The 115,343-nt window shown below is 62.3% G+C and carries 102 protein-coding genes and 3 pseudogenes (2 of these 105 only partly in view); 54 read left to right on the forward strand and 51 right to left on the reverse strand.

Annotated elements, in window-relative coordinates; genetic code table 11:
• Positions 1-292, reverse strand: the start of a protein-coding gene (locus ACA027_RS12330) for a pirin family protein (RefSeq protein ID WP_370678525.1). Its footprint begins 410 nt before the window's first position; the window shows 292 of its 702 coding nt (coding positions 1-292); it begins with the start codon at positions 290-292; its stop codon lies beyond the left edge, outside the window.
• 129 nt (positions 293-421) lie between these two features.
• Between ACA027_RS12330 and ACA027_RS12335 the strand changes: the two genes are divergently transcribed.
• From ACA027_RS12335 to ACA027_RS12355, 5 genes are all read left to right on the forward strand, one after another.
• A complete protein-coding gene (locus ACA027_RS12335; RefSeq protein WP_370678526.1) occupies positions 422-1,384 on the forward strand; it encodes a LysR family transcriptional regulator in 963 nt (320 codons plus the stop codon).
• Positions 1,385-1,438: 54 nt separating this feature from the next.
• Complete coding sequence (locus tag ACA027_RS12340) at positions 1,439-2,542, forward strand: NAD(P)/FAD-dependent oxidoreductase (RefSeq protein WP_370678527.1); 1,104 nt, start codon at positions 1,439-1,441, stop codon at positions 2,540-2,542.
• A gap of 87 nt (positions 2,543-2,629) precedes the next feature.
• The gene (gene gluQRS, locus ACA027_RS12345; protein WP_370678528.1) at positions 2,630-3,625 is read left to right on the forward strand and encodes a tRNA glutamyl-Q(34) synthetase GluQRS; all 996 of its coding nucleotides are present in this window, start codon (positions 2,630-2,632) and stop codon (positions 3,623-3,625) included.
• The gene (gene trmB, locus ACA027_RS12350; protein ID WP_370678529.1) at positions 3,585-4,334 is read left to right on the forward strand and encodes a tRNA (guanosine(46)-N7)-methyltransferase TrmB; all 750 of its coding nucleotides are present in this window, start codon (positions 3,585-3,587) and stop codon (positions 4,332-4,334) included. The genes gluQRS and trmB overlap by 41 nt, the downstream gene beginning before the upstream one ends.
• 34 nt (positions 4,335-4,368) lie before the next feature.
• On the forward strand, positions 4,369-5,394 hold the full coding sequence (locus tag ACA027_RS12355) for a GGDEF domain-containing protein (protein ID WP_370678530.1): 1,026 nt from the start codon (positions 4,369-4,371) through the stop codon (positions 5,392-5,394).
• Positions 5,395-5,726: 332 nt separating this feature from the next.
• On the opposite strand, the gene alaS is transcribed toward ACA027_RS12355, so the two are convergent.
• The gene (gene alaS / locus ACA027_RS12360) at positions 5,727-8,351 is read right to left on the reverse strand and encodes an alanine--tRNA ligase (RefSeq protein WP_370678531.1); all 2,625 of its coding nucleotides are present in this window, start codon (positions 8,349-8,351) and stop codon (positions 5,727-5,729) included.
• Positions 8,352-8,803: 452 nt separating this feature from the next.
• On the opposite strand from alaS, the gene ACA027_RS12365 reads away from it, so the two are divergent.
• From ACA027_RS12365 to ACA027_RS12375, 3 genes are all read left to right on the forward strand, one after another.
• Positions 8,804-10,177, forward strand: coding sequence for an aspartate aminotransferase family protein (locus tag ACA027_RS12365; protein ID WP_370678532.1), 1,374 nt, complete (start codon positions 8,804-8,806; stop codon positions 10,175-10,177).
• 167 nt (positions 10,178-10,344) lie between these two features.
• Positions 10,345-11,424 carry a peptidogalycan biosysnthesis protein gene (locus ACA027_RS12370; protein ID WP_370678533.1) on the forward strand — a complete coding sequence of 360 codons (1,080 nt, stop codon included), beginning with the start codon at positions 10,345-10,347 and terminating at the stop codon, positions 11,422-11,424.
• A complete protein-coding gene (locus ACA027_RS12375; RefSeq protein ID WP_370678534.1) occupies positions 11,421-12,308 on the forward strand; it encodes a hypothetical protein in 888 nt (295 codons plus the stop codon). Before ACA027_RS12370 ends, ACA027_RS12375 begins: the two co-directional genes overlap by 4 nt.
• A 131-nt stretch (positions 12,309-12,439) precedes the next feature.
• Here ACA027_RS12375 and ACA027_RS12380 read toward each other — a convergent pair whose 3' ends face one another.
• From ACA027_RS12380 to ACA027_RS12425, 10 genes are all read right to left on the reverse strand, one after another.
• Positions 12,440-13,606 carry a sensor histidine kinase gene (locus ACA027_RS12380; RefSeq protein WP_370678535.1) on the reverse strand — a complete coding sequence of 389 codons (1,167 nt, stop codon included), beginning with the start codon at positions 13,604-13,606 and terminating at the stop codon, positions 12,440-12,442.
• Positions 13,607-13,862: 256 nt separating this feature from the next.
• Entirely contained in the window at positions 13,863-15,158 is a 1,296-nt protein-coding gene (locus tag ACA027_RS12385) for a DegT/DnrJ/EryC1/StrS family aminotransferase (RefSeq protein ID WP_370678536.1), read from the reverse strand.
• A complete protein-coding gene (locus tag ACA027_RS12390; RefSeq protein ID WP_370678537.1) occupies positions 15,151-15,624 on the reverse strand; it encodes a multidrug efflux SMR transporter in 474 nt (157 codons plus the stop codon). Before ACA027_RS12390 ends, ACA027_RS12385 begins: the two co-directional genes overlap by 8 nt.
• Positions 15,625-15,626: 2 nt before the next feature.
• Positions 15,627-15,995, reverse strand: coding sequence for an EamA family transporter (locus ACA027_RS12395; protein WP_370678538.1), 369 nt, complete (start codon positions 15,993-15,995; stop codon positions 15,627-15,629).
• Complete coding sequence (locus ACA027_RS12400) at positions 15,985-16,944, reverse strand: alpha/beta hydrolase (RefSeq protein ID WP_370678539.1); 960 nt, start codon at positions 16,942-16,944, stop codon at positions 15,985-15,987. The genes ACA027_RS12395 and ACA027_RS12400 overlap by 11 nt, the downstream gene beginning before the upstream one ends.
• Entirely contained in the window at positions 16,941-17,639 is a 699-nt protein-coding gene (locus ACA027_RS12405) for an MtnX-like HAD-IB family phosphatase (RefSeq protein ID WP_370682572.1), read from the reverse strand. The genes ACA027_RS12400 and ACA027_RS12405 overlap by 4 nt, the downstream gene beginning before the upstream one ends.
• Positions 17,640-17,766: 127 nt before the next feature.
• A complete protein-coding gene (locus ACA027_RS12410) occupies positions 17,767-18,645 on the reverse strand; it encodes an efflux RND transporter periplasmic adaptor subunit (RefSeq protein ID WP_370682573.1) in 879 nt (292 codons plus the stop codon).
• 191 nt (positions 18,646-18,836) lie between these two features.
• Positions 18,837-19,598, reverse strand: a complete 762-nt coding sequence (locus tag ACA027_RS12415; protein ID WP_370678540.1) for an ABC transporter ATP-binding protein — start codon at positions 19,596-19,598, stop codon at positions 18,837-18,839.
• A gap of 9 nt (positions 19,599-19,607) precedes the next feature.
• Complete coding sequence (locus ACA027_RS12420; protein WP_370678541.1) at positions 19,608-20,765, reverse strand: FtsX-like permease family protein; 1,158 nt, start codon at positions 20,763-20,765, stop codon at positions 19,608-19,610.
• On the reverse strand, positions 20,762-22,183 hold the full coding sequence (locus tag ACA027_RS12425) for a TolC family protein (RefSeq protein WP_370678542.1): 1,422 nt from the start codon (positions 22,181-22,183) through the stop codon (positions 20,762-20,764). Before ACA027_RS12425 ends, ACA027_RS12420 begins: the two co-directional genes overlap by 4 nt.
• Before the next feature lie 195 nt (positions 22,184-22,378).
• Between ACA027_RS12425 and ACA027_RS12430 the strand changes: the two genes are divergently transcribed.
• Positions 22,379-23,101: a response regulator gene (locus ACA027_RS12430; RefSeq protein ID WP_370678543.1), complete on the forward strand. Its 723-nt coding sequence runs from the start codon at positions 22,379-22,381 to the stop codon at positions 23,099-23,101.
• 61 nt (positions 23,102-23,162) lie between these two features.
• Here the strand turns inward: ACA027_RS12430 and rng are convergent, their stop codons facing one another.
• From rng to ACA027_RS12470, 8 genes are all read right to left on the reverse strand, one after another.
• Positions 23,163-24,650 carry a ribonuclease G gene (gene rng, locus ACA027_RS12435; protein WP_370678544.1) on the reverse strand — a complete coding sequence of 496 codons (1,488 nt, stop codon included), beginning with the start codon at positions 24,648-24,650 and terminating at the stop codon, positions 23,163-23,165.
• A 157-nt stretch (positions 24,651-24,807) separates the two neighbouring features.
• Positions 24,808-25,428, reverse strand: coding sequence for a nucleoside triphosphate pyrophosphatase (locus tag ACA027_RS12440; protein ID WP_370678545.1), 621 nt, complete (start codon positions 25,426-25,428; stop codon positions 24,808-24,810).
• A gap of 147 nt (positions 25,429-25,575) precedes the next feature.
• Positions 25,576-27,165, reverse strand: coding sequence for a methyl-accepting chemotaxis protein (locus ACA027_RS12445; protein ID WP_370678546.1), 1,590 nt, complete (start codon positions 27,163-27,165; stop codon positions 25,576-25,578).
• 205 nt (positions 27,166-27,370) lie between these two features.
• Positions 27,371-27,838 carry a 23S rRNA (pseudouridine(1915)-N(3))-methyltransferase RlmH gene (gene rlmH / locus ACA027_RS12450; protein ID WP_370678547.1) on the reverse strand — a complete coding sequence of 156 codons (468 nt, stop codon included), beginning with the start codon at positions 27,836-27,838 and terminating at the stop codon, positions 27,371-27,373.
• Positions 27,835-28,524, reverse strand: coding sequence for a ribosome silencing factor (gene rsfS, locus ACA027_RS12455; RefSeq protein WP_370678548.1), 690 nt, complete (start codon positions 28,522-28,524; stop codon positions 27,835-27,837). Before rsfS ends, rlmH begins: the two co-directional genes overlap by 4 nt.
• A 179-nt stretch (positions 28,525-28,703) precedes the next feature.
• On the reverse strand, positions 28,704-29,642 hold the full coding sequence (gene hemF / locus ACA027_RS12460; protein ID WP_370678549.1) for an oxygen-dependent coproporphyrinogen oxidase: 939 nt from the start codon (positions 29,640-29,642) through the stop codon (positions 28,704-28,706).
• A gap of 12 nt (positions 29,643-29,654) precedes the next feature.
• Positions 29,655-30,938 carry a phosphoribosylamine--glycine ligase gene (purD, locus tag ACA027_RS12465; protein ID WP_370678550.1) on the reverse strand — a complete coding sequence of 428 codons (1,284 nt, stop codon included), beginning with the start codon at positions 30,936-30,938 and terminating at the stop codon, positions 29,655-29,657.
• The gene (locus ACA027_RS12470; protein ID WP_370678551.1) at positions 30,935-31,654 is read right to left on the reverse strand and encodes a YebC/PmpR family DNA-binding transcriptional regulator; all 720 of its coding nucleotides are present in this window, start codon (positions 31,652-31,654) and stop codon (positions 30,935-30,937) included. The genes purD and ACA027_RS12470 overlap by 4 nt, the downstream gene beginning before the upstream one ends.
• A 78-nt stretch (positions 31,655-31,732) precedes the next feature.
• On the opposite strand from ACA027_RS12470, the gene ACA027_RS12475 reads away from it, so the two are divergent.
• The 3 genes from ACA027_RS12475 (at position 31,733) to upp (ending at position 35,345) form a co-directional block, all read left to right on the forward strand.
• Complete coding sequence (locus ACA027_RS12475) at positions 31,733-33,244, forward strand: helicase HerA-like C-terminal domain-containing protein (protein WP_370678552.1); 1,512 nt, start codon at positions 31,733-31,735, stop codon at positions 33,242-33,244.
• Between the two features lie 219 nt (positions 33,245-33,463).
• Positions 33,464-34,438: a threo-3-hydroxy-L-aspartate ammonia-lyase gene (locus ACA027_RS12480; protein WP_370678553.1), complete on the forward strand. Its 975-nt coding sequence runs from the start codon at positions 33,464-33,466 to the stop codon at positions 34,436-34,438.
• A 274-nt stretch (positions 34,439-34,712) separates the two neighbouring features.
• Positions 34,713-35,345 carry a uracil phosphoribosyltransferase gene (gene upp, locus ACA027_RS12485; RefSeq protein ID WP_370678554.1) on the forward strand — a complete coding sequence of 211 codons (633 nt, stop codon included), beginning with the start codon at positions 34,713-34,715 and terminating at the stop codon, positions 35,343-35,345.
• A gap of 265 nt (positions 35,346-35,610) precedes the next feature.
• On the opposite strand, the gene dnaQ is transcribed toward upp, so the two are convergent.
• The 9 genes from dnaQ to uvrB form a co-directional block, all read right to left on the reverse strand.
• Positions 35,611-36,336 carry a DNA polymerase III subunit epsilon gene (gene dnaQ / locus ACA027_RS12490; RefSeq protein WP_370678555.1) on the reverse strand — a complete coding sequence of 242 codons (726 nt, stop codon included), beginning with the start codon at positions 36,334-36,336 and terminating at the stop codon, positions 35,611-35,613.
• A 248-nt stretch (positions 36,337-36,584) separates the two neighbouring features.
• Positions 36,585-36,923, reverse strand: a complete 339-nt coding sequence (gene fdx / locus ACA027_RS12495) for an ISC system 2Fe-2S type ferredoxin (RefSeq protein WP_370678556.1) — start codon at positions 36,921-36,923, stop codon at positions 36,585-36,587.
• An 11-nt stretch (positions 36,924-36,934) separates the two neighbouring features.
• Entirely contained in the window at positions 36,935-38,803 is a 1,869-nt protein-coding gene (gene hscA / locus ACA027_RS12500) for a Fe-S protein assembly chaperone HscA (RefSeq protein WP_370678557.1), read from the reverse strand.
• A gap of 117 nt (positions 38,804-38,920) precedes the next feature.
• Positions 38,921-39,439 carry a Fe-S protein assembly co-chaperone HscB gene (hscB, locus tag ACA027_RS12505; RefSeq protein WP_370678558.1) on the reverse strand — a complete coding sequence of 173 codons (519 nt, stop codon included), beginning with the start codon at positions 39,437-39,439 and terminating at the stop codon, positions 38,921-38,923.
• A gap of 75 nt (positions 39,440-39,514) precedes the next feature.
• Positions 39,515-39,838: an iron-sulfur cluster assembly protein IscA gene (gene iscA, locus ACA027_RS12510; protein ID WP_370678559.1), complete on the reverse strand. Its 324-nt coding sequence runs from the start codon at positions 39,836-39,838 to the stop codon at positions 39,515-39,517.
• Positions 39,839-39,843: 5 nt separating this feature from the next.
• Positions 39,844-40,242, reverse strand: coding sequence for a Fe-S cluster assembly scaffold IscU (gene iscU / locus ACA027_RS12515; protein WP_370678560.1), 399 nt, complete (start codon positions 40,240-40,242; stop codon positions 39,844-39,846).
• 65 nt (positions 40,243-40,307) lie between these two features.
• A complete protein-coding gene (locus ACA027_RS12520; protein ID WP_370678561.1) occupies positions 40,308-41,528 on the reverse strand; it encodes an IscS subfamily cysteine desulfurase in 1,221 nt (406 codons plus the stop codon).
• A 111-nt stretch (positions 41,529-41,639) separates the two neighbouring features.
• Positions 41,640-42,176 carry a Fe-S cluster assembly transcriptional regulator IscR gene (gene iscR / locus ACA027_RS12525; protein ID WP_370678562.1) on the reverse strand — a complete coding sequence of 179 codons (537 nt, stop codon included), beginning with the start codon at positions 42,174-42,176 and terminating at the stop codon, positions 41,640-41,642.
• Between the two features lie 255 nt (positions 42,177-42,431).
• On the reverse strand, positions 42,432-44,489 hold the full coding sequence (uvrB, locus tag ACA027_RS12530) for an excinuclease ABC subunit UvrB (RefSeq protein ID WP_370678563.1): 2,058 nt from the start codon (positions 44,487-44,489) through the stop codon (positions 42,432-42,434).
• 114 nt (positions 44,490-44,603) lie between these two features.
• Here uvrB and ACA027_RS12535 point away from each other — a divergent pair, with 114 nt between their 5' ends.
• The 3 genes from ACA027_RS12535 to ACA027_RS12545 all read left to right on the forward strand — a co-directional run bounded on the left by ACA027_RS12535 (position 44,604) and on the right by ACA027_RS12545 (position 49,609).
• Positions 44,604-45,800: an amino acid aminotransferase gene (locus ACA027_RS12535; protein WP_370678564.1), complete on the forward strand. Its 1,197-nt coding sequence runs from the start codon at positions 44,604-44,606 to the stop codon at positions 45,798-45,800.
• A gap of 246 nt (positions 45,801-46,046) precedes the next feature.
• On the forward strand, positions 46,047-46,943 hold the full coding sequence (locus tag ACA027_RS12540) for a CoA transferase (RefSeq protein ID WP_370678565.1): 897 nt from the start codon (positions 46,047-46,049) through the stop codon (positions 46,941-46,943).
• 242 nt (positions 46,944-47,185) lie between these two features.
• Positions 47,186-49,609 carry an EAL domain-containing protein gene (locus ACA027_RS12545; protein ID WP_370678566.1) on the forward strand — a complete coding sequence of 808 codons (2,424 nt, stop codon included), beginning with the start codon at positions 47,186-47,188 and terminating at the stop codon, positions 49,607-49,609.
• An 85-nt stretch (positions 49,610-49,694) separates the two neighbouring features.
• Here ACA027_RS12545 and ACA027_RS12550 read toward each other — a convergent pair whose 3' ends face one another.
• A complete protein-coding gene (locus tag ACA027_RS12550) occupies positions 49,695-52,160 on the reverse strand; it encodes a YgiQ family radical SAM protein (RefSeq protein WP_370678567.1) in 2,466 nt (821 codons plus the stop codon).
• Between the two features lie 291 nt (positions 52,161-52,451).
• Between ACA027_RS12550 and ACA027_RS12555 the strand changes: the two genes are divergently transcribed.
• The 3 genes from ACA027_RS12555 to ACA027_RS12565 all read left to right on the forward strand — a co-directional run bounded on the left by ACA027_RS12555 (position 52,452) and on the right by ACA027_RS12565 (position 53,687).
• On the forward strand, positions 52,452-52,673 hold the full coding sequence (locus ACA027_RS12555; protein ID WP_370678568.1) for a hypothetical protein: 222 nt from the start codon (positions 52,452-52,454) through the stop codon (positions 52,671-52,673).
• 99 nt (positions 52,674-52,772) lie between these two features.
• Positions 52,773-53,075: a helix-turn-helix transcriptional regulator gene (locus ACA027_RS12560; RefSeq protein ID WP_370678569.1), complete on the forward strand. Its 303-nt coding sequence runs from the start codon at positions 52,773-52,775 to the stop codon at positions 53,073-53,075.
• A gap of 237 nt (positions 53,076-53,312) precedes the next feature.
• Positions 53,313-53,687, forward strand: coding sequence for a hypothetical protein (locus tag ACA027_RS12565; RefSeq protein ID WP_370678570.1), 375 nt, complete (start codon positions 53,313-53,315; stop codon positions 53,685-53,687).
• Positions 53,688-53,695: 8 nt separating this feature from the next.
• Here the strand turns inward: ACA027_RS12565 and ACA027_RS12570 are convergent.
• From ACA027_RS12570 to rlmB, 3 genes and pseudogenes are all read right to left on the reverse strand, one after another.
• Positions 53,696-54,479, reverse strand: a pseudogene (locus ACA027_RS12570) (IS5 family transposase).
• A gap of 56 nt (positions 54,480-54,535) precedes the next feature.
• The gene (locus ACA027_RS12575; RefSeq protein ID WP_370678571.1) at positions 54,536-55,321 is read right to left on the reverse strand and encodes an NAD-dependent deacetylase; all 786 of its coding nucleotides are present in this window, start codon (positions 55,319-55,321) and stop codon (positions 54,536-54,538) included.
• 36 nt (positions 55,322-55,357) lie between these two features.
• Entirely contained in the window at positions 55,358-56,116 is a 759-nt protein-coding gene (gene rlmB / locus ACA027_RS12580; protein WP_370678572.1) for a 23S rRNA (guanosine(2251)-2'-O)-methyltransferase RlmB, read from the reverse strand.
• Positions 56,117-56,438: 322 nt separating this feature from the next.
• Between rlmB and sstT the strand changes: the two genes are divergently transcribed.
• The 3 genes from sstT to ACA027_RS12595 all read left to right on the forward strand — a co-directional run bounded on the left by sstT (position 56,439) and on the right by ACA027_RS12595 (position 60,361).
• Complete coding sequence (gene sstT / locus ACA027_RS12585; RefSeq protein WP_370682574.1) at positions 56,439-57,668, forward strand: serine/threonine transporter SstT; 1,230 nt, start codon at positions 56,439-56,441, stop codon at positions 57,666-57,668.
• A gap of 328 nt (positions 57,669-57,996) precedes the next feature.
• Positions 57,997-59,139 (forward strand): glycoside hydrolase family 88 protein, encoded by a 1,143-nt coding sequence (locus ACA027_RS12590; protein ID WP_370678573.1) that lies wholly within the window; start codon positions 57,997-57,999, stop codon positions 59,137-59,139.
• 19 nt (positions 59,140-59,158) lie between these two features.
• Positions 59,159-60,361, forward strand: a complete 1,203-nt coding sequence (locus ACA027_RS12595; RefSeq protein WP_370678574.1) for a DUF4861 family protein — start codon at positions 59,159-59,161, stop codon at positions 60,359-60,361.
• 119 nt (positions 60,362-60,480) lie between these two features.
• On the opposite strand, the gene ACA027_RS12600 is transcribed toward ACA027_RS12595, so the two are convergent.
• On the reverse strand, positions 60,481-61,203 hold the full coding sequence (locus ACA027_RS12600) for an ABC transporter ATP-binding protein (protein WP_370678575.1): 723 nt from the start codon (positions 61,201-61,203) through the stop codon (positions 60,481-60,483).
• 30 nt (positions 61,204-61,233) lie between these two features.
• Here ACA027_RS12600 and ACA027_RS12605 point away from each other — a divergent pair, with 30 nt between their 5' ends.
• Positions 61,234-61,899 (forward strand): arylesterase, encoded by a 666-nt coding sequence (locus ACA027_RS12605; protein ID WP_370682575.1) that lies wholly within the window; start codon positions 61,234-61,236, stop codon positions 61,897-61,899.
• A gap of 15 nt (positions 61,900-61,914) precedes the next feature.
• Here ACA027_RS12605 and ACA027_RS12610 read toward each other — a convergent pair whose 3' ends face one another.
• Complete coding sequence (locus ACA027_RS12610; protein WP_370682576.1) at positions 61,915-62,112, reverse strand: hypothetical protein; 198 nt, start codon at positions 62,110-62,112, stop codon at positions 61,915-61,917.
• Positions 62,113-62,180: 68 nt separating this feature from the next.
• Positions 62,181-63,032, reverse strand: a complete 852-nt coding sequence (locus ACA027_RS12615) for a DUF2189 domain-containing protein (protein WP_370678576.1) — start codon at positions 63,030-63,032, stop codon at positions 62,181-62,183.
• 212 nt (positions 63,033-63,244) lie between these two features.
• Between ACA027_RS12615 and ACA027_RS12620 the strand changes: the two genes are divergently transcribed.
• On the forward strand, positions 63,245-63,772 hold the full coding sequence (locus ACA027_RS12620) for a PepSY domain-containing protein (RefSeq protein WP_370678577.1): 528 nt from the start codon (positions 63,245-63,247) through the stop codon (positions 63,770-63,772).
• 167 nt (positions 63,773-63,939) lie between these two features.
• On the opposite strand, the gene mnmH is transcribed toward ACA027_RS12620, so the two are convergent.
• The 3 genes and pseudogenes from mnmH to ACA027_RS12635 form a co-directional block, all read right to left on the reverse strand.
• The gene (gene mnmH, locus ACA027_RS12625) at positions 63,940-64,989 is read right to left on the reverse strand and encodes a tRNA 2-selenouridine(34) synthase MnmH (RefSeq protein ID WP_370678578.1); all 1,050 of its coding nucleotides are present in this window, start codon (positions 64,987-64,989) and stop codon (positions 63,940-63,942) included.
• 276 nt (positions 64,990-65,265) lie between these two features.
• Positions 65,266-65,991: a hypothetical protein gene (locus tag ACA027_RS12630; RefSeq protein ID WP_370682577.1), complete on the reverse strand. Its 726-nt coding sequence runs from the start codon at positions 65,989-65,991 to the stop codon at positions 65,266-65,268.
• A gap of 556 nt (positions 65,992-66,547) precedes the next feature.
• Positions 66,548-66,643: pseudogene (locus ACA027_RS12635) on the reverse strand.
• A gap of 748 nt (positions 66,644-67,391) precedes the next feature.
• On the opposite strand from ACA027_RS12635, the gene ACA027_RS12640 reads away from it, so the two are divergent.
• From ACA027_RS12640 to ACA027_RS12660, 5 genes are all read left to right on the forward strand, one after another.
• On the forward strand, positions 67,392-68,516 hold the full coding sequence (locus ACA027_RS12640) for a fimbrial protein (protein ID WP_370678579.1): 1,125 nt from the start codon (positions 67,392-67,394) through the stop codon (positions 68,514-68,516).
• Positions 68,517-69,452: 936 nt separating this feature from the next.
• Complete coding sequence (locus tag ACA027_RS12645; RefSeq protein ID WP_370678580.1) at positions 69,453-69,665, forward strand: hypothetical protein; 213 nt, start codon at positions 69,453-69,455, stop codon at positions 69,663-69,665.
• Positions 69,666-69,932: 267 nt separating this feature from the next.
• On the forward strand, positions 69,933-70,079 hold the full coding sequence (locus ACA027_RS12650; protein ID WP_370678581.1) for a hypothetical protein: 147 nt from the start codon (positions 69,933-69,935) through the stop codon (positions 70,077-70,079).
• 172 nt (positions 70,080-70,251) lie between these two features.
• Positions 70,252-70,437 carry a hypothetical protein gene (locus ACA027_RS12655; RefSeq protein ID WP_370678582.1) on the forward strand — a complete coding sequence of 62 codons (186 nt, stop codon included), beginning with the start codon at positions 70,252-70,254 and terminating at the stop codon, positions 70,435-70,437.
• A gap of 722 nt (positions 70,438-71,159) precedes the next feature.
• Positions 71,160-72,164, forward strand: coding sequence for a D-2-hydroxyacid dehydrogenase family protein (locus tag ACA027_RS12660; RefSeq protein WP_370682578.1), 1,005 nt, complete (start codon positions 71,160-71,162; stop codon positions 72,162-72,164).
• 51 nt (positions 72,165-72,215) lie between these two features.
• Here the strand turns inward: ACA027_RS12660 and ACA027_RS12665 are convergent, their stop codons facing one another.
• The 3 genes and pseudogenes from ACA027_RS12665 to ACA027_RS12675 all read right to left on the reverse strand — a co-directional run.
• Positions 72,216-72,608, reverse strand: coding sequence for a hypothetical protein (locus ACA027_RS12665; RefSeq protein WP_370678583.1), 393 nt, complete (start codon positions 72,606-72,608; stop codon positions 72,216-72,218).
• Entirely contained in the window at positions 72,608-73,039 is a 432-nt protein-coding gene (locus ACA027_RS12670) for a DNA polymerase III subunit chi (protein ID WP_370682579.1), read from the reverse strand. The genes ACA027_RS12665 and ACA027_RS12670 overlap by 1 nt, the downstream gene beginning before the upstream one ends.
• A gap of 203 nt (positions 73,040-73,242) precedes the next feature.
• A pseudogene (locus ACA027_RS12675) lies at positions 73,243-74,724 on the reverse strand (leucyl aminopeptidase); the annotation flags it as partial.
• A gap of 23 nt (positions 74,725-74,747) precedes the next feature.
• On the opposite strand from ACA027_RS12675, the gene lptF reads away from it, so the two are divergent.
• From lptF to ACA027_RS12760, 17 genes are all read left to right on the forward strand, one after another.
• Positions 74,748-75,851 carry an LPS export ABC transporter permease LptF gene (gene lptF, locus ACA027_RS12680; RefSeq protein ID WP_370678584.1) on the forward strand — a complete coding sequence of 368 codons (1,104 nt, stop codon included), beginning with the start codon at positions 74,748-74,750 and terminating at the stop codon, positions 75,849-75,851.
• Complete coding sequence (gene lptG / locus ACA027_RS12685; protein ID WP_370678585.1) at positions 75,848-76,948, forward strand: LPS export ABC transporter permease LptG; 1,101 nt, start codon at positions 75,848-75,850, stop codon at positions 76,946-76,948. Before lptF ends, lptG begins: the two co-directional genes overlap by 4 nt.
• Positions 76,945-77,364 (forward strand): sirohydrochlorin chelatase, encoded by a 420-nt coding sequence (locus ACA027_RS12690; RefSeq protein WP_370678586.1) that lies wholly within the window; start codon positions 76,945-76,947, stop codon positions 77,362-77,364. The genes lptG and ACA027_RS12690 overlap by 4 nt, the downstream gene beginning before the upstream one ends.
• A gap of 43 nt (positions 77,365-77,407) precedes the next feature.
• Positions 77,408-78,349 carry a CysB family HTH-type transcriptional regulator gene (locus tag ACA027_RS12695; protein ID WP_370678587.1) on the forward strand — a complete coding sequence of 314 codons (942 nt, stop codon included), beginning with the start codon at positions 77,408-77,410 and terminating at the stop codon, positions 78,347-78,349.
• Between the two features lie 262 nt (positions 78,350-78,611).
• Positions 78,612-79,781, forward strand: a complete 1,170-nt coding sequence (locus tag ACA027_RS12700) for a pyridoxal phosphate-dependent aminotransferase (protein ID WP_370678588.1) — start codon at positions 78,612-78,614, stop codon at positions 79,779-79,781.
• Between the two features lie 470 nt (positions 79,782-80,251).
• Positions 80,252-80,953 carry a DsbA family protein gene (locus ACA027_RS12705; protein WP_370678589.1) on the forward strand — a complete coding sequence of 234 codons (702 nt, stop codon included), beginning with the start codon at positions 80,252-80,254 and terminating at the stop codon, positions 80,951-80,953.
• An 87-nt stretch (positions 80,954-81,040) separates the two neighbouring features.
• Entirely contained in the window at positions 81,041-81,295 is a 255-nt protein-coding gene (locus ACA027_RS12710) for a GlsB/YeaQ/YmgE family stress response membrane protein (RefSeq protein ID WP_370678590.1), read from the forward strand.
• A 153-nt stretch (positions 81,296-81,448) separates the two neighbouring features.
• Complete coding sequence (locus ACA027_RS12715; protein WP_370678591.1) at positions 81,449-81,922, forward strand: EVE domain-containing protein; 474 nt, start codon at positions 81,449-81,451, stop codon at positions 81,920-81,922.
• A 186-nt stretch (positions 81,923-82,108) separates the two neighbouring features.
• Entirely contained in the window at positions 82,109-83,365 is a 1,257-nt protein-coding gene (gene chrA / locus ACA027_RS12720; protein WP_370678592.1) for a chromate efflux transporter, read from the forward strand.
• A gap of 142 nt (positions 83,366-83,507) precedes the next feature.
• Positions 83,508-84,359, forward strand: a complete 852-nt coding sequence (locus tag ACA027_RS12725; RefSeq protein WP_370678593.1) for a DUF2167 domain-containing protein — start codon at positions 83,508-83,510, stop codon at positions 84,357-84,359.
• A 110-nt stretch (positions 84,360-84,469) separates the two neighbouring features.
• Positions 84,470-85,192: a hypothetical protein gene (locus tag ACA027_RS12730; RefSeq protein ID WP_370678594.1), complete on the forward strand. Its 723-nt coding sequence runs from the start codon at positions 84,470-84,472 to the stop codon at positions 85,190-85,192.
• Positions 85,193-85,279: 87 nt separating this feature from the next.
• On the forward strand, positions 85,280-85,594 hold the full coding sequence (locus ACA027_RS12735; protein ID WP_370678595.1) for a DUF2322 family protein: 315 nt from the start codon (positions 85,280-85,282) through the stop codon (positions 85,592-85,594).
• A 124-nt stretch (positions 85,595-85,718) separates the two neighbouring features.
• Entirely contained in the window at positions 85,719-86,612 is an 894-nt protein-coding gene (locus ACA027_RS12740; RefSeq protein ID WP_370678596.1) for an enoyl-CoA hydratase-related protein, read from the forward strand.
• A gap of 79 nt (positions 86,613-86,691) precedes the next feature.
• Entirely contained in the window at positions 86,692-87,609 is a 918-nt protein-coding gene (locus tag ACA027_RS12745) for a LysR substrate-binding domain-containing protein (protein WP_370678597.1), read from the forward strand.
• Positions 87,610-88,053: 444 nt separating this feature from the next.
• Entirely contained in the window at positions 88,054-88,941 is an 888-nt protein-coding gene (locus tag ACA027_RS12750; protein ID WP_370678598.1) for a DMT family transporter, read from the forward strand.
• 29 nt (positions 88,942-88,970) lie between these two features.
• Positions 88,971-89,393: a DoxX family protein gene (locus ACA027_RS12755; protein WP_370678599.1), complete on the forward strand. Its 423-nt coding sequence runs from the start codon at positions 88,971-88,973 to the stop codon at positions 89,391-89,393.
• A 243-nt stretch (positions 89,394-89,636) separates the two neighbouring features.
• The gene (locus ACA027_RS12760) at positions 89,637-91,184 is read left to right on the forward strand and encodes a methyl-accepting chemotaxis protein (protein WP_370678600.1); all 1,548 of its coding nucleotides are present in this window, start codon (positions 89,637-89,639) and stop codon (positions 91,182-91,184) included.
• A 265-nt stretch (positions 91,185-91,449) separates the two neighbouring features.
• Here the strand turns inward: ACA027_RS12760 and ACA027_RS12765 are convergent, their stop codons facing one another.
• On the reverse strand, positions 91,450-91,851 hold the full coding sequence (locus ACA027_RS12765; protein ID WP_370678601.1) for a hypothetical protein: 402 nt from the start codon (positions 91,849-91,851) through the stop codon (positions 91,450-91,452).
• A 262-nt stretch (positions 91,852-92,113) separates the two neighbouring features.
• On the opposite strand from ACA027_RS12765, the gene ACA027_RS12770 reads away from it, so the two are divergent.
• Complete coding sequence (locus tag ACA027_RS12770; protein ID WP_370678602.1) at positions 92,114-93,328, forward strand: GGDEF domain-containing protein; 1,215 nt, start codon at positions 92,114-92,116, stop codon at positions 93,326-93,328.
• A 112-nt stretch (positions 93,329-93,440) separates the two neighbouring features.
• Here ACA027_RS12770 and ACA027_RS12775 read toward each other — a convergent pair whose 3' ends face one another.
• Entirely contained in the window at positions 93,441-94,178 is a 738-nt protein-coding gene (locus ACA027_RS12775) for a carbonic anhydrase (protein ID WP_370678603.1), read from the reverse strand.
• Positions 94,179-94,432: 254 nt separating this feature from the next.
• On the reverse strand, positions 94,433-95,869 hold the full coding sequence (locus ACA027_RS12780) for a Fic family protein (protein ID WP_370678604.1): 1,437 nt from the start codon (positions 95,867-95,869) through the stop codon (positions 94,433-94,435).
• A 100-nt stretch (positions 95,870-95,969) separates the two neighbouring features.
• Between ACA027_RS12780 and ACA027_RS12785 the strand changes: the two genes are divergently transcribed.
• Positions 95,970-96,137 (forward strand): hypothetical protein, encoded by a 168-nt coding sequence (locus ACA027_RS12785; RefSeq protein WP_370678605.1) that lies wholly within the window; start codon positions 95,970-95,972, stop codon positions 96,135-96,137.
• 29 nt (positions 96,138-96,166) lie between these two features.
• Here the strand turns inward: ACA027_RS12785 and ACA027_RS12790 are convergent, their stop codons facing one another.
• A complete protein-coding gene (locus ACA027_RS12790) occupies positions 96,167-96,448 on the reverse strand; it encodes a helix-turn-helix transcriptional regulator (protein WP_370678606.1) in 282 nt (93 codons plus the stop codon).
• A 483-nt stretch (positions 96,449-96,931) separates the two neighbouring features.
• On the opposite strand from ACA027_RS12790, the gene ACA027_RS12795 reads away from it, so the two are divergent.
• Both ACA027_RS12795 and ACA027_RS12800 read left to right on the forward strand, forming a co-directional pair.
• Positions 96,932-98,191 (forward strand): AAA family ATPase, encoded by a 1,260-nt coding sequence (locus ACA027_RS12795; protein WP_370678607.1) that lies wholly within the window; start codon positions 96,932-96,934, stop codon positions 98,189-98,191.
• A gap of 1 nt (position 98,192) precedes the next feature.
• Positions 98,193-98,654 (forward strand): hypothetical protein, encoded by a 462-nt coding sequence (locus ACA027_RS12800; protein ID WP_370678608.1) that lies wholly within the window; start codon positions 98,193-98,195, stop codon positions 98,652-98,654.
• Between the two features lie 400 nt (positions 98,655-99,054).
• Here the strand turns inward: ACA027_RS12800 and ACA027_RS12805 are convergent, their stop codons facing one another.
• From ACA027_RS12805 to aceE, 5 genes are all read right to left on the reverse strand, one after another.
• Complete coding sequence (locus ACA027_RS12805; protein ID WP_370678609.1) at positions 99,055-100,206, reverse strand: Fic family protein; 1,152 nt, start codon at positions 100,204-100,206, stop codon at positions 99,055-99,057.
• Between the two features lie 268 nt (positions 100,207-100,474).
• Complete coding sequence (lpdA, locus tag ACA027_RS12810; RefSeq protein ID WP_370678610.1) at positions 100,475-102,340, reverse strand: dihydrolipoyl dehydrogenase; 1,866 nt, start codon at positions 102,338-102,340, stop codon at positions 100,475-100,477.
• 81 nt (positions 102,341-102,421) lie between these two features.
• A complete protein-coding gene (locus ACA027_RS12815; protein ID WP_370678611.1) occupies positions 102,422-103,294 on the reverse strand; it encodes a hypothetical protein in 873 nt (290 codons plus the stop codon).
• 119 nt (positions 103,295-103,413) lie between these two features.
• Complete coding sequence (gene aceF, locus ACA027_RS12820; protein ID WP_370678612.1) at positions 103,414-105,102, reverse strand: dihydrolipoyllysine-residue acetyltransferase; 1,689 nt, start codon at positions 105,100-105,102, stop codon at positions 103,414-103,416.
• A gap of 18 nt (positions 105,103-105,120) precedes the next feature.
• Complete coding sequence (gene aceE, locus ACA027_RS12825; protein WP_370678613.1) at positions 105,121-107,838, reverse strand: pyruvate dehydrogenase (acetyl-transferring), homodimeric type; 2,718 nt, start codon at positions 107,836-107,838, stop codon at positions 105,121-105,123.
• Between the two features lie 284 nt (positions 107,839-108,122).
• On the opposite strand from aceE, the gene ACA027_RS12830 reads away from it, so the two are divergent.
• From ACA027_RS12830 to ACA027_RS12850, 5 genes are all read left to right on the forward strand, one after another.
• The gene (locus tag ACA027_RS12830) at positions 108,123-110,711 is read left to right on the forward strand and encodes a PAS domain S-box protein (RefSeq protein ID WP_370678614.1); all 2,589 of its coding nucleotides are present in this window, start codon (positions 108,123-108,125) and stop codon (positions 110,709-110,711) included.
• Positions 110,708-111,346 (forward strand): response regulator transcription factor, encoded by a 639-nt coding sequence (locus tag ACA027_RS12835; RefSeq protein WP_370678615.1) that lies wholly within the window; start codon positions 110,708-110,710, stop codon positions 111,344-111,346. Before ACA027_RS12830 ends, ACA027_RS12835 begins: the two co-directional genes overlap by 4 nt.
• Positions 111,347-111,418: 72 nt before the next feature.
• Positions 111,419-112,273 carry a bifunctional methylenetetrahydrofolate dehydrogenase/methenyltetrahydrofolate cyclohydrolase FolD gene (folD, locus tag ACA027_RS12840; RefSeq protein ID WP_370678616.1) on the forward strand — a complete coding sequence of 285 codons (855 nt, stop codon included), beginning with the start codon at positions 111,419-111,421 and terminating at the stop codon, positions 112,271-112,273.
• 176 nt (positions 112,274-112,449) lie between these two features.
• Entirely contained in the window at positions 112,450-114,498 is a 2,049-nt protein-coding gene (locus tag ACA027_RS12845) for a M3 family metallopeptidase (RefSeq protein WP_370678617.1), read from the forward strand.
• A 412-nt stretch (positions 114,499-114,910) separates the two neighbouring features.
• A protein-coding gene (locus ACA027_RS12850) for a putative selenate ABC transporter substrate-binding protein (RefSeq protein ID WP_370678618.1) crosses the window boundary here: on the forward strand, positions 114,911-115,343 show its 5' portion. Its footprint extends 452 nt past the window's final position; 433 of the gene's 885 nt are visible here — the first part of the coding sequence; the start codon lies at positions 114,911-114,913; its stop codon lies beyond the right edge, outside the window.

Raw genomic sequence — 115,343 nt, forward strand, 5'->3', positions numbered from 1 at the left:
CGGTGCCGGCCGTCATGCGTTGCACCTCGCCTGGCGCAATCACCTGCTCGTTGCCCATGCTGTCCTTGTGCGAGAGCTCACCGGACATCACATAGCTGACGATTTCCATGTCCCGGTGTCCATGGGAGCCAAAACCCGTGCCCGGGGCAATGCGGTCTTCGTTGATGACGCGCAGATTGCCCCAGCCCATGTGGGCGGGGTCGTAGTAGTTGGCAAACGAGAAGCTGTGCTTGGACTTGAGCCAGCCATGGTCGGCATGGCCCCGGTCAGCGGATTGGCGGATATGGATCATCAAGGCCTCCAGAAAAAGTGTGTGGGCCGCACTGGTGCAGCGATGTTTCTCACTGTAAATGCCTGCCGGGCAAGCGGGAGCCGAGCGCTTTGATGGCATCATTCAAATCTTTTGCACCCTTGCCCTCCCATGCCCCATCCCCGCGACGTGCTCACCCCTGACAGCCTGTCCATGCTGCGGGTGATTGCCGAGACCGGCAGCTTTGCCGCTGCTGCGCGCAGCCTGGGCCTGGTGCCCAGCGCCCTGACCTACCGCGTGCGCCAAATGGAAGAAGCACTGGATGTGCTGCTGTTCGACCGCCGCTCGCGCCAGGCCCAGCCCACCGAGGCCGGCCAGGCCCTGCTGCAGGAAGCCGACCGGCTGCTGCAGGACATGGACGCCGTGGCCCACCGCGTCAAACGCGTGGCCACTGGCTGGGAGCCGCAACTGACTGTTGTGGCCGACGGCGTCATCCACCGCCGCACCTTGCTGGATCTGGTCGAATCCTTTTACGGCCAGCAGCCACCCACCCGCATCAAGCTGGTGGAAGGCATTTTGTCGGGCACGCTGGAGACGCTCACCTCGGGCCGCGCCGACCTGGCCATTGGCGTGAGCGTGCAGCCCAACAACAGCCACAGCCTGCAAACGCGTGACCTGGGCGATATGACCTTTTGTTTTGCCGTGGCGCCCCACCACCCACTGGCACAGGCCACCACCCCAATTGATGACGAAACCCTGCTGGCCCATAGACTGATCGTGGTGGCCGACTCCGGCATGCGCGAGGCCGCCAGCATCGGCCTGCTGGGGGGACAAGACACCCTCACGGTGGACAGCATGCCCGCCAAGATCGAAGCCCAGATCCGCGGTCTGGGCTGCGGCTTTCTGCCCGAGTCCATGGCTGCTCCTTATATTGAAGCAGGCTTGCTGTTGGTCAAGGATGTCACCAGGCCCACGCGTACCATACGCCTACGCTATGCCTGGACGCCCTCGGTTCACACCCGGCCAGGTAGGGCCTTGCAATGGTGGCTGGAACAGCTGGAAAGCCCCACCACCCGCCATGCCCTGTTGACCCACGCCACCCCGCTGCCCGGCAGCAGGATGGATGCGGTGTAGAGTGTGACCGCTGTGCAACCCCCTCCCCTCATACCCCATCCACGGAGACTCTCCATGTCGCGCCCCGCAGCCTCTGACGCTCCACTGCCCCCCGCTTCCCGCCCCTATCACATCGCCATCGTCGGCGCCGGCATGGCCGGCACCACCTGCGCCCGCACCCTGGTGCAAGCTGGTTTTCGCGTCAGCGTATTCGAGCAAGCCGCCCATGCCGGCGGCCGTATGGACCACATTGACACCAGCAAGGGCAGTTTTGATTCCGGGGTGCAATTCTTCACCGTGCGCGACCCACGCTTTGCCCAGGCACTGGATGTCACCGTGCCAGGCCTGTGCCGCCCCTGGAGCGCCACCACCATCGTGGTGCTGGACGAGAGCGGCAAGAAAATCGCACGCCCCAACAACCAGGAGCCCCACTGGGTAGCCTGCCCAGGCATGGGCGACCTGGTGCGCAACTGGGCGGCACCGCTGGCCCAGGCTGGCATGCTGCACACCGGTACCGAAGTGCTGGCCATGGAGCGTGACCGCCTGCAGCCCGCGCAATGGCAGTTGCGCGTTGCCGGCCCCGAAGGCTCACCCAGCGTGTTTGCCGGCTTTGATGCCGTGGTGCTGGCCATCCCTGCGCCTGCCGCCACCCAGCTGCTGCGCAGCAGCGCCGTGCAAAGCCCGCTGCTGCTGCCGCTGTCGGAAGTGCAGATGGCCCCCTGCTGGACGCTGATGCTCTCCTACCCCCAGGCCATGCAGCCTGGCATGACCACGCTGGGCCCCAACTGGAACGTGGCCAGCAGCACCCACCACCGCATTGCATGGCTGGCACGCGAGTCGTCCAAGCCCGGGCGCTCGCTGCTCGAGCGCTGGACCGTGCACGCCAGCGCCGACTGGTCGCAAAAACACCTCAACGACAGCCCGGCGCGCGTGCTGGCCAAGCTGCACAAGGCCTTCAGCGAAGTCACCGGCATCCGCGTCCAGCCCGGTCACATGGATGTGCGCCTGTGGCCCCATGCCCGCACCACCGCACCGCTGGGCCAGCCCTTTGCCTGGGATTCGCAGGAGCAGTTCGGCATCTGCGGCGACTGGTGCGTGGGCATGCGGGTGGAAGACGCCTTCCTCTCCGGCCTGGAGCTGGCGCTGGCCATTGCCGAGCAGGCAGACCACGCCCACTGATTGCACCCAGGGCCCCCACACCCTGGGTGCGGTGCCTGGCAGGCGCTTCCGCCTGCCAGGCCACCTCCTGCGATACCGCTTTTCTGCATGCCTGCTTCCGTTACCACCGCCCACTACCGTGGCCGCTTTGCCCCCTCGCCCACCGGCCCTTTGCACGCGGGCTCCCTGGTCGCCGCCCTGGCCAGTTGGCTGGATGCCCGCGCCCATGATGGCACCTGGCTGGTGCGTATCGAAGACATCGACCCCCCGCGCTGCCAGCCCGGCGCGGATCAACTGATCCTGCAGCAGTTGGCTGCCTGCGGCCTGGTTCCGGACGAGCCCCCGACCTGGCAATCACAGCGCCACGCCCACTATGCCCGCGCCCTGCAGCAGCTGCAGGCCAGGCAGTTGGCCTACCCCTGTGCCTGCACCCGCAAAGACCTGGAAGCGGCCTGGGCCCAGCAGGGCCTGACCCATGCCCGGCATGTGGAGCGCCCCTACCCCGGCACCTGCCGCCAGGGCCTGCAGGGCCGCTCCGCCCGCAGCTGGCGCTTTCGGCTGGAAGAATATGCAGAAAAAAGCACGCTTGCGCAGACTACATGCGCAAGGGCTGCTCCTTTTTTCATAGAGAACGCTTGCCTGCACTGGCAGGATCGCCGCCTGGGCCCACAGACCCAGCAGCTCGCAGACGAGGCCGGCGACTTCATCTTGCTGCGCGCAGACGGTCTGTACGCCTACCAGCTGGCCGTGGTAGTGGATGACGGCATGCAGGCCATCACCCATGTGGTGCGCGGCGAAGACCTTGCCGACAACACCCCGCGCCAGTTGCTGCTGCAGCAGGCCTTGGGCTGGCCGGCACCCCGCTATTTGCATACCCCGTTGGTGCGCATGGCCAATGGCGAAAAACTCTCCAAGCAGCATGGCGCCCCCGCGCTGGACCTGCAAAACCCCTTGTTTGTGCTGAATCAAGCCGCTGCCGCACTGCAATTGCCCCAGCTGCCCCAAGGCACGAGAATTGCGTGCGCCTTACACACCTGGGTGCAGGTGTGGCAAGGCTTTTACAATGCGGCCCGTGACCGATATTCCAAAGAACCCCGCTGCTGATGCAGCCCCCACCTTGCCAGGCCAAGCGCCGGCAGGCGTTCCCTTTCCCAAGACCATCCGCAGCTTTGTGCGCCGCACAGGCCGCGTGACCACCGGCCAGGCCAAGGCCTTCGCCGATCTGGGCCCGCAATTCATTCTGAACTACCAGCCTGCGCCGCTGGACGCAGCCGCCACCTACGGCCGCAGCGCCCCGCTGATTCTGGAGATCGGCTTTGGCATGGGCGAAGCCACCGCCCATATTGCCCGAGTGCGCCCGGACGACAACTTCCTGTGCTGCGAAGTGCATGAACCCGGCGTGGGCGCCCTGCTCAAACGCCTGGGCGAGCAGGACATTCACAACATCCGCATCCTGCAGCATGACGCCGTGGAGGTGCTGGACCAGATGCTGCCCGAGGGCAGCCTGGACGGCATACACATCTTCTTTCCAGACCCCTGGCATAAGAAAAAACATAACAAGCGGCGCTTGATTCAAAGCGAATTTGTTGCCAAATTGGCCGCCCGCCTGAAAACAGGTGGCTACATTCACTGTGCGACCGATTGGCAGCCCTACGCCGAGCAAATGCTGGAAGTGCTGGGTGCCGAACCCTTGCTGCGCAACAGTGTGTCGGGCTATGCACCACAGCCCGACTACCGCCCACTGACCAAATTCGAGAACCGCGGCCTGCGTCTGGGCCATGGCGTTTGGGATCTGGTGTTCCACCGCATCTGACACCCAGGTGCTTCTTCGTCGATTCCAAGACCGCATGCAAATTCTCCAGAACCTGGTAGAGATGACAGGCCACCGCGACCACCTCCGCCTGGAGGTGTCCGTGCTGTCCACCTTGCAGCAGCTGCCCCATGTCACCTATGTGCGGGCCTTGGAGCTGTCGGAAATGCCCGAAGGCTGGGTGGTGCGCCCGCGCACCTGGTCGGAGGGCGGTGAGATGGTCACCAGTGGCAGCGATGCCCTGGCGGACACACAAAGCCAGCCCCTGCACAGCATTGCACCGCTGGCCGAAGGCATAGCGCAAGCGCTCAGCAGCTTCAGCCACAGCTACCCCGGACGGCGCTATGTGCTGTGGCTGCCGGTGTGGATGCACAACAAGGCCCGCACCTGCGTGGAAATCACCCAGTCCCGGCCTTTCAGTGCCCGGCGCATGGAGGTGCTGATGAGCATCTTCCGCGTCTATCAAAACTACCAAAGCCTGCTGGACTACAGCGAGCGCGATGCCCTCACCGGCCTGCTCAACCGCAAGACCTTTGAAGAGCAGTTCATCCGCTTTGCCAGCCTGGCTGCCAACGCCCCCATCAGCCTCCCCGAGCTGACCGGCAGCAGCGAGCTGCCCCAGCAATGGCTGGCCGTGGTGGACATCGACCATTTCAAGCAAGTCAACGACCGCTATGGCCATTTGTTTGGTGACGAGGTGCTGATCCTGGTGGCCAATCTGCTGCGCACCTCGTTCCGCGCCCAGGACCGTATCTTCCGCTTTGGCGGCGAAGAATTCGTCATCTTGCTGCGCTCGGTAACCCTGCAAGATGCACAGCAAATCTTCGAGCGCTTTCGCCGCAACGTGGAAGCCCATCCCTTCCCGCAAATCGGGCAGGTCACCGTCAGCCTGGGCTTTAGCAGCACCAGGCTGTGCTCACCGGTGGAAATCATCGGGCAGTCCGATCAGGCGCTGTACTTCGCCAAGCAAAACGGCCGCAACCGGGTCTGCCACTACGAAAGCCTGCTGTCCGAAGGCAATCTGGGCCTGAAGGTGGCCCATGAGGACATAGAGCTGTTCTAGCGCCCCCTGAGCCGCCCGCGGCGCCCCGTCCCCCCCGAGGGGGCGACGGCCTTGGCTGCGGGGCGGTGCGGTGCGGCCGGCATAGGCCCTTGCTCCCTGTCCGCTGACCTGGACCTGGACCTGGACCTGGACCTGGACCTGCGCCGATCTTGCACGCCAGTGCGCTAATCCAGGAATCAATCCAGGCTGCTAGCCGGAGCCAACCCAAGCTGCCTCGTCTCCCACAGCGGCCAGATGGATGGCCGCTGTAAAACGGATAAACCTTTCATAGCAGCCCACAACGCAAAAAAGCCCGCACAGGGCGGGCTTGATGGGGATATAACGCGCAGGTTTTACAGGCGCTCTGCAACCCAGGCCTGGACCGAGGCCAGCGCTGCGGGCACGGCGGCAGCGTCGGTGCCGCCGGCCATGGCCATATCGGGCTTGCCGCCGCCCTTGCCACCCACTTGCTGGGCCACAAAGTTCACCAGCTCACCGGCCTTGACCTTAGCGGTCTCGGCCTTGGTCACGCCCGCAGCCAGCTGCACCTTGTCGCCGTCCACGGCGGCCAGCACCACCACGGCCGCGCCCAGCTTGTCCTTGAGCTTGTCCATGGTCTCGCGCAGGGTCTTGGCATCTGCGCCTTCCAGCTTGGCTGCCAGCACCTTGACGCCCTTGATGTCGGCGGCCTGGGTCAGCAGCTCATCGCCCTGGCTGGAAGCCAGCTTGCCCTTGAGGGCGGCGATTTCCTTTTCCAGCGACTTGATCTGCTCCAGCGCACCACCGATGCGGTGGGTCAGCTCGGCAGCCGGGGCCTTGAAGGCGGCAGCGGCCTGGTCCACGGTGGACTCCAGCGACTGCAGATAGGCCAGGGCATTGGCGCCGGCCACGGCTTCGATACGGCGCACACCAGCGGCCACACCGGATTCACCCACCACCTTGAACAGGCCGATGTCACCGGTGCGCTGCACGTGGGTGCCACCGCACAGCTCGCGGCTGGTGCCAATGTCCAGCACGCGCACGGTCTCGCCGTACTTCTCGCCGAACAGCATCATGGCGCCGGTCTTCTGGGCGGATTCGATGTCCATCACGCGCGCATCGGTAGCGGTGTTGGCCAGGATTTCCTGGTTCACACGCTGCTCGATCTCACGGATCTGCTCGGCCGTCACCGGAGCGTTGTGGGCAAAGTCGAAACGGGTGCGCTCGGCATTCACCAGCGAGCCCTTTTGCTGCACATGGCTGCCCAGCACCTCGCGCAAGGCCTTGTGCATGATGTGGGTCACCGAGTGGTTGCGCATGGTGGCAGCGCGCAGTGCTGTATCCACTTCAGCCTGCACGGTATCGCCCACCTTCAGGCTGCCGGACGCAAGCACGCCATGGTGGCCAAACACATCGGCCTTGATCTTCAGCGTGTCTTCCACCGCAAAGCGGCCAGCCGCAGCCGTGATCTGGCCCTGGTCACCCACCTGGCCGCCGGACTCGGCGTAGAAAGGCGTCGTGTCCAGCACCACCACGCCGGATTGACCGGCTTGCAGCTCGTTCACGCTACTGCCATCTGCATAGAGCGCTACGATTTTTGCAGACTCTGCCAGCTGGGCATAGCCGGTGAAGGTATTGGCCGCGCCGGTGTACTCCAGCGCACGGTCCATCTTGAACTTGCCGGCCGCGCGGGCCTTGGTTTTCTGCTCTTCCATGGCGGCCGCAAAGCCGGCCTCGTCCACCGTCAGACCGCGCTCGCGCGCCACGTCGTTGGACAGGTCCAGCGGGAAGCCATAGGTGTCGTGCAGCTTGAAGGCCACGTCGCCGGGCAGCACTTTGACATCACCTGCCAGGGCGCTGTCCAGGATTTCCATGCCGTGGGCCAGGGTCTCGAAGAAGCGCTCTTCTTCCACCTTCAGCACCTCGGTGATGCGCGCTTCCTGCTCGCGGATCTTGGGGTAGGCATCGCCCATGGCCAGCACCAGGTCCTTGACCAGCTTGTGGAAGAACGGGGTCTTCTGGCCCAGCTTGTAGCCATGGCGGATGGCTCGGCGCACGATGCGGCGCTGCACATAGCCGCGGCCTTCGTTGGAAGGAATCACGCCATCGGCCACCAGGAAGGCGGTGGCGCGAATGTGGTCGGCAATCACCTTCAGCGAAGGATTGTTCAGGTCGGCGATATGGGTTTCGCGGCCGGCCGCAGCAATCAAGGCCTGGAACAGGTCGATCTCGTAGTTGCCATGCACATGCTGCAAGATGGCAGCCAGACGCTCCAGGCCCATGCCGGTGTCCACGCAGGGAGCGGGCAGCGGCTTGACATTGCCCTTCTCGTCCATGTCGAACTGCATGAACACGTTGTTCCAGATTTCGATGAAGCGGTCACCGTCTTCATCGGGCGAGCCGGGGGGGCCACCGGCAATGTGGTCACCGTGGTCGTAGAAGATTTCCGAGCAGGGGCCGCAGGGACCGGTGTCGGCCATCATCCAGAAGTTGTCGCTCTTGTAGCGGCCGCCCTTGTTGTCGCCAATGCGGATCACGCGCTCGGGGGGCAGACCGATTTCCTTGGTCCAGATGTCGTAGGCCTCGTCGTCCTCTTCGTAGACGGTGGCCAGCAGACGCTCCTTGGGCAGCTTGTAGACCTCGGTCAGCAGCTCCCAGGCCCACTTCAGCGATTCGCGCTTGAAGTAGTCGCCAAACGACCAGTTGCCCAGCATCTCGAAGAAGGTGTGGTGGCGGGCGGTGTAGCCCACGTTTTCCAGGTCGTTGTGCTTGCCGCCGGCGCGCAAGCAGGTCTGCACGCTGGTGGCGCGGTTGTAGGGACGCTTGTCCGTACCCAGAAACACGTCCTTGAACTGGACCATGCCGGAGTTGGTGAACATCAAAGTGGGATCGTTGCCCGGCACCAGCGGGCTCGATTCCACAATGGTGTGGCCCTTGGATGCAAAGAAGTCTAGAAACGACTTGCGGATATCGGCAACGGAAAAAGTGGGAGTGCTCATGGATATATGGTTTCGGTGTGCGCCAAGCACAAGATGCTGCCGGAGCACGAAAGCGGGTAGAGAACGCTCCTTGCAGAGCCGTCTCACCGAAGAGCGTGTTCACGATCTCCTCGCGGCGCGCCTGCGTAGAGATCGTGAACACGCTTCTAAGACCGGACTTGCAGCTTGCACCCTATTCGGCCCAAGCGCAGCAGGTTCGATCCCAAAGCCCTCGATTTTACCCGGAGTGTCGCCCGAGAATCGAACTCCCACCTTGTCGGGGAGGTCACCGCAACCGCAAGCCCACCTCGCCCACACCGGCACCTTGCGGCCGAAGCCTGAGCCCGCTGCTTGCGGCACACCACGCAAGGCCCGAACGCGTCGTCTCCACATTCCATCCATCATCCATCAACCGTCGATCCAACTAGGCCTTGCACACTGCCGCCGAATGCCTTTTTTGGAGAGCCGCATCCATGTCCATCGACACCACCCGTCTGTTAGCTGACGAAGCCAAGTACTGCTCTTTCGGGGACACCGTCCACTACGTCAATCCCCCGAAGATCTTCTCGGGCTGCGAAGGCAGCTATATGTACGACGATGCAGGCACGGCCTACCTTGATCTGCAGATGTGGTATTCGGCCGTGAACTTCGGCTACAAGAACAAGCGCCTTGAGGCCAAGATGATCGAGCAGCTGCAGACGCTGCCCCAGGTCGCCAGCCAGTACCTGCATCCCACCAAGATCGAGCTGGCCAAGTTCATCGCTGAAGATGCCAAGCAAAAATGGGGCAATGACGGCCGCGTGCACTTCAACGTGGGCGGCGCCCAGGCCATCGAGGATTCGCTCAAGGTCGTGCGCAATGCCACCGGTGGCAAAAGCCTGATGTTTGCCTTTGAAGGTGGCTACCACGGCCGCACACTGGGCGCCTCCAGCATCACCTCCAGCTACCGCTATCGCCGCCGCTACGGCCACTTTGGCGACCGCGCACAGTTCATCCCCTTCCCCTACCCCTTCCGCCGCCCCAAGGGCATGACCTCGGAAGAGTATGCGGACTCCATCGTGCGCGAATTTGCACGCAAGTTCGAAAACGAATACCACGCGGTCTGGGACCCCAAGACCAACCAGTGCGAGTACGCGGCCTTCTACATCGAGCCCATCCAGGGCACGGGTGGCTACGTTGTACCGCCTCCCAATTTCTTCAAGGGCCTGAAGAAGGTGCTGGACGACCACGGCGTGCTGCTGGTGGTCGACGAAATCCAGATGGGCTTCTGGCGCACGGGCACGCTGTGGTCGGTGGAGAACTTCGGCATCAAGCCTGACGTGCTGGTGTTTGCCAAGGCGCTGACCAATGGCCTCAACGCCCTGTCCGGCCTGTGGGCACGTGAAGAGCTGATCAACCCCACGGTGTTCCCGCCCGGCTCGACCCACTCCACTTTCGCCTCCAACCCCCTGGGTACGGCCCTGGGCCTGGAAGTCATGAAGATGACCCACGAAATGGACTTCGGCCGCCAGGTGCGCGAATCCGGTGCCTACTTCCTCGAAGGCCTCAAGGAGCTGCAAAAGCGCCACAAGGAAATCGGCGATGTCGATGGCCTGGGTCTGGCCCTGCGCGCCGAAATCTGCACCGAAGACGGCTTCACACCCAACAAGGCCCTGCTGGACAAGATGGTGGACATCGGTCTGGAAGGCGGCCTCGAGTACCAAGGCCAAAAGCGCGGCCTGGTGCTGGACGTGGGCGGCTACTACAAGAACGTGATCACCTTCGCGCCCTCGCTGATGATCACCCGCCCCGAGATCGACGAAGCCATGGTGCTGCTGGATCAACTGCTCACCAAAGCGAAAAAGTAAGCTCCCCTGAGGCGCTGCGCGCCTTCCCCCTCTCTCGCTACGCGGGAGGGGGACGACGCCCTCACTGCGGGGCGGCCCTTGCTAGGCGTCCCTGGCTTGCACCGTGCCGGTTTCGAGTGCGACAGGCCATGCAGGCACATGGAAAACCGAATACAAAGAAAAGCGAGATGGAGCAGCAAAGCTTTCGCAACCAGCTCGAACCCTCTGGCCTGCTGCAGCAGTTCATGGCGCATCCTCCCCAAGGATTTGCCTTGCTGCCACACTGGCCGGCACCGGCTTTTACGGCCCCGTTCGATCTATTGACTACCGCAGACGACGCGCTCAAGGCGCGTCTTTTGTCTTTTCCGGGCGGGCCCTGGCTCAGCCGCCGCCTGCGCCTGACCACCGACTTTGTCGGCACCACGGTCAGCGAATACGCCGTACTTCCGCAAGGGGCAGACGCCAAGGCCCAAGCCGCAGCGCTGCGCCAATGCGCGGGCCGCACTCTGCTCACCATCGTCAAGGACCTGCCCCAGGATTCGCCCCTGCTCAGCGATGCGGACAACGCCCATGCGCGCGCGCTGGCCCAGGCGCTGGAGCAAAACGGCTTTCTCCTGCTCGAAGGCCAGGCTCTGGCCTATGTGCGCATGGATTTCTCCAACCTGGACGAATACCTGGGTCGCCTCTCCAAAAGCCGGCGCAGCAATCTGCGACGCAAGCTCAAGAGCCGCGCCCAGCTGCACATAGAGCGGGTGCCCACGGGGCCGGCCTTTGCCGATGATGCCCGCATCGATGCCTATTACGCCTTGTTCGAAGCCGTGTACGCGCAGAGCGACATCCATTTCGACAAGCTCACGCGCGCGTTTTTTGCGGATCTCTTGCGCGATGCCGACAACGCCGGCCTGGTCTTTGAATACCGCGCGCTGGATGCAGCGGGCCAGCCCGGCGCCCTGCTGGGCTGGAATCTGTGCTTTGAGCATGGCGGCAAGCTGATCGACAAATACATAGGCCTGTCCTACCCGGCCGCACGCGAGGCCAATCTTTACTTCGTCAGCTGGATGGTGAACCTGGAGTACGCCCTGGAGCGAGGCCTGAGCCACTATGTCGCGGGCTGGACCGATCCCGAGGTCAAGGCCCAGCTCGGTGCGTGCTTTACGCCGACCCGCCACGCCGTTTACGTGCGCAACGCTTTGCTGCGCGCCCTCGCGCGGCGGCTCTCCGCTCATTTTGAAATGGACAAGCAATGGCTGCAGGAAACCAGCACATGACACCACCGCCTCTGGTGCTCGATACCGACGCCTCGGTGGGCCCGCTGCCGGGCGAGATCCGCATCCCCCTGAGCGATGACTGGCGTGAAGCCGTGCGCTTTGGCTGCAGCCAAAGCACGCTGCAAGCGCGCATGGACGGGCTGGAGCCCCTGATGCCGAGCTTTTCCGGCCATGGCACGGTCTTCATGGGCAGCGGCGACTTCCATCACCTGAGCTTGCCGCTGATCCTCCGTTGCCTGCACACCCAGCGCCAGCCGGTGGAAATCGTGGTGCTGGACAACCACCCGGACAATATGCGCTTCCCCTGGGGCGTGCACTGCGGCTCCTGGGTGCGCCATGTGGCCTTGCTGCCCGAGGTGGCGCATATGCATGTCATAGGCATCACCTCCAACGACCTGAGCCTGGGCCATGCCTGGGAACACCAGCTGGCCGCACTGCGCGCCGGCAAGCTCACCTACTGGAGCTGCGGCGTAAACACCCGCTGGGCCCGGTATCTGGGCCTGGGTGAACGGTTCCGCTCCTTCTCGCACACCGACGCCTTGATCACGGCCGCAGCAGGCCAGCTGGCACAGTCGTGCCATCCGGTCTACCTGAGCATAGACAAGGATGTCTTCGCGCCCGATGTGGTGCGCACCAACTGGGACCAGGGCCAGATGCGCGAGGCCCATCTGGAACAGCTGCTGCCCGCATTGCGCGGCCGGCTGGTGGGCAGCGATGTCACCGGCGATGTCTCCACCTGGCAATACCGCAGTGCCTGGAAGCGCTGGCTGAGCGCGGCCGATGGCCAGAAAACCGAGCGCGAAGAAGCCGAGCTGCCCCGCTGGCAAGCGCGCCAGCACGCCTTCAATCTGCAATTGCTGGATTGGCTGGCGGCGCTACGCTGAAAGCCAAAGCCCCCCTACTTAGCAGCCCTCCTGCGCTTGGGCCCGCGTTCCACTCGGCTCAAGCAGCGCCTGACACCCTCGGCAGCAGGGAGGTCAGGCAGGAAGTGGCCAGAACAGCGCGCACGCTGTGGCTATGCGACATCGGCGCCTTCTGCGACAAGGGCAAAGTGAATCCGTATGCAGGCGCCTCCACGCGCCGAGGTTCCCACCTCAACGCGGCCGCCCTGCAGCTCCACCAGGGATTGCACAATGGACAGCCCCAGGCCAGAGCCGTTGTGCCGCCCACCAGGCTGATTCGGAAAACGCTGAAAAGGCCGCTCACGCATGGTGTCCGGCAAGCCCGGCCCCGCGTCGCTGAACTCCAGCGTGACCTGCCCATCGCGGGTGGTCAGCACCACACCGATCCAGCGGCCACTGACGGCATAGCGCAGGCAGTTCTCCAGCAAATTGCCAACGATCTGGCGCATGCGATTCAGATCGGCCCGCACCGGCACTGCATCTGCAGGCAGTTGAATGTCGACCTCGAAGCCTTTCTCCTGCAAGCGCGTGTCAAAGCGCGCCAGCTCTTCCTGCACAAGGTTGGCGAGATCCAGCCGCTCGCTGTGCAGCGACAGCCGGCCTGCGGAAACCAGTGAGATCGTGTGCAGGTCCGTGACCAGCCGCCCCAGGTGCAGCGACTGCTGCAGCAGCCCCTTCATTTCCTCGTCGCTGCCCGGAATCACGCCATCGACAATGGCATGCAAGCGGGCGCTCAACACGGCCAGCGGCGTACGCAGCTCATGCGACAGCGAGGCCACCGTCATGCGCCGCTCGCGGTCCAGCGCCTCGAGCGAATCGATCATGTGGTTGAAGTCCCGCACCATCTCGGCCATCTCACCGCGCGCGTGCCCGCCTTCCGCTCGCACGGCAAAGTCGCCCACTGCCACCCGGGTGGCAGCCTCCGCCATGGAGGCCAGCGGCTGCGTCACCAGCCGAGACACCCAAAACCCGGTCGCCAGGCCGAAAGGCAAGCCCAGCATCAGTGCAAACAACAGGGCAAAGCGCTCGCTGCCCCAGGGGTCGCCGCGCCAGTACTCACCATAGATCTGCATGGCCCGCGGTCCTTCATCCAGGCCTTGCGCCACCAGTTGGTCGTACTCCACGCGCACCTCCGCAGGCAGCGTGCGATAAAAGCGGGCCTCTTCCAGCTTCCAGAACAACAGCAAGCTGGTCGTCAGCACGGCCAGCGTGACGGCGATTGCCACCGCGACCGCCAGCCCGAAACGCACCCAGATGCGGTCCAGCAACCGCACCATCATCGACACTCCTCGACGCAAACAGCTTTCACCATATGGTTGACCTCCACTCCCTGCAGCTTACGCCAGCGCTTGAAAGCGCGAATCCCTCACCAGCCCCTGCAGGCCCAGCGCCATCAAAAAGCCTCGCCAGGCACACCCGCAGGCCCAAGAGAATGGGTCTTAATCTTGCCAATGGCAACGCCATCCCCCTCGGGCTATTTGCCCGCCGCAAACCTTGAGAGGACGGCGGACTGGCTTTCGCAGAATGCAAAAGGCGTCATTCCTTCAAGCTTTGCGCCATCTCGCATGTATGGGCTTGCCCCGCCGCCCTGGCGATCTGGGCCAGCAGCCGCTCAAAGCGCGCACCGTCCAACCAGGGGCTGTTGCTGACGGCCACCAGGCGTGAAGCCCAGTCACGCGCACAGTCCACCTTGTCGTTGCGGGTCGCGGCGAGCACATGGTCGTAGCGGCCGTAGTCGGGTAGCACATGCACAAAAGGCAGGGACAGCCCGCTGCCATCCCCCCAGTGCTGGGCCATGAGTGCATCGCGCGCAGCGGCGGTTGGCAGGCGCAGCAAAATGACCGGCCAGGTTCCATGCGCCTTGTTCGCGCCCTCGCCACCCACCTCTGTCACGACTTCAACGCCAGACAGGGCTGCCAGGCGTGCACAGCGGCAGGCAGCCTGTTGTGCCGTCTGCTGCAAAAAAGCCAGTAAGCGCTGCAAGGCCCTGGCACCCACACGCTGGCGCCAGCGACCCAGAGGGTGCTGGGGAATGAGGTCGTCAAAATCGTCACCCGCGGCCTCCACCCAGTCACCACGCGACAGGGATTTTTTCAGCGGTGCGCCGTAAGCCAATGCCAGGCCGCGTGGGCGGTACAGCGCCGCATAGGCGATCAGCTCCACGCTGCGGCGCAGCTCCCAGAACAGGCTGGGCCTGACCTGCTCGCCAGCCCGCGCCAAGGCCTGGCGCAAACGCTCATCACGGGCCAGCAGCACACCACCTTCAAAGGTGGTCAGGCCCTTGCCCACGGCCAGGCTGTAAAAACCGATATCGCCCTGCCAGCCTACGGGCTCACCCAGCGGGCTGCCGCCCTGCAATGTGCCCAGGCGCGCACCCAGTGCCTGGGCCGCATCTTCGATCACATAGGCGCCCACCGCATGTGCGCAAGCCAGGGCCTGGGCCACATCGGCCACACGCCCGCACAAATGCGTGGGCATGACGGCCAGGGTCTGCGGGCTGCAGAGGCTGCGCAAGACATTGCCATCCATGTCCAGCGCATCGGCACGCAAATCACACAGGCGCAGCTTGAGCCCGCACTGGGCCACGGCCAAGGCCACCAGGGGGCAGGTATAGGCAGGAGCAATGACCTCATCGCGCTGCGGCGCGATGGCGCGCAGCGCACGCAGTGCCACCATGAGGGCCGAAGTGCCCGAGCATTCAAGCTGCACGGCAGGCACGCCCAGCCATTGCGCCAATGCCGACGCCAGGTCGTCAGCACCACCGCCCCAGGGCAACAGGTCGGCCAGGCCCAGCGGCAATCCCGCCGTGGGCGGAACCACGGGCTCAGCCATGGCGGTCAGGCTCGGCAAGATGGGCTACCCCAGCGCTGGTCGAACCCGCGCCCGGATTACCCCCCGCGTGGCCTGCCGTGTCCTCATGGCCCTCGGCCTCCGACGTTTCGCTCATGGCAAGGCAGGCGATGCCGGCCACGATGAAGCCGCAACCTATGATTTGCGACCAGCCGATCTGCTCGTTGAACAGCCAATAGGAAAAGGCCAGCACCGACAGAATTTCCAGGTGCGAGGCGGCAAACGCCGGCCCTATGGGCGCGCGCTGCAGCAAGGTCATCCACGAAAAAAACGCGCCGATGTAGCCGACGAAGGCACCGTAAATCCAGGGCTGGCTGAACACGCGCAGCAGCCATTCAGATGAAAACTCCAGTGGCAGCGCCGCATTGCCGGCCTGCTTGAAACTCAGCTGGGCCAGGGTGTCAAACGCCATGAGCACCAAAAAGCCAATGATGTAGAAGCGTTTCATGCCTAGCCCAGCCCCACAATCCCTACACCGACAGACACCAGCACAATGCCTGCCACCCGCATGGGCGCGAGCTTTTCCTTGAACAGCACACGCCCCAGCACCATGATGGCCACGATGTTGATCGAGCCCAGCAGCACGCCGTCAGACAGCGGCACCAGGGACAAAAAGGCCAGCCACAGCACAAACTCGGCCACATAACAGCCCACGCCCACCCACAGCCAGGGACGGGCTGCCATGAAGCGCCAGCGCTGCGTGCCGGCCAGCTCGCCAGGCTCGCTGGCCGCGGCCTTGAAGGCCAGCTGACCACCGCTGTCCACCAACACGTTCAAAACCCAGAGCGTGATGACCAGGGGCGACATATCACTGCCCATGCACACCACCCGCCACTGCCGGCGCCTGAACGCCAGCGGTGTTCACAGGTTCTGCCACAGCCCCGACCGCAGGCACGGACATGTTGGCAATCCGGGCCACGAACTCGTTCACCTTGGCAATCACCGTGCGCCGCTCGCGGTCTATGGTGATCATGTGATAGCTGTTGTCCAGCAGCACCAGCTCCACATGGGCATGGCTTGCACGGCGCACGATGTCATGGGCGTTGCCTACGGCCGAGATGTCGTCTTCCTTGGCATGGATCACCAGACAGGGCGAGCGCAGCCTGTCCAGCCTTGCCAGCACATGGGCCGACAGCCTGCGCAGCTCCACCACCGACCACCAGGGGTTGCCCGGCAGGCCTGCGGCCGCGCTGTCGCCGCCCAGCATCTGCTCGACAACACGCGCACGCAGCGCCTCGTCCTTGATTCCGTAGGGTGGCTGTTCCATGAAGACGCTGTTTCGGCCAATGCCCAGCGCGCGAAACAGAGGCAGCAAAAAAGACAGTTTGGTGTAGATGGGCATGCTCCAGCCGTCATAGCGGAACGTGGTGGACAGAGCGCAGACCCCGGCCACCTTGTCCGCATGTTTTTCAGCCACGGCCAGGGACAGCAAAGCCCCCATGGACAGGCCGCCCACCACCACCTGGTCCACCTGCCCGGCCAGGCGCAGCAAGCCCTGCTCCACACTGGCCAGCCAGTCACTCCAACGCGTGTGCAGCAAATCCTCCATGCTGCCGCAATGGCCTGCGAGCTGCACCGCATACACGCTGAAGCCTTGCTTGTTCAAGCCCTTGGCCAGCACCCGCATCTCGGCCGGCGTGCCGGTCAGGCCATGTACCAGCAGCACGCCCGTGCGCGCGGCCCGGCCATGGCCTGGCATGGCGAACTCATGCTCGGTCACGCAGATCTGCGCCAGCGGCGCGGCCGCCAGCTCCGGTCTTGCATTCATGCCATGGCCTCCTGGCCCAGCACCACCTTGGCCAGCAATTGCGTGGCCTCGGCGAAATCGGTGAACGGCACATGGGCGATGCCCATGCTTTCGCAGTGGGCGATGAGCTTGTACTTGGCAAGCACCAGGTCGGCCTGACCCGAAACGCAGAAGTCCGAGGTGCTGTCGCCCACATAGAGCACGCGGCCATGCACGGCCTGCTGCTCGGCCAGGCGCTCGCATTTACAGTTGCCGCTGGCACGCTTGCAGCGCGCGCTGGCCCAGGGCGACTCCAGGCGCCAACGGCGCTCGCCCACCTGCTCCAGCCGGTTGGCGATGACTTCGAGATGGCCCAGACCATGGCGGCTCAGCACATGGTGTATGGCACGGTCTATGCCGTCGCTGACCACCTGCACCACCATGCCATGGGCCTGGGCTTGCGCCACAAAGCCTGCAAAGCCGGGGTCAACAGCAATCGTGTCCAGGTGGGCACGGAGCTCCGCCTCGCTCATGTCGAGCAAGGCCACCTGGCCCTTCATGCATTCACGCGAGCCTATCTTGCCGTTCTCCCAGTCTTCTTCCAGCTGCTGCCAGCCCGGCAGGCCAAAGCGGTTGAGCAGGCTGTCGGTGACATCGACCAGGCTGATGGTGCCGTCAAAATCGCTTTGCACCATCCAGCCAGGATTGGGCTGCGCCCTCGACAAAGCATGGCCCATCAAACCGCCACGCTCGAACTCAGAGACACCGCGCAAGGGCTGTGCAAACTCAGGCAAGACAAAGCCGCAGTCCTCTTGTCTTCCTATTTCAGGGGAAGCCGCGCAGCCGCTCAGGGGGTGTGTAAGTTCATTCATGGAATTGCACCCTCACGTTCTGCCCCACGCGCACGCCTGCCGGGGGCTGGTCAAAACTCAGCACGCTTTCAATCACGCGCACAGGGCCGCGCTGCTGGTCTTCCTGCAAGCGGGCCAGGCCATAAACCGGGCTGATGCGCGTCACCTTGGCCTCTGGCAAGGCCGTGGCCGAGCCGGCGTCGCCGTCCAGCACCACCGTGGCCTTCATGCCCTGCTTCACGGCCGAAGCAAAGCTTTCGTTGATTTCCACACGCACCTGCAGCGGCCTTGCCGGCAGCAGAACCAGGGCGGCAAGCCCCGGCTGTGCCTGGCTGCCCACAGCCGTATTCAGGCGCGCCACAACAGCGGCCTCGGGTGCGCGCAGCTCATGGCGCTTTTGCAGGGCACGCAATTGCTCCAGCTTGCGCTGGGCAACCTTGGCCTCGGCCTGGCTCAACTCGACCTCGGCCTCGGCATCGCGCAGCGCCTGGGCCGCCTCGTCCACATTTTGGGCATCGGCTGCGGCTTCGCGTGCAGCGGCACGCCAGCGCTCCAGGCTTTGCTTGAGCTGAGGCAGGCGCGCCTGGCGCGACTTGTGACGTGCCTGTGCCAGGGCCAGCTCGGACTCTGCGACCCCTAAATCGGCCTGGGCGGCTTCATCGGCCAGACGCAGCAACAACTGGCCGCGTTCCACGCTTTGGCCTTCCTTGACCGCAATCTGCTGCACCACGCCGGCCGTGGCCGGAGACAGCTCCAGCAAACCACCGTCCACCTCAACCTTGCCGCGCGCAACGGCCACTACCCGAGCGGGCTGTGCCCTGGCGCTCGACGCGGCCTGGTTTGCAGGCTGCGCATCATTCGAGGGGCCGCAGCCCGCAACCAAAGCTGCCATGGACAGAGCGGCCAGCAGGCTGGCGCTACGGCTGGGGGAGGAAACCAGGCTCCACACCTTGGCGAGCAGCAGGGGCGAGGGCGTAAGGCCCAGGGCGCGGCCCCAGGCCAGGGACAGCAAGCAAGGGCCGCCCCGCAGCGAAGCTGTCGTCCCCCTCTGGGGGAAGGCGCGTACGCGACTCAGGGGGTACTTCATAGATTTTCCTTGATGGCAGCAAGCTGGCGCCTGTCACTGCGTATGGCGCCGTCTTCCATGCCGAGCACGCGGTCGGCATGGCGCACCAGACGCGGGTCATGGCTCACGCACAGCACCGTCGTGCCATGCCTGCGCGCCGCGCGGTGCAAGATATCGATGACGCGCTGGCCGCTCTCGGCGTCCAGCGCACTGGTGGGCTCGTCGGCAAACAGCAGCTCGGGCTGTTTGGCCATGGCGCGTGCAATCGCCACGCGCTGCTTTTCACCGCCCGAGAGCTGGGCTGGCCGCATATGGCTGCGGTGGGACATGCCCACCTCTTCCAGCACCTCATGCGAGCGTTGCAAGGACTCCTTCGTGCTGAGCCCCATATAGCCCAGCGGCAGCTGGACCTGCTCCAGCGCCGTGAGCGCGGGGAAAAGATTGAAGCCCTGGAACACAAAACCCGTATGGCGCAGCCGAAATTTTTCCAGCGCACGCACACTCATGCCGCCCAGATCCTGGCCCAGGGCCATGGCCTGACCGCTGTCCGGCGACTGCAGGCCAGACATCAGCGACAGCAAGGTACTCTTGCCACAGCCCGAGGGGCCGGAGATCAGGCTGAGCTCGCCCGGGTAGAGGCTGACCGACAGGGACTGCAGCACCTGCACGCTGACCACGCCCGACAAAAAGGACTTGCTCAGGCGCACGGCTTCCAGGCTGGGCGGTGCCTTGGGGAGGTCCGGGGCGGTCTGGATGGTTTGCATGGTAGGGGGCGACATGATCATGGCTTAGCGCAACAAGCTGGCCGGATCGGCGCGCAGCAGGCTGCGCATGGCGCCCAGGCCTGACAACAGGGAAAGCACGGCCACCAGCAGCGCGCACAGCAGGACGGCCATGGGCGTCAGCGCCACCGGCACGCGATAAGCCATGGCCAGAGCCAAAAGCAGGCTGCTGGCCACAGCGGCCAGCACAAAGCCCAGGGCGCCTATCCAAAACGACTGCTCAACCACGACCCGGCCCAGGGCGCCACGGCTCACACCCAGGGCGTTGAGCACCGCGTATTCACGCGCCGAGGCCGCGACCACGGCCTTGAGCGATTGGCTGGTAACCACCGACCCCACCAGGCACACGATAAGGGCCATGAACAGCACGCCCGCACCGGCACCCGTATCCAGCATCCAATAGCGCTGGGAGCGGCGGGCAAAATCCCTGGCCGTCCAGGCTTCATAGGGGCCAAAACTGGCTTGCGCCTGGCCGGTCTGGTTGAGCCGATCTCTCACCACCGTGGGCTTGATGCCCTGACGCAGACGGGCCACGAAATAGGTACTGCCCGGCCCATGTTCGGGCCCTGCGATCTCACGCGCCGTGGCCAGCGAAGACAGCACATTGGCGCCACCCAGGCCGCGCAATCCGCTAACAGCCGCCACCACGCGCACGCGGTGGCCGTTGATCCAGGCCACACCGCCCTCTTGCACGCCCAGCGTGCCCAGATCGGCATGGTCAACAATGACAGCGCCGGGCTCGCGCAGACGTGCACGCTGCCAGGGCCGCAGCACGCGCGCAAACAGCATGGACTCCGCCTCGGTGGCGATGCCGGACAAATAGATGGAGACCCCGCCATGGGCCTGGGCTTCCGCCGCGTTGGCCGCACGCCAGTCGCCGTCGACCCAGACATAGGGTTCCACGGCCGTGATGTCAGGGTCCATGCGCATGCGCATCTCCACATCGCGGCCTATGTCCCGTCCGAAATTCACGCTTTGCGTGCCTGGGTAGCCCACCCAGATGTCGGCCGACGAGGCCGTCACATACAGCGCGGCCGAGCCGAAAATGCCCAGCACCAGCGCAGCCTGCATGGCCAGCAGCACACCCGAGAAGCCCACGGCAAAAACCGAGGGTATGAAGCGCCGCCACTCATGCACCAGCGTCTTGCGCGCCAGTGCAATCATGATCCGGCCTCCTCGGTCTCGGCCGTCGCCGCCCCGGGCTCCTTATCCGGCAGCGGCGCTGCCCCCAAGGCCTTGTAGAGCGCCACATAGGCCAGGGCCTGGGCAGCCTGCGCCGTGGCCTGATCGCTGCGTGCAACCAGCTCGGCGCGCCGCCCGGCCAGGCCGCCAAATTCGCTGTCCAGCCCCAGCTGCTGGCGCTTTTGCTGGCGCTGGCTGCCCTGCAACAGGCTGCGCTGGGTCTGCTGCAACGCAGCCAGGCGCTGCCCCTGTGCCGTCAGGCCGGCCAGGGCGATTTCCACCTCGGCAACGGCATCCAGCACGCATTGTCTGTAAGCCTGGCCTGCGGCCTGCAGCGCCAGCTCGCTGGCATCGGCGCGCGCGCGGCGCTGGCCCCAGTCGAACAGCGGAATATCAATTTGCGGCCCGAACGTCGGGCTGTTGTCCGAGGTGGTACGAAAGTTCTGCGTGAGGTTGTAGGAGTACAGCAGCGAACCCATCAGCACCACACGCGGATAGAGCGCGGCCTGCGCCAACCCGGCGTCGGCAGCCGCACGCTCCACCGCAGCCTGGGCCATCTGCAGATCAGGCCGCGTGCGCAGCAGATCGGCAGGCAGGGCCGTCAAGCCCAAGGCCTGTGCCGGAGGCAGGCGGGCCTGCGCGTCAGCCGCCAACCATTCGGCATGGGGCCGGGTCTGGCCCAGCAGGGCCGCGAGACCGTGGGCCGCACGCGCCTGGGCCAACTCCATGTCGGCCAGTTGCGCCGCACTCTGGCTGGCCTGGTTTTGCAACTGCAGCACGGCCTCGGTCGTCCCCAGGCGCTGCTGCTGGCGCACGCGGGCCAGGGCCAGGGCGCGCTCGTCAAGTCGGCGCTGCTCACCCAGCAGGCTGCGCTGGCGCTGGGCCAGGCGCAGGTCCAGATAGCGATGGACCACATCGGCCACCAAGGCCACGCGTGCCGCCTGCAGGCGCGCCTTGGCGTCCAGCAATTCGGCCTTGCTCGCGCGCTGGCTGGACTCGGATGCACCGAACAGCCCCAGATCCCAGGCCATGTCGATGCTGGCGTGGAAATAGGAGTCTATGGCCGCGATATCTTGCAGCGTGCGCGCACCGGCCGAGAAGCCAGGCCTGAAAGCTGCATCGGACACACCGGCGAGCACACGCTTTTGGCCCAACCTGAGCTCAGCCTGGGCCAGATCCTGGTTGGCAGCCAAGGCTTGCTCCACGATGGCATTGAGCTGCTCGTCCCCCCAGGCTTTCCACCAGTTGCGCAGATCGGGGCCGGGGGCGGCGAGGTCCAGGCCTTGCGTCCAGGCCGTGGGCACCGAGCGATCAAGCTGAGGCTCAGACGGCGCGGCACACCCGCCCAGCACCAGGGCAACGCCCAGGCTCAAGGCGAAAAAACGGGGCGTTGCGACCATAGGGAGAGAGTTGGGGGAAGACAAGGCAAGGGGATGAAAACAAGCGGGGAAACAAAACCCCGAAAGCCTATTCAAGCAAGCCAACCTTGCGCCGCATTGCAGGCTTTGTGTAGCGAATATGGAGGCACTGCAGCACCTGCCACCGCCCCCATAATGCGAGTTTGCCAACGACCAGATGTCTGTAGATTGCGCCCCATGAACGCCAGCACCTCGTCCGCCCCCATGCCTTTGGTGCTCGTCGTCGAAGATGAACCCGGTATTGCCAGCGTCCTGGCCGCTTATCTGGAGCGGGATGGACTGCGCTCCCGTCTGGCCCAGGACGGCATGGAAGCCTTGCAACTGTTTCGCCAGTTCCGGCCCGACCTGGTCTTGCTGGACATCCACCTGCCAGGCATGGATGGCATCGATGTGCTGCGCGCCATCCGCGATGAAGACCAAACACCGGTCATCATGGTCACCGCCCTGGCCGATGATGTGGACAAGCTGCTGGCTCTGCGCCTGGGCGCCGACGACTATGTGGTCAAGCCCTTCAACCCACCCGAGGTCGTGGCCCGCGTGCGCGCCGTGCTTCGACGCACGCACGCAGCGCCAAGTGCGGCTCCCGCGCCACTGCGTGTGGGGCCCATAGAGATAGACACCGAGGGGCATATCGCCACCGTCTATGGTGAGGACGGTCGTGCCGCACCCCTGTCGCTCACGCTGACCGAGTTTCGCCTGCTGGCCTGCCTGGCTGCCCAGCCCAGGCGCTGCTTTTCACGCGCCCATTTGATCGAGCATTGCCTGCCGGAAAGCGAAGCCCTGGAGCGTGTGATCGACTCCCACCTGTCCAAGCTGCGCCGCAAGCTGCAGCTTGCGGGTCAGGAGGGTCTGATCGAGACCGTGCGCGGCATAGGCTACCGCCTCTGGCCCTGGGACTGAATGCCACGCGGGCTCAGAGCGTGTTCACGCGCTCAGGCGCAACACGCGCCGAGCGGTGAACTCACAGCAGCACGATATCGTGCTGCTCCTGGCCCATGCCGGTTTCGGCCTGCAGCGAAATGGGCTTGCCAATGAAGTCCGACAGCCCGGCCAGATGCTGGCTTTCCTCGTCCAGGAACATTTCCACCACCTTGGGATTGGCCACGATGCGGAACTCTTTGGGGTTGAACTGGCGCGCCTCGCGCAGGATTTCACGCAGCACCTCATAGCACACGCTGCGCACGGTTTTCACACTGCCCTTGCCCATGCACTGCGGGCAGGGCTCACACAGCATATGGGCCAGGGATTCACGGGTGCGCTTGCGCGTCATCTCTACCAGACCCAGCTGCGAGAAATTGCCCGCCATGGTCTTGACCCTGTCTCGCACCAGTTGCTTACGGAACTCGGCCAACACCTCCTGCTGGTGCTCTTCGCGCACCATGTCGATGAAGTCCACGATGATGATGCCGCCCAGATTGCGCAGCCGCAGCTGGCGGGCAATGGCCTGGGCGGCCTCCAGATTGGTCTTGAAGATGGTGTCGTCGAAATTGCGCGCACCAACAAAACCGCCGGTGTTGACGTCGATGGTAGTCAGCGCCTCGGTCTGGTCCACGATCAAATAGCCACCGGACTTGAGATCCACCCGCCGCCCCAGCGCGCGGGCGATTTCCTCGTCCACGGCATACAGGTCAAAGATGGGGCGCTCGCCCTTGTACATCTGCAGCTTGGGCACCGCACTGGGCATGTATTCCTTGCCAAAGGCCATCAGCGCAGCGAATTGCTCCTTGGAGTCGATGCGTATGCTTTGCGTATGCTCGCCCACCAGATCGCGCAGCACGCGCTGCAGCAGGTTCAAATCCTGGTGCAGCACAGACATGGGGGGCAGCCGCACCGAGGCGTCCTTGATCCGCGCCCAGGTCTTGCGCAAATAGGCAATGTCGTCGGCCAGTTCTGCATCGTTGGCGTCTTCACCATTGGTGCGCAAAATAAAGCCGCCACCGCCACCAGCCTCCTTGGTGCCCACCAGGGCCTGCAAACGGCCACGCAGCGCATCACGCTCTTCGGACGGGATTTTCTGTGACACGCCAATGTGGTCGTCCTGCGGCAAAAACACCAGCAGGCGCCCGGCAATGCTGATCTGCGTGGACAGGCGCGCGCCCTTGGTGCCTATGGGGTCCTTGATGACCTGGACCATGATGGACTGGCCCTCGAACACCTGTTTTTCAATCGGTACCTGGGGCTCGTTCTTGCGCGCGAACATGGGGGCGTCGCCGTTTTCCTGGCGGTGCCACACATCGGCCACATGCAAAAAGGCCGCACGCTCCAGGCCGATGTCGATAAAGGCCGACTGCATGCCCGGCAGCACACGCGAGACCTTGCCCAGGTAGATATTGCCCACCAGGCCACGCTCCAGCGGCCGTTCGATATGCAGCTCCTGCACGGCGCCGCTTTCGATGATGGCGACACGGGTTTCCTGGGGTGACCAGTTGATCAAAATATCTTGTTGCATACGCGAAAACTTCCAGGAAATCGTGCGCCGCAGCCCGAAAAGCAAGCTGCAGCCCTATCAAAATTCAAAGCAGGCCCTGCCCCGCCAAACTGGTGCAGCACAGCCCAGAGACAGCGCACCAAAGCCTACGCCAGCCGCGCAAGCGGCCCAGGGCTGATCACAAACTCCAGCCCGCCTGTCGCAGCAGCTGCGCCGTCTCATGCACCGGCAGACCCATGATGCCCGAATAGCTGCCCGCCATGTGCTCGACATAGGCGGCAGCCAAGCCCTGAATGCCATAGCTGCCAGCCTTGCCCATGGGCTCGCCACTGGCCACATAGGCCGCAATCTGCGCCTTTGTCATGGCCGCGAAGCGCACCTGCGACACCGACAGTGCCTGCAGCCGCTGGCTACCCACCTGCAAGGCCACGGCGGTCAACACCTCGTGTGTCTGCCCGGCCAGCAGGCCCAGCATGCGCGCAGCATCTGCGGCATCTGCCGGCTTGCCCAGAATCTGCGCCCCCAGGGCCACCGTGGTGTCGGAACACAAAATGGGGGCAGCCGGCAGCTGGCGGCGCGTATGGCGGGCCACAGCGGCGTCGAGCTTCAGCCCGGTGACGCGCACCACATAGTCACGCGGTGCTTCACCGGGCAGCTCGACCTCGATGGCTTCTGCGTCCTCGGCCAGGTCGCCCGCAGCATTGGGCAGCAACAGTTCGTGGCGCACCGCCAGCTGTTCGAGCAGCTGGCGGCGGCGGGGACTTTGGGAGGCAAGATAGAGAAAAGGGGCTGCAGACATAGCGGATAAAAAAGCAGGTCAAGCGCACCACAGCGGCGCCGGAAGCTATGAAAACCATAGTATCACGCCCACCCGAAAGCTGCGCTGCGGGACACGCGCCCTCCGAGACATGCACCCTGCCCCCATATGCGCAGCGCCCCTTTCTTGCTAGGCGCGCTCCAGCGCCAGCAAGGCCGTGCCGCCCGGCATAACAAAACGGCGCACCGCACCATCCAGCGAATAGGCCTGCTCCCGCAGGGCAGACGAGGCTGCGGCGGACTCTTCTACCAAGGCTGCGTTTTGCTGGGTCATTTGCTCCAGATCGGCCACCGAGGCCGAGACCTCGCCGATCTGCCGGTCCTGCACCTCACAGGCGCGCGAGACCTCGGCAATCGTGGTGGCCACCCGCTCTACGCTGCTGACAATGGCTTGCATGGTCTGGCCGGCACGCGCCACCTGGGCACTGCCGCTGTCGGCACAGCGCACGGAGTCACCGGTGAGCTGCTTGATCTGCTTGGCCGCCTCGGCACTGCGCTGCGCCAAGACCCGCACCTCGCCGGCCACCACCGCAAAGCCGCGGCCCTGCTCACCCGCACGGGCGGCCTCCACGGCCGCATTCAACGCCAGGATGTTGGTCTGAAACGCAATGGCATCGATGACGCTGGTGATCTCGCCGATGCGGTGGGCGCTGGCGGTGATCTCGCTCATGGTCTGCACCACACTGTCCACGGCCTGACCGCCCTGCGCGGCCACGCTGGCGGCGCTGTCGGCCTGCTCGCGTGCCTGGGCACTGGCCTGGGCGCTGTGGCGCACCTCCTGGCCCAGGTTGCCCATGGCACGGGCGGTTTGTTCCAGGTGGCTGGCAGTCTGCTCGGTGCGCTCGCTCAAGTTGGCATTGCCGCCAGCAATCTCTCCGCTGGCCACCGACACCTGGCCCGATGCCTGCTGCACCTGTTGCACCAGGGTGCGCAGCGACTGCTGCATGCGATCCATGGACAGCATCAGCTGACCCAGCTCATCGCGCTGGCGCACCTGCACGTTCTGGGTCAGATCACCCTCGGCAATACGCTGGGCCAGCGCCTGCGCATCGGCCAGCGCCCGGGTAATGGCGCGCACGCCAAAGTAGGTGGTGGGCAGCAGCACGGCCACCGCCACCATCAGCAGCACGCCCAGCCACAAGCCCATTTTCCGCCCCGCCTCCTCCACCGCACGGCGGGTGAACTCCATGTCGGTGCGGGCATTTTCGGCCGTAGTGGTCAGCACCGAATCCATGCCCTCAATGGTGCTGCGCTGGTTGTCGGCGTAGGCCGCAGCAGCCATGCTGTCCATCAAGGCGTCCTCCACCTTGCCAAACACCTCATTCATGGCCTTGGCATAGTCTTCCAGATAGGTGATGCCGGACTCCAGATTCAGCGCCATATCGGACGGTGTTCCCGGCGATTGCTGCAGCTCCTGCAGCCGGGTGCGCAGCGCCGTCATGCCCCCAGTCCAGCGCTCGCGCAGCTCCTGCACCTGGGTGGTGTTGTTGGCGCTGATGATGATGCCCTTCTCCAGCAGGCGCAGCTCGGCCAGCCGATTGCGCACCTCCTCCATCTGGCTGAGCACCTGCACCTTGTTGCTGAACATATCCTGGACCTGGAGATGGGTGGTGGTCAGCGCCCCGTAGCCCACGCCCCCGACCAGCAAGAGCATCACCACGGAAAACAACGTGCCCAGATACAGACGCACGCGGATAGAGAGCTTGTTGAGCCACTGCATGGATTGGTTTCTCCCTCGTTGTATGCAAGCGCCCGGGGTACAGGCGGCTGGCCGTATTAAGCAGCAGCCGCCTCATCCGCTCTACGGTGCTTGCCCGTAGAACAGATGGTCCCGGGGCCCCTGCATGCGCCCATGCCCCACACAGCAAAAAGCCCCGCGGTGACCAGGCACAGCAGGGCTTTGAAAAACGTGGGCAGCATCTGCCCTATTCGCGGTGGTAGGGGTGGCCGGCATTCACCGACCAGGCACGGTAGAGCTGCTCGATCAACAGCACACGCACCATGGCGTGCGGCAGGGTCAGATCCGAGAGGCGAATCTTCTCGTGTGCGGCCTGCTTGAAGGCGGGGTCCAGTCCGTCGGGGCCACCAATGATGAGGGCCACATCGTCACCTTCCAGCTGCCAATGCTGCAGGCGCTGGGCCAGAGCCTTGGTGGTGAGATTGGTCCCGCGCTCGTCCAGCACCACGATGCGGGTGCCACGTGCAATGGCGGCTTCGATGCGCTTGCGCTCGGCGGCATACAACGTCTCCACCGTCTTGGAGCCGCGGGGCTCCGTCTTGACGGTCTTGAGCTCCACCTTCAACTCTGGCGGAAAGCGCTTGGCGTAGTCGTCGTAGGCCGTCTGCGCCCAATCGGGCACATGCTGGCCTACGGCCACGATCTGCAGCCTCATGCCTTGGTGCGGGGGGCGCGCTTGGCAGCAGGCTTGGCCGTGGTCTTGGCAGTACGCGGCACGCTGGGCTTGACCACCACGGTCTTGATGGGAGCCTTCGCCGCTGCGGTCTTTTTGGCAGCAGGTTTTTTGGCCGCTGGCTTGGCGCTGGCAGCACCTGCAGCAGGCTTTTTGGCCGCTACGGGCTTCTTGGCGGCTGGCTTGGCAGACGCTGCGGCATCCTTGGCAGCCGCAGGCTTTTTGGCCGCTGCCTTCTTGGCGGGCTTGGCCTCAGCGTCCGGCTTGGTGCGGGCCGCAGGCTTGGCTGCGCCCAGCTTCAGGCGCACAGGCTTGTCGCCCCAGATCTCTTCGAGGCGGTAGTACTGGCGGATGGCGGGCTGCATGATGTGGGCCACAGCTGCGCCGCAGTCCACAATAATCCATTCACCGTTTTCCTCGCCTTCTTGGCGCGGCACGGCAAAGCCGGCCTTCTTCACGGCTTCGCGCACGCTGGAGGCCAGGGCCTTGGTCTGGCGATTGGAAGTACCCGATGCCACGATCACTCGCTCAAACAGGGGCGAGAGATGTTCCGTATTGAAGACCTGAATGTCTTGCGCCTTGACGTCCTCCAGGCCATCGACGATGGCGCGCTGAAGTTTGGTCACGTCTTTTTTGGCGGCGGATTCCGATTGGGTGGTGGTGCTCATCAGGCAGTGTGTGGTTGCGTTCCGGTCAATATAGCGCGGCAGCGCCGTGCGTGCCATGGGGCAGGTCATGCCTTGCCCACCATCCGGACTCAAAGGTTCTTGAGAGGTTCCGCCAGTCCACAATGGACTGGCAGCTATCGAAATTATAGTTTTCTAGCAATGCCAGCGCTGCATGCAGATCAAATCCAGTCCCTGCGGACCAAGAATTGCTGCGTCAGCGCATGTTCTGGCGTGCCAGGTGCATCAGCACGCTGGTAGCTCCAGCTGGCGTGGGCCGGCATGGACAGCAAAATGGACTCCGTGCGCCCGCCTGACTGCAGGCCGAAATGAGTGCCCCGGTCCCAGACCAGATTGAACTCCACATAACGTCCCCTGCGGTAGCGCTGGAAATCCACTTGCTGCTCGCCATAGGCCATGTGCTGGCGGCGCTCCACGATGGGCAGATAGGCCTCCAGGAAAGCGTCACCCACCGCACGTAGCATGGCAAAGCTCTGGTCCTGACCCAGCTCGGCAAAGTCGTCAAAGAAGATGCCGCCAATGCCGCGCTGCTCATCGCGGTGCTTGAGGTGGAAATACTCGTCGCACCAGGTCTTGAAGCGCGGGTAAAGCTGCGCACCAAAGGGCTGCAGGGCGTCGCGGCAGGCACGGTGAAAATGCACCGCGTCTTCCTCGAAGCCATAGCAGGGTGTGAGGTCCATGCCGCCACCGAACCAGCAGGTCTTGGGCTGGCCTGGGTGGCCGGCCGCAATCATGCGTACATTCATGTGCACCGTGGGCACATAGGGGTTGCGCGGGTGGAACACCAGCGAGACCCCCATGGCTTCGAACGGAGCACCCGCCAGTTCCGGACGGTGCTGGGTCGCCGACGGCGGCAGCTGAGGCCCACGCACATGCGAGAAGCCGCAGCCGGCGCGCTCGAACACCTGCCCGCCTTCCAGGATCTTGGTCAGGCCATCGCCCTGCAGGCGCTCCTCGGGGCCTTTGCGCCAGGCATCGGCCAGGAATTGGGCTCCGCCCTCGCCTTCCACCTCCTGCAAGGCCGCGGTGATCCGCGCCTGCAGGCCCTCCAGGTAGGCCCGCACCTTTTCTGGCGTGGCCTCCATGCTCGCATCCGTCATCTGCGGCGCCTCTTAGTTTTTGATAGCGCGATAGCCAATGTCGCGGCGGTATTGGGCGCCATCGAAATGGATGCCACGCGCCACGTCATACACTTTTTGCTGGGCCTGCTTGACGCTGTCGGCCAGCACCGTCACGCACAGCACGCGGCCACCGCTGGTGCGGGGCACGCCGGCCTCATCCAGCACCGTGCCGGCATGAAAGACCATGGCGTCGTCGGCGTCCGCAGGCAGGCCGCTGATGGCGTCACCCTTGCGCGGGGCCTCGGGATAGCCTGCGGCCGCCATCACCACGCCCAGCGCGGTGCGGCGGTCCCATTCCAGCTCCACCTGGTCGAGCTTGCCATCCACAGCGGCCAGCAACACCTCGACCAGATCGCTCTTGAGGCGCATCAGAATCGGCTGGGTTTCCGGGTCACCCATGCGGGTATTGAACTCCAGCGTCTTGGTGTGACCGTTGCTGTCGATCATCAGGCCGGCATACAGGAAACCGGTGAAGGGCACGCCATCCTTTTCCATGCCACGGATGGTGGGCAGGATGATTTCGCGCATGGCGCGGGCATGCACATCGGCCGTGACCACGGGCGCGGGCGAATAAGCACCCATGCCCCCGGTGTTGGGGCCTTCGTCGCCGTCCTTGAGGCGTTTGTGGTCCTGGCTGGTGGCCATGGCAACCACGTTTTTGCCATCACACAGCACGATGAAGCTGGCTTCTTCCCCGGAGAGGAACTCCTCGATCACCACGCGTGCGCCGCCGTCGTTGTGCTGCACGCCGTATTTGTTGTCCACCAGCATGAAGTCCACGGCGTCATGGGCTTCTTGCAGCGTCATGGCCACGACCACGCCCTTGCCTGCAGCAAGGCCATCGGCCTTGATGACGATGGGCGCACCCAGGCGCTCCACAAAAGCGTGGGCCGCCACCGGGTCGGTGAAGGTGTCGTAGTCGGCCGTGGGGATGCCATGGCGGCGCATGAATGCCTTGGAAAAGGCCTTGGAGCTCTCCAGCTGGGCCGCGGCCTTGGTGGGGCCAAAGACCTTGAGGCCGTGGGCGCGGAACTCGTCCACCACGCCGGCAGCCAGTGGCGCCTCGGGGCCGACCACGGTCAGCGCAATCTTCTGGGCCTGGGCCCATTCACGCAGCTGCACCACATCGGTGATGGCCACGTTTTCGTATTTGTTGCTCAAGGCCGTGCCGCCGTTGCCGGGGGCCACAAACACCTTGGTCGCCTTGGGCGAATGGGCCAATTTCCACGCCAGAGCGTGTTCACGGCCACCGCCGCCAATCACAAGAATTTTCATAGTTCTGCGTTATGGTAGACGTCTTGCACGTCGTCCAGGTCTTCGATGATATCCAGCAGTTTTTGCATGCGCTCGGCGTCTTCGCCGGCCAGCTCGATGGTGTTTTCGGGGCGCATGGTCACTTCGGCCACCTCAGGTTGGAGGCCTGCCGCTTCCAGCGCGTTGCGCACAGCTTCCAGCTCACCTGGCGCTGTCAGTACTTCGATGGCACCGTCTTCGTCGGTGATCACATCCTCGGCGCCGGCTTCCAGCGCCACTTCCATGACCTTGCTCTCGTCGGTACCCGGTGCAAAAATGATCTGGCCGCAGTGTTTGAACTGGAAGGCCACCGACCCTTCGGTGCCCATGTTGCCACCATGCTTGCTGAAAGCGTGACGTACTTCAGCCACAGTCCGCACCCGATTGTCGGTCATGGTATCCACAATGATGGCAGCACCGCCAATGCCATAACCTTCGTAGCGAATTTCCTCGTAGGTCACACCTTCGAGGTTGCCGGTGGCCTTGTCGATGTTGCGCTTGATGTTGTCGGCCGGCATGTTGGCAGCCTTGGCCTTGTCCACAGCCAGACGCAGCCGGGGGTTGGCATTGAGATCAGCTCCGCCCTGGCGGGCAGCCACCATGATTTCACGGATGATGCGTGTCCACACCTTGCCACGCTTTTCATCCTGGCGCCCCTTTCGGTGCTGGATATTGGCCCATTTGCTATGTCCTGCCACAGGAAATCCTTTGGTCTTGATTTAATCTATCAGGCTTGATTTTACTTTTGACGCCTCACCCCTCAGAGGAAACCCGAAATGGCATCTCCCCTTCTGATCGCCCAGCATGGTGATATCCATTGCGAACTGCTCCCCGGTCTGGCCAACCGCCACGGCCTCATCACCGGCGCCACAGGCACGGGCAAGACCGTCACCCTGCAAAAAATCGCCGAAGGCTTCTCGCAGATTGGCGTGCCGGTCTTCATGGCCGACATCAAGGGCGACCTGGGTGGCATCAGCCAACCGGGCAGTGTAGGCGACAAGCTGGCCGCCTCGCTCAAAGACCGCGGCATTGCCCTACCCACCCCATTGGCCTGCCCCACCACGCTGTGGGATGTGTTTGGCGAGCAGGGCCACCCGGTGCGGGCCACCATCTCCGACATGGGCCCGCTGCTGCTGGGCCGCATGCTGAACCTGAACGACACGCAAATGGGCGTGCTGAACCTGGTGTTCAAGATCGCCGACGACAGCGGCATGCTCTTGCTGGACCTCAAGGACCTGCGTGCCATGCTCCAGTATGTGGGCGACAACGCCAAGCAATACACCACCGAGTACGGCAACATCAGCGCTGCCAGCGTGGGGGCCATTCAGCGCGGCCTGCTGCAGATCGAGAGCGAAGGCGGCGACAAGTTCTTTGGCGAGCCCATGCTCAACATCCAGGATTTGATGCAGACCGACGCTGCAGGCCACGGCGTGGTCAACATCCTGGCGGCCGACAAGCTGATGAACTCGCCGCGCCTGTACTCCACCTTTTTGCTGTGGATGTTGTCCCAGCTGTTCGAGCAACTGCCCGAGATTGGCGACCCAGACAAACCCAAGCTGGCCTTCTTCTTTGACGAGGCCCATTTGCTGTTCAACGACGCACCCAAGGTGCTGCTGGAGCGCATCGAGCTGGTGGTGCGCCTGGTGCGCTCCAAGGGTGTGGGCGTGTATTTCGTCACCCAAAACCCCCTGGACATTCCCGACAGCGTGCTGGCCCAGTTGGGCAACCGCGTGCAGCATGCGCTGCGCGCCTTCACCCCGCGTGACCAAAAGGCCGTCAAGGCCACGGCCACCACCATGCGTCCCAACCCGGGGCTGAACATCGAGGCGGCCATCACCGAAGTCGCCGTGGGCGAAGCCCTGATCAGCCTGCTGGATGAAAAAGGCCGCCCGGGCATCACACAGCGCGTGTACGTGATTCCGCCCGGCAGCCAGATTGGCACCATCACCACGGCCCAGCGCCAGCAGCTGATGCAGCAATCGCTGGTGGCCGGCGTCTACGAACAAACCGTGGACCGTGAATCCGCCTACGAAGTGCTGCGCGGCCGCGCCGAAAGCACGGCCTCTGCACCGGGCAGCACGGGCAAGCCCGGTGCGGCAGCGGAAGGCGGCGGCATGATGGGCGAGCTCAACGACCTGCTGTTCGGCTCCACCGGCCCACGCGGCGGCAAGCGCGACGGCATTGTGCAATCCGTGGTCAAGTCCACGGCCCGCACCATGGGCACCCAGTTGGGCCGCCAGATTCTGCGCGGTGTGCTGGGTGGGATTTTCGGCGACAAAAAACGCTGAAGCCAAGCCGGAGCGGGCCTCCCAGCCCGCTCCCTGCCTTCACTTTTTATCGGCCAAATAGGTGTTTTAGGCATACCCCATCTGCATAGGAAGCTCACTTTTTTGAGTAGACCACCCCATCGCCACCGCCGCAGCGTGCATGGCTTTGCGCTTGGCGCAGCGGCTTTCGCATCTATCATCTCTGCAACAGCAACAGACAGATACACCTGAAAGGCCGACATGAGCGTGGTGACCTTCCCCTTGCCAACCTACGACGATGTACTGGCCGCGGCCGAGCGCCTGAAGAACATCGCCCACACCACACCTGTGCTGCGCTGCGGCACTGCCGACCGCATGTACCGCGCCCAGTTCTTCTTCAAGTCGGAGAATCTGCAGCGCTCCGGCTCCTTCAAATTCCGCGGGGCTTTCAACACCCTCGCGCGCTTCACGCCCGAGCAGCGCAAGGCCGGCGTGCTGACGTTTTCTGCCGGCAACCATGCCCAGGCCATTGCCCTGTCGGCGCGCCTGCTGGACATACCGGCATTGATCGTGATGCCCGAAGATGCCGCAGCCAGCAAGATGGCGGCCACGCGCGAATACGGCGCCCAGGTCGTTACCTACAACCCGCGCACCGAAGACCGCCTGGCCATCAGCCGTAAACTGGCCCTGGAGCGTGGCATGACCTTGGTGCCCCCCAGCGAACACCCCGACGTGATTGCCGGCCAGGGCACCGTGGTCACGGAATTTCTGGAGCAAGTGCCCAAGCTGGACTATTTGTTCGTCTGCCTGGGCGGCGGGGGCCTGCTGTCCGGCAGTGTGCTGGCCGCACAGGCATTGGCACCGCATTGCCAGGTCATCGGCGTGGAGCCCGAGGCCGCCAATGACGGCCAGCAATCGCTGCGCAAGGGTGAGATTGTGGAGATCTCCTACCCCACCACCATTGCCGACGGCGCCCAGGCCTGCTCCCTGGGCCCGCTGACCTTCCCCCTGATTCGCCAAGGGGTCGAAGAAATCGTCACCGTCTCCGACCTGCAGCTGATGCAGGCCATGCGCTTTTTTGCCGAGCGCATGAAGATCGTGGTCGAGCCCACCGGCGCCCTGGCCTTTGCCGGCGCCTGCAACAGCAATATTTCCCTGGGTGGCAAGCGCGTGGGCATCATCGTCAGCGGCGGCAATGTGGACCTGAAGCGCTACGCCCGCTTTATCGCTGTTTGACATCTCTCCCGCCAGGCTCGGCGCCATGCCGAGCCTGGCAAGACCGAAAAACACAAAAACCATAGCTGCCTTTGCGCACCCTCTTTGCGTCAGCAGCCTTTTTCACCACAACGCTGACAGGTTTGCGCCAGGCCGGCAACTCCCACGCCCAGCAGCCTTGCCATGGCCGTGGGCGATAAATCCGAGCACGCCACCCGTCGTTATGGCCGCAGTACACTGCGCCCCAAAGCGCCGTCTGCGCCCGCCTGATTCAACCAACAAGAAGCCTCTCTCCATGAGCCAACTGCACCTCATCGATCACCCCCTGGTTCAACACAAGCTCACCCTGATGCGCCGCAAAGAAGCGTCGACCAATAGCTTTCGCCGCATGCTGGGCGAGCTGTCCACGCTGATGGCCTACGAAATCACCCGCGACTTCCCGCTGCAGGATCTGGAAATCGAAACCCCCATGGAAAAGATGGTGGGCAAGGTCATCGACGGCAAGAAGCTGGCCCTGGTGTCCATTCTGCGTGCCGGCAATGGCTTTCTGGATGGCATGCTGAACGTGGTGCCCGGCGCCCGCATCGGCCATATCGGCCTGTACCGCGACCCGCAAACCCTGCAGCCCGTCGAGTACTACTACAAGATGCCCGACAACATGGCCGAGCGCGATGTGATTGTGGTGGACCCCATGCTGGCCACCGGCAACTCCGCCGCCGCCGCCGTGCAGCAGCTCAAGGACAAGAGCGCCCCCAAGTCCATCAAATTCATGTGCCTGCTGGCCGCCCCCGAAGGCATCAAGACCATGCAGGACGCCCACCCCGACGTCGACATCTACACCGCCGCCGTGGACCGCCAGCTGGACGAGCATGGCTATATCCTGCCCGGCCTGGGTGATGCCGGCGACCGCATCTTCGGCACCAAGTAAACCGTGCCCCGCATGTGGGGCTGCCAACAAAAAGCCCCGCGCTGTCACCAGCCGGGGCTTTTTTGATGCAACACAGTTTGGAAGTCTTGGACTGCTGGAGCGGGCCTGTGCAGCACAGCGGGCGCTCAACCCTAGCCCACAACGCCCATACAGCGTCTCAGGCGCGGCGCCTCACCCGCTGACAGTATGCGGTACGGCAAGGGTGAGCAACAAAGCATGAGACGCTGTATGGGCGCCTCCAAACGATTCACCCCATCCAAGTATTTCAAGCCGCCGCAGTGCGCCAGATGGTTTTGCCGTCGCTGGACTTGTCGAGCTCGGTAAGCACCTGCTCATGCGCCGCCAACTCATGCTCGCTGGCCTGCAGCACTGGCAAGCGAATGCTGCGCAAATCCACCTTGTTGTGCTGCTGCAGCAAGGCCGCGCCGGCATCGGCCGGGCCATCGTCCTCGGCCATCAACAGCGCGTCCTGGCCCCGGGTCATGTTGATGTAGACATCGGCCAGCAGCTCGGCATCCAGCAAGGCGCCGTGCAGCGTACGGCCGCTGTTGTCCACTTCCAGGCGGTCGCACAGGGCGTCCAGCGAATTGCGCTTGCCCGGGAACAACTCCTTGGCCATCACCAGCGTGTCGGTGACGACACTGACATGCTGCTTGAAGGGCGGAAGACCTACGCGCTCCAGCTCCTTGTTCAGAAAGCCCACGTCGAACGGCGCGTTGTGGATGATGACCTCATCTGCACCTTGCAGATAGGCCAGGATGTCCCGGGCCTTCTCGGCAAACTTGGGCTTGTCGCGCAGGAACTCGGTGGTCAGGCCGTGCACACGCAAGGCCTCTTCGTGGCTGTCGCGCTCGGGGTTGAAGTACAGGTGCAGATTGTTGCCCGTGAGCTTGCGGTTCACCAGCTCCACGCAACCCAGCTCCACGATGCGGTCACCATCGACCGCCGACAAACCCGTGGTTTCCGTATCTAAAACAATCAGTCGGGACACATCAATTCTCCATGGCGCTGTGCGCCGCCCTCATCTCACCAAACCAAAGCACGCGCAGCCAACCAGAGGCACCGCACGGCTCAGGGGTGTTACTTTATTTCAGGTGTCCAAGTGCTGCACGTCACCCACATCGCATGCAACGGGTAGGCACTCGGCCAGGGCACCGCGCAAGGGCCGCCCCGCCGCGCTGGTGCCGTCCCCCTCCCGCGCAGCGAGAGAGGGGGAAGACGCGAAGCGGCTCAGGGGGTTCAATGGTTCTCTTTGGCGTGGTTGATGGAGTATTTGGGAATTTCCACCGTCACGTCTTCCTGGGCCAGGATGGCCTGGCAGGACAGGCGCGACTGCGGCTCCAGGCCCCAGGCGCGGTCGAGCAGGTCTTCCTCTTCGTCCTCGGCTTCGTTGAGTGAATTCAGACCTTCGCGCACGATCACGTGGCAGGTGGTGCAGGCACGGCTCATATCGCAGGCATGCTCGATATGGATGCCGTTGTCCAGCAGGGCTTCGCAGATGGAGGTACCCGCAGGCGCCTTCACTTGTGCGCCCTGCGGACAGTATTCGGGGTGGGGAAGAATTTTGATTACAGGCATGGGTTCATCGTTCAGGAAATGGATTGCACGTTCTTGCCGGCCAGCGCCTCGCGGATGCCGCGGTTCATGCGCTCGGCCGCAAAGGCTTCCGTGCCTTTGGCCAGGGCCTGGGTGGCTGCTTCGATTTCCGCAGCACTCGCAGCGCCCAGCGTCTGCTGCAGCGCGGCCATTAACGTATCAACCTCGGCACGCTGTGCAGGTTGCAGCAAGTCACCATCTGCGGCCAGCGCGCTGTGCGTGGCCAGCAGCATGCGGTCAGCATCCACACGCGCTTCCACCAGGGCACGGGCCTGTATGTCTTGCTCGGCGGTGTCAAAACCGTCCTGCAGCATCTGCGCAATCTGCGCATCAGACAGGCCATAAGACGGCTTGACGTCGATATGCGCCTCCACGCCGCTGACCTGTTCCTTGGCGCTCACGGACAGCAGGCCATCTGCATCGACCGTGAAGGTGACGCGAATGCGCGCCGCACCCGCCGCCATGGGCGGGATGCCGCGCAGCTCAAAGCGGGCCAGGCTGCGGCAGTCGGCCACCAGATCGCGCTCACCCTGGACCACATGGATGGCCATGGCGGTTTGTCCGTCCTTGTAGGTGGTGAAGTCCTGGGCCCGGGCCGAGGGAATGGTTTCATTGCGCGCCACAATGCGCTCCACCAGGCCACCCATGGTTTCCACGCCCAGCGACAGCGGAATCACGTCCAGCAGCAGCAGGTCGCCCGCAGCGCTGTTGCCCGCCAGCTGGTTGGCCTGGATGGCGGCACCCAAGGCCACGACTTCGTCGGGGTTCAGATTGGTCAGCGGCGTCTGGCCAAAGTAGTCGCCCACGGCGCGCTGCACCAGGGGCATGCGGGTGGAGCCGCCCACCATGACCACGCCCTGCACCTCATCGGCCGTCAGCTCGGCATCACGCAAGGCTCGGCGCACGGCGGCCAAAGAGCGCTGGGTCAGCGCGGCAGTGGCCGCTTCAAAATCGCTACGGTGCACGACATGCTGCAGCTGGACACCATTCGCCAGCGGGGCGCTGAAGGTGGCGCTTTCGCTGTCGGTCAAGGCTTGCTTGCATTGCTTGGCGGCCACGCGCACAGCGGCACGGTCTTCTGCCGTGGCCAACTGAGCACCGCTTTGCTGCAGCACCCATTGCGCCAGCGCGGCGTCGTAGTCGTCACCACCCAGGGCCGAGTCGCCACCGGTGGCAATCACCTCAAACACCCCTTGCGTCAGGCGCAGGATGGAGATGTCAAACGTGCCACCACCCAGGTCATAGACGGCATACACGCCTTCGCTGCCGTTATCCAGGCCATAGGCAATGGCGGCGGCCGTGGGCTCGTTGATCAGGCGCAGCAAATGGATGCCGGCCAACTGGGCCGCGTCCTTGGTGGCCTGGCGCTGTGCATCGTCAAAATAGGCTGGCACGGTGATGACGGCGCCATACAGATCGTCGTCAAAGCTGTCTTCGGCGCGGTAGCGCAAGGTGGCCAGAATTTCGGCACTGATCTCCACCGGGCTCTTGTTGCCTGCACGCGTGGCCAGCGACACCATGCCCTGCTCTGCGGGCTGTGTCAGCGCATAGGGCAGTTGCGCCGCATTGGCAATATCGGCCAGCGCACGGCCCATGAAGCGCTTGACGGAAACGATGGTGTTGGCAGCGTCTTCCACTTCATGACCGCGGGCGTCATAGCCGATCTGGCGCTTGCCATCGGGCAGATAACGCACCACCGAAGGCAGCAACACCTGGCCTTGCGCATCGGGCAGGCACTCGGCCACACCATTGCGCACGGCGGCCACCAGCGAGTGGGTGGTTCCCAGATCAATGCCCACCGCAATCCGTCGCTGGTGGGGATCTGGAGATTGACCGGGCTCTGAAATTTGCAATAACGCCATGGCTGTTCGCACTCACAAGGCCCGCTGCAATCCATGCGGGCCGTTAGGGATAGGCCACGCTACCGACTTGAAGCGGCTGGTGCGTGGCGCCATCTGAAATTGAAATCGGGAAAAAAGTTATTGTCCCAGCTGCTCGCGCCGCTGATCGATGTCCTGGACAAAGCGCTCAACAAACATGAGGGCTCTCACCACCTGCACGGCGGCCTGTGCGCCTTGGGCCGAGGCCAGCAACTCCTCGCATTGCTGCAGCATGTCGCGCCGCTCGGACATGACTTCACGCTCCAAAGCGTCCACATCGACCACGCTGGCGGCCTCTTCCAGCGCCTCGCGCCATTCCATCTGCTGCATCAAGAAGGCAGCAGGCATGGCCGTGTTGTCTTCGGCGCGCACCGGCACGCCATACAGCTCGCACAGATAGGCCGCGCGCTTGAGCGGATTTTTCAGGCGCTGGTAGGCCTCGTTGATGCGCACCGACCATTGCATGGCCACGCGCTGGGCCACCCCGCCCTCGGCGGCGAAGCGGTCCGGATGGGCCTTTTTTTGCAGCGCTTTCCAGCGCGTATCCAACAGGGCTCGGTCCAGCACAAACTGGCGCGGCAGGCCCATCAGTTCAAAATCGTCAGACTGCAGATTCATGTCAATAAAAAACCGCCAGCACAGGAGCGGTGGCGGTTTTTGCAAAAGGGCAACCCCACAAGAGGCTGCGGTGCTTTAGATGCGGAAGCTCTCGCCACAGCCACAACGGTCACGCTCGTTGGGGTTGCGGAACTTGAAGCCTTCGTTCAGGCCTTCGCGCACGAAATCCAGCTCGGTTCCGTCCAGATAGGCCAAGCTCTTGGGGTCGATCAGCACCTTCACACCCTGGCTGTCGAACACCATGTCTTCCGGCTCTGCTTCGTCCACATACTCCAGCTTGTATGCCAAGCCCGAGCAACCCGTGGTCTTGACCCCCAGGCGCACGCCAACACCCTTGCCGCGCCGCGTCAGATAGCGGCTGACGTGGCGGGCAGCGGCTTCAGTCAGAGTGATGGCCATTTTGTTCAGGCTTCCGCAGGGGCCGTGTGCTTGGTGCGGTAGTCGTTGACGGCTGCCTTGATGGCGTCTTCCGCCAGGATGGAGCAGTGCACCTTGACGGGAGGCAGGGCCAACTCTTCAGCGATCTGGCTGTTCTTCAGCGCAGCGGCTTCATCCAGCGTCTTGCCCTTGACCCATTCGGTCACCAGCGACGAGGAAGCAATGGCAGAACCGCAGCCATAGGTCTTGAAGCGCGCGTCTTCGATCACACCCGTGGAAGGGTTGACCTTGATCTGCAGCTTCATCACGTCGCCGCAGGCGGGAGCGCCCACCATGCCAGTGCCCACCGAGTCGTCGCCCTTGTCGAAGGAGCCGACGTTGCGGGGGTTTTCATAGTGATCGATAACTTTGTCAGAGTAAGCCATGTGTCTACCTCTACTTTTTCCGTATTAGCTCTTGCAGCGCCGTCTTTGCTGTGCACGCATGCACATCAGTGCGCGGCCCATTGGATGGTGCTCAAATCAACACCATCTTGGTACATTTCCCACAAGGGGCTCAACGCGCGCAGCTTCTCCACGTTCGTGCGGATGGAGCTGATGGCGTAGTCGATTTCTTCTTCGGTGGTGAAGCGCCCAATCGTCATGCGCAGCGAGCTGTGTGCCAGCTCGTCGCTGCGACCCAGGGCGCGCAGCACATAGCTGGGCTCCAGACTGGCCGAGGTGCAGGCCGAACCGGACGAAACCGCCAGACCCTTGATGCCCATGATCAGCGATTCGCCTTCGACGAAGTTGAAGCTGATGTTCAGATTCTGGGGAACACGGCGCTCCAGGCTGCCGTTCACAAAAACCTGCTCGATGTCCTTGAGGCCGTCCAGCAGGCGCTGTTGCAGAACCTTGGCGTGGGCCAGATCCTTGCTCATGTCTTCCTTGGCAATGCGGAAGGCTTCGCCCATGCCCACAATTTGGTGCGTGGGCAGCGTGCCGGAGCGCATACCGCGCTCATGACCACCGCCATGCATCTGCGCTTCCAGGCGCACGCGGGGCTTGCGGCGCACATACAAGGCGCCCACGCCCTTGGGGCCGTAGGTCTTGTGCCCTGTCATGCTCATCAGGTCGATGGGCATGCTCGCCATGTCGATGTCGACACGGCCCGTAGCCTGGGCGGCATCCACATGGAACAAAATGCCTTTTTCGCGGCAGATGGCACCGATCGCAGGAATGTCCTGGATCACACCGATCTCGTTGTTCACAAACAGCACGCTCACCAAAATGGTGTCGGGACGCAGGGCCGCCTTGAAGGCCTCCAGGTCGAGCAAACCGTCTTCCTGAACGTCCAGATAAGTGACCTCAAAGCCTTGGCGCTCCAGCTCACGCATGGTGTCCAGCACCGCCTTGTGCTCGGTCTTGAGCGTGATGAGGTGCTTGCCCTTGCCTTGGTAGAAATGCGCTGCACCCTTGATGGCCAGGTTGATGGACTCGGTGGCACCACTGGTCCAGACGATTTCACGCGAATCCGCACCGATCAGGTCAGCGACTTGCTTGCGTGCATTTTCGATGGCCTCTTCCGCCTCCCAGCCCCAGGCATGGCTGCGCGATGCCGCGTTGCCAAAATGCTCACGCAGCCAGGGGATCATGGCGTCGACAACGCGCGGATCCACAGGCGTGGTCGCGCCGTAGTCGAGATAGATGGGGAAATGCGGGGTCATGTCCATGGCTGGCTCTATGAAATCAGGCTGGCAAACAAGAAATGCCGGGAATGCCGAAAAAACTGGCTGAGCAGGAGGCGAGGCGGCCAGCAGATGACCGACCCGCGCCTTCCGGCATCAGGATTTGGCGAAGGCGTTGCCCAGTGCGAACACCGAGTTGGGCGCATTCACGCGGATGGGCTTGACCACGGGTGCGGTCGAGATGGCGCGACGCACCACGGGCTTGTCTTCAATCTGCACGCCCTTGGCGATCTGCTCGTCCACCAGCTTTTGCAGGGTGACGGAGTCGAGGAATTCGACCATGCGCTGGTTCAGCGCGGCCCACAGCTCGTGGGTCATGCAACGGCCGGCTTCGCCCAGACAGTTTTCCTTGCCGCCACACTGGGTGGCGTCAATGGGTTCGTCCACCGAGACGATGATGTCGGCCACGGTGATGTCGGCAGCCTTGCGGGCCAGGGTATAGCCACCGCCAGGGCCACGGGTGGATTCCACCAGTTCGTGGCGGCGCAGCTTGCCAAACAATTGCTCCAGGTAGGAGAGCGAAATTTGCTGACGCTGGCTGATGGCGGCCAGGGTCACTGGACCGTTGTTCTGGCGCAAGGCCAAGTCGATCATGGCTGTGACCGCAAAGCGGCCTTTGGTGGTGAGACGCATCGCGAGCTCCTTCTATCAGGCTTGTTGGTTACAGAAACGTCGGCACAGCAGTGGCTTTGGCCGACACCGTCTCCGCCCTTACTCCGGCCTTAACAAAGGTTCAGAGCCCTTCTTGGTTCGAAGTGTTTTGTTGTTGAGTATTTGACCGGAGTATAGCATAAACCCCATCAAATTTGTCGGATACCATGGATTTTGTCGTTTGCAGGCATAGCGAAACCTTATCGGCATCACAGTTTCCCACGACAGACGGCCTTCCTAGACACCCAACATCCGCGTCTTCAACGCAGCCAACTGATCGCGCGCACGGGCGGCCTGTTCGAATTCCAGGTTGCGCGCAAACTCCAGCATCTCCTTTTCCAGACGCTTGATTTCTTTGGCAACTTCCTTTTCCGAAAGTTCCTGAACTTCTTCAACTTGGCGCTGCCGCACCTCCAGCAGCCTGGCCTCTTTCCCACTCTTCTCGCTATAGACCCCATCAATCAGGTCTTTCACCCTCTTGACAATTGCCTGAGGAACCACTCCTCTTTCCTCGTTGTAAGCCATTTGCTTGATCCGGCGACGCTCGGTCTCGTCCATGGCCTTGCGCATGGAGTCGGTGATACGGTCGGCATACAAAATGGCTTTGCCACGCAGATTGCGGGCAGCACGGCCTATGGTCTGGATCAGACTGCGCTCGGCACGCAAAAAGCCCTCCTTGTCCGCATCCAGGATGGCCACCAAGGAGACTTCGGGAATGTCCAGGCCTTCGCGCAGCAGGTTGATACCCACCAGCACGTCAAAAACGCCCAAACGCAGGTCGCGGATGATTTCCACGCGCTCCACCGTGTCCACATCCGAGTGCAAATAGCGCACCCTCACCCCGTTGTCGGTCAGGTAGTCGGTGAGCTGCTCGGCCATGCGCTTGGTCAGCGTGGTGATCAGCACACGCTCTTCCAGCTCCGCCCGCTTGCGGATCTCCTGCAGCACATCGTCCACCTGGTGGGTGGCGGGCCGCACTTCGATCTCGGGATCCACCAGGCCCGTGGGACGCACCACCTGGTCCACCACCTGGCCCGAATGGGTTTTTTCGTAGTCGGCCGGCGTGGCGGAAACAAAGACCACCTGGCGCATGCGCTGCTCAAACTCTTCGAATTTCAGCGGGCGGTTGTCCAGCGCCGAAGGCAGGCGAAAGCCATATTCCACCAGCGTGGTCTTGCGCGCCCGGTCGCCGTTGTACATGGCATTGAGCTGGCCAATCATCTGGTGGCTCTCGTCCAGGAACATGATGGAGTCCTTGGGCATGTAATCGGTCAACGTGCTGGGCGGATCCCCCGGCGCCGCACCCGAGAGATGGCGGGTGTAGTTCTCAATCCCCTTGCAGTGCCCGACTTCGCTGAGCATCTCCAGATCAAAGCGCGTGCGTTGCTCCAGGCGCTGGGCCTCCACCAGCTTGCCGTCGGCCACCAGTTGCTTGAGGCGCTCGGCCAGCTCCAGCTTGATGGTTTCCACGGCTGCCAGCACCTTGTCGCGCGGCGTCACATAGTGGCTGCTGGGGTAGACCGTGAAACGCGGAATGTTTTGCTTGACACGCCCGGTCAAGGGATCAAACAGCTGGAGGCTGTCCACCTCGTCGTCAAACAGCTCGATGCGGATGGCCAGCTCGGAGTGCTCAGCCGGGAACACATCGATGGTGTCACCGCGCACGCGGAACTTGCCCCGCGTGAAGTCCTGGTCATTGCGCTGGTACTGCATGCGAATCAGCTGGGCAATGGCATCGCGCTGGCTCAGGCGGTCGCCGGTACGCAGCGTCATCACCATGCGGTGGTAGCTCTCGGGCTCGCCAATGCCGTAAATGGCAGACACCGTGGCCACAATGACCACATCGCGTCGCTCCATCAGGCTCTTGGTGCAGGACAGGCGCATCTGCTCGATGTGCTCGTTGATGGCGCTGTCTTTTTCGATGAACAGGTCACGCTGCGGCACATAGGCTTCGGGCTGGTAGTAGTCGTAGTAGCTGACGAAGTACTCCACCGCATTGTTCGGAAAGAACTCGCGAAACTCGCTGTACAGCTGCGCCGCCAGCGTCTTGTTGGGCGCAAACACAATGGCCGGACGCCCCAGGCGCGCAATGACATTGGCCATGGTGAAGGTCTTGCCCGAGCCCGTCACGCCCAGCAAGGTTTGAAAAGCCTCGCCGTCCTCCACCCCCTCCACCAGCTTGTCAATGGCTGCAGGCTGGTCACCTGCCGGCAGATAGGGCTGAAACAGCTCAAATGGCGAATCAGGAAAGTGCACGAAAGTGCCCTGGGGCACAGAATCTATAGCTTCTTGCATGGTGTTATGTCTTCGGCGCATGAGGCCACCCATGGCTAAAATAGCGGGGCAACTCTCAAGACTACCGCAGTACTTGGGGATGCTCTGCTTTATTTCCACCATCGAGGACTTTTCATGTCTCTGTTTACCGCCGTCGAGATGGCCCCCCGTGACCCGATCCTGGGCCTGAACGATCAATTCGCCGCCGACAGCAACCCCAACAAAGTGAACCTGGGCGTGGGCGTGTATTTCGACGATAACGGCAAGCTGCCCCTGCTGCAGTGTGTTCAGGCCGCTGAAAAGGCCATGATGGACAAGCCCACGCCCCGCGGCTATCTGCCCATCGACGGCATTGCCGCCTACGACAACGGCGTCAAGGCTCTGGTGTTTGGCGCCGACTCCGACGTGGTGAAGTCCGGCCGCGTGTCCACCGTGCAAGCCATTGGCGGCACCGGTGGCCTGAAGATCGGCGCCGACTTTCTGAAAAAGCTCAACCCCAACGCCAAGGTACTGATCTCCGACCCCAGCTGGGAAAACCACCGCGCCATCTTTCAGAATTCGGGCTTTGAAGTCGACAGCTATCGGTACTACGACGCCGCCAACCGCGCTATCAACTTTGAAGGCATGTTGGCCGACCTGAGCGCTGCAGCGCCCGGAACCATCGTGGTACTGCACGCCTGCTGTCACAACCCCACCGGCTACGACATCACCGCCGCGCAGTGGGAGCAGGTGATTGCCGTGGTCAAGGCCAAGGGCCTGGTGGCCTTCTTGGACATGGCCTACCAAGGCTTTGGCTACGGCATCGCCGAAGACGGCGCCGTGATCGGCAAGTTCGTGGCTGCCGGCCTGAACATTTTTGTCTCCACCTCCTTCTCCAAGAGCTTCAGCCTGTATGGCGAGCGCGTGGGCGCCCTGTCCGTGGTGGCCAACGACAAGGAAGAAGCCGCCCGCGTGCTGTCGCAGCTGAAGATTGCCATCCGCACTAACTACTCCAACCCACCCACCCACGGTGGCGCTGTGGTGGCCGCCGTACTGAACACCCCCGAGCTGCGCGCGCAGTGGGAGGCCGAGCTGGGTGAAATGCGCGTGCGCATCAAGGCCATGCGCCAAAAACTGGTCGACAGCCTCAAGGCCGCCGGCGTGCAGCAGGACATGAGCTTTATCACCACCCAGATCGGTATGTTCAGCTACTCCGGCCTGTCCAAGGAACAGATGGTGCGCCTGCGCTCCGAGTTCGGCGTGTACGGCACCGACACCGGTCGCATGTGCGTGGCTGCACTGAACAGCAAAAACATCGATTACGTCTGCAAGGCCATTGCTGCCGTGATCTAAGCCTTGAACACAACGCGCGTGCTGCTAGGCAGCACTTGCGTTTGGCATGGTTTCTTCCAAGCCGCCTGCGGGCGGCTTTTTTGCGCCGATATGCGCGGCAGGCGTATGCCGGTACACCCTGCAACTTCACATTGCAGTGCGCGGGTATAAACAAGCTCCACGCCGATTCCGCGCAGCGCCTCCTACGAGGTGAAGGCGCCTGCAGCAGAACGAACTGGACGCCTTCGACCACAACACCAAGAACGCATGAGACACCCACACAGCCTTCAAGGCATTCGCATTCTCAGCCTGGCACTCAATCTTCCCGGCCCTGCTGCTTTGCAGCGCTGCCAGGAGATGGGCGCCATCTGCACCAAGATCGAGCCACCGACCGCGGATGGCAGCAGCGGCGACCCCATGGCCTTGTACAGCCCTGCGGCCTACCAGGCTCTGCACCAAGGCATCCGCATACTCCAGGCCCACCTCAAAACCACGGAGGGCCTGCACAAGCTGCAACATGAGCTGCAGACTACCGACGTACTGCTGACCTCCTTCCGTCCCTCGGCTCTGCACAAACTGGGGCTGGACTGGGCCGCACTCCACGCCCGCTATCCACGGTTGTGCATGGTGCGCATCCTGGGCGATGCGCGCCCCGAAGCAGCCGACCTGCCAGGGCATGACCTGACCTACCAGGCAGAGGCGGGTCTGGTGCATCCCGGCCATATGCCCACCAGCTTGCACGCGGACATGGCCGGCGCGCTCTGCGCCAGCGAAGCACTGCTCCAAACCCTGGTGGAACGCGAGCACACAGGCATCGGCGCCCTGCGCGATGTGGGCCTGGCCCAGGCGGCCCAGTGGCTGGCACACCCGCTGCACTGGGGGTTGACCACACCGGACGGCGATGTGGGCGGCGCCCATGCCGGCTACCGCGTATATGCCACCGCCGACGGGCATGTGGCCGTGGCGGCACTGGAGCCACATTTCGCCCAGCGCTTGTGCGCCGCAGCCGGCATTGACTGCGACGGCCAGGCCATCCACATGCGCAGCCCAGCGCTGCATACGCAGCTGGCCACTTTTCTGCGTCACACCGCCGGTACAGATTTGAAACGCATTGCAGCGGAACGAGACATTCCCCTACATGTACTGTCAAGTCACGCCAAATAATTGACACGCAAGACGCCGACACATTGCCACGCCCGGTGGATGGCATAAACAAACATGCCGCTGGCACCAAGCATCCGCCCTGCGGAGGTGGCGCAATCTGGCACTGTATGCAAACTGCAGAAATCCGATTACCGGAATTTTGTGCTGCCCTTTTGCAGAAGCGTTCACTGTCAATGCCCACAAAGGCCCACATGCCGTCCTGGAGCCACGTTCACCGCCTGCTGTCACGCACTTGGCCTTTTGTGCTTGTCGCATGCGTGCAACTGGTGCTGGCCACCGCCAGCATCCAGCTGCTGTCGGGTGTTCGCACCCTCGTGGCAGGAGAGAGCATCTGGTCCCGCGCGCAAATGGATGCCATCTTCTACCTGGACCGCTATGCGAGCCAGGGCAATGAAGAGACCTACCAGCAGTTCCGCCGCGCACTTGAAGCCCCACTGGGCGACCGCCTGGCTCGCCAAGCACTGGATCAAGCCCCCGTCAATCTCCAACAGGCACGCGAAGGCCTGCTGCGTGGCGGCAACCATCCAGACGACATCGGCACGGCCATTACCGTGCTGCGTGCGACCTGGAATATGGAATGGATGCGCTCCACCATCGCCTTATGGCGCGCAGCCGACAGCTACCTCGACCAGATGATCAGCCTGGCTGCCGAGATCCACCATGCCCGCACCCAATCCGGCCACCCCATCGATACGCTGCAAGTGCAGGCATGGCAGATGGAGATTGACCAGATCCGCAACAGCACTGCACCACTCACCAAGGCCTTCAGCGAATCCCTGGGCGTGCATTCACGCACCATCACCAACACATTGCTAGTGATTCATCTCAGCGCGGCCGCCTTGCTGGTGCTGCTCGTTACGCTGTCTCTGCACAGAATGCAAACCCGAAGCCACAGCACCGAAAGTGCATTGCACTCCGAGCGCGAGCGCGGCTTCTCCACCCTGGCAGCATTGGGCGACGGCGTACTGACACTGCACAGCGACGGCACCGTGCTCGACGCCAACCCTGCAGCCGAAAGCCTGCTGGGCATGCGCAGCGATCAGATACTGGGCCAGCCGCTGGAGAAGGTGCTGAGCTTCGAACACTCCGAGCGGGAAGGTCGCGACCCTGTCTTCATCCGGCTCAGGGAATCGGCCCACCCATTCCGCGATGAAACAGTGCGCTGGATACGCCGCAGCACCGACCAGCAGAAGCTGGCCGTCAAGCTGATGGGCTCCCCCATACACCACGACGGCCGCCTGAGCGGCGCCGTATTGGTGTTGCATGACGTGACGCGCGAGCAGAACTTCATGCACCAGCTCAGCTGGCAGGCCGACCACGACGCGCTGACCGGGCTCGAAAATCGCGGCGGATTCCGCTCCCGGCTGGAGCAGCTGCTCAGCACCCCGCGCAACCTGATGCGCCCCGCAACCCTGCTTCACCTGAATCTGGACCAGTTCAAACTCATCAACGACAGCAACGGCTATGCCGCTGGCGATGAGGTGCTGCGCGAAGTCTGCCAGTGCATCAACCGCAGCATCCAGGATGGTGATGCCGTCGCCCGCCTGGGCGGAGACGAGTTTGCCGTCCTTCTGCACAACTGCGATGCCGAGCAAGGCATGGGCATTGCCGAGCAGTTGCGCCAAGGCATACAGCAGCTGCATCTGCAATGGGGCAGCCGGCTTCTTCGCACTGGCGTGAGCATTGGCATGGTGCACATCACTGCCGCAGATGCCTGTGCCCAAGACCTGCTGCGCATGGCCGACATGGCCTGCCTGCGCGCCAAGGAAATGGGACGCAACAAGGTGTTCGTCTATGAGCATGAGGACCATGCCTTCAAGCACTATATGGGCGAGATGGACTGGGTAGAACGTGTCCGCGCCGCCCTGGAGCAAAACCGTTTTTGTCTGTTTGCTCAGACGCTGGCTCCGCTGCAAACCGGCGAAGAACAGGGGGTGCACTTTGAAGTGCTGCTGCGCATGCTGGACCCGCATGGACAGATCGTGCCGCCTGGCCACTTCATCCCCGCTGCCGAGCGCTACGGCCTGATGCCGGCATTGGACCGCTGGGTCATCACCCAAGCCATGCGCACCCTGGCACGCTTTCCCAAGCAAATGCACCAGGTGCATTCCTGCGCCATCAACCTCTCAGGCACCAGCCTGGGCGATCCCAGCCTGCTGGGCTTCATCCAGCAGCAGATTGCCGAATTCCAGATTCCGGCAGAGATTCTGTGCTTTGAGATCACCGAAACCAGCGCCATTGCCAATATGGACAATGCCGTCCGCCTCATGGCCGAGCTGCAAAAACAGGGTTGCCGCTTTTCGCTGGATGACTTCGGTGCCGGCATGTCCAGCTTCAACTACCTCAAGCGCCTGCCGGTGGACTACCTCAAGATCGACGGCGGCTTTGTCTGCGACATGTTGAGCAACACCTCCAACTACGCCATGGTGGAGATGATCAATCAGATCGGCCACATGATGGGCAAGCGCACCGTGGCGGAATTCGTCGAAGACGAAGCCACCATTACCGCCCTGCAAAAAATGGGCGTCGACTACGGCCAGGGTTACTGCATCGCCAAACCCATGCCCTGGAATTTCGAGTACTTCTCGGCCTCCGTCACCTTGGCCGCGCAGCGCTTCGGTGCGAGAGCACAAGCCGAGCTGCGCACCACCAGCCGCCTCGCCTGAAAACAGCCCGCCACCAGGCTGCACGCAAGCGCTAGGCAGGCAGCGCACTGCCGCCTCGCCCCTCACTCACCCACTAAGCGAGATCTCAGGGCTTTTTGCCCTGGGGTTTGCTGCGCCCACCGGCCCCGGCGCGCGGCGGCAAGCCGGTGTGCTGGGTCAAAATCCTGCCCGGCTGGGGTTGTGCCTTGCGAAAGCGCACATCGCCTTGCGGCTCTTGCGCCTCCGGCGTACGGCGACGTACAGCCACGGCCTTACCGTCCTTGTTGACGGTGTAGCCCACACTGGCCGCGCCACCCTTGGTCGAGGTGCTGTTCTTCTTGCGCGCGCTCTGGTAGCTGCCATCCACCAGGGGCTGGAAGGTCGGAATCAGGTGCTGCTTGCCATTGCCGATCAGGTCTGCCCGACCCATGGTCTTGAGCGCCTCGCGCAGCAGCGGCCAGTTGTTGGGGTCGTGGTAGCGCAAGAACGCCTTGTGCAGGCGGCGGCGCTTTTCGCCCCGCACAATGTCCACACGCTCCTCGGCCTCGTCACGCATCTGGCGGCGCACGCGGGTGAGCGTGTTGCGGCCGCTGTGGTACATGGCCGTGGCCGTGGCCATGGGGCTGGGGTAGAAGGTCTGCACCTGGTCGGCACGAAAACCGTTCTTCTTCAACCAGATGGCCAGATTCATCATGTCCTCATCGCTGGTGCCCGGGTGGGCCGCGATGAAGTAAGGAATCAGAAACTGCTTTTTGCCGGCCTCTTCGCTGAACTTCTCGAAGAGCTGCTTGAACTTGTCATAGGTGCCAATGCCCGGCTTCATCATCTTGGTGAGCGGGCCTTGCTCGGTGTGCTCGGGCGCGATCTTCAGATAGCCGCCCACATGGTGCTGCACCAACTCCCGAATGTATTCGGGCGACTTCACCGCCAGGTCATAGCGCAGGCCGGAACCAATCAGGATCTTCTTGATGCCGGGCAGCTTGCGGGCGCGGCGGTAGATCTTGATCAGCGGGCCATGGTCGGTGTGCAGGTTCTGGCAAATGCCGGGGAATACGCAGCTGGGCTTGCGGCAAGCTGCTTCAATATCGGGGCTTTTGCATCCCAGGCGGTACATATTCGCCGTGGGGCCACCCAGATCGGAGATGGTGCCGGTAAAGCCTTTGACCTTGTCGCGAATTTCCTCAAGCTCCTGGATGATGGAGTCTTCCGAGCGGCTCTGAATGATGCGGCCCTCATGCTCGGTGATGGAACAAAAAGTGCAGCCACCAAAGCAGCCGCGCATGATGTTCACCGAGGTGCGGATCATCTCCCAGGCGGGAATCTTGGTCTCACCTTCATGGCTTCCCTGCCCATCCGCATAAGCGGGATGAGGATTGCGCGCATAAGGCAGGCCGAACACCCAGTCCATCTCGACCGTGGTCAGCGGAATGGGAGGTGGGTTCAGCCACACATCGCGCGCCGTCACCCCTTCGCCGTGGGCCTGCACCAGCGCACGGGCATTGCCCGGGTTGGTTTCCAGGTGCAAGACCCGGTTGGCATGGGCGTACAGAATCGGGTCGCTCTTGACCTCTTCGTAGCTGGGCAAACGCAGCACGGTGCGCTCGCGCGGCGGCAGCTTGGATTTGCTGCGCAGCGACAGATTGGGCACGAACTGGATGGGCTGCACCGTCGCAACGGACTGTGCGTTGTTTTGGCCGCTAACGCATGCACCATCTGTAGAAGGCGCTTCACTTTTTGCAGCATCTTCCTTGGAGCAGCTTTGGCCCTGGGCCTCTGCCTGCTCGCTGGTGGTCATATAGGGGTTGATGTGGGGCTCCACCTCGCCAGGTGCATCCACCGTGCTGGAGTCCACCTCGAACCACCCTTCCTCCGAAGCCCGGCGGAAAAACGCCGTACCGCGCACATCGGTGATGCTCTCCACCGGCTCGCGCGCGGCAATGCGGTGCGCCACCTCCACCAGGGCACGCTCGGCATTGCCATAGAGCAAGATGTCGCATTTGCTGTCCACCACCACCGAGCGGCGTACCTTGTCGCTCCAGTAGTCATAGTGGGCAATGCGGCGCAGCGACCCTTCGATGCCGCCCAGCACAATGGGCACATCCTTGTAGGCCTCGCGGCAGCGCTGGCAATAGACAATGGCAGCGCGATCCGGGCGCTTGCCCGCCACATCGCCGGGCGTGTAGGCATCGTCAGAGCGGATTTTTCGATCAGCCGTGTAACGGTTGATCATGGAATCCATATTGCCCGCCGTCACCCCCCAAAACAGATTGGGCTTGCCCAGGGCCTTGAAGGCCTCGGCGCTGTGCCAGTCCGGCTGGGCAATGATGCCCACGCGAAAGCCCTGGGCCTCCAGCACACGGCCGATCACGGCCATGCCAAAGCTGGGGTGGTCCACATAGGCATCGCCTGTGACCAGAATCACATCGCAGCTGTCCCAGCCCAGCTGGTCCATCTCCGCCCGGCTCATAGGCAGGAACGGCGCCGGACCAAAGCGCTTGGCCCAGTACGGTTTGTAGCTGGTCAGCGGTTTGGCCGCGCGTTCAAAGAAGGAAACGTCGATGGGGGCATTCATGGGTGAATGGCTGCTAGAAGGCAAAGAACCGGGCAGTGTACGTTTGCATGCACACCATTGCTGCTGTGGGTGTATCCGTGGAGCGGCCTGGGCCTGCTTTGGGGTCTGCTTTCGCGGCATACACAACAGATACAACTCCATGCCTACTTTCAACACCAGGCAGTCACAACATCCTTGCCAACATGGGCTTCGACGGCCATCAAAGGCCAGAATCCCCCTTTTTTCCCGGCTTTAGCAACGTAACATCCAATCTACATTTCCCTCACTGTTTTGTTTGTCAGGGAGATGGTTATGGACATTTCATTCGCCGCCGCCGTTCGCAATGCCAGCAATGCCTGGGCACAAGGCCGTACCACGGATGCAGTGACCATGGCCGAGCTCACCAAGCGCCAACTGGGCAACCAGTCTCCCGCCCAGTTGACCGGACAGCTCTCGGCCTCCCAGTTGGCCGTGCTGCAACCCGAGTTGGCCCGCTATGGCCAACTGGGCACCAAACTCAATCTGTATGCCTGAGCACTGCACCCGCAGTTGCCGCACGCACTGCGACGCATGGCACGCCAGACACCCAGGCTGGCGACTACAGTGACCGCCCCACTCCACCACCGCACAGCTATGTCAGACAGCAGCACCTCTCAGGCTTCGGATACCTTGACCTCCATCACTCCCCTGGTGGCCACCCTGGCGCAGGCACGCAAGCTTCAGCAGATGACGCAGGCAGAGCTGGCCAGCCAGGCCGGACTGTCCCGCATGACCGTGCAACGCCTGGAAAGCAATGGCCTGGATCCACGCCTTTCCACCCTGAATGAAATGGCCCGGGTACTGGGCTATGTGCTGCTGGCCGTTCCGCAAAACTCGGAAGGCTTGGTTCTGCGGGCACTCCAGCAACACGCTGCCGCCTCGGCGCCAACGCTGTAGCCACAGCCATACCCCATATCCAGCGCACGGTGACTACACCGTGCGCTTTTTTCGTTTTGGCCTTACATGCCATTTCCTGCCGGGAATGGCTGCTGCACCTGGAAAGCGCGGGCAGTTGTGCTGGATCAGATGCGCATCAAACTCAGCACTCAATGTAAATTTATTTACCTTTTATTTACATTTGACCGGTGTGCGACACAGAACAATTCCACCCGAGAACACTATAGATACAAAGCCATGCGCTCCACCTTCGAGACCCGGCTGGTCACCTTGCTGAACAAACTGGAAGCCGCACCCCTATGCGGCAATGCCGACGCCGCTTTCGCACTGTTTCATGCAGCCTGGCTGGCCACCAACGAAGCCCACAAAAGCCCTCCCGCACTGCTGGCGCATTGGCGCAGCCAGCGCCTGTGCTCCGAGCATGGCTGGCAAGACCTGCACACCCAGGCAGCCCATCTGAGCTTTGCCGAGTCCCCCAACATCCGCGTGTATCTGCACGCTGATGGCGGTATCGTCATCCAGCGCATGGCGCCTGCCTGCGGCAGCATCCTCTGCGCCAAACTTGGACAAGCTCGCATGGAGCTGGCCGCTGTGCCTGAATTCGTGCGCTAAGAACGTGTTCAAAGTCTCCTGAGCAAGAGCCCCAAGAACGCCAGATGGACGAACTGCAAGCTGGTGTTGAGCCATCGCTCGCAGTTCTTCCACAACCTCCTGTTCTTCTCTAGCCAGGCGAGGCTGCGCTCGACGATCCAGCGCTTGGGCATGATCTTGAAGCTGTGCATCTCGCTTCTCTTGGCGATTTGCACCGTGACGTGCCCGCCCAAAATCTCCTACCCCCCTTGCGTGAAGGGCTGACCCACGTAGCCGCTGTCGCACAGCACGCCTTGCACTCGGCCCAACGTCCGCTTACAGCGCTGCAGGGCACCTTTGCGGTCCGTTACCTCGGCCGTGGTCACCGCAATGGCATGTGGCAGCCCCTGGGTGTCCACCGCAATATACCGCTTGATCCCACAGACCTTCTTGCCAGCGTCATAGCCCTTCAGCCCCGCCGTGTCCGTGTTCTTCACGCTCTGCGCGTCCACGATCAAGAACGCGCTGCATGCGTTGCGCCCCAGTTTCTCGCGGGCCGCGCCAACCTGATTTTTTTAAAGCCTGCTCCAGCAGGCTGCCACCCTCGCGGGACTCGCTCCAGATCGCCCAGTACGAATGCACCGTGCGCCACTTGGGAAAGTCGCTGGGCAGCGCTCGCCACTGGCAGCCCGTGCGCAGCAGATACAGCACGGCGCAGAACACCTAGTAAAGCTCCACCTTGCGTGGGGGCGTCCTTTTGTGCGCACTCTCCAGCATTGGCCGGATCACTTCGAACTGCTCACGCTTGATATCGCTGGGGTAGCCTTTTCTCATCCTGCGAGCTTCTCACATCTGGCGAGACTTTGAACACGTTCTAAGGGCCAAGCCCTTTACCCAGCACCCGCTCCATCGTCCATGGCCAATACGGCAGCCAGGCTGACCGTGGCTGGCCCGCGCAGCACAGCATCGGCCACCGTGTCCAAATCCGTGGCAGTGGTGTTGAGCACCACCACGCGCCGGCCGCAGCGGTGGGCCAATTGGGCCAGGCCCGCTGCGGGATAAACCACACCGGCCGTACCCACCACCAACAACAGATCGCAGGCTTCGGCCGCTGCCTGGGCGCGCGCCAGCACGCTGCCGGGCAGCATTTCACCAAACCACACCACGCCGGGGCGGCGCAGATTGCCGCAATGGGGGCATGCCGGTGGCTCGCCATCGCTCAGCACCTCAGGATTGCACTGCGGGCAAGGCCGGTTCAGCCAGCGGTCTTGCCACAGGTCACCGTGCAGGCACAGCACATCGGCGCTGCCTGCGCGCTGGTGCAGCCCGTCCACATTCTGGGTCACCAAGGTCATCCGATCTGGATGCTGGCGGGCCCAGTCCGCCAACGCCAAATGGGCGGCATTGGGCTGGACAGCGGCGATCAATTCACGACGGTGCTGGTACCAGCGCCACACGCGCTCGGGGTTGGCGCGAAAGCCGGCCTCGCTGGCCATGTCCTCGGCACGAAACTGCGCCCAGTAGCCCGTCTGGGCATCGCGAAAAGTCAGCACACCCGAGGCTGCGCTCACACCTGCCCCGGTCAGCACACACAAGCGACTGGCCTGCGCCACCCAGTTGCGCACGGTATGTACGCTGGCAGCGTCCAAGGTGTTTTCAGGCGTGCAGGCAGTCATGGTGCGCTCAAGCAGCTATCAAAAAAGAGGTCGACCTCAGGCTGCCGGCACCTGACGTTGTCGCAGCGCCTCATACAGGCACACGCCGCTGGCCACGGACACATTCAGGCTTTCCACCGCACCCTGCATGGGGATGCTGACCAGCGCGTCGCAGGTCTTGCGGGTGAGCTGGCGCATGCCATCGCCTTCCGCACCCAGCACCAAAGCGGTAGGGCCGGTCAGGTCCATCTGGTAGAGGTGCTTGTCGGCATCGCCGCTGGTGCCAATCACCCAGATGCCGCGCTCCTTGAGCTCCTTGAGCGTGCGGGCCAGATTGGTGACCATGAAATACGGCACAGTTTCGGCCGCGCCGCTGGCCACCTTGGCCACGGTGGCGTTGATGCCAGCCGCGTGGTCCTTGGGGGCGATCACGGCATGCACGCCAGCGCCGTCGGCCACGCGCAGACAGGCGCCCAGGTTGTGGGGATCGGTCACGCCGTCCAGCACCAGCAGCAGCGGGGCCTTGACACCGGACTCTTGCAGGTCATCCAGCAGCTCGTCGAGCGTGCGGGTGTCCTTGACCTCTTCCACGCGCGCGGCCACGCCCTGGTGGCCATGGCTGCCAGCCAGTTTGGCGATGCGCAGGGAGTCGGCCTCGATCAACCGGGCGCCCACCTCCTTGGCACGCTCCAGAAACTGGCGCATGCGCGCATCGCGGCGCGAGGCCTCGTAGTAGATTTCGATGATGGATTGCGGCGCGGTCTTCAGGCGCACGCCCACGGCATGAAAGCCGAAAAGCACTTTGGGGGACGACATAGGAGCGGCATTATCCAGCCAAGCCAATGTCCGAGAAGAAAATGGGCCGCACGCCAGCCTGCTCCGCCCGCTGCGGCCTGCCATGGCGGTGACACACAGCTCCCCCTGCACCCAACTTTCGTAAGTACCTGCTAACCACTCGGCTTTCCCTGGACACCTACACTGCCGGCATCGGTGTGGCGCAGGGCCCTGGCAGCCCCACACCTTCTCTTCCACCGGTCATGGAAAGTCGCTGTATTGCAGCGACCGTCCAGGGCCGGTTTCCTTTTTATGTGCTGCAGGCCGGGCGCCGGCCCTGCAGGTCTTTGCGTTTTTCACCATGATGCTTTCCCCTCTGATGAACCGCCTATGCCACACCAGCCTGGTCACACGCATCGTGACTGGTTTGGTGCTGGGCATTGTGCTGGCCCTGGCCTGGCCACAAGGCGCATTGCATGTCGAGCTGCTGGGCACCCTTTTCATCTCGGCCCTGAAGTCCCTGGCCCCGGTGCTGGTGTTTGTGCTGGTGATCGCCGCCATCGGCAACCACCGCCCTGGCGAGGTCACCTTGCTCAAGCCCGTGCTATGGCTGTATGTGGTGGGCACGCTGGCCGCGTCCGTGGTGGGTGTGGCGGCCAGTATGCTCTTCCCCTCGGTGCTGCATTTCAAGGATGCGGCCACCGGCGTTTCCGCCCCTGGCGGCATCCGCGAAGTGCTGATGGGCGTGCTGTTGAGCGCCGTGGACAACCCGGTCAACGCCCTGCTCAAGGCCAACTACATCGGCATTTTGGTGTGGGCCATTGGCTTTGGCGTGGCGCTGCGCCATGCCAGTGAAACCACGCGCCGCGCCGTGTCCGATCTGTCCAACGGCGTGACCTTCATCATCCAGACCGTGATCCGCTGCGCGCCTCTGGGCATCTTTGGCCTGGTGGCCTCCACGGTGGCCGCCACCGGCCTGGATGCGCTGTCCGGTTACCTGCGCGTGCTGATGGTGCTGCTGGGCTCCATGCTGTTTGTGGCCCTGGTGGTCAACCCGCTGATTGTGTGGTGCAAGATTCGCCGCAACCCCTATCCGCTGGTGTGGATGTGCCTACGCGAAAGCGGTGTCACCGCCTTTTTCACGCGCAGCTCGGCCGCCAACATCCCCATCAACATGGCGATTGCCAAGCGCCTGGGACTGAACGAGAGCACCTACAGCGTGGCCATTCCGCTGGGGGCCACCATCAACATGGCCGGCGCGGCCATCACCATCAGCGTGCTGACACTGGCCGCCGCCCACACCCTGAACATGACGGTGGACATTCCCACAGCCTTGCTGCTGTGCGTGGTCTCGGCCCTGTGTGCCTGTGGCGCCTCGGGCGTGGCAGGTGGCTCGCTGCTCTTGATTCCGCTGGCCTGCAGCCTGTTCGGCATCTCCAACGACATTGCCATGCAGGTGGTGGGCATTGGCTACATTATCAGCGTGCTGCAGGACTCGACCGAGACGGCGCTGAACTCCTCCACCGACGTGATCTTCACCGCAGCGGTCTGCCTTTCGGAAGAGCAGCGCCAGGCCCAGGCCGTGCAGGCCTGAGCCTTTTACCCCAGCCAAGCAGGGCGGATTGCACATGGCGGCAATCCGCCCGCCCTCCCCCATCACCGCTTCCTCGGCGATTCAACTGCATGGCAGCGTGCTGCGTATCACGCTTTCTGCAAGTTTTTTTCATTTCCCCTATAAATACGATACCTTATTAAGCCTCGGGGCTCATAAAATAATCATACACCCAACCACATAATGGGATGGTCTGCAGAATTCCTATTTTCAAGGAATCGCAGAACATAATCCAGGAGACGCAGAATCCCTATTGACATCTGCTGTCGCACTCTGATTGACCGCATCATCTGTGAAGGACTTCATAGCGATGAGAGTGAAAAAATATGTGGCCCGATGGGTGTATGCCATGGCCATCGTGTTGGGTGGTTGCGCCAATACAGTGCCCAACACGGGCATGCAACGCAGCGAGGTGCTTGCGGCCATCAACCAGGTCAATACTTACTGGCAAACCCGAACGCCTGCACAGCAAGATGCCTACTGGGACGTGGCCACCTATCACACAGGCAATATCGAGGCCTATCGTGTAACGGGCAACCCGCATTATCTGCGTTACTCAGAGGCCTGGGCTGAGCACAACCAGTGGATGGGCGCAAAATCCACCGACAAGGCCAATTGGAAATACCAGTCCGCCAGCAAAAAAGAAGATTACGTGCTCTTTGCGGATTGGCAAACCTGTTTTCAGGTCTATATCGATCTCTACCACCTAGAAAAAGACCCGCGCAAGATTGCACGCGCCCAGGAAGTCATGGCCTACCAAATCAGCACAGCGCCACAAGACTATTGGTGGTGGGTGGATGGCTTGTATATGGGTATGCCCGTGATGACCAAAATGCACAAAATTACCGGCGATCGCCAGTACCTCGAGAAAATGCATGCGTATTACAGCTACACCAACAGCATCATGTATGACGCTGAGGCAGGGCTGTATTACCGTGATGCGCGCTATGTCTACCCCAAGCACCAAAGCAGCAGCGGAAAAAAGGATTTCTGGGCGCGGGGTGATGGCTGGGCCTTTGCCGCGCTGGCCAGGGTGCTGGCAGAGCTGCCGCAGGATGATCCCCACCGCACCGAGTATGTGCAGCGCCTGCAGGCCATGGCGGCCGCGCTGCTGCCCACCCAGCAGGCCGATGGCTACTGGACACGCAGCCTGCTGGACCCCGCCCATGCGCCAGGCCCGGAAACCAGCGGCACCGCCTTTTTCACCTATGGCCTGCTGTGGGGCGTCAACAATGGTCTGTTGCCGCGCGATCAATACCTGCCTGCGGCCCAACGCGGCTGGCGCTATCTGACCAAGACCGCCATGCAGCCCGACGGCAAGCTGGGCTATGTTCAGCCGATTGGCCACAGGGCCATTCCTGGTCAGGTGCTGGACCAGGACTCGACGGCGGACTTCGGCGTCGGCGCCTTCTTGCTGGCGGGCGCCGAAATGATCCGCCTGCTCGACCAATAAGCCCAGCAAGGAGCAGCACATGCGAAGCCCTACCTTCATGCTGGCGGCATGGCTGGCGCTGGCCACGCTACAGGCCGAGGCGGCCGAGCGCATGCTGGTGAGCGTCCAGCATATGCTGAAAGCAGCACGCCCTTCCGAGACCATCGCCATCCCTTGGGCAGAGGTGGTCCGGCACCTGCCCGGGGCGCAGATGCTGCAGCTGCTTGTGCGCGATGCCGACGGCCGCACCCTGCCCTACCAGGTCACCAACGTGGCGCCGCTGGCCAAAGACCCCAAGGGCGAGGGCCAGGCCTACGGCGAGCTGATCTTCCAGCACGACTTCGCCGCCTACGAGCAGCAGGCCCGCTTCACCATCGAGAAGACCGCGACGGTTGCACCGCCGTTTCCAACCCAGACATTCGCACGCTATGTCCCCGAACGCCTCGATGACTTCGCCTGGGAGAACGACAGAGTGGGCCACCGGACCTACGGGCCAGCGCTGGCCGAGCCTGCGCCGGCGGGCAGCGACAAGGAGGTGCTGGTGGCAAGCGGCATCGACATCTGGTTCAAGCGCGTCTCCTACCCCATCATCGATCGCTGGTACAGGAAAGGGCACTATCACAGGGACGATGGAGAAGGTCTGGACATGTACTCCGTGGGCCACACGCGCGGCGCCGGTGGCACAGGCATCTGGAGCGGCGGCCGGCTGTTTGTCAGCCGCAACTACACGGGCTGGCATGTGATCACCAATGGTCCGATCCGAACCGTCTTCGAGCTGCGCTACGACTCGTGGGACGCTGGCGGCGTGGCCGTCAGCGAGGTAAAGCGCTTCACCGTCGATGCGGGGCATCTGTTCGATACGGTCGACAGCATCTTCACCGCCCCAAGTTCACAGACGCTGCCGGTGGCGCTAGGCCTCAACAAAAAGCCGGCCTATGCCGCGCAAACGCCATCGATTGCCACCTACCGCGCACCAGACACCTTGATGCAATGGGTGCGCCAGCGCAGCGCTGGCGACTTTGGCACAGCCATCATTCTTCCTGGCGCCGAGGGCTATGCGGCAGACGCCGACAACGAGCTCATCCTCGCCAAGGCCAAGACCGGCCAGCCCTTGCGCTACCACCTCGGCGCAGCCATCAGCTGGTCTGGCGAAATCACCACGGCCACCGCCTGGCAAGCCTATGTGCAAGCCTACCGCCAGCGCGTGGCCTCGCCGGTTCACATCGAGCTGGGCATGGAATAGCCGGGCCCTGTGCGCCGGGCCTCAGGCGGCAGCGCCAGGCCAAGCACTACGAGCTCCATAGCAACCTCTGCTTATGTATCAAGCATTTGAGAGGGATTTCACCATCAAGCTGAGAAAACTCAGCGCTCCTGCTCCGTCACCGGCGCGGCATATTCATCGCTGACCAGGGCGCCTGCGGCGATGGTCAGCACGCGCTGGCAACGTGCGGCCAGGCCGCGGTCATGGGTGACCAGCACCAGGGTAGTGCCCTGCTCGCGGTGCAGCTCCAGCATCAGCGCCATCACGGCCTCGCCGGTGGCAAAGTCCAGGCTGCCCGTGGGCTCGTCGGCCAACAGCAGGGCCGGCCGCACCACAAAGGCCCGCGCCAGCGCCACGCGCTGCTGCTCGCCACCGGACAGCAGCTTGGGGTAGTGCTGCAGCCGCTGGCCCAGGCCCACGCGCTGCAGCATCTCGGTGGCCTGCTGGCGCGCGCCGGCCACGCCGGCCAGCTCCAGCGGCAGCATCACGTTCTCCTGCGCGGTGAGATTGCCCATGAGCTGAAAGCTCTGGAACACAAAGCCTATTTTTTGCGCCCGCAGCGCGGCCCGGGCGTCCTCATCCAGTGCGAACATGTCCTGGCCTAGCAAACGCACCGTGCCGCGCGAGGGGGTATCCAGCCCCGCCAGAATGGACAACAAGGTGCTTTTACCCGATCCCGATGCGCCGACAATGGCCACCGTCTCCCCGGCCTGCAGATTGCAGTGAATGTCGCGCAGAATATCCAGCACACCCGTGGAATCGCTGACGGATTTGTACAGATGTTGCACCTCGATCAAGGGGGTGCGGACCAGGGTCTCAGTCATGAAAGGCTTTCAGTGAACGCATTGCACGTCATGCAGGGAAATCGCCGCCACTTTATCGCGCTGGCGGCCGCCATGGTGGCTGGTCACACCGCGCCGCTGCGTGCCCAGGACAAACCCAAGGGCAGCACGCTGCTGGTGCTGGGAGACTCGCTCAGCGCCGAATACGGCCTGGCGCGGGGAACGGGTTGGGTGGCCTTGCTGGAGCAGCGGCTGGCACAGCACCAGCTACCGGTGCATGTGGCCAACGCCAGCATCAGCGGGGAAACCACGGCGGGCGGGCGCTCGCGCCTGCCCTCGCTGCTCAAACGCTACCAGCCGCACTATGTGCTGATTGCCCTGGGCAGCAACGATGCGCTGCGCGGTCTGTCACTGTCCAGCACGACCGAGAATCTGCGTTTGATGCTCCAGGCCTGCCAGGAAAGCGGCGCCCAGCGTCTGCTGGTGGGCATGCAGATGCCGCCCAACTATGGCGCAGCCTATGCCCGCGACTTTGCGCAGATGTTTGACACCGTGGCCCAGGAAACGCGCACGGCGCTGGTGCCTTTTCTGCTCAAGGGGGTAGCCGATGCCCCCAATGCTGTCAGCCTGTTTCAGGCCGACCGGCTGCATCCCAATGCCCAGGCCCAGCCGCAGATGCTGGACAACGTCTGGCCGGCGCTGGCCAAAGTGCTGAACGCACGTCCAGCCAAGGCCTAGCCTGGGAATAGGGCTTTACTGCGGATTCGCCCCGCCGCCCTGCGCAGCCCCGGGGCCGGCTTCCGGCGCCCCATTTTGCGGCTCGTGCCCTGCAGCGGAGGCAGATTCAGGGTGCAGCTTGCGCTGCTCGCGCTCACGAACCTTTTCTTCCTTCTTTTTCTTCTTGGCCAGTTCGCGTTGACGTTTTTCGTATCCGTAGTTAGGTGTTGCCAATGTGATCAAGCTCCATAGAAAGTGAGGGAAGCCCCCATCGTGCACCAAATCCCCTCTGAACGCGCGTTTCACACCGAATCCACAGCTTGCGGTGCTGTTATAGCGGCCGACAAAGGCGGCGGCTGCACCGCACTGCGGTAGGCATGCCAGCTGGCGCAGCCCAGCAGCGGGCCTACCGCCACCAGGGGCAGGCCCCAGAGCAGCAAAAAACTCAGCGCCACCAGCGCGGCAATCAGCACACCCCACAGCAGCATTACGCCTGGCTGGCCCAGGACCACGCGCAAGCTGGTGAGAGCCGCCGTGAGCGCATCCGTGCCCTGGTCCAGCATCATGGGCATGGACACGGCCGTGGCGCCATACACCAGCAGGGCAAACACCATTCCCACGACCAGATAGACCGCGATGAATTCCCAGTTCTCCGGCCGGAAGATGGCCTGCAGCACGCCCGTGGTGGAGGGCATACCCGTTTCGAAAAACACCGCAAACACCACCAGCGAAGCCCTGCCCCACAGCAGCTCCAGCACCATCAGCACAAGGACCAGCATGCCCATGCCACCCAGGTTGCGGTCCCATGCGGTGATGGAACGCCCCAGCGCCGCGCCCTGCCCCTGTTCCAGCCGGCGGCTGGTGTCATACAGGCCCATGGCCAGAAAAGGCCCCAGCAACAGACAGCCGCTGGCCATGGACATCACGTATTCCGGGCTGGCCCTGAACACCCAGGCCACCATCAGCGCCATGCCCCAAAAGCACAGGCCATAGAACAGGGCCACACCCCAGGCCCGGGCCACATCGCGCGCCCCCATGACCAGCCAGCGCCAGGGATCACTCCAGCGCAGCACGCACAGCTGCACGCCCGCAGGCGTTTCAGGAGCCCCAGGCGCTGTGGCTTGCGGCGACGGTGTGACAGGTGTGTCCGGCATGGCGCAACTCCCGTATATGGAGCTGACGTATCCGCGGCCCTTGCGCTACTCCTTCGGACACGCCCAGCTCGGCGCAGCCTAACAGCCCAGCTCCCAGACCCGCCCAAGGAAAACACGGAGTCCATGCAGGCTCGCGGCCTGGGCTGACAAAAGGCCTGTCGCGCTGCAGCTCACAATGGCCGGTGTTCCCCTCTGTTTCCAAGGAGTTTTTGATGCGTCCATCCCTTCGCCTGAGCGCCCTGTCACTGGCCCTGGCTGCCATGAGCAGTCTGGCCATGGCCAAATCCCCAGCCGAGTGGCAGCAGCTGGTGGCCCAGTCCAAGCTGACGCTGAACCAGGCCATCGTGCAAGCCACCCAGGCCGTACCCGGCACGGTGATCGATGCGGAGCTGGACGATGGCGACCTGCAAGCACCCCACTATGCAGTCGAAATCATCACCCCGGCGGGAGAAAGTGTGGAGGTCAAAGTGGATGCGGTCAGCGGCCAAGCCGGCCCAGCCAAGCATGATGGCAAGGCCAAGAACAAGGATATGCAACGCCTGAAAGCGGCCAAGACCAGCATGCAGCAAGCCATCGAAGCGGCCACGGCCCATACGCCGGGCACGGCAGTGGGGGCCGAGCTGGACAACCACTGGGGCACCACCAGCTACCAGGTGAATGTGCTGCAGGCCGACGGCCAGATGATGGAGGTGAAGATCAACGCCGCCAATGCGCAGGTGCTGCGCGCCAAGCGCGACTAAGTCCGGCCTGCTCGCCGCTCGGCAACCCGCTCTGCCCTTTCCCTGACACCGGCTTGGCCGGTGTTTTTCTTTGACGCTATCAAATATAGAGCATTCATAGCTTACCAGCCATGCGCAATCTGGCATTTCGATGAGAAAACGCCAGATCTGGAGCCTTTGCAGAACGCCTAGGCCTGCGCCAGCATCTGTGCGGCCACCGCATCGATGCCGCTTCCCGTCAAATCGCCGCTTTCCACCACCTGGCGCTGTGCCCAGTGGTTGAAATGCTTGGCCTGCGAGCGCGCGTATTGTGGGTCGTAGTGCAGCTGCATCAGCTCGTCGAACAGCAGCGGCAATGCGCCCTCCTGCGCCCACTGCTGCCAGCGCGTCACCCGCTCCCGGCCCTGCAGCTCCTTGAGATAGCCCAGCTTGTGGGCCAGGCCTTCGGCGTCGTCGCCCAGATAGGCATAGTCCTGCAGCAAAAAGGCCAGCCGCGCCGCATGCGTGGCGCGCAGCTCCACCACCGGCGACAGGCGCATATGCTCCACCAGCCCCAGCGGCAGGGCGATGCGGCCTATCTTGGGGCTCTCACCCTCCACATACACCGGCCGCGACAGATCCAGCTGTGCCAGCTGGGCATGCAGCAAGGTGTCGAAATGCTTTTGGCTGGGCTGCTCCACACCGGGCAAGCCCCCCAGCAGCGAGCCCTTGTGTTGGGCCAGCCCTTCCAGGTCCAGCACCTGGGCGCCTTGCTGCTGCAAGGCATGCAGCACGCGGGTCTTGGCGCTGCCGGTGGCGCCGCACAGCACACGCAGCTGCAGCTGGGGCACCAAGGCCTCCAGTTGCTCAATCACATGGCCGCGAAAAGCCTTGTAGCCGCCGGCCAGTTGCTGGGCGCCCCAGCCCACCAGGCGCAGCCAGGTGACCATGGAGCCGCTGCGCAGCCCCCCGCGCCAGCAGTACACCAGGGGCTTCCAGTTCGCGGGCTTGTCGCTGAAGGTGTCGTGCAAATGGCGCGCCAGATTCGCCGCCACCATGGCCGCGCCCAGGCGTTTGGCCTCGAAGGGGCTGACCTGCTTGTAGATGGTGCCTATCTGAGCCCGCTCTTCGTTGCTCAGTACCGGGCAGTTGATGGCGCCGGGAATATGGTCCAGCGCGAATTCCGCCGGCGTGCGCGCGTCGATCAGGGTGGTGTATTGCGCGATATCGTTCACGCGGACGGGTTGGCGATGGGACACGGTATGTGGCAGAGCGATCAGGTCATCAGCAAGTACCCGGCATGGCAGGCCCGCGACATTCACCACAGTGCCCGCCCCACCGGTACGGCACAAGGAGTCGATCGAGCCTCGATACAACGCCAGCAGCCAGTTGCCCGCTGCCGCCTTGTCTCAGAACATATGCATGCTCCAAGGCGAAATTGTGGCATGTCTAGCCGCCGCAGCGCAGGGAGTGCGCACCATACCCGTGTGCCGGGCTACGCCACATGCACCCCGCTGCTCCGGTCAGCCCTCCTGTCAGCGCACCGGCAGAAACTGCAGAAAAGGACCAGCAATCAGGCTTTGCCCATAGCCAATGGCAGAGCGGCGGTAGCGCTCCGTGGCGTAGCTGGCCAGCAGGTCCAGGCGCCCGATGATCTTGCCCATCTCCCGCTCGAAGCTGAGGTTCTGCCCCTGCCCATCCAACTGGTTGGACAGCAGCAGCGGCCTGCCGTCCGCGCCCTGGCGGGTGTTCAAAATCCAGTTGGCAATCTCCAGATTGCGCGCCGCGTTGTAGAGATGCTGCGGCTCCAGACTATCGACCAGGGTGAAGCGGACCTTGCCTGCATGGGCCGCAATGATGGTGTCGGCCGCAGCATAGATGAAGGCTGCCACGCGGTCGCCCACAAAATGGGGCTGCAAAGCCAGTGACAGGGCCGCCACATCGCGCTGCCCTTGCAGATCGGACCAGGCCTGGCGCTCCAGCACCGCAATGCGCAAATAGGTCAGCGCCTCTTGCCGGCTGTGGGCGCTTTTCTTCCATTCGGCAGGGTTGCGCTGGTAGAGCTTGTCCGCAATCCGCCACAGGCTGTCCAGGTTGTCGCGCATGGCCAGCGTGGCCATGCGGTTGCTGTCCGACTGCCACATCTCCCCGGAAGAAAAACCCTCCCCCTGCACAGTCCCATGCGGCCCTCCTGGGCTGGAGCAGCCCATCGCGGCCAGCAGCAACCCCAGCACCGCCATGCACACCGCTGCACACCGCATCGCCTGTTTCGCTCTACCCACCCTGTCCTCCTGACGCACCCCCCGGCGCAGCGTCTGCCAGCCCAAGCCTCATATTGCACTCCCTGCAGAAATCAGCATCGATCACACCACAGGTCCCCACGGGATTTATCCCTTCACACAGTTTTGAACAGGATTTCGGAAGGGAATAAGAGCCGCTCACACGACCCAGAAAATCGAAGATTTGCGTTTGAGACAAGGCGCGAAGTCGCCGGCAGTACAAAGGTACGACAAGACGAAGCAACGACGTATCAAGGGATGTGTGGGAGCGGGTCTAAGCAGGCATCCGCCAGACAGGCTCTGGCCCGCATGCCCCCACCTCCCGAACATGCTGCCCTGTTGGTACAAAAGTTGGTACGAGAAGGCCTAGCCCCCATGAACATCGTGATTTCGGGAAACCAATCGGCTCCTCTAAAAAATACCGAGTCCTGGACCCAAACTACGCAAAAATCTACGCCGTTTATCTCCCAGTGAAATAAAAAACAACCCCGGCACCAATCACATACCGGGGTTACTTCCTTACAGATGTGGCGCACACAAGGAACGGCAGGATTCGAACCTGCGAGGTCATCTATTGATGCCCGCGCAGTCCCGTATGGGCGCTGCGCCCATTAAGCCGCTCTGGCACGTTCCTGTGAGCAGTGTATCGAAGCAAGCTAGGCCCAATGTGGGTGGCTATTTGCAGCCCACCCAAAAAAATCCCCGGCCACACCTTCCACATCAGCTGCATGCCGATCAACCTGACGCGAGAGCTCTCCAGCACCATTCGACCATCGCACACTTTCCGGATGCTCTGTACCACCATGCTCTGCCTCGTTGCCGGCGTCAGGCCCAGACAGCGCCGCTGGCTTGCTGCAATGCCAGACGTGCGCCAGATGCGGTCGTGGCGTTCTGCGCAGAGCAACCAACATGGCTACCCCTTTGCAGCGGCCATGTTGCCAGAACTGCCTGCAACACCTCTCGGCCATGGCGCAAGAGGCATTTGTTTTTAAGCAGCCAATCATCCGGGATGCGGCACCTATGGAGCTGCTAGGACGAAGGCCTTTATCGCCATGTTTTGCAGAAAATGCCCGCTGGCTTAGCAACGACCACACACCGGCAGCAACTGCTGCACTGGTGGCTTGAATGCAAGCATCCTGGGGCCTGAGCACAGCACTCGGCCTACCCTTATTTTTCAGGCTATCGCAGACAATTTATTGCAATGCACCTCCAGAATCACCCGGCCAGCAATGCAAAAAGCGTAGTTTATTTATCAAATAAAGCCTGGTTTGGGACACTCTGCAAGTGCAATTCAAATTATAGGAATAGTCTTATTTATTATTATTTTTCAAGCCATAAAATTAATAAATTATTGGCCAATTAGCATCGCGATGAGGATAGTAATGAATAACAACCATAAATACTACCCAATACTTAAATGCGTTATTATTTTATTCACATTTTTCATAATCATACCTAATGCTCTTTTAGCTCATGCACAAGCATATTGTTCAATGAGCGGAAAGATGACGTCAGATGGCTGGAAAATGAGCTCACCCGGAACGGATTTTTATAATGGACAGGTTATTGGATCAACAAGGGCAAGCGTTACCTATAATATGCCAGTACCTCAAAACCTTCCAATTGTTACAGCAGGGAGCCCAACAGCCGAGACCAGTCAATACAATGCCATTCCTATGCCGATGACACCAGGCGTTGGCGTACGAGTCAAATGGGGCGGGGGCTACAGCCCATACAATATCAATGTCACTTACCAAGCTCCAATTGGTACTATTCTTACCAGAAGGTACTGGCAGGATGTATTTAGGGCAACATCCAGCTACAGCTTTCCAATTATATTTTATTACAATTACGAGATCATCGTCATTGATAAAGACAAATATAAAGGCGGTAAATTAATCATTACTGACTCAACGTCAGTTACAGCAATAACTGCAACGGCAAGACCCGGAATGATCCCACAATCTTGCGGTGGTGGTTTTATAAATTTGATGACAGCCGTCACGAATGAGCTTAATGTTCCTGAGCTACCAGAGCCTGCAGCCCCGACCTGCGCATCAGCGGACATTACGCTAAATACAAAAATGAAATCCGTCAACTCTTCTCAAGTGGCGTCTTATGGAAGCAGCAGAAACAGCGGAACGGCTGGAGAATTACCCCTTCGACTCATTGGCCGAAATTGCCCAAAAGGAACGGTAATTAAGGCTTATTTCACAGACGCTCGCTCGCCATCAGCAACGAATGATTACTTAAACTCTTCTAATCAATCTGTTGGTGTGCGTCTATATTACGACCAAGACCAAACACCAATAAAATTTGGCCCAACTCCGAATGGCTCTACACTTCCAACACGTTCACCAATCATTGAAGGTCCTGCGACAAACGATAACTCCACCCTTTACATTCCTATCACCGCACAATATGTGCGGCGCCCTGGTGTGACCGCCGGTGATTTGACGGCCGGTGATATGAAGGCAGCAACCACGGTCACCTTCATATACGACTAATCAAAGGAGATCAGAGAGGGATCTATTAGCGTCGCCTGGGGCCATACAAAAAACCGCTACTTCTTCTCAATCTCTATTCCAGCCCGTCCGGCCCAAGCCGCGCGGGCTTTGTCTTTTCTGGAGTCCTGAATGCAAACCGTTGCCGTGCTATTCGCCCGCGCAGACAGCACCTACAAGCCCCTTACCGACGTAAATATGTGGGATGCCGAGCGCGATGCACGCAACTGGCCAGGTGGCCGCCCTGTGGTTACCCACCCTCCGTTCCGCGCATGGGCACGGCTGCGTCTGTTTTCAAAGCCACGCAAAGGCGAACGTCTTCCGGCAGCATGGGCAGTACGGCAAGTCTGCCTGCGGGGGCGTGCTGGAGCACCCCGTGGGTTCACAGCTTTGGAAAAAGGCGGGACTTCCAGGGCCCCAGGCCAGCTCGACAAATATGGCGGATGGACGCCCCATTCACCAGCACTGGCGGGGGCATCGAGCCGAGAAAGCGACATAGCTCTACATCGTGGGATGCAAGCCGGCTGAGATTCCTGACCTTCCTTTGCGCCTTGGAGAGCCCGCCCATGTTGTCGAAAGCAGAAAAAGTCATGGATCAAGGCCCCGCATCACCAAAGCCGAGCGAGAGCACACGCCAACGCCCCCTAACCCCCAAGGCCCGTGCTCGCGAAACCCAGCGGTGAAGCTGCCAGACCAAGCTTTTCTGACCTTCTGCCTTCAGGGACATAGGGATAAGCCATGCTCGCCCCCGAAACAAACGCTTCGACAACCTCAAAGACAGGGAGACTGATTCCTCACATGGAAAGAATGCTCCCATTTACATAGCACACAATCTACATCGATGTAAGTATTCGCCCGAAAACGGTTTTTATGTCCGCAAGAGAGTAGTGTTCAGGTTGGCAGTCGATTTTGACTTGCCTTGACGGCCCGGAGGTCAAAATGTCGATCCTCAACAGAGTTGCCGCTCTCTTTGGTGGCCCCCTGCAAATCCGCCCGGATATTAAAGACCCGATAATCGTTGGCGATGATTTTATTTATCCACCCCTACAAGAAGAACTCCCTGATTCTCCGTGGTTCAACAAGCACTCCAAGGAGCTTATACAGGCAAACAAAATACCTAAACAGCACAGAACAGCTGAAGAAGACTATTGATTCCGCACCTAAGCCTATAGGCTATAAATTATTAGCATCAATTTTTATTTTAATTCTTGATAGTAAATAGGTACTTTCTGAACAGGGTGAATCTTCATCTGAATCGCCAGAAAATCAAGCCCGCTAACTGCGGGCTTTCTATTTCAGAATTTATTGCTTACAAAAAATCCATCTCCGGCCTATTTGACTACACAGGAATATGATATTTAGGCGCATCCTTAACCATCAGAGGCCAATTCTGGCATTTGATAAATCTAGGAGTTAGTTATGTCTGTTTTCCAAAATACCCCAGGTAAGGGTCAGCAGCCTGAAAACAAGCCCAGCCCTGCTCAGCAGGAACAGAGCCCCTCTCAGCAGGCTCGCCCAGGCTCTCCCGAGGAGCAAAAGAAGAAACCTGAGCAAGCTCAGCTGTAATACCACTACCACCTGAGTTGAAGGGCCTTCCGGCCCTTTTCGCAATATCCAGCATCTACGAACACAATGTCTTGGTCGCACAGCGTGCAAGTCCTAGATATCGCAGGGCCACCCCATGCCAGCCCTGTGCAACCTGCTCGTGATCACAAGTTTGACTAAAGGGGACTCTCACATGAGCGAAACCAAGACAAGCACCCTGCTCCACATCATGGAAAAGAAACTCTGGGATCTGAAGCGAGAGCAAGAACGAATCACGTACCCGCCTGGGCATGCTGCCCCTGTGCAGATGGACTGGCGCCAGCGCGAAAGCTACTCAGCAACTGACCTGGACTATCGAGGACGGGGCAAGGCCCCGTAGGCATCTACTCAACGCGACTTCTCACACAAGCCCTGTTCTGCGGGGCTTTGTCATTTCTGGAGCCCTATGAGCACATCCCAGCAGCAACCCCTTCAAGCGTTGCGTCAGCTGCGGCGCTCCATCCACAAAGAGCCCGCCAGAAGCGAAGGCCTACCCTGCGGGCACTGAAGCGAGTGTCCTACTACCTAAATAAACCCCTATGACAACCAACCCCGCGAAGCCGGGGCTTTTTAAGACCACACGAACTGACAACCATCACCATCACTTCACGCCTGGTAGAGAAACACCTCGCTGCACAGCTCTTGCGCATTTCCATAAAAATCTTTGAGCGCCTTGTGCAGCAAGACGGGATGCCGAAGCCTGCGCTATAGCAGGCCGGTCACCGATCTTGCGGTGACGTATAACGATCAATCCAACTTTTTCCGGCTTTACTGGCTTCAAGGCGCAAGCCTTGGCAGCCTTGAACGACAATAGTCGAACCAGCCTGCAACGTCTTGGCTTCCCGCGCGTCAAAATGCATCACAGCCCCAGATCAACGTAGGTTTCGGCGCTCGCACCAAAACTACGCCCAAAGCTGCCCAGCCTGGTGGAATGCGATGTCCCTGCGCTGGCTACACCACGGCGAAAACCTACGCGACAAAAGCCCAAAAGGCTATGCCTACCGAGTCCATAAATCTAGATTTACCCAGTTAAATCAATAGCTTAGAGAATCAATGCAACCGATTAACATCGTGATTCTGGACGACTACCAAGACGCAGTTCGCAAGCTCCACTGCGCCAGCCGCCTGGATGCCTTCAATGCCAAGGTCTATACCAACACCGTCAAGGGCCAGGGCCAGCTGGCCGTACGGCTGCGCGATGCCGACATCATTGTGCTGATCCGCGAGCGCACCCCCATCACCCGCCAGCTGCTGGAAAAACTGCCGCGTCTGCGGATGATTTCGCAGACCAGCCGCGTCGGAGCGCACATTGATCTGCAGGCCTGCACCGACCACGGAATTGCCGTGGCCGAAGGTATGGGCTCCCCAGTCGCCCCCGCCGAGTTGACCTGGGCACTGATCATGGGTGCCAGCCGGCGCCTGCCCCAGTACATCGCCAACCTTAAGCATGGCGCCTGGCAACAGTCGGGCTTCAAGGCTGCATCCATGCCCCCCAACTTTGGTCTGGGCACGGTGCTGCGCGGCCGCACCCTGGGCATCTGGGGCTATGGCCGCATCGGCCAGCTGGTGGCCAGCTATGCCCGTGCCTTTGGCATGGGCGTCAAGGTCTGGGGCAGCGAAGCGTCTCGCACCCGGGCATTGGCGGATGGCTACCAGATCGCCCATTCCCGTGAAGATTTTTTCTCCAGCTGCGATGTGCTGTCCCTGCACCTGCGGCTGACCCCGGAAACCCAGCACAGCATCACGCTACGAGATCTGTCGCTGATGAAGCCCACCGCCCTCTTCGTCAACACCTCGCGCGCCGAGCTGCTGGAGCCCGATGCCCTGGCCACGGCCTTGCACCAGGGGCGCCCCGGCATGGCGGCGGTGGATGTCTTCGAGTCCGAGCCCATCTTGCAAGGCCACGCGCTGCTGCGCATGGAAAACTGCATCTGCACGCCCCACATCGGCTATGTGGAGCAGGACAACTATGAGCTGTACTTTGGCGCGGCTTTCGAGAACGTGGTGAATTTCGTCGACGGCCAGCCCAGCAACATCGTCAATCCCGAGGTGCTGGCAGCGCGTTAGCCCCTCTCTCCGCGCCCTGGGGAAGGTGCAGCAAACCGCTCTGTGGGTGCGCTATTTCCGCAGCGCGGCACTGTGCTCCTGCACGATGGCATCGGCCACGGCCGCACGCACCACATCTTCTGCTGCCACGCGCAGGCTGCGGACCAGCACCTCGGCATGGGACTGCATCACCTCGGCCACGGCATCGCGCAGCTGCGCTTCCAGCATGGGCTGCACCCGCTCCAGCAGGCGCGCCACTAGCGCCTCGTGCACCTGCGCCGCAGGCATCTCCGGCGCGGTGGGGGCGGCAAGCTCGGCCTCCCCGCCATGCGCCTGCTGCTGCCCTTCCAGGGGCTGCGCGGCCCCCTGCGCCGACTCGGCCGGCCGGCGAATGGGCAGCCCCTCGGCCACCACATCCGTCAAGGTCGGCACATAGCGCGGCGGCTGGCGTCCAAACGGCTCCATCACTGCTCCTTCAACACCAGGTCATGGCGCTGGATGGCATAGCCCTGTGCGGCATAGCCCTTCCAGCGCTGGCGGGCCAGTGCACGGTCCATATCGTCCAGCGACACCACCTCCACCACCCGCTCGAAAGCCTGCGGCGCTGCAGGCAGCGCGTCATGCAGGTTCACCAGAATCTGGTGGTACGGCGACTGGGCGGCGTCCTCCACCAGCACCACAGGCGACAGCGCGGCCAGTGCAGCGTCGCAGCCGGGCGTGGCATGCGCCAGAAAGTCGCTGGGCGCGCTCTTCCACAGGCGTGCAGACAAATGCGCCAGCACCGGTGCCGGCGCCGCCACGGTCACTCGGACATCGTGGCGCATCGCCTTGCGGACAAAGCGACACACATAGCCCAGCTTGTCCGGGGCGTTGAAGTGAAAGGCCACCTCGGTCATGGCTGCAGTCACGCGCCCTGGCCGGCACCGGGGGCCACGGCCTCCACCGCGGCAACAGTCGCTGCCGCAGCCGGAGCAGCAGTCACGCGCTTGGCCGCCGCTACACGAGGGCGGCGCTGTGGCTGGGGCTTGGCAGCCACGGCAGGCTTACTGGGCGCCGCGGTCTTGGCCTCCTTGGCGTCCTTGACCACCTTGCTTGCTTTGACGACCTTGGGAGCCTTGCCCGCTTTCTCGGTCTTGACCGCAGCGGCCTGGCCCAGCAGGTAATGCACCAGCAGACCCACGGGACGGCCTGTGCCACCCTTGGCGGCGCCTTCCTTCCAGGCCGTGCCAGCGATGTCCAGATGCGCCCAGGGAATATCACCCACAAAGCGCTGCAGGAACTTGGCCGCCGTCACCGAGCCGGCGGCGCGGCCGGCCACATTGGCCACATCGGCGAAAGTGCTCTTCAGGCCTTCGGCATAGTCGTCATCCAACGGCATGCGCCAGCACAGGTCTTGTGCGGCTTCGCCGGCAAGGTGCAGGGCGTCGGCCAGCGCGTCGTTGCTGGCATACATGCCGCTACGCAAGCCACCCAGGGCAATCACGCAGGCACCGGTCAGCGTGGCCACGTCCACCAGCGCTGCGGGCTTGAAGCGGGCGGCATAGGTCAGCGCATCGCACAGCACCAGACGGCCTTCGGCGTCGGTGTTCAGGATTTCAATGGTCTGGCCGCTCATGCTGGTAACCACATCGCCCGGCTTCACGGCCATGCCGTCGGGCATGTTTTCGCAGGCGGGGATCAGGCCCACCACATTGATGGAAGGACGCAGCTCGGCCAGTGCGCGGAACACGCCCAGCACAGAAGCAGCACCGCCCATGTCGAACTTCATCTCATCCATGCCGGCAGCGGGTTTGAGCGAGATACCACCGGTGTCAAAGGTAATGCCCTTGCCCACCAGCACCACGGGCGCTTGCGACTTGGCCGCGCCCTGGTAGTGCAGCTCGATGAACTGCAGCGGCTCGCGCGAGCCCTGGGCCACGGCCATGAAAGCACCCATGCCCAGCTTGGCCACGTCCTTGGGGCCATGTACCTTGCATTGGATGCTGTTGTTTTCCTTGGCCAAGGCCTTGGCGGCGCCCGCCAGCATGGTGGGTGTGGCGTGGTTGGCGGGGCGATTGGCCCATTCACGCGCCATGCCCACGCCAGCAGCCACGGCCTCGCCCAGAGCAAAAGCCTCTGCGGCTGCAGCCTTGTTTGCCACGCCCACCGTCACGCGGGACAGGGCCAGCACCTTGGCTTCGGGCTTGGTGGCGGTATAGACATAGCTGACCTCGGCCACTGTTTGCACGGCAGCCGCCACCACGGCAGGTGCGTCCAACGCAGCCAGGCAGACCACGGCACGCTTGCATGCCGGCGCCTTCAGCATGGCGGCCGCTGCGACCAAGGCGGTGCGCACGGCCTTGGCATCGCCAACGCCCGCGCCCAGCAGCAGCACACGGCGCGCGGCCACACCTGCGGGTTGGTACAGCGCCAGTTGCTTGCCTGCGGCCAGCTCCAGATCCCCGGCCTTGCGCGCCTGCGCAATGCACTGGGACAGTGGGTCCTTGCCGGGCTTGAAGCCCTCGGGCACCAGCACCAACAAAGCATCACATTTTTCGGCGGCAGCACCCGCCAGGTCCAAGGCCTTGAGATCAAAGTTCATAATCGGTGTTTTCCTTTAAGCCGATGTTATTCGATTCATCCATACGCAAAGAGCTGGCCCGCAGCTTTGGTGCCACCCTGGTGGTGTTGATCACCGTGGTCATGACCATGATGCTCATCCGCACCCTGGGCCAAGCTGCCAAGGGTTCCGTCAGCCCTTCCGACGTCCTGCTGGTCATGGGTTTCACCGTGCTCAGTCAGCTCTCCACCATTCTCATGCTGAGCCTGTTTGTGGCCATCGTGGGCACGCTCACGCGCATGTACAGAGACAGCGAAATGGTGATTTGGTTCGCCAGCGGCCGCGGGCTGGCCAGCCTGTACCGCCCGCTGCTGCGCTTTTCCTGGCCGGTGGTGCTCATCATCGGCCTGCTGTCGCTGTGGGTCTGGCCCTGGAGCAACCAGCAGGTACAGCAGATGCGCGAGCAGTTCGAGCAGCGCAGCGATGTGGACCGCATCGCCCCAGGAGAGTTCCAGGAATCCGCCAATGGCCAGCGGGTGTTCTTCATCGACAAGGAGTCCTTGTCGGCCGAGTCGGCCAGCAATGTCTTCATCGTGGACAACACCCAGGGCAAGGAGGTGGTGACCTCCTCCAAGAGCGCAAGACTGCAGATACAAAACGGCGACAAGATGGCTGTTTTGGTGGATGGCCAGCGGGTGGAAACCAAACCCGATAACGCCGGCCTGCGCATCAGCCAGTTCCAGGAATACAGCGTGCGCCTGTCCGAAGGCAACAGCGCCAGCGCGGCCGCCAAGCTGACCAAGGCCAAGCCCACGCTGGAGCTCGTGGGCTCCGACAATATCCCGGAACAGGCCGAGCTCGGCTGGCGCATAGGCCTGCCGCTGGCAGCCATCAACTTTGTGCTGCTGGCCCTGGCCATCACCAGCGCCAACCCGCGTGCGGGCAAAAGCACCAGCCTGGCCGTCGCCCTGCTGGCCTTTGTCATCTACTACAACCTCATGACCCTGGGCCAGAGCTGGGTGGGATCGGGCCGGCTGACCATGCCCAGTTTTGTGCTGGGCCTGCATGGTGTGGTGCTGCTCATCGGTGGCCTGGCATTGCTGGCACGCCACCACCGCTGGTCTCCCGCACAGCTGCTGCCGCGCCGCAAACAAGGAGCCGCCGCATGAAGACGCTGCGCCGCATGATTTTTCGCGACGTCATCACCACGGTGGCCTTCGTGACCCTGGCGTTTTTGGCGCTGTTCTTTTTCTTCGACCTGCTCGATGAGATGCGCTATGTGGGCCGCTCCGAGAGCTACACCGCTGGCTACGCCATGCTGGTGGTGCTGCTGGAAGTGCCCAACCACCTGTATGAGCTGCTGCCCATCACGGTGCTGATCGGCACCATCTACGTGATGGCCAGGCTGGCCCAGAGCTCGGAATTCACCATCATGCGCACCAGCGGCCTCGGGCCCTGGCTGGCCCTGCGCACCCTGCTCACCGTGGGCGCCGGCTTTGTGCTGCTGACCTTTGTGATCGGCGACTATATTGCCCCCCTGTCCGAGCGGGCTGCCACGGCCGCCCAGGCCAAGTTCATGGGCCAGACCGTCACCACGGGCTCCACCGGCGCCTGGCTCAAGGAGCGCCGAAGCGGCAACACCCTGGCCATCAATGTGCGCAATATTCGCGGCGATGAGCTGCTGAACATCCGCATTTTCGAGTTCGACAGCGAAGGCCGCATGCGTCGCCAGATCCATGCCGCCAGAGGCCTGGCCGAAGACGGCGCGCACTGGCAACTGGAGCAGGTGCAGCGCTCGGAATTTCACTACCCCGGCGCCACCGAGGCCAAGGTGGAGCGTTTCAGCGAGCCCCTGTACAGCTTCCCCACCGAGCTGACCGTCGACATGGTGGCCGCGGCCGTGCACAAGCCCGACCGCATGCCCACCATCGAGCTGTTCCAGTTCATCCAGCATCTGGAGAGCAACGACCAGTCGGCCCAGAAGTACGAGATCGAGTTCTGGCGCAAGGTGTTCTACCCCTTGAGCTGCCTGGTGATGGTGGTGCTGGCCCTGCCCTTTGCCTATCTGCATTTCCGCTCCGGCGGCATTGCCGGCTATGTGTTTGGCGGCGTGATGGCGGGTATCAGCTTCTTCCTGCTGAACAACGTCTTTGGCTACGCCGGCAACCTCAACAACTGGCAGCCCATGCTCACAGCGGCAGCCCCCGGCGTCATCTACTCCCTGCTGTCCCTGGGCGCTTTTGCCTGGCTGGTGCTGCGGCGATGACCGCCGCCAGCACCAGCGCCGTGCCGCGCTCGCCACGGGCCGGCGTGCTGCTGTTTGCCCATGGCTCGCGCGACCCGCTGTGGCACCGCCCCATACAGGCCGTGCAGGCCGAGCTGCAACGCCTGCAGCCCGATCTGGCCTGCATCTGCGCCTACCTGGAAATCAGCAGCCCCTCGCTGCCCGCCGCCGTGGACCAGCTGGTGCAGCAGGGCTGCAGCCACATCACCGTGCTGCCGCTGTTTCTGGGCACCGGCCGCCATGCGCGCGAAGACCTGCCCCTGCTGCTCGATGCGGCACGCGCCGCCCACCCCGGCCTGGTGCTGGAAAGCGCCACGCCCGTGGGCGAAGACCCCCGTGTGATTGGGCTGTTGGCACAAATCGCACAGGGCGAGATGCATAAAAAATCAAAATCTTAGATAAATCATTCATAATGATGTCCAACCCAGCTGACATCCGCTTATGAACTTGCACCAATTCCGCTTCGTCCAGGAAGCTGCCCGCCGAGGCCTCAACCTCACCGAGGCCGCCAAGGCCCTGCACACCTCGCAGCCCGGCGTGTCCAAGGCCATCATCGAGCTGGAAGAAGAGCTGGGCGTGGACATCTTCGCCCGCCACGGCAAGCGCCTCAAGCGCATCACCGAACCCGGCCAGCATGTGCTCAAAAGCATTGAACTCATCATGCGCGAGGTGGGCAACCTCAAGCGCATTGGCGAACAGTTCAGCGCCCAGGACAGCGGCACCCTCAGCATTGCCACCACCCACACCCAGGCGCGCTATGTGCTGCCCACGGCCGTGGCCAAGCTGCGCGACACCTATCCCAAGGTCAACATCAGCCTGCACCAGGCCACGCCGCATGAGGTGGCGCGCATGGTGCTGGACGAGGTGGCCGAGATCGGCATGGCCACCGAGTCGCTGGCCGACTACCCCGACCTGGTCACCCTGCCCTGCTATGAATGGGAGCACGTGCTGGTGGTTCCCAAGGGCCACCCCCTGGCTACCAAGGAGCGTATCGGCCTGGAGGACATCGGCCAGGAAGCGCTGATCACCTACCACCCCTCGTTTACCGGTCGCAACAAGATCGACACTGCCTTTGCCACCCGCAAAATCACGCCGCGCATCGTGCTGGAGGCCATTGACTCCGACGTGATCAAGACCTATGTGCGTCTGGGTCTGGGCGTGGGCATCGTGGCTGAAATGGCCATGCGCGAAGACCCGGGCCTGGACCTGGTCTCCCGCCCCGTAGGCCATTTGTTTGGCCAGAGCGTGGCCCGCGTGGCCTTCAAGCGCGGCGCCTACCTGCGCAACTTTGTCTACAAATTTGCCGAGTCCCTGAGCGACCGCCTCAGCCGCGACCTCATTGCCCGCGCCATGACGGGCCAGGTCAACGACTACGAGCTGTGAAGTAAACACCACCGTTTTTGCCAGCCAGGCGCCAGGCTTTCTGGCCCTGCGCTTGGGCAAAAAATGCCGGCAGGAGCGGGCCCATGCGGCACAGCGAGCGCTGGAGCACAAGCCCAACGGCTAGAAGACAGTATGGGCATACGACCAGGGCATGCAACAAAGCATCAAGCGCTGTATGGCCGCGACAAAACGGGGAGCCTTCAAAGCCCGCTGCCCCACATATTGATTTGCCATCCCGTATGGATCTTTTTCTTGTCCTGCAATGACTTCTGCGCACACCCCTTCCACGCCCACATTTCCCAGCCGCCTGCCCCAGGTCGGCACCACCATCTTCAGCGTGATGTCCGCCCTGGCGGCCGAACACCAGGCCGTCAACCTGGGCCAAGGCTTTCCCGACTTTGGCTGTGACCCCTTGCTGCTGGACGCCGTCAACGACGCCATGCGCGCCGGCCACAACCAGTACCCGCCCATGCCTGGCATGCCCCAGCTGCGCGAGGCGGTTGCAGCAAAAATCAAAGCACTGCATGGGCGTGCCTATAGTGCTGCCAGCGAAATCACCATCACAGCCGGTGCCACACAAGCCATCCTGACGGCCATTCTGGCCACGGTGCAGGCGGGAGACGAGGTCATCGTGCTCGACCCCTGCTACGACAGCTACGCCCCGAATATCGCGCTGGCCGGCGGCACCGTGGTGCGCGTGCCGCTGACGCCGGGCAGCTTCCGCCCCGACTTTGCCAAGATCTCCGCCGCCCTCACGCCCAAGACCCGGCTGCTGATCGTCAACACCCCGCACAACCCCAGCGCCACGGTGTGGACCGCCGCCGAGATGCAGCAGCTCGAGGACCTGCTGGCGCCCACCAATGTGCTGCTGATCAGCGACGAGGTCTACGAACACATGGTGTTCGATGGCGACCAGCACCAGAGCGCGGCGCGCTTTCCCGGCCTGGCAGCGCGCGCCTTCATCGTCTCCAGCTTTGGCAAGACCTACCACGTCACCGGCTGGAAAGTGGGCACCGTGGCCGCCCCCGCCGCGTTGATGGCCGAGTTCCGCAAGGTGCACCAGTTCAATGTGTTCACCGTGAACACGCCCATGCAGGTGGGCCTGGCCAGCTATATGCAAAACCCGGCGCCCTATCTGGAGCTGCCTGCCTTCTACCAGCGCAAGCGCGACCTGTTTGCCCAAGGCCTGGCGCAAACCCGCTTCAAGCTGCTGCCCACGGCGGGCACTTATTTCCAGTGCGCCGATATCTCGGCCATCAGCGATCTGAACGAGGCCGACTTCTGCCAATGGCTGGTCCGGGAAGTGGGCGTGGCCGCCATCCCGTTGTCCGCCTTCTATGGCGATGGCTTTGACCAGAAGGTGGTGCGCTTTTGCTTTGCCAAGCAGGACGAGACGCTGCTGGCGGCGCTTGCGCGGCTGCGCAAGCTGTAAACCGCCCGGGCACTGCACTCAAGAAAGGGAGCTGCTGATGCGCTCCCTTTCTTGTTTTCAGCTGTATTTCATGCTGAAAGTGGCTGTCTACCAACAAGGACAGCTATGGTTTTCTCAATGCTCCAGTTGCCCGCTTTGCTTGCGCACAAAGCCGTCGCGCGTCAGTTGGGCCTCCATGGGTGACAGCAGCAAGGCCATTTGCTTGGGGGTGGTCAGCAGCGCATTCAGCATGCCAACAATCCGCCACCGCGCGCATGGGCACGATAATGGACAGGCCTCAGACGCTGTCGTTGACCGCGTTGGGCCATTCGGCAAAAGCGTGCCTGGAAACCCTGAAGGCGTGCAGCGCCTGCACCTTCCCCTGAAGCCGACTCCCACACACCGGTCACCGCGTCGCACGGTTGTGCGCCCCAGCCACTGCCTGCTGACGCGTCCAGACCGGCAAAACCTTGCCAACACCTGTCCACCCTATGAGCACCACCCAGCCCACCGCCACCTTGCATTACATCTTTGACCCGCTGTGCGGCTGGTGCTACGCGGCCGCCCCCTTGGTGGATGCTGCCCGCCAGGTGCCGGGCCTGCAGCTGCAGTGGCATGCCGGCGGCATGCTGGCCGGCGCACAGGCCAAGCGCATCACCGCCGACTGGCGCGCCCATGTGCTGCCCCATGACCAGCGCATTCACCAGCTCACCGGCCAGCCCTTTGGCGAGGCCTATACCGATGGCCTGCTCAACCAGGTGGGCACGCCCCTGGACTCCGGCCCGCCCATCACCGCCCTGCTGGCCGTGCAAGCCATGGAACAGCCCGCTGGCACACAGGTAGAGGCGCTGGACCTGCTGCACCGCATCCAGCAGGCCCACTATGTGCAAGGCCGCACCATCAGCGACGCCGACACCTTGCAACAGATCGCCGCCGAGGCCGGGCTGGACCCCCAGGCCTTTGCTGTCGCCTACATCAGCCAGCTGGGCGACCCCACGCTGGCCCATATCCAGGACAGCCGCCACTGGCTGCAACAAGTGGGCGGTCAGGGCTTTCCCACCTGGGCACTGGAATGGCAAACCACCGCCGACACCGCACCCCAGCTCCAAGCCGTGGATGCATCGCCCTTTCTGGGCCAGGCTTCCGCCTGGCAAGACGGACTGCAGCGCTGGCTGGCCGCGCTGGCGGCCTAGAAATCACCGGCGCAAAAAAGCCTCTGTCTGACACCCCGGGCACAAAGTGCCTTCCTAGAATGAATCACATTGCATAGGAGGTTGCACATGATGTCGCTGTTAGGCACTTTGGCGGTGGGACTGGTCATCGGACTGATCGCCCGCGCGCTGAAACCCGGGGACGACAGCATGGGCTGGATCATGACCGTGCTGCTCGGCATTGCCGGCTCATTCCTGGCCAGCTACCTGGGCGCTGCCATGGGCTTGTACCTGCCCGGCCAGCCCGCAGGCTGGATTGCCTCGGTCGTGGGTGCCATTGCCTTGCTGGTGCTCTACCAGCTCGTGCGCAGCAAAGGGCCTTGAGCGGCCCGGTTTTTCCTTCAACTTTCTTCGGCTTCACCGGTTTCTTCGTCGCGCTCTCCTCCTTCTCAGGTGCCTTCCATGCACCTGTTTTTTTGCCTGTCTGCTGCACCCTGCATGCAAAGGGCCTGCGCGCAAATCGGCGATCATTGCGCCATGACTGACGCCCACACGCCCCGCTACTGGCTCATGAAGAACGAGCCCGACGCCTATTCCATAGACCACGCCCTGGCCGCTCCCCAGCAAACCATTGCCTGGGACGGCGTGCGCAACTACCAGGCCCGTAACTACATGCGCGACCAGATGCGCGTGGGCGACGGCGTGCTGTACTGGCATTCCAGCTGCGCCGAACCCGGCATCTACGGCATCGCCCGCATTGCAGGCAAACTGCGCGTGGACGACAGCCAGTTCGACCCCGCATCGCCCTATTACGACCCCAAGAGCCCCCGCGACAAGCCGCGCTGGCTGCTACTGGATGTACAGGCCCTGAGCAAGACCCGCCCCATCCTGATCCCCGAGCTGCGCGAGCATGCAGCGCTGCAGGAGATGCGTGTGCTGCAGCGGGGCAATCGTCTGTCCATCACCGAGGTCACGCCAGCGGAGTGGGAGCACATCAAAAAAATGCTGTGAAACACCCCCCTGAGTCGCTACGCGCCTTCCCCCCGCTCTCGCATCGCGCTGCGATGCAGGCAGGGGGACGCTGCCAGCGCGGCGGGGCGGCCCTTGCGCGGCAGCCCTGACTTGGAGCGTGCCAGTTTTGCGCGCTGCAGATGGCGCATAACGCCATGGATCACGAAGACACCCCCACTTGCCGCCATGTCCATCCCCCCTTGCCCCGTCACGCCGCTGCTTTCTCCACGCGCCCGCTGGCGGCGGGTGTTGGAGGTGTTTGGCGTGTTTCTGCAACTGGGCCTGACCTCGTTTGGTGGGCCAGTGGCCCATCTGGGCTATTTCCGCACGGCTTTTGTGCAGCGCCGCCAGTGGCTCAGCGACGCGCAGTACGCCGACCTGGTGGCGCTGTGCCAGTTTCTGCCCGGCCCAGCCAGCAGCCAGGTGGGCATGGCCCTGGGTCAGCTGCGCGCCGGCGGTTGGGGTGCGCTGGCGGCATGGCTGGGCTTTACCCTGCCTTCGGCCCTGCTGCTGATGGCTCTGGCCGTGGGCCTTTCACAGGCTCCGCATGGCGTGCAGTGGGCTCATACCGGCCTGCTGCATGGCCTCAAGCTGGTGGCGGTGGCCGTGGTGGCCCAGGCCGTCTGGGGCATGGGTCGCAGTCTGTGCCCGGATCGGTTGCGCGCGGCCATGGCCCTGGGCGCGGCCGTGCTGGCCATAGCGTTGCCCGGCACCAGCGTGCAACTGCTGGTGATAGCCCTTGGCGCGCTGCTGGGCTGGCGCTGGGTACGCCCTGCCTTGCCTGCGGCATCGGCTGCACCCTGCGATGAGGCAGCGCTGCATGTGAATATTTCGCGCCGCACCGGAGCCGCTCTGCTGCTGCTGTGCCTGGCGCTGGGCCTGGCCCTGCCGCTGCTGGCCCACGGCACGCAGTCACCGCTGTGGCAGGCTGGCAGCGTGTTCTACCAAGCGGGTGCATTGGTGTTTGGCGGCGGCCATGTAGTGCTGCCGCTGCTGCAAAACGGCGTGGTGCAGCCCGGTTGGCTGGACAATGAACAGTTTCTGGCCGGCTACGCGGCTGCCCAGGCCGTGCCCGGCCCGCTGTTCACACTGGCAGGCTATCTGGGCGCTTTGCTGCCGCTGGGGGCCTGGACGGGTTGGGCTGGAGGCCTGCTGGCCCTGGTGGCCATTTTTCTGCCCGCCGCCCTGCTGGTGCTGGGCGCACTCCCGTTCTGGACCTGGCTGCGCACCGCACCCGCAGCCCAGCGCGTGCTGGCCGGTGTGAATGCCGCCGTCGTGGGCCTGCTGCTGGCCGCGCTGTATGACCCGGTGTGGACCAGCGCCATCCATGGCCGGCAGGACTGTGCGCTGGCCCTGCTCTATCTGGCACTGCTCACCGTGGGCCGCCTGCCACCGGTGGCCGTGGTGCTACTGGGAGCCATGACAGGCGCAGCCTTGGGCTGACAAGCAGGCTGTCACTTTCTTCATCTCAAACAGTCGGCCTGTTTTGGATGTTTTGCAATTGATCTCCCCGGGACCTACAAGACGACAAAGACTGCCCTCCTACAATGCGCGCCACTAGATTCATAACAAAGGGAAGCGTTGTATGTTCAAGTCCGTCGCCGCAGCTGTGCTCGGCCTGTCATTGTCTTTGGGCACCTGGGCCAAGAATGCCGAACCCACCAACGAGCTGCCTCCAGAAGTCCAGCAGTTGCATTGGGTGGAAAAAGGCCAGGGCGACATCGCTAACAAGGCCAGCATCACCATCCCCGAAGGCTATGCCTTTCTGGCCCCTGCCGACACTTCCACACTGCTGCAGGCCATGGGCAACCCGCCCAGCAGTGATCGCTATCTGATCGCGCCCAAGTCCCTGGACTGGTTTGTGGTGTTCTCCTTCGATGAGACCGGCTATGTGAAGGACGACGAGAAAATCGATGCGGCCGAGTTGCTCAAGTCCATGCAGGCCGACGATAAGGAGAGCAACCAGGAGCGTCAGCGACTGGGCCTGGAAGCGGTGTATACCGAGGGCTGGGAAGTCCCACCCCACTATGACGAAAGCACGCGCCGCCTGGAATGGGGCCTGCGCCTGCGTGACGAATCGGGCCAGCGCAATGTGAACTACACCTCGCGCATTCTGGGCCGTACCGGTGTGATGAGCGCCACTTTGGTGTCTGACATCGACACACTGGGCCAGGACACCCAGGAATTCAAAAAGCTGCTCACGGGCTTTCAGTACAACAGCGGCCTGAGCTATGCCGAGTTCAAGAACGGTGACAAGCTGGCCGCCTTCAGCCTCGGCGCCCTGGTGCTGGGCGGCGCCGCTGCCGTGGCTACCAAGAAAGGCCTGTGGGGCGTGATTGGCGGCTTCCTGGCCGCTGGCTGGAAGTTCATTGCCGCTGCCGTGGTGGCCTTGTTCGCCGGCCTGGGCCGCTTCTTCAAGCGCAAGAAGAACGACTGATCGCCTGCATCCCCCAAGCAGGCCCCAGGCATCGTTAAGATGCCTGGGGTTTGTTTTTGCCGCCACGAAAGCGCAGCGCCTTGTATTTCACGATCTCCGCAGAAGTGCAGATGGTTTTGGCCATCGCCCTGTTCTATCTGTATGACGCCGCCCTGGCATTGCAGCCCGAGCAAGGCCTGCTGCGCCGAGGGCGCAAACAGTGGCTGGCACGGCTGGCTACCGAGGGGTTTGAACTGCGTCGCCAACGGCTGTTGTGGCCGCCGCTGTGGCTGTTGCACCAACCCCTGTACCGACTGCATTGGAATCCAACCCGCATCGTCCTGCCTGGCGAGCCCGCTCCCGCCCTGGCCCTGGCCACCCATGCCGCCAGCTTCAAGGGCTTTGCGCTGCCGCTGTATCTGCTGGCTGCAGCGCTGTTCATCGCCCTGCCCATTGCCTTGTTTGCACTGCATTCGGAGGCCATCTTGCTTGCCATGCTGGCGCTGATTTATCTGTGCACCCTGTGCATCGCCCTGCTGACGCTGCGCCACGGCCGCCGGGGCCATAGCGAGCGGCGCCTGGCGCGCTCGACCGCGCTGCAACTCATGCTGTGCCCGCCCTTTGCGCTCAATGCCGTGCGTAAGTTGTCGTTGGCCCATGGCGTAGACGGCGATTTGCTGCAAAGCGCCCAGCAACTCATGGCGCCAGCACAGTGGTCGGTATTCGCCGGGCGCGTGCAGGCCGTGATGGAGCAAGAGCTGCAGGAGATTGCCGAGCTGCCCGAATATGCCCAGCACCACGCCCACATGCAGACGGCACTGGAGACGCTCAAGACCGGCCTCGCCGGCAAGTGAGACGCTGGTCAAAGCCCGGCCCTTGCAGCAAGCCCATGCGATGTGGCCCACAATCTGCGGTTTTGATCCACCCAACCCCCATACACCATGGCCTTTGCCGATAACCTGCGCCAGCTGCCCGCCATCACCGATATCGCCGCCCTGCAGCTGCTGGATGAAAACGGCAGCGTGGTGGCCGAGATCCCCAATGCGCCGGGCAAGATTGGCTCGCTCACCATCTACCACGCGCTGGCACTCAAGCATGGCCGCATTGATGCGGCGGCAGCCGCAGAAGGCCTGCAGCTGTTTGCCGAGCACACCGAAGACGCCAAGGCCCGCCCCGGCGCCCACCCCAATATCGACCGCCTGCTGGAAGTGATCGCCACCGGCAAGGGCTATGCGGTGCAGACAACCCCGGCCTGATCGCTGCCGATTCATTGCAGCCAGTCAGTCACCTGTGCGCCAGCCAGCCTGCAGTGGCACGCAAGCACAACACCTGCCGTTTATGCCAGTGGAACGAAGACGCCTTGCCGCCTAGAGTGCGGGCATGACTGCATCCACCACTTCGACCACTTCCGCCCTCCCCGCCCTCAGCCATTTCCGCTTCACGCTGCAAGACCATATCGCCCACCTGCAGCTGGCCCAGCCCGAACGCATGAACGCCATGAGCCCCGGCTTCTGGCGTGAGCTGGACGCCGTGCTCCAGCATCTGCAGCACCACCCCGACGCCCGCCCGGCCCGCGCTCTGGTCATCAGCAGCAGCGGCAAGCATTTCTGCGCCGGCATGGGACTGGAGACCTTTGCCAACCCCGGCTTTGCACCCGATGACCGCAGCCCCGAAGGCCGCTCCGCACTGGCCGAGATGCTGTGGGACATGCAGGCTACGCTGACCCGCATCGAACAGCTGCGCATGCCGGTGATTGCCGCCATCCAGGGCGGCTGCGTGGGCGGTGCGCTGGACCTGGTGGCCTGCGCCTGCATACGCTATGCCACGCAGGACGCCTTCTTTTGCGTGCAGGAAATCAACATCGGCATGGTGGCCGACATTGGCAGCCTGCAGCGCCTGCCCAAGCTGCTACCCATGGGCCTGGTCAAGGAACTGGCCTATACCGGCCGCCGCTGGCCTGCGGCCCAGGCCCAGCAGCACGGCTTTGTGAATGCGGTACTGGACAGCCCCGAAGCCGCGCTGCAGGCCGCCATGGACTGCGCCCTCGATATTGCCCGGCACCCGCCCGTGGCCATCTGGGGCAGCAAACAGGCCCTGCACTACGCGCGCGACCACAGCGTGGAAGACGGCCTGCGCCAGATGGGCTGGCTGCAGTCCGGCATCTGGAGCAACCGCCATGTGATGGAGGCCGTGCAGGCCGGCCAGCAAAAACGCGAGGCCAGCTTTCCCGACACCGGGGGCTATCCACGCTTTGGCCAGCTGGATATGCCGTAAGAGCGAGTTCAAAGTGCGCGGCCATGGCCTATGAGCCATGGTGGGCTGTGACCTGTGTCCCAGCAGCCACAATCCCCCCATGCGCGATCTCAATGATTTGTACTTTTTTGTCCAGGTGGTCGACCATGGCGGCTTTGCGCCAGCAGGCCGTGCTTTGGGCATTCCAAAATCCAAGCTGAGCCGGCGCATTGCCTTGCTCGAGGAGTCTCTGGACGTGCGTTTGCTGCAGCGCTCCAGCCGGCGCTTTGCGGTGACAGAGATTGGCCAGGAGTACTACGCGCGTTGCCAGGCCATGCTGGTGGAGGCCGACTCCGCCCAGGAAGTCGTCGACCGGACCCAGGAGACCCCGCAAGGCATGGTGCGCCTGAGCTGCCCGCTGGCGCTGCTGGACTACCAGGTCGCCGACATGCTGGCGCGCTTCATGGTGCAGCACCCGCGCATACAGCTCCAGATCCAGAGCACCAACCGCCGGGTGGATGTGATCCGCGAAGGCCTGGACATTGCCTTGCGCGTGCGTTTTCCACCGCTGGAAGACAGCGATCTGGTGATGAAGACCCTGGGCGAAAGCACGCAGTTTCTGGTGGCCAGCCCCCAGCTGGTGGCGGCCATGGGGGGCATGCCGCAATTGGCGGATCTGGCGCAATGGCCCAGCCTGGGAGATGGCCAGCTGCAGCGCAGCGAGAGCTGGCTGCTGCAAGGCCCGCAGGCGGCCACGGCTGAGGTGCACCACCAGCCCCGCATGGTCTGCGAAGACCGCATCGCCCTGCTCCAGGCGGCCTTGCATGGCGTGGGCGTGGTGCAGCTGCCGGCCATGATGATTTTGGAGGAACTGCGCAGCGGGCGCCTGGTGGACGTCATGCCGGGCTGGAAGCCGCGTGCCGGCATCGTCCACGCGGTATTCCCCTCACGACGTGGCCTGCTGCCCTCTGTCAGGCTGCTGCTCGATTTTCTGGGCGCGGAGTTTGCCGCCTTGCAGGCACAGATCCCGCAGACCTGAGCCGCACACAGGGCCAGCGGCCCAGAGCAGCCCCCCAAGCCCCAAGCCGACTTTCCAGCGTTCCACCTGGTGAACGCTGGTGGCCAAAATCTCCGTCTATTCAGCGCCGCCGCGCTTGCCTACAGTGACTTCCAAGTCGCACGCCCGCCCTCTTGCGCTGGCGTGCTTCAGGAGAAGTCCATGCACCCCATTGTTCCAGCCCTTGACCTCGCACCTTCGCAGTGCCTGTCAGCACGCAGACCCAGCTCCCAGGTTCTGCAGCACTGCCAGCAGCAGCCCCAGTGCAAACAGCAAGGCCTGCAGCGTCACGTGGGCTGTTAGCCATTTCGGGCCCCAAGCAGGGTTTCCAGGCTCGCCGCCGCTTCAGCGGCTTTCTTCCACTTCTGCGTACCGTGCCTCGTCGTCAACCGTGAGGGCGCGCCCGCTTTTTCATCTCCAGACGCCATGAACGCCAAATTTTCTGCCGCAGCCGCCGCCATTCTTTGGGGCTTTACCTATGTGTTGACCACCACATGGCTGCCTCCCCATCCTTTGTTTCTCGCAGCGTTTCGGGCACTGGGCGGCGCCCTGGTCTTGCTGGCCATTGTGCACTGCGCGCCCCCTCGCATCTGGTGGGGGCGGCTTGCGGTGCTGGGCACCTTGAATGCAGGCCTTTTCTTTGCCCTGTTCTTTGTGGCCGCAACCCGCTTGCCGGGCGGCGTGGCCGCCATCTTCCAGGCGCTGACGCCATTGGCCGTGATCTTTATTGCCTGGGGCGTTCTGGGCGCGCGTCCCACGGTGGCCAAGATAGGCTCGGTGCTGCTGGGCGCCCTGGGGGTATCGCTGGTGGTGCTCTCCAGCACCGCCCAACTTGACCCACTGGGTATTGCCGCCGCCATCGGCAGCATGCTGGCCATTGCCACAGGGGGTGTGCTGCTGAACAAATGGGGGCAGCCTCCCATGCCCTTGCTGGGCTTTACCGGCTGGCAGCTGCTGATTGCGGGCGTAGAGCTCACGGTGGTTGCCGCCATCGCGCAAGACATGCCTTCGCAGTTGAACGCCGCCAACGTCCTGGGCCTGGGCCTGCTTGCCGTGGCGCTGACGGCCGTGCCTTTTGCCCTGTGGTTCGGGGCCATTGAACGCGCCGGTGCGGTGGCGGTGTCGCCTTTTATGCTGCTGGTGCCGGTGACGGCCTTTGTTCTGGATGCGCTCGTCAAAGGCGTTCAGCCTACCGGTTTGCAAGTCGCCGGGGCTGCCCTGGTGATGGGGGGGCTGATGCTCAGCCAGCGTGCCGTCGGCAAACAGGGCAATAAATCCACGCGCCATGTGCGCAACACCGTGGTCCGCGATTGAACCCGGCCGCGCCCCGCCTGGAGCCCGTCATGCATGTCCTGATCACACAATTGCTGCACTCCCGCCTGCTGTATGTGCTGGCCACGGCCTTACTGACCTATGTCTTTTGGTGGAGCGGTGTGAACAAGGCACTGGACTTTCCATCCGCCGTCCAGGAGATGGCGCATTTCGGCCTTCGCCCCGCTGCAGGGTTTGCAGCGGCCACCATTGCGCTGCAGCTTGTGGCTCCGCTGGCCATCATGGCCTGCAGCCGCTGGACCTGGCTGGCTGCCGGCGCTCTGACGGCGTTCACGCTGGCCACCATTCCCATTGCCCATCGATTCTGGGACATGCAGGGCCTGGAAGCCGCTCTCGAAAAAGCCCTGGTCCAGGACCATGCCAGCATCATTGGCGGGCTGGTCGTGGCCGCTATCTTGGCGCACCAGCGCCGCCAGGCCCTGGCTTCGGGCTGAAGCGTCCACCGCCCCAGCAAGGGCCGCAGACCGCCGCCGCTATCTATCAGATTTTGGAAAAGGCCATGCAATGGCCCAAATAAAACGGTCTTTTTCTAGACCCTCTTGCCCGCCCCTCAGCAAGACATGCCCAAGCCTTGGACACTAGTGTTTCTACCTATTTTTACCCCTCTCGCCAGGTAAAAGCCTTTGCCCATGCGGCATTCCCGGGGTACAGGCGTCTGGCGGAAAAAGAAACATTTCATGAAATTGTCCCAGCTGAACATTGGCTCACGCTTGAGCCTGGGCTTTGCCGCCATGCTCGCGTTCACGGTCTTTACCACCGCCATTGGCATGTGGCAGTTGCGTGCCGTCGGCCTGGCCACGCAGGCCATGATGCAGCAGCCGCTGACCAAGGAGCGCCTCATCAGCGACTGGAACAGCAATATCGCCGTGGCCGTGGCGCGCACCACCGCCATTGCCAAGAGCAGCGACGCCAGCCTGGTGCCTTTCTTTGCCGACGACATCGCCGCCACCAGCAAAAGCACGGCCGATCTGCTGACCCAGATTGAGCCCCTGCTCACGCCGCAAGAGCACCAAGTCATGGACAAGATCATGGAAATCCGCAAGGACTACCTGGTCGCTCGCGACAAGGTCAGCCAGCTCAAGGGCAATGGCATGGCCAGCGAGGCCGAAGCGCAGCTGATGCAGTCCTATCTGCCCTCGGCCCGCAATTACATGCAGCATGTGGCCGATCTGGTTCGCCTGCAGCGCAGCAGCCTGGATGCCCGGGCCACCGAGGTGCAGCAGATCGAGAAGAACAGCCAGGCCTATCTGCTGACGCTGGCAGCTCTGGCCCTGGCCATGGGCGTGTTCGCAGCCTGGCGCCTCACGGTCGGTATCACCCGGCCGCTGCAAAACGCCGTGTCTGTGGCCCGCCGCGTGGCCGATGGCGATCTGAGCGCCGACATTCAAAGCCACGGCTCGGACGAAACCGGCCAGCTGCTGCAGGCCCTGCACGATATGAATGCCAGCCTGGGCCGTCTGGTGGGCCAGGTGCGCCAGGGCACCGACAGCATTGCCACCGCCTCCGGCCAGATCGCTGCGGGCAACCATGACCTGTCGGCCCGCACCGAAGAGCAGGCCAGCTCGCTGCAGCAAACCGCAGCCTCTATGGAAGAGCTCACCTCCACCGTCAAGCAAAACGCCGACAACGCCCACCAGGCCAACCAGCTGGCGCTGTCCGCCTCGGACGTGGCCGTCAAGGGCGGCCAGGTGGTGTCTCAGGTGGTCGAGACCATGGGCGCCATCACCGACTCGTCCAAGAAAATCGCTGACATCATTGGCGTGATCGACTCCATCGCCTTCCAGACCAATATCCTGGCGCTGAACGCGGCCGTGGAAGCGGCCCGCGCCGGCGAACAAGGCCGGGGTTTTGCCGTGGTGGCCGGTGAGGTGCGCACCCTGGCCGGGCGCAGCGCGGAAGCCGCCAAGGAAATCAAGGCCTTGATCAGCAACTCCGTGGACAAGGTCCAGGAAGGCAGCCAGCAGGTCAACGAGGCCGGCCAGACCATGCAGGAGATCGTCCACAGCATCCAGCGCGTGACCGACATCATGGGCGAGATCACCGCCGCCAGCCACGAGCAGACCTCGGGCATCGAGCAAATCAACCGTGCCGTGGTCGAAATCGATCTGGTCACCCAGCAAAACGCCGCCCTGGTGGAGGAGTCCACCGCCGCCGCCCAATCCATGCAGCAGCAAACCACGGAGCTGTCGCAGATGGTCAGCGTGTTCCGCCTGAAGCAGGCTTGACGCGACCCCAAGCATCAACGGCCCATGGCGGGCCGCTTCAAGACATCTTCATATCCCGCCTTTGGTGGGATTTTTAATGGCCGCATCGGCGGCGCAATGCCCATGGCCCCGTGCATTCCGCACTATGCCCGTGGCGTCACGCTGTCGAAAACCGGCACCGCCCCACCCCAAGGCACCGCGCAAGGGCCGCCCCGCCGCGCTGGTGCCGTCTCCCTCCCGCGCGCAGCGCGAGAGAGGGGGAAGACGCGCAGCGTCTCAGGGGGTGTTATCGCGGCATTCCGCCGCTGGCCTTCCAGCTGCCATCTTCCTGCTTGCAGAACCAGAACTTCCAGGTCTCTTGCGATTTGTGCTGGCGGATATCGGCATTCAGCAGGCGGCAGGTGCTGAAAGTCTTGGTCTCGGTCGTCTGCAGCGGTGTCAGCGCGGCCTGCACCGGCGCTCTGCGTGGCACGCCCTCGGAGCTGCTCCACTGCGTGGTCTGGCCATCGGCCGACTGGTTCAGCACCTCGGCCACCGTGGCCTGGAACGCGGGCACATCCTTGGCCGGAATGCGGTTGGTGATGGTGTGGTTCAGAAAGGACAGGCTGGCTGCCCCAGCCACGCTGGGCAGCACAGCGCCCAAACCAACCACCAAAGCACCGGACAGCAAGAGCGAAGAAGGTTTCATGGGGAAGAGGCCTCGTGGAGTAAAAAAGTGCTAACGAGTGTAGCGGCTGTTCAGCACCGGTTTGCGGCTCCGCCGGCCCTGCACGACTGGGGAAACATGGGCTGTGCGATGGCACGGCCATGCAATCCGCCCCTCGCTTGACGAAAAAGAATACAAGCACTTACGATCAGCGGCGCTTTTGCGCCCTAGCCCGCGCCCCACATCTGCACGGGGCCTGTCCACCTGCGCTGCCCACACCCTGGCCAGCGCCCTCACATCCCCCATGGTTGCCACCGTCATCCTCGGCATGCTTTGCGTGCATCTGCTGTGCTTTTGCCTGATGTTCTGGCTGATCAGCACCCGGCTGCACGGCCGAAAAATGGGCATGGAGGTGTTTGCGCTGGGCAATCTGATGCTGGGCTGCGCCTACATCCTGCAGCTGCTGGATGGGCCCGCGGGCTGGAGCTGGGTCAGCGTCATCAACCACACGCTGACGCTGTGCGCGCCCGTGGTGTATGTGCTGGGCGCCATGCGTTTTTTCAATCGACCCACCCCAGTGCTGTGGCCGCTGCTGGCCCTGGCCGCAGGCTACACCACAGCCCAGTTGATCGTGCAGGGGGCGCTGGGTTCGACCGCCCGCCATGCGCTGCTGGCTGGCAGCTGCAGCCTGTTGTTTCTGGCCATGACGCTGGCCGCCCTCCATGGCATACGCAGTTTTGCCAAGGATTTGCGCGCCGAGATGCTGGTGTTTGCGCTGCTGATTGCCGGCATATGCGGGCTGAACGTGGCCAAGCTGGTGATCATCCTCTCGGGCGGCATGCAGGCTCTGAGCATGGGCAGCCGCTTTCAGACGGTGTTCTACATCTATATGTCTTTTCTGGGTACGGTGCTGCCGCCCTGCGCCGTGTGGCTGGTGCTGCGCCGCCTCACCGATGAGCTGCATGCCATGGCCTCGCAAGACCCGCTCACCAAACTGCTGAACCGGCGCGGCCTGCAGCAAGGGCTGGAGGCCTATTTCCGCTCCCGCAGCGCCGGCCCGGCCCATGTGCTGCTGGTGGACATAGACCACTTCAAACACATCAACGACAGCTACGGCCACAAGGTGGGCGACCTGGTGCTGTGCCGCGTGGCCGAGGTGCTGCAAAGCACGGCGCGCCAGGGCGATCTGGCATGCCGGCTCGGGGGCGAGGAATTTGTGCTGGCCTGCCTGAACGCCGATGACGCGGGCGCTCTGCAGCTGGCCGAGCGCCTGCGCATGGCCATTGCCCAGGCCCAGGTGCCCGGCCCTGCTTTGCACGGCCCCATACGCTGCACCGCCACCATTGGCATCTCCAAAAGCTTTGACCATGTCAGCGCCCTGGATCAGGCCCTGCAGCAGGCCGATGCGGCCCTCTACCGTGGCAAGGCCGGAGGGCGCAACCGGGTGGAGCTGGCCCAGCCGGAACTACCGGATACCAGGCCTGACGAGGCGGAAAAGATGCTGGCGGCAGTGCACTGAAAACCGCCGGGCTTGGCTACCTCAGGCATGGTGCAGCGCCCCCCGGGCAAACGCGCGCCCTGACATTTGTCGCGCAGCCTTGCTGAGAGCGCCTCTCAAGCCGTGCCCGCCCTTACTCCACCACCACGCGCCCATTGAGTGGCTGCGGCGGCCGGTTGTTCGCATGCTCCAAGGCTTCTTCAAAGGCTTCAATCTGCGCTTTGGATGTTTTGATGGACTGCTTCATCACCAACCACACCACCCCTTCGGTGCAAGGCGGCGTGGTCAGCGAACCACTGAAACGGTAGTAATGCCGGCTCTTGGGATAGAGCGATGAAATATTGATGGTGGTATTCAAGGCCTCCGCCTTGTTCTTTTCTGCGGGCAGGGATTTCAAAATCTCTGCGATGGCAGGATTTGGCTTGCCCTCCTCCACCATCACGGCCAGCACCGCAAGGCGGTTGCCATCCTCTTCCATCGCATGCACAAAATGAATTTCCAGCGGAAAATTCTTTCCTTTGATCTTGTTTTCGCTGGGACTGTGAAAGTGAAATTGCTTTAAATTATAGTCTTTGCCATCAATTGAAAAATCATCATCATTGGCCACATTGATCTGTATGGAATGGCCGTTGTTAATGATTTCCTGATTTTTCACATGAATATTGATATCCAGCGCTGGTAATTTTCCATTTACCGTTCTTTGAATATCTATGGGGGATTGGTTGAACCCCTTTTCACAGATCTGAAACTCCTGGCTCAGCTTTCCCCAGTTTTCTGGCGCTCCACTGCCTTCATAGCTCCAGAGTTCATTGCAGTGCGCCGAAGCACCCAGCACCAGCACCATCAATCCGGCCCATGATTTAATTTGCATACGGTTCCTTGCAGAAATTTAAAAAACCATTGCTTGAAGTTCAAAACCACTCGCGCAATGCGCGGCCGGATATGCAGAGCCTGAGGGAAATGCCGCCGCACCTTGTGCTTGCTACGGCGCCAATCTCTTGAAATATTCCGGCGCAGAAAAGCCTATCAGCGCCCACCAGAGCCTGTACAGGCTGCTGGTACACCCTGTGGAGCAGGGCGGCCAACACCAACTGCTGCTGGTCCAGAAATTGGGCGAGGTCTTGCCTAACGTCCTTGGCCGGCCTGCCAAGCCTTCCACTCACCAGGCCGCAGACCATAGCGCGCCAACACGCCCTCGTGCAGGCGGCGCAGCTCATCCAGAATCAAGGCCTTGAGCTCGGCTCGCAGAGCCGGTGACGCCTGCTGTACGGCCTGCTCCACCAGTGCGATAGCGTCAGCCCCCGGCTGCTGGACCACGGTACGCACCGTGTCTTTGATCAGCGCTCGATAGCCCAGGCGCAACGGATCGGGCTCGGCCAGGGTCTGGCGAATGGCCGTGTACTCCTGCGTGCTGCGCTCATAGGCCCAGATGAACCAATCGCGCAGCAGCTCCACCCGGCCCATTTCATACACACCCAGCATCGCCTGGGCGTAGCTGTCCACCGGCACACCCACAAAGGTCAGCGGCGCCAGATTGGCGCGAAACAGCGGCGCATTGGCGGCCAGGCGCGAAACGCGCTTGTTGATATCGGCAAAGGGCTGCAGATAGGGCAGATGCACCATCATGAAAAACGCCTGCTCAAACGGATCGGCAATGGCGTTGACCTTTGCCAGCACCAGGCCCAGCAATTCATCCAGCACCTGCGGCGCACCAATGGGGCGGTAAACGCTGAGCCCAATATCCACCACATGCTGACGCACGCGGCCTTCGTCGGCAGGGTTGGGCAGCAGGTTTTCCGCCAGCGCGGCGTGCAGATTCATCAGCAGATAGCGGCGCCACAACGGTGCGCCCGGCTGCAGCTGGGCGATGCTGTCCACCAGCAGCTCGATGGCGGCCTTGTGGTTCAGGATCATCTGCGTCTCCACCTGCCCCTTGCCCTGAGCGGCCGCGCCCTCTTCGATCAGCCTGCGCGTGTCCAGCCGCGAATAGGTATTGCCCTCCATATGGCTGGAGGCCCAGGACAGATCAATCAGCAGCCGGTTCAACACCGCACGGCTGTAGGTGCCTGCGGGTGCTGTGGCATCTGCTGTACGCCCCTGGGCATGCAACTGGCGGCGCACGGTTTCGGGCAGATAAAAGCTGTGATTGGGCTGATAGCTCTCCAGCAAATCGCGCTGGTAACCCACCGGCGCGCGCTGCGCCAAGGGCTGCTGCACATAGGCACGCACCTCCTGCGCATCGGGGGCCAGCAACAAGGCCGTTGCGGCCTGCGCCCAGCCCGCCTGCGGCTCCTCCACCGCAGCGAAAGCGGGCACGGCCGCTGCCTGGTATTGGGGCCTGGCCAGATAACGCCGCCCCCTGCCCTCGCCCTGGGCCGCAATCCAGCCTTCGCTCACCCATTGCGCCAACCAGCGCTGGGCCGTGCGGCGCGATAGCACTGGAAATTGCGCCATTAATTGCGCCACAGCCACGCCCTTGGGGGCGGCATTTTGCACTGCCCGCAACAGCGCTTCCTCCTCTAAAGAAAGGCTGCTTTCGAGCTTGATGGGGCTTGCGAACATGGTGGCGCGTTGATGGATGGTGTGGCGCTTATTTTGGCGCGATTTTAATCAATGCGCCAAGTTCCGAGATGGCTGCTGACTAGCGGTCTAGCAGATCGGTATGGGGGAACGTGTCGAGGGCGGTCTGTCTGCTTCAGGCATCAAACTAGCCACCGGAGCATATGCAGCGAGCATTGGTCGCTATCAAAAGAGAATCTACTTTCCCTTCCTTGACCTCAACTTCATTACCGATCGGGAAATTTTCAAAGAAAAAGCAGGCAAAGCTTGAAATATTTACCGATCGGGAATTCCAAGCAGTTATGCGCCATGGCGTTTGCCCTTCGCTGTCGCTACGGCCTGGCCTACAGCGTTTTCGGGCACAGCACCCGACAAACCCGCCAGCTGCAGCTCGCCCCCCAGAGCATCAATCACCCGCAGCACATGCTCCAGCCGCACCGTGGGCTTGCCCACCTCCAAGTCCACGATAAAACGCGTGCCCACGCCAGCGGCCAACGCCAGTTGTGGCTGGGTCAGGCGCAGTTGTTTGCGGGCGCTACGCAAAGCTGTGCCGAGTTGGTCGGTGGTGCGGATGGTGGACATGGTGTGGCTGCGTTTGAAATTCCCGTTCGGGAAATTATGATGCATAACACCGTGTCTTTGATCAAGGCACGATGCGTCAAGCGCATCGTGTCAGGCTCGGCACGGACATGAAAAGCGGCAGTGTATTTCTGCGTACTATGCCCAGAGAGCAGGGCTTATGCATAGGTATTAACCGGCACACCAGAAAACCCTGCGTAGCTGGATTGGTATGAAACAACAACACATTGGCAATGTTTCGCTATCAAATGAATAGCAAAAAAGATCCAGCTGATGGCATCGCTGCATTGCGAAATAAAACCGGAAGTACTCACTCTCAGATTATTTCTTTTATACAGGTTCTTTATATATGGTGCAGCCTGAACAATTTATACGAACTCACCATCCCCCAGAGGATTGCTAACACTCAAATTTTTGTTGCAAATTGTTTCAATTGAGGTACAATTGAAATCATCTCTCACTCCTCTATAAATTCAATATCCAATTATGAAACTAATAGTAGAGAATTTTTCCTGCATAAAGAATACAGAAGTAGACATTTCAAGAGTTAACATTCTTATTGGTCCACAGGCGAGCGGGAAAAGCGTATTATCAAAATTAATATATTTTTTCTATTGCATAAAAGATCTTCATTCGGAACAAATAAGCTCTGAGAGAAACATCGAGCAATTCTCTACTGCAATCAAAGAAAAATTTATTGCATGGTTCCCTATAATTGCATGGGGAGATGAGAAATTCAAGATATCTTTTGAATCTAATAAATTTAAAATTACAATTTCTCGTGTGATCTACAAAGGAGAACTAGGAGAAAATCTACGCATAACCTTATCAGAAGGCATAAAAAATATTCATACAGAATTAGTGCACTCAGCCAGCCTAATTAATTCTGAAATAGAAAAAAATGACGATTTCTACATACAATACCAAATACAAAGAAAGATCAATGAAGAAATACAAAAAAGATATTCAGAAATATTTGGCGAAGATTATATCGATAGCGTAACCTACATACCCGCAGGCAGATCATTTTTCACAAACCTGGGAAGAGCTCTAATGGCATTTGAAAGAGCCAATATGCTTGATCCAGTCACAGTTGAATTTGGAAGAACTTATAGCAATTTTATCCAGGGCAATGATGCATTACTTAGATTTATCAGAAAAGATAGCAGTTCACGTTTCTTAACCGACATTATTGGGGGCGATATAATTAATGAAAAGGGTGATTATTATATAAAATCACCTGATGGCAGATCAATACCATTTCACTCTTTATCATCTGGACAGCAAGAATTACTTCCACTACTACTAACCTTTGGACTTCTTAGTCGGTATAAAAATAACTCTTCTCTCTTTTTCATAGAAGAGCCTGAAGCCCATCTTTTTCCAAATGCGCAGAGTAAAGTCATTGAAGGTCTAGCTGCCTATCTCAATGAAAATAAGAATAGATCTATATTTATTACAACCCATAGCCCTTATGTCCTTTCAAAAATAAATAACCTAATTAAAGCAGGTCTTATTGAAAGAACAAGTAAAAGCAAGGAGCAACTATCCAAACTAGATCAAGTCGTTTCAAAGCAGAAGCGAATAGATCCCTCACACATTCGGGCATATTGCATTGAAGATGGTGTAGTAAGCAGCATCATCGATGATGACACAAAATTAATAAATGCCGATTATCTAGATGAGATATCCAATCAAATTGGGAATCAATTCAGCGATCTATTAAATATTCAATACACATATTGAGATGTCTGCATTAATAAAACAAACACTTATTAATAAAAACTCTGGTCATGCTAACAGAAAAGAGTCTCTCATTAAAATTCATGACCAGAAAAGTTCATCCTTATTCATAAAAAACAACCAGCCCGCATCAACCTTAATAGAATTTTTTTATGATGGGAAAATCGTAAAAAACGTCATTGCTTGCGACAGAATATTAATCTGCGATCAATCTACAAACATCTCAGCAGTAGAGTTAAAAGGATCAGATCTTCGCCATGCTATGGAACAATTAGAAGAGACTTTCAAAAGAGAGAATATAAAGAGTAGCACATCCAAAAAAACTGCTGTAATTGTGTATAGCCAAAGCCCTTCAAATATTAGTACTGCAAAGCAAAATTTTGCAGAAAAGATGTTTAAAACATATAAAGCACGAGTTTTTTATTGCAAAAGTGGAAGCAATGTTAGCTATTCAGAAATTTTATAATTCACTCCATCCATAATTAATGCATCCAAGATAATTTTCTAAAAATTAAGCATCGATAAACCACCCTTAAAAACCGTAATAAAAAGGCAGTCATGAAGGCTGCCTTTTTTATTTATTAACTCAATTACATAACAATAAATATTTATACACTTTTATTTTTATACTATCGAAGAATTCCGATGAAATCGACAATTTCAGAAAAAACACTATAACTGTCCCCTAACAGCAAGAGAAATAAGGCGATACTTCTTCACAGGCGAAATATCTGACCAGTCGCCATTTCGACGGCCAGGGATATTTCACCAATCATTTCATCGGCGTGCGTGCCGCACCATGCCACAGCCCAGGATAGGCCACGGACTTTGGGCTGCAATCAATTAGCAGCTTGATAAAGCCCTTGTCACACATCCGCCTCAGCCTCCGGCCACAGCCGGGGAAACAAAAACCGCAGCGCATGCTGCGGCAGCCCAAAGCGCACCTTGCCTTGCGGGCTGTCGCTTTTGAGCAGGCCGCGTTTAACCAACGCGCCCAGCGCATCCGTAGCCATGCGGTCACCCAGGCCCAGCATGGTCTTGAATTCACCACGGGGCATTTCTTCACCGCTCAGGAATAGATAGTGCAAGGGGCGCAGTGCTTCTTTGCGCACGCCGGTTTTGAGCACGGATGATTCAAATACCAGCGCGGCCTCGATGCGGTCTTTGATGAGGTCGAAGTCCAGCATGCGGGCCATGAACTGCAGCTGATCCAGGCAGAGATCGAGCACATAGTCGGCCCAGGCGATCAGTGCCTGCTCGCTCAGATTGCCGCGGCCGTCCAAGTCGCCACGGCGGGCACTGTCGGCGTCGGCCAGCAAGGCGTAGTAGCGCTCTTGCCCGCGTGCAAAGCCGCGCAGGGGCGACCACAGGCCATTGGTGTAGCCCAGGCTGCTGAGCAAGGTGTGCGTATGCAGGCGCATGACGCGGCCGTTGCCGTCCATGAATGGGTGAATCCAGCCCAGACGCTGGTGGGCACAGGCCATGGCCACCAGCGCAGCCTCGCCCCGGCGCACGTTGCCGTAGCGGCTGGCCCAACGCTCCATAAACACAGGCACGCTGGCGGCCGCTGGGGCGATGTGCCGGCCTACGCTGACCTCCTTGTCACGCAGCTGGCCGGGCACCACGGTCTGGCCTTCGGCCACATCCCAGTCGGACTCTGGCAAGCGACCAAACAACTCGCGGTGCAGGTCTTGCACGCCGGCCTGGCTGTAGAGCGCACGCACGCCCTCCTCACCTTGGTAGCGCTGCTCCAGTGCGGCTTCGGCCTCGATATGCGCCACGGCCAGGCGCTGCTTGGCTGCCAGTTCTTTGTTGCTGGAGAAATCCTGGGCCAGCGCCAGCTCAATCTCGTGCGGGCGCGTGTGCTGGCCTTCGATGCGGTTGGTGTAGTAGGAATTCATGCTGCGCAGCAAGGTGCGCAGTTCGGGCGGCACAGGCTTGCCCACCAGCGATGTGGTAGCACGCACCACATCCCCGGCCTTGGAGAGCAAGGGCTCTATGTGGGCGTCCGATGGCATCAGGGGTTCGAACTGATGGGCCGATGTGTAGAGCGCTGTCATATTGCCAAGTTTACACATGCTGCATCTATTTGTTTATAAAAAGAAAACTCCAAATACCTCCAACTATTTCGCCAAGTTAAATGCCAAGGTTTTGAGCCTCTCTGTGCGCTCTGGCAAGCTGCAGCAAAATCCGCTGTTTGCGCATACACAGCAAGCACGAGCAGCTATCAAAATAATAAAAAAGGCAGCCCGAAGGCTGCCTTTGTCTTGGTGCAAGTTCTAAAACTTACTTGCGCACCGGCGGCACGTCCGTGCAAGAGCCATGCGCCACTTCCGCCGCCATGCCGACGGACTCGCCAAGGGTTGGGTGGGGGTGGATGGTCTTGCCGATGTCCACGGCGTCGGCGCCCATTTCAATCGCCAGGGCGATCTCGCCAATCATGTCGCCGGCGTGGGTGCCGACGATGCCGCCGCCCAGGATCTTGCCGTGGCCATGGGCCTCGGGCGAGTCGTCGAACAGCAGCTTGGTCACGCCCTCGTCGCGGCCGTTGGCGATGGCGCGGCCGGAGGCCACCCAGGGGAACAGGCCCTTCTTGACCTTGATGCCTTGGGCCTTGGCCTGGTCTTCGGTCAGGCCCACCCATGCCACTTCGGGGTCGGTATAGGCCACGCTGGGGATGACGCGGGCGTTGAAGGCGGCGGATGCCAGCTCCTTGTTGCCCTGCAGCTCGCCAGCGATGACTTCGGCCGCCACGTGCGCTTCGTGCACCGCCTTGTGCGCCAGCATGGGCTGACCCACGATGTCGCCGATGGCAAAGATGTGGGGCACGTTGGTGCGCATCTGGATGTCGACGTCGATAAAGCCGCGGTCGGTCACGGCCACGCCGGCCTGGTCGGCGCCAATCTTTTTGCCATTGGGCGTGCGACCCACGGCCTGCAGCACCAGATCATAGGTTTGCGGCTCGGGCACTGTGATGCCGTCCTTGGCCGGGGCGAACGAGACCTTGATGCCCTCAGGCGTAGCCTCAGCGCCCACGGTCTTGGTGTTGAGCATGATGTTGTCGAAACGCGGGGCGTTCATCTTCTGCCAGATCTTGACCAGGTCACGATCGGCGCCCTGCATCAGGCCATCCATCATTTCCACCACGTCCAGGCGCGCGCCCAGCGTGGAGTACACCGTGCCCATTTCCAGGCCGATGATGCCGCCACCCAGAATCAGCATGCGCTTAGGAACACCCTGAAGCGCCAGCGCGCCGGTGGAGTCCACCACGCGCGGGTCGTTGGGCATAAAGGGCAGGCGCACAGCCTGCGAGCCGGCAGCGATGATGGCGTTCTTGAACTGCACCACCTTTTTGCTGCCCGTGCGCTCGGTGCCCTCACCCGTGGTCTCCTCGACCTCGATGTGGTGGGCGCCGACAAAGTTGCCGTAACCACGCACCACGGTGACCTTGCGCATCTTGGCCATCTGGCCCAGGCCGCCGGTGAGCTTGCCAATGACCTTTTCCTTGTGGATACGCAACTGGTCGATGTTAACCTCGGGCGCGGCGAACTTGACGCCGGCGACTTCAAGGTGCTTGACCTCGTCCATCACCGCCGCCACATGCAGCAGCGCCTTGGAGGGGATGCAGCCCACGTTCAGGCAGACGCCGCCCAGGGTGGCATAGCGCTCGACCAGCACCACCTTCAGGCCCAGATCGGCCGCACGGAAGGCGGCGGAATAGCCGCCGGGGCCGCCACCGAGCACCACCACGTCGCAGTCCAGATCGACCGCGCCGCTGAAGTTGCTGGCCACAGGTGCAGACACCGGCGCTGCCACGGCAGCAGGAGCAGCTTGTGCAGGTGCGGCGGGCGCTGCAGCCGAAACTACACCCTCACCCCTGCCCTCTCCCGCCGGGGCGGGAGAGGGAGAAGATGCAGCGGCTTCCAGCGCAATGATGACCGAGCCTTCGGCGACCTTGTCGCCGATCTTGATCTTCACCTCCTTGACCACGCCAGCGTGGCTGCTCGGAATCTCCATGGAAGCCTTGTCGGACTCCACGGTGATCAGCGATTGGTCCACGGCCACGGTGTCGCCCACCTTGACCAGCAGTTCGATCACGCCCACTTCGGCGAAGTCGCCAATGTCGGGTACCTTGATATCGATGAGGCTCATATGCGCTCCTATCTTGGTTTTTGTCTCTGTGCCGCCCTATTGCGAGCGCGGCTGAAAACGGTTTTTTCGGGTTCTGAAGCCTCAGCTCCAGTCAAAGGTCAGCAGCACGGTGCGGCTTTGGGGCTCGTAGAACAACAGGGTTTCGGTGCCCATTTCGGTAAACGCATCGGCATTGGTGCTAGCGATGAATTCGAAATGCGCCCCGGTTTCCGGGTGGATGGGGTGAACGCCGTCTTCCGTGCCCAGGCTGCTGAGCAGCGGCTCGGTCACATTGCTCCAGTTACCGCCCCAGGATGGGCCGCCCAACACGCCCAGCACATAGCGACCGGAGCTGGTTTCATAGCAATCCGTACCCGGCTCGTACAAGGGCAGCTTGGCCACTTCGGCAGCGTCATCCCAGGCGTTGGCCGGGTTCCAGCCGTGGGCCACAAAGTCCTGCTTGGCCTGGTCATAGGCCGCGTGCTGGATGGCGTAGTGCAGCTCCATGCTATCGCGATCGGAATAGCGGGCCTCGTGGTCCAGGGCAAACGGCGGCGCAACGCCACGTTTGACCAGCTCACGGTGCTGGTCCCGCACCTCGCGCCAGCTGTGCTTTTTCTCGGCCCAGTCGGCGCGGTCCTGCTCCAGCATGAAGTAGCGCCAGTCGCCCAGCAGCTCGTACTTGCCTTGTTCGTTCAGCTTGAAAGCCAGCCAGTTGGGCTTGAGCAGCGCATTGCCAAACTCGGTGCCCCACTCCCCGACCACTCCCTCCATGGGTTCGCAGGGGGTGATGAGGTGAATCGGCCCACTCCAGCCATCGTCGAGCAAGGACAGATCGATGCTCACCAGCGGCAAAAAATGCCGCGCGTAGCGCTCGACCGGCTCGGCGAAAACATCCGCCGCATCCGGAAAGGGCCGGATGCCAGGGATGACACCGCGCACATGCTCGATGGGATGCTGTCTCAGGTTCTTCATCTCACTCACAGGGCTTGCCAGGTGAAGCACAAGCTACTCAAAAACAAGAGCAGCCGGTGCTATTGGGATAAGCGCTGCAGGCCGGTTTCATGCAAAACCGGCCTGCCCGGCCACAGGGCTTACAGCAGGATGCGACGGTAGTCGGCCAGCACGGCGCCCAGGTAGGCGTTGAAGCGGGCGGCGGCAGCGCCGTCGATGACGCGGTGGTCATACGACAGCGACAGCGGCAGCGTCAGGCGCGGCACAAAAGCCTTGCCATCCCACACCGGCTTCATGGCGCTCTTGGACAGGCCCAGAATCGCCACTTCCGGCGCGTTGATGATGGGCGTGAAGTGCGTGCCGCCAATGCCACCCAGCGACGAGATGGAGAAGCAGCCGCCTTGCATATCGGCCGCACCCAGCTTGCCGTCGCGGGCCTTTTTGGCCAGCTCGGTCATTTCCTGGCTGATCTGCAAAATACCCTTTTTGTCGGCATCCTTGAGCACCGGCACCATCAGGCCATTGGGCGTGTCTGCCGCAAAGCCGATGTGGAAGTACTGCTTGTAGACCAGGGTGTCGCCATCCAGCGAGGCGTTGAACTCGGGGAACTTCTTCAGCGCAGCGACCACGGCCTTGATGACAAAGGCCAGCATGGTCACCTTGACATCGCTCTTGGCCTTGGCGCTTTCGGCATTGGTCTGCACGCGGAAGGCTTCCAGCTCGGTGATGTCGGCCTCGTCATTGTTGGTGACGTGGGGAATCATCACCCAGTTGCGGTGCAGATTGGCGCCCGAGATCTTCTTGATGCGCGACAGGTCCTTGCGCTCCACGGCGCCGAACTTGGCAAAGTCCACCTTGGGCCAGGCCAGCACTTCCAGACCACCCACATTGCCGCCCGCAGACTTGGCGGGCGCTGCGGCCTGCTGGGCCAGGGTCTGCACGGCGCCCGCCATCACCGACTTGGTGAAGGCCTGCACGTCGTCGGCCGTGATACGGCCCTTGTTGCCCGAGCCCTTGACCTCAGCCAGCGGCACGCCCAGCTCGCGAGCGAACTTGCGCACCGAGGGCGATGCATAAGGCAGCGCGCCCGAAGGCGCCACCGTGGGGTTGTGGGCAGGCGCGGCAGCGGTGGCTGCCACGGCTGCTGCAGCCACTGGGGCGGCAGCAGGTGCAGCAACCGGCGCCGGTGCAGTGGAGGCAGCAGCAGCCACGGGGGCTGCAGCCGCAGCGCCCTGCACCGTCATCTGGCCGACCACGTCGCCCACATTCACGGTGTCGCCCATCTTCAGCGTCAGCGCGGTGATGGTGCCGGCGGCGGGCGACGGGATTTCCATCGATGCCTTGTCGGATTCCACGGTGAACAGCGATTGCTCGGCCGTCACGGTGTCGCCCACCTTGACCAGCATCTCGATCACGGCCACATCCTTGAAGTCACCGATGTCAGGGATCTGGATGGCCAGCGTGCTGGAGGCTACCGGCGCAGCGGCAGCCACGGGGGCTGCTACAGGCGCAGGAGCAGCCTGTGCAGGTGCAGCGGGCGTTGCAGCCGGTGCGGAGGCCGCAGACGCGGCAACCGGCGCAGAAGCGGCATCGGCCGTCTCCAGCACGGCAATCACCGCGCCTTCGCTGATTTTGTCGCCCAGCTTCACGCGCAGCTCCTTGAGCACGCCGGCGTGGCTGCTGGGGATTTCCATGGAGGCCTTGTCGGACTCCACGGTCACCAGCGACTGCTCGACCTTGATGGTGTCACCCACATTGACCAGCACTTCGATCACGCCCACGCTGTCGAAGTCGCCAATGTCCGGAACCTTGATTTCTGTCAGTGCCATTGTCTGTCTCCGGTCCTTTTAGGCGTGCAGCGGGTTGATCTTGTCGGCCTTGATGCCGTACTTGGCAATGGCCTCGGCCACCTTGGTGACGGGCAGCTTGCCTTCGTCGGCCAGGGCCTTGAGCGCGGCCACAACAATGTAGTGGCGGTCGATCTCGAAATGCTCGCGCAGCTTGCGACGGAAGTCCGAGCGGCCAAAGCCGTCGGTGCCCAGCACCTTGTAGGTACGGCCCTTGGGGATATAGGGACGGATCTGCTCGGCGTAGGCCTTCATGTAGTCGGTGGAGGCAATCACCGGGCCGGCATGGGCTTGCAGCTGCTGGGTCACAAAGGCTTGCTTGGCCGTTTCCAGCGGGTGCAGCATGTTGTGGCGCTCGGTGGCCTGGCCGTCGCGGGTCAGCTCGTTGAAGGACGGGCAGCTCCACACATCGGCGGCAATGCCCCAGTCTTTTTCCAGCAGCTCTTGCGCGAAGAAGGATTCGCGCAGGATGGTGCCCGAGCCCAGCAGTTGCACGCGCTCGCCGGATTGCGGCACCTTCTGGCCGGGCTTGCACAGATACATGCCCTTGATGATCTGCTGCTCCGTGCCTGCGGTGAGGCCGGGCATGGCGTAGTTTTCGTTCAGCAGCGTCAGGTAATAGAAGACGTTTTCCTGGTTCTGCACCATGCGGCGCAGACCGTCTTGCATGATCACCGCCACTTCGTGGGCGAAGGTGGGGTCGTAGCTGATGCAGTTGGGCACGGTGTTGGCCAGGATGTGGCTGTGACCGTCTTCGTGCTGCAGGCCTTCGCCGTTCAGCGTGGTGCGGCCCGAGGTGCCGCCCAGCAAGAAGCCGCGTGCCTGCATATCACCCGCAGCCCAGGCCAGATCGCCAATGCGCTGGAAGCCGAACATGGAGTAGTACACATAGAACGGGATCATGATCCGGTTGCTCGTGCTGTAGCTGGTCGCAGCGGCAATCCAGCTGCTCATGCCGCCGGCTTCGTTGATGCCTTCTTGCAGAATCTGGCCGGCCTTGTCCTCGCGGTAGTACATGACCTGGTCCTTGTCGACCGGGGTGTATTGCTGACCGTGGGGGTTGTAGATACCGATCTGGCGGAACAGGCCTTCCATACCGAAGGTGCGGGCCTCGTCCACCAGGATGGGCACCACGCGGGGGCCGATTTCCTTGTCGCGCAGCAACTGGGTCAAAAAGCGCACATAGGCTTGGGTGGTGGAGATTTCACGACCTTCGGGCGTGGGCTCCAAAATGGCCTTGAAGGTGTCCAGCGCGGGGGCGGTGAACTGCTCGTCGGCCTTCACACGGCGGTGGGGCAGATAGCCGCCCAGGGCCTTGCGGCGCTCGTGCAGGTACTTCATTTCCGGCGTGTCGTCGGCCGGCTTGTAGAAGGGGATGTCCGCGATCTGGCTGTCGGGAATGGGGATGTTGAAGCGGTCGCGGAAGGCCTTGATGTCCTCGTCGCCCAGCTTCTTGGTCTGGTGCACGGTGTTCTTGCCTTCACCGATCTTGCCCATGCCAAAGCCCTTGACGGTCTTGACCAGCAGCACGGTGGGCTGGCCCTTGTGGCCGTTGGCGGCGTGGAAGGCGGCATAGACTTTTTGCGAGTCATGGCCACCGCGGCGCAGGTTCCAGATCTCGTCGTCGCTCATGTGCTCGACCATCTTCAGCGCGCGCGGATCGCGGCCGAAGAAGTTCTTGCGCACGTAGGCACCATCGTTGGCCTTGAAGGACTGATAGTCGCCGTCGTTGCACTCCATCATGATCTTCTTGAGCACGCCGTCCTTGTCCTTGGCCAGCAGCTCGTCCCAGCCCTGGCCCCAGATCAGCTTGATCACGTTCCAGCCCGAGCCACGGAATTCGCCTTCCAGCTCCTGGATGATCTTGCCGTTGCCGCGCACCGGGCCATCCAGACGCTGCAGATTGCAATTGATGACAAAGACCAGGTTGTCCAGGTTTTCGCGCGCGGCCAGGGAGATGGCGCCCAGCGATTCCACTTCGTCCATCTCACCGTCGCCGCAGAACACCCAGACCTTGCGGTTTTCGGTGTTGGCAATGCCGCGGGCGTGCAGATACTTCAAGAAACGCGCCTGGTAGATGGCCATCAGCGGGCCCAGGCCCATGGACACCGTGGGGAACTGCCAGAACTCGGGCATCAGCTTGGGGTGGGGGTAGCTGGACAGGCCCTTGCCGTCCACTTCCTGGCGGAAGTTCAGCAACTGCTCTTCGGTGATGCGGCCTTCCAGGTAGGCGCGGGCATAGATGCCGGGCGAGACATGGCCCTGGATGTAGAGGCAGTCACCGCCGTGGTTTTCGCTCTCGGCATGCCAGAAATGGTTGAAGCCGGCGGCAAACATATTCGCCAGCGAGGCGAACGAGCCGATGTGGCCGCCCAGGTCACCGCCTTCGGGCGGGTGGATGCGGTTGGCCTTGACCACCATGGCCATGGCGTTCCAGCGCATATAGGCGCGCAAACGGCCTTCCAGAATCAGGTTGCCGGGGCAGCGTGCTTCCTGCTCGGTCTCGATGGTGTTCACATAGCCGGTGTTGGCCGAGAACGGCATGTCCACGCTGTTCTGGCGCGCATGTTCCAGCAGGTTTTCGATGAGCTGGTGGGCGTATTGGGCGCCTTCGCGGTCGATGACGGCCGACAAGGCATCCATCCATTCACGCGATTCTTGTTGATCCAGGCCGGCAGGAAGGCCAGCGTTGGCTTGGGGGTCGGTCTGAGCTGTCATGGTTGTCTCCTGTCAAGAGGCTGCGGGTCATTCGGGCCGTGCCAGTGCGCAGGGCTGCATGTTGTCTGTACGAAATGCCTTGCAGCCATGTTTTCGCGCACACGCAGCGCCCACAGGCCTATGGCTTGTTAGCGTGGCCGAGTTTCGCATATTTTCTTCTTATTTCAAATCGTGCTTTTCGATTTCATAATATGAAAAAATGCTGCAAACGCACATCACCCTACTCTCCTATGGGACAGTGCTCGAGCCTCGGGAAAGCCCTGTAATTCACCTACACTTTGCTCATGCATTCGCACCCCGATCCGTCCAGCTCCGGACCTGACACTGCTTCTCCTGCCTTCTATACATCCGCGCCCCCCGTGCATTGGTGGCGCACCTGGTGGCGCAGCCTCTCCCCCACCCGCCAGGATCGTCTGGCCGCGCTGGCGCCCATGGCGGCCGTGGCCTTGTTTCTGACAGCAATCCTGGTGGCGTTCTGGTATTTGCGCGCAGAGGAAGTCGATCGCGAGCAAGAAGCGCTGCGCCGTGACGTGGAATATGCCCAGCAGCGCCTGCGCCTGCGCCTGCTGGAACGCCAGGAACAAGTCATGCGCCTGGCCCGCGATGCAGCCAATGCCGACATAGGCCCCACCGAATTCGGCAACCGCGCCGAGGTGCTGATCACCCAATACCCCGAGCTGCAGGAGCTCAGCTGGGCCACGCCCGCCGGCAAGATTTTGGCCACCCATGCCGCCCCCACGGTGGCCAGCGAACAGCTGCGCCAGGTGGGCGAGGCCCTGGACACCGGCGAGACGGCCGAGACCTTTCGCACCGTCAGACTGCAGCTGCAGCCCGTCTACCTCCAGCCCCACCGCGAAGCCGGCGAGCAGCTGGCGCCCATGCTGCAGCTGCAGGTGCCGCTGAACAGCTCGGGGGAATTCGGCGGCGTGGTGCTGGCCGAGTTTTCGGTTGACAGCCTGCTGCGCTACGGCATTCCCACCGAGGTGCTGGCGCGCTACGCGCTGAGCCTGCGCGACGACAGGGGCAAGCTGCTGGCCGGCACACCGCTGCAGGCCCCGGCCCACCCCGTGAACTGGATGGGGCTGCGCCCTAAGGCCAACCAATACGAGGTGGCCGTGGGCCCGGTGGGCAATGCCCTGGTGCTGCATGCCCAGGCCTACCGCGCCTCGCTGGGCATGGTGGGCAGCGCCCTGTTCTGGCTGGTGGGCACCTTGAGCGTGATGACGGCCTGGCTGCTGCTGGCCACCTGGCGCCACACCCGCAAGCGCATGCGCACCCAGGAGGCCCTGGTGGCGGAGACCAACTTCCGCCGCGCCATGGAGAACTCCGTGCTCACCGGCATGCGCGCCCTGGACCTGCAGGGCCGCATCACCTATGTGAACGCGGCGTTCTGCCAGATGACGGGCTGGAACGAGCAGGAGCTGGTGGGCCAGTTGCCCCCTTACCCCTATTGGCCGGACACCGACTACGACACCCTGCGCGCCAAGCTGCACGACGAGCTGTCGGGCAAGACCATACACGGCGGCTTTCAGGTGCGGGTGCGGCGCAAGAACAGCACCCACTTCGATGCCCGCCTCTATGTCTCGCCGCTGATTGATGCCCACGGCCAGCACACGGGCTGGATGTCGTCCATGACAGACATCACCGAGCCCAACCGCATCCGCGACCAGCTGGCCGCCTCGCACGAGCGCTTTACCGTGGTACTGGAGGCGCTGGACGCCTCGGTGTCCGTGGCGCCCCTGGGCAGCACCGAGCTGCTGTTTGCCAACAAGCTCTACCGACAATGGTTTGGCAGCGAGGCCGACGGCCATCTGCGCCTGGTGGAGCAGGCCGGCGTGCCCAGCGCCCACAGCCGCAACCACAGCACCATGGACGACGAGGACGGCCTGATGGGCCTGCCCACCGAAGAGCTGACCAGCTCCAGCACCGGCAATGCCGAGATCTATGTGACCGAGCTGGGCAAATGGCTGGAAGTGCGCTCGCGCTATCTGAGCTGGGTGGACGGGCGACTGGCGCAGATGGTGATTGCCACCGACATCACGCCCCGTCGCCTGGCCGAGGAACAAAACGCCCGCCAGGCCGAGCGCGCCCAATCGGTGAGCCGCCTGATCACCATGGGCGAGATGGCCTCCAGCGTGGCCCATGAGCTCAACCAGCCCCTCACCGCCATCAGCAACTACAGCAGCGGCATGCTCACCCGCCTGGCCAATGGCTCGCTGACCGAAGACCAGATGAAGTTCGCGCTGGAGAAAACCGCCCACCAGGCGCAGCGCGCGGGCCAGATCATCCAGCGCATACGCTCCTTCGTGAAGCGCAGCGAACCCAACCGCATGCTGGCCAATGTCAACGACATGGTGGAAGAAGCGGTGGAGCTGGCCGACATCGAGCTGCGCCGGCGCAATGTGCGCCTGAGCCACCATATCGCGGCACGCCTGCCCCAGGTCATGGCCGACCGCATTCTGATCGAACAGGTGCTGGTGAATCTGATGAAAAACGGCGCCGAGTCGGTGGACCTGTCCAACCGTTCGTCAGGAAATCGCAGCGTAGAGTTACAGGTGCGACCCAATATGCAAGACGGCAAGCAGGGCGTGGAGTTCGCCGTGCTTGACAGCGGCAAGGGCCTGCCGCCCGAGGTGCTGGAGCGTTTGTTCGAGGCCTTCTTCACCACCAAGAGCGAAGGCATGGGCATGGGCCTGAATCTGTGCCGCAGCATTGTGGAGTCTCACCACGGCCGGATGCAGGCACAGAACCTCTACAATGGTTCCGAGGTCACCGGCTGCCGGTTTTCATTCTGGCTGCCGCTGGCACATCCCAAGGACAGCGAGACATCTCCCCCTCAGGCAAACAATCCAAATCCAAGGACACCTGTATGAATATGACCCCCAAAAAAGGCACCGTGTACGTAGTCGACGACGACGAAGCCGTCCGCGACTCACTGCAATGGCTTCTGGAGGGCAAGGATTACAGAGTGCGCTGCTTTGAATCGGCCGAGGCCTTTTTGGCCCGCTACGATCCGCGCGAAGTGGCCTGCCTGATCGTCGACATCCGCATGACCGGCATGACCGGCCTGGAGCTGCAAGACCGCCTGCTGGAGCGCAAGTCGCCCCTGCCCATCGTCTTCATCACCGGCCACGGCGACGTGCCCATGGCCGTCAACACCATGAAGAAAGGTGCGCTGGACTTCATCCAGAAGCCTTTCAACGAAGACGAGCTGCTGGGCATTGTGGAGCGCATGCTCGAGCATGCCCGCGAGGCCTTTGCCGACCACCAGCAGGCCGCCAGCCGCGATGCCCTGCTGGGCAAGCTCACCGGCCGCGAAGCCCAGGTGCTGGAGCGCATTGTGGCCGGCCGCCTGAACAAGCAGATCGCCGACGACCTGGGCATCAGCATCAAGACGGTGGAAGCCCACCGCGCCAACATCATGGAGAAGCTCAACGCCAACACCGTGGCCGATCTGCTGAAGATCGCCCTGGGCCCCACCACGGGAGCCGCCAAGGTATCGGCATAAAGCGACTCCTTTATCCGTAGCTGCCAGTGCTTGTACCCCAAGCGCTGGCAGCGTTTTTTATTGAAAAAACCAATGACTGCACAACTCATAGACGGCAACGCCCTCTCCCGCCAACTGCGCACCGAAGTCGCTGCACGCGCCGCTGCCCTGAAAGCCAAGGGCACCACGCCCGGCCTGGCCGTGATTTTGGTGGGAGACAACCCGGCCTCCCAGGTCTATGTGCGCAACAAGGTCAAGGCCTGCGAGGACGCAGGTTTTCATTCCGTGCTGGAAAAGTACGACGCCAGCATGACCGAGGCCGAGCTGCTGGCCCGCGTCGAGGCGCTGAACAACGACCCCAGCATTCACGGCATCCTGGTGCAGCTGCCCCTGCCCAAACATATCGACGACCACAAGGTCATCGAGACCATCTCGCCCGCCAAGGATGTGGACGGTTTTCACGTGGCCAGCGCCGGCGCGCTGATGGTGGGTGAAGTCGGCTTCAAGGCCTGCACCCCCTACGGCTGCATGAAGATGCTGGAATCGATTGGCATGAAAGACCTGCGCGGCAAGCATGCCGTGGTGATCGGCCGCTCCAACATCGTGGGCAAGCCCATGGCCATGATGCTGCTGGCCGCCAACGCCACCGTCACCATCACCCACAGCGGCACCGCCGACCTGACCGCCATGACGCGCCAGGCCGATGTGGTGGTGGCCGCCGTGGGCAAGCGCAATGTACTGACCGCCGACATGGTCAAGCCCGGTGCCGTGGTGATCGACGTGGGCATGAACCGCAACGACGAAGGCAAGCTCTGCGGCGACGTGGATTTTGACGGCGTCAAGGAAGTGGCCGGCTTCATCACCCCCGTGCCCGGCGGCGTGGGCCCCATGACCATCACCATGCTGCTGGTCAACACCATGGAAGCGGCCGAGCGCAGCGCGGCCTGATTGCCCACTGCCTCGTGCCAAGCCCCTGCTCGCCTCTGGCCAGCAGGGGCTTTTTACTGGCAGAAACTTTGTGGCCGAACAAAGCTCTTATCCTGCTGTAGAGCGCACACCCAGCTATCAGCACGATAGCTGCCCATACAACTTGAAACCCCGCCAGTTGACGCAAAATGCAAGCCATGACCAATGCCCTGCTTGAATCCACCGGATTGCCCCCGTTCGACCGCATCACCCCCGCCGATGTGGGCCCCGCCATCGACCAGCTGATGCAGCAGGCCAGCACGGCACTGGAGACCGTCACCGCCCCCGCCTTTCCCGCCCAGTGGGACGCCATCGCCAAGGTGCTGGACGTGTCCACCGAACAACTGGGCATGGCTTGGAGCGCCGTCAGCCACCTCTCCAGCGTGGCCGACACGCCCGAGCTGCGTGCGGCCTATAACGAAGCCCTGCCCAAGGTCACCGATTTCTGGACCCGTTTGGGCGCGGACGAACGCCTGTACGCCAAGTACAAGGCGATTGATGCCAGCACACTGACCCCTGCCCAGCAAAAAGCCCATGCCAATGCGCTGCGCGGCTTTGTGCTGTCCGGCGCCGAGCTGCAGGGCGAGGCCCGCGAGCGCTTTGCCAAGATCCAGGAGCGCTCGGCCGAGCTGGCGCAAAAGTTCAGCGAAAACACGCTGGATGCCACCGACTCCTGGAGCTACTACGCCAGCGCGTCCGAGCTGGCCGGCGTGCCCGCCGATGTGGTGAACACGGCCCGCGCCGCTGCCCAGGCCGAGGGCAAAGAGGGCCACAAGCTCACGCTGAAGATGCCTTGCTATCTGCCCATCATGCAGTTCGCCACCAGCAGCGCCCTGCGCGAAAAGCTCTACCACGCCTATGTGACCCGCGCCTCCGAGCAGGCCGAGGGCGAGGCCGTGAAGTTCGACAACACGGCCATCATCAAAGAGATTCTGGCCCTGCGCCTGGAAGAAGCCCGCCTGCTGGGCTATGCCAACTTTGCCGAAGTCTCCCTGGTGCCCAAGATGGCCGAGTCGCCCCAACAGGTGACGGCCTTTTTGCGTGACCTGGCCCACCGCGCCCGTCCCTTTGCCGAGCAGGATGTGGCCGATCTGCGCGCCTTTGCCAAGGACGAGCTGGGCATTGCCGACCCGCAGCCCTGGGACTGGACCTTCATCTCCGAGAAGCTCAAGGAAGCGCGCTACGCCTTCAGCGAGCAAGAGGTCAAGCAGTACTTCACCGCGCCCAAGGTGCTGGCCGGCCTGTTCAAGATCATCGAGAGCCTGTTCGACGTGAGCATCCGCCGCGACGAGGCCGCAGTCTGGAACCCCTCCGTGCAGTTCTACCGCCTGGAGCGCGCCGGCAAGGTGGTGGGCCAGTTCTACCTGGACCAGCCCGCCCGCGCCGGCAAGCGCGGCGGCGCCTGGATGGACGATGTGCGCAGCCGCTGGCTGCGCCCCGACACCGGCGCCCTGCAAACCCCGGTGGCCCACATGGTGTGCAACTTTGCCGATGGCGTGGATGGCAAGCCTGCCCTGCTCACGCATGACGATGTGATCACCCTGTTCCACGAATCCGGCCACGCCCTGCACCACATGCTCACCCAGGTGAACGAAAAAGATGTCTCCGGCATCAACGGCGTGGAATGGGATGCGGTGGAGCTGCCCAGCCAGTTCATGGAAAACTTCTGCTGGGAATGGGAAGTGCTGCGCCATATGACGGCCCATGTGGACAGCGGCGAGCCCCTGCCCCGCGCGCTGTACGACAAGATGATTGCCGCCAAAAACTTCCAGGCCGGCATGGGCACGCTGCGCCAGATCGAGTTCTCGCTGTTCGACATGCTGCTGCATTCCGAACATGCCCCCGACGCCGACTATTACGCCCTGCTCAAGGCCGTGCGCGATGAAGTGGCCGTGCTGCCCACCACGCCCTACAACCGTGGCACCAACACCTTCAGCCACATCTTTGCCGGTGGCTATGCGGCGGGCTACTACAGTTACAAATGGGCCGAAGTGCTGAGCGCCGATGCCTATGCCGCCTTCGAGGAAACTCAAGGGCCTGACGGCCATGCCAGCCAAGCCACGGCGCAGAAATACCTGCACCACATCCTGGAAATGGGCGGCAGCCGCAGCGCCATGGACAACTTCAAGGCCTTCCGCGGCCGCGAGCCGCAGCTGGATGCGCTGCTGCGCCACCAGGGCATGGCCGAGGAAAGCGTGGCCGCGTAAAGCCGTCGCCACTCCAGCGCTGCTGCCCCGCGCAGCAGCCACCCAGGCATGTGCGGCCCCCAGGGCGCACATGCTTTTTTATTGCCTCAACATTGGGCTTCGGTCAAAGACTTGGATTTCGCTGCCGGCCGGAGCGGGCATAGGCAGCGCAGCGGGCGTTCAAGCACAGTCCCAACGGCCAGATAGCGCTTCAGGCGCGGCGCGTGCCCGCAGACAGTTGTGCATACGGCAAGAGCGCGCAACAAAGCCTCAAGCGCTCTATGGCCGCCCCTAAACGATTCACAGCCACATACAAAGACCTGCACAATGCCCGCAGCGGTCTGTGTACCGCCCTATTTGCGACGTCTCACAACGCCGCCCCCATTAAACCGCCGTGTTTCCGGACGGCGGTGGCTTATTCAACGGAGCACTTATGCAGCAATCTCTCGCACGCCGCCAGGCGCTGCGCGGCTTGGCCTTTGCCGCCCTGGCCGCCTCTTCCCTGAGCACTTTCAGCGCCCACGCCGACACCCCCGCCGTGCTGCGCGTCTCGGCCATCCCCGACGAGGCGCCCACCGAGCTGCAGCGCAAGTTCAAGCCCCTGGGCGACTACCTGTCCCAGGCCACGGGCATGAAGGTGGTGTTCACCCCCGTGTCCGACTACGCCGCCGTGGTCGAATCGCTGGCCACCAAGAAACTGGACCTGGCCTGGCTGGGCGGCTTTACCTATGTGCAGGCCAAGATCCGCACCCATGGCACGGCCATTCCCATCGTGCAGCGCGCCGAAGATGCGGTGTTCACCAGCAAATTCATCACCGCCGACCCGGCAATCAAGTCTCTGGCCGACCTCAAGGGCAAGACCTTTG

It is taken from the genome of Comamonas sp. GB3 AK4-5, assembly GCF_041320665.1.
Classification (GTDB): Bacteria; Pseudomonadota; Gammaproteobacteria; order Burkholderiales; family Burkholderiaceae_C; genus Comamonas.

Coding starts and splice junctions, on each gene's coding strand:
- ACA027_RS12740 (WP_370678596.1), top strand. CDS start 85,719: ATGACTGCATCCACCACTTCGACCACTTCCGCCCTCCCCGCCCTCAGC.
- rlmH (WP_370678547.1), bottom strand. CDS start 27,838: ATGAGGCTGCAGATCGTGGCCGTAGGCCAGCATGTGCCCGATTGGGCG.
- ACA027_RS12355 (WP_370678530.1), top strand. CDS start 4,369: ATGCAAATTCTCCAGAACCTGGTAGAGATGACAGGCCACCGCGACCAC.
- rng (WP_370678544.1), bottom strand. CDS start 24,650: ATGCAACAAGATATTTTGATCAACTGGTCACCCCAGGAAACCCGTGTC.
- ACA027_RS12710 (WP_370678590.1), top strand. CDS start 81,041: ATGATGTCGCTGTTAGGCACTTTGGCGGTGGGACTGGTCATCGGACTG.
- ACA027_RS12670 (WP_370682579.1), bottom strand. CDS start 73,039: ATGACCGAGGTGGCCTTTCACTTCAACGCCCCGGACAAGCTGGGCTAT.
- ACA027_RS12780 (WP_370678604.1), bottom strand. CDS start 95,869: ATGTTCGCAAGCCCCATCAAGCTCGAAAGCAGCCTTTCTTTAGAGGAG.
- ACA027_RS12700 (WP_370678588.1), top strand. CDS start 78,612: ATGACTTCTGCGCACACCCCTTCCACGCCCACATTTCCCAGCCGCCTG.
- ACA027_RS12380 (WP_370678535.1), bottom strand. CDS start 13,606: ATGATGGTGCGGTTGCTGGACCGCATCTGGGTGCGTTTCGGGCTGGCG.
- iscU (WP_370678560.1), bottom strand. CDS start 40,242: ATGGCTTACTCTGACAAAGTTATCGATCACTATGAAAACCCCCGCAAC.
- ACA027_RS12795 (WP_370678607.1), top strand. CDS start 96,932: ATGAAACTAATAGTAGAGAATTTTTCCTGCATAAAGAATACAGAAGTA.
- ACA027_RS12430 (WP_370678543.1), top strand. CDS start 22,379: ATGAACGCCAGCACCTCGTCCGCCCCCATGCCTTTGGTGCTCGTCGTC.
- hscB (WP_370678558.1), bottom strand. CDS start 39,439: ATGAATCTGCAGTCTGACGATTTTGAACTGATGGGCCTGCCGCGCCAG.
- ACA027_RS12755 (WP_370678599.1), top strand. CDS start 88,971: ATGCATGTCCTGATCACACAATTGCTGCACTCCCGCCTGCTGTATGTG.
- ACA027_RS12730 (WP_370678594.1), top strand. CDS start 84,470: ATGGTTTTGGCCATCGCCCTGTTCTATCTGTATGACGCCGCCCTGGCA.
- ACA027_RS12665 (WP_370678583.1), bottom strand. CDS start 72,608: ATGGAGCCGTTTGGACGCCAGCCGCCGCGCTATGTGCCGACCTTGACG.
- ACA027_RS12715 (WP_370678591.1), top strand. CDS start 81,449: ATGACTGACGCCCACACGCCCCGCTACTGGCTCATGAAGAACGAGCCC.
- ACA027_RS12790 (WP_370678606.1), bottom strand. CDS start 96,448: ATGTCCACCATCCGCACCACCGACCAACTCGGCACAGCTTTGCGTAGC.
- ACA027_RS12475 (WP_370678552.1), top strand. CDS start 31,733: ATGGCATCTCCCCTTCTGATCGCCCAGCATGGTGATATCCATTGCGAA.
- ACA027_RS12800 (WP_370678608.1), top strand. CDS start 98,193: ATGTCTGCATTAATAAAACAAACACTTATTAATAAAAACTCTGGTCAT.
- purD (WP_370678550.1), bottom strand. CDS start 30,938: ATGAAAATTCTTGTGATTGGCGGCGGTGGCCGTGAACACGCTCTGGCG.
- ACA027_RS12725 (WP_370678593.1), top strand. CDS start 83,508: ATGTTCAAGTCCGTCGCCGCAGCTGTGCTCGGCCTGTCATTGTCTTTG.
- ACA027_RS12760 (WP_370678600.1), top strand. CDS start 89,637: ATGAAATTGTCCCAGCTGAACATTGGCTCACGCTTGAGCCTGGGCTTT.
- iscR (WP_370678562.1), bottom strand. CDS start 42,176: ATGCGTCTCACCACCAAAGGCCGCTTTGCGGTCACAGCCATGATCGAC.
- iscA (WP_370678559.1), bottom strand. CDS start 39,838: ATGGCCATCACTCTGACTGAAGCCGCTGCCCGCCACGTCAGCCGCTAT.
- ACA027_RS12420 (WP_370678541.1), bottom strand. CDS start 20,765: ATGATTGCACTGGCGCGCAAGACGCTGGTGCATGAGTGGCGGCGCTTC.
- ACA027_RS12520 (WP_370678561.1), bottom strand. CDS start 41,528: ATGGACATGACCCCGCATTTCCCCATCTATCTCGACTACGGCGCGACC.
- ACA027_RS12425 (WP_370678542.1), bottom strand. CDS start 22,183: ATGGTCGCAACGCCCCGTTTTTTCGCCTTGAGCCTGGGCGTTGCCCTG.
- lpdA (WP_370678610.1), bottom strand. CDS start 102,340: ATGAGCCTCATCGATATCAAGGTACCCGACATTGGCGACTTCGCCGAA.
- ACA027_RS12385 (WP_370678536.1), bottom strand. CDS start 15,158: ATGGCTGAGCCCGTGGTTCCGCCCACGGCGGGATTGCCGCTGGGCCTG.
- ACA027_RS12705 (WP_370678589.1), top strand. CDS start 80,252: ATGAGCACCACCCAGCCCACCGCCACCTTGCATTACATCTTTGACCCG.
- ACA027_RS12650 (WP_370678581.1), top strand. CDS start 69,933: ATGTCTGTTTTCCAAAATACCCCAGGTAAGGGTCAGCAGCCTGAAAAC.
- hscA (WP_370678557.1), bottom strand. CDS start 38,803: ATGGCGTTATTGCAAATTTCAGAGCCCGGTCAATCTCCAGATCCCCAC.
- ACA027_RS12395 (WP_370678538.1), bottom strand. CDS start 15,995: ATGGGCAGTGATATGTCGCCCCTGGTCATCACGCTCTGGGTTTTGAAC.
- aceE (WP_370678613.1), bottom strand. CDS start 107,838: ATGACAGCTCAGACCGACCCCCAAGCCAACGCTGGCCTTCCTGCCGGC.
- ACA027_RS12340 (WP_370678527.1), top strand. CDS start 1,439: ATGTCGCGCCCCGCAGCCTCTGACGCTCCACTGCCCCCCGCTTCCCGC.
- ACA027_RS12600 (WP_370678575.1), bottom strand. CDS start 61,203: ATGACTGAGACCCTGGTCCGCACCCCCTTGATCGAGGTGCAACATCTG.
- ACA027_RS12765 (WP_370678601.1), bottom strand. CDS start 91,851: ATGAAACCTTCTTCGCTCTTGCTGTCCGGTGCTTTGGTGGTTGGTTTG.
- ACA027_RS12815 (WP_370678611.1), bottom strand. CDS start 103,294: ATGAAGAACCTGAGACAGCATCCCATCGAGCATGTGCGCGGTGTCATC.
- ACA027_RS12550 (WP_370678567.1), bottom strand. CDS start 52,160: ATGAATGCCCCCATCGACGTTTCCTTCTTTGAACGCGCGGCCAAACCG.
- fdx (WP_370678556.1), bottom strand. CDS start 36,923: ATGCCTGTAATCAAAATTCTTCCCCACCCCGAATACTGTCCGCAGGGC.
- ACA027_RS12655 (WP_370678582.1), top strand. CDS start 70,252: ATGAGCGAAACCAAGACAAGCACCCTGCTCCACATCATGGAAAAGAAA.
- ACA027_RS12575 (WP_370678571.1), bottom strand. CDS start 55,321: ATGACTGCCTGCACGCCTGAAAACACCTTGGACGCTGCCAGCGTACAT.
- hemF (WP_370678549.1), bottom strand. CDS start 29,642: ATGACGGATGCGAGCATGGAGGCCACGCCAGAAAAGGTGCGGGCCTAC.
- chrA (WP_370678592.1), top strand. CDS start 82,109: ATGTCCATCCCCCCTTGCCCCGTCACGCCGCTGCTTTCTCCACGCGCC.
- ACA027_RS12555 (WP_370678568.1), top strand. CDS start 52,452: ATGGACATTTCATTCGCCGCCGCCGTTCGCAATGCCAGCAATGCCTGG.
- ACA027_RS12565 (WP_370678570.1), top strand. CDS start 53,313: ATGCGCTCCACCTTCGAGACCCGGCTGGTCACCTTGCTGAACAAACTG.
- aceF (WP_370678612.1), bottom strand. CDS start 105,102: ATGGCACTGACAGAAATCAAGGTTCCGGACATTGGCGACTTCGACAGC.
- ACA027_RS12770 (WP_370678602.1), top strand. CDS start 92,114: ATGGTTGCCACCGTCATCCTCGGCATGCTTTGCGTGCATCTGCTGTGC.
- ACA027_RS12805 (WP_370678609.1), bottom strand. CDS start 100,206: ATGCCATCGGACGCCCACATAGAGCCCTTGCTCTCCAAGGCCGGGGAT.
- ACA027_RS12750 (WP_370678598.1), top strand. CDS start 88,054: ATGAACGCCAAATTTTCTGCCGCAGCCGCCGCCATTCTTTGGGGCTTT.
- ACA027_RS12415 (WP_370678540.1), bottom strand. CDS start 19,598: ATGTCGCCCCCTACCATGCAAACCATCCAGACCGCCCCGGACCTCCCC.
- ACA027_RS12735 (WP_370678595.1), top strand. CDS start 85,280: ATGGCCTTTGCCGATAACCTGCGCCAGCTGCCCGCCATCACCGATATC.
- ACA027_RS12845 (WP_370678617.1), top strand. CDS start 112,450: ATGACCAATGCCCTGCTTGAATCCACCGGATTGCCCCCGTTCGACCGC.
- ACA027_RS12785 (WP_370678605.1), top strand. CDS start 95,970: ATGGGGGAACGTGTCGAGGGCGGTCTGTCTGCTTCAGGCATCAAACTA.
- upp (WP_370678554.1), top strand. CDS start 34,713: ATGAGCCAACTGCACCTCATCGATCACCCCCTGGTTCAACACAAGCTC.
- ACA027_RS12365 (WP_370678532.1), top strand. CDS start 8,804: ATGTCCATCGACACCACCCGTCTGTTAGCTGACGAAGCCAAGTACTGC.
- ACA027_RS12440 (WP_370678545.1), bottom strand. CDS start 25,428: ATGTCTGCAGCCCCTTTTCTCTATCTTGCCTCCCAAAGTCCCCGCCGC.
- rlmB (WP_370678572.1), bottom strand. CDS start 56,116: ATGTCGTCCCCCAAAGTGCTTTTCGGCTTTCATGCCGTGGGCGTGCGC.
- alaS (WP_370678531.1), bottom strand. CDS start 8,351: ATGAGCACTCCCACTTTTTCCGTTGCCGATATCCGCAAGTCGTTTCTA.
- ACA027_RS12645 (WP_370678580.1), top strand. CDS start 69,453: ATGTCGATCCTCAACAGAGTTGCCGCTCTCTTTGGTGGCCCCCTGCAA.
- ACA027_RS12830 (WP_370678614.1), top strand. CDS start 108,123: ATGCATTCGCACCCCGATCCGTCCAGCTCCGGACCTGACACTGCTTCT.
- folD (WP_370678616.1), top strand. CDS start 111,419: ATGACTGCACAACTCATAGACGGCAACGCCCTCTCCCGCCAACTGCGC.
- ACA027_RS12375 (WP_370678534.1), top strand. CDS start 11,421: ATGACACCACCGCCTCTGGTGCTCGATACCGACGCCTCGGTGGGCCCG.
- ACA027_RS12630 (WP_370682577.1), bottom strand. CDS start 65,991: ATGCGGTGTGCAGCGGTGTGCATGGCGGTGCTGGGGTTGCTGCTGGCC.
- ACA027_RS12445 (WP_370678546.1), bottom strand. CDS start 27,165: ATGCAGTGGCTCAACAAGCTCTCTATCCGCGTGCGTCTGTATCTGGGC.
- lptG (WP_370678585.1), top strand. CDS start 75,848: ATGAAGACGCTGCGCCGCATGATTTTTCGCGACGTCATCACCACGGTG.
- ACA027_RS12640 (WP_370678579.1), top strand. CDS start 67,392: ATGAATAACAACCATAAATACTACCCAATACTTAAATGCGTTATTATT.
- ACA027_RS12480 (WP_370678553.1), top strand. CDS start 33,464: ATGAGCGTGGTGACCTTCCCCTTGCCAACCTACGACGATGTACTGGCC.
- sstT (WP_370682574.1), top strand. CDS start 56,439: ATGCTTTCCCCTCTGATGAACCGCCTATGCCACACCAGCCTGGTCACA.
- ACA027_RS12400 (WP_370678539.1), bottom strand. CDS start 16,944: ATGAATGCAAGACCGGAGCTGGCGGCCGCGCCGCTGGCGCAGATCTGC.
- uvrB (WP_370678563.1), bottom strand. CDS start 44,489: ATGCAAGAAGCTATAGATTCTGTGCCCCAGGGCACTTTCGTGCACTTT.
- ACA027_RS12605 (WP_370682575.1), top strand. CDS start 61,234: ATGCAGGGAAATCGCCGCCACTTTATCGCGCTGGCGGCCGCCATGGTG.
- ACA027_RS12405 (WP_370682572.1), bottom strand. CDS start 17,639: ATGGGCCATGCTTTGTCGAGGGCGCAGCCCAATCCTGGCTGGATGGTG.
- ACA027_RS12745 (WP_370678597.1), top strand. CDS start 86,692: ATGCGCGATCTCAATGATTTGTACTTTTTTGTCCAGGTGGTCGACCAT.
- ACA027_RS12775 (WP_370678603.1), bottom strand. CDS start 94,178: ATGCAAATTAAATCATGGGCCGGATTGATGGTGCTGGTGCTGGGTGCT.
- rsfS (WP_370678548.1), bottom strand. CDS start 28,524: ATGAGCACCACCACCCAATCGGAATCCGCCGCCAAAAAAGACGTGACC.
- ACA027_RS12560 (WP_370678569.1), top strand. CDS start 52,773: ATGTCAGACAGCAGCACCTCTCAGGCTTCGGATACCTTGACCTCCATC.
- ACA027_RS12390 (WP_370678537.1), bottom strand. CDS start 15,624: ATGAAACGCTTCTACATCATTGGCTTTTTGGTGCTCATGGCGTTTGAC.
- ACA027_RS12595 (WP_370678574.1), top strand. CDS start 59,159: ATGCGAAGCCCTACCTTCATGCTGGCGGCATGGCTGGCGCTGGCCACG.
- ACA027_RS12695 (WP_370678587.1), top strand. CDS start 77,408: ATGAACTTGCACCAATTCCGCTTCGTCCAGGAAGCTGCCCGCCGAGGC.
- trmB (WP_370678529.1), top strand. CDS start 3,585: ATGCGGCCCGTGACCGATATTCCAAAGAACCCCGCTGCTGATGCAGCC.
- gluQRS (WP_370678528.1), top strand. CDS start 2,630: ATGCCTGCTTCCGTTACCACCGCCCACTACCGTGGCCGCTTTGCCCCC.
- ACA027_RS12690 (WP_370678586.1), top strand. CDS start 76,945: ATGACCGCCGCCAGCACCAGCGCCGTGCCGCGCTCGCCACGGGCCGGC.
- ACA027_RS12590 (WP_370678573.1), top strand. CDS start 57,997: ATGAGAGTGAAAAAATATGTGGCCCGATGGGTGTATGCCATGGCCATC.
- ACA027_RS12835 (WP_370678615.1), top strand. CDS start 110,708: ATGAATATGACCCCCAAAAAAGGCACCGTGTACGTAGTCGACGACGAC.
- ACA027_RS12370 (WP_370678533.1), top strand. CDS start 10,345: ATGGAGCAGCAAAGCTTTCGCAACCAGCTCGAACCCTCTGGCCTGCTG.
- ACA027_RS12410 (WP_370682573.1), bottom strand. CDS start 18,645: ATGGCAGCTTTGGTTGCGGGCTGCGGCCCCTCGAATGATGCGCAGCCT.
- ACA027_RS12335 (WP_370678526.1), top strand. CDS start 422: ATGCCCCATCCCCGCGACGTGCTCACCCCTGACAGCCTGTCCATGCTG.
- ACA027_RS12620 (WP_370678577.1), top strand. CDS start 63,245: ATGCGTCCATCCCTTCGCCTGAGCGCCCTGTCACTGGCCCTGGCTGCC.
- ACA027_RS12535 (WP_370678564.1), top strand. CDS start 44,604: ATGTCTCTGTTTACCGCCGTCGAGATGGCCCCCCGTGACCCGATCCTG.
- lptF (WP_370678584.1), top strand. CDS start 74,748: ATGTTATTCGATTCATCCATACGCAAAGAGCTGGCCCGCAGCTTTGGT.
- ACA027_RS12615 (WP_370678576.1), bottom strand. CDS start 63,032: ATGCCGGACACACCTGTCACACCGTCGCCGCAAGCCACAGCGCCTGGG.
- ACA027_RS12540 (WP_370678565.1), top strand. CDS start 46,047: ATGAGACACCCACACAGCCTTCAAGGCATTCGCATTCTCAGCCTGGCA.